The sequence below is a fragment of the Campylobacter concisus genome, from assembly GCF_902460415.1.
In the GTDB taxonomy this organism is placed as follows: Bacteria; Campylobacterota; Campylobacteria; order Campylobacterales; family Campylobacteraceae; genus Campylobacter_A; species Campylobacter_A concisus_Y.
In genome coordinates, this window is record NZ_CABPTY010000001.1 from 91,266 (window position 1) to 172,792 (window position 81,527).

The following is an 81,527-nucleotide window of genomic DNA, read 5'->3' on the forward strand; positions in this document are numbered from 1 at the left end:
TTATCTAAAACAAACAAAAGTAATGCTTAAATAGATTCTTTTTTAAAAGAATTGATTTTTATTAATAATCTAGATAAAATAACGCCTTTGTCTATAAATTATAAATAGCAAAAAATATTTAGAAATCTTGAGTGATACAAAATGCTTAGTAAAGAGTTGATCGAAAAAAATGTTGATTTTGTTTTACAGATGCCAACTCTTTTTGAAAAGATCGAGCACTTGTTGTTAGCTGGTAATGTAACTGATGCAGTTACTACTTTGCAAAATATAGCATCTTTTAAAACTTATTTTAGCTCCATTTTTAAACGTGCAAAATTTGATATTCCTTATGATGGCAATGATTTGGTAGTAATAGCAAATATGCTTGGCATTGATACTTTTAGAGCGATAGTGCTTTCTTATTTTATATTTTTAAAATCTCCAAAAATTTATAAGGTATTTAATTTTAAAATCGTCGATTTGATCGAGCTTAATGCTAAAATTTTATCAGATTGGCTAAAGATATTAAACTCTTTTAAAGAAAAACACTACAACTATTTATCGCTTGCTCCGTATTCTATGGCCTGTATTATAGTGTGTGAGAATTTATTTTCAAAATATCCATCTTGCATGTCAGACGTTATTTCGTATTCTGATGTAAGCTATAATAAAATTTTGCAAAAAAAATATGGCTTTAGTCTTTGGGATATTTTTTTAAAAGCGATGAATATGAACAAACAATCATTAAGCAAGATTGATAAAGAGATGCTTTGTTTTTTTAAAATTTTACTCTCTTATGAGTCCAGCAGGTCTGAATTTTATGATTTTGGAGTTGATAAAATTTTAGATATCAATGTTTATCCAGAGATGCAAACCATTATATTTATTAAAAAAGCTCTACAAAAATGAAATTAACTTTTAATGGTTCTATGGCAATTATAAGGCCTTTTGGTTTTTTGGAAGCAGAGAATGTTCCATTAAAATTAAGTGAAAAATACATAAACCAAATTTTATCGCGCGATATCAGCGCTATACTGCTCTCACTAAAAAATGTTACATTTTTTAGCCCCGTTTGGCTTGGTAGAGTAATTGAAAATTTAAGCGAAGAAGCGCAAAAGCTTGGCGTGGTATTTGCGATTTGCGATTACAATGAAATTTTTTATGAATTGATGATGAGAACAGTTAAGAATACTTCAAATATTTCAATGTTTGAAAGTGAAAATATCGCAAGCTTGTTTTTAAATAAATTTCTAAACAACACAAATGACAAAGTTTTCATTTATAACTCAACTGAGCAGTACAAGCACTATTTAGCTAATTATCTCAAAAATCGCTTATTTGATGTAGTTGAGGCTAGAGATGCAACCGAGTTTAATAAAAAAAAGAATTTATATAGTTATGCAGTGTCGCAGCTAAATCATGTGAGATTAAGACAAAATCAGATAGATACTTTTATAAAAGATGGTGTCGTTGTTTATGCCATAAAAAGTTTTATGGACTCAGATTTTATTGAAGATTTTGATATGTCAACTCATGACATTATGCTAAAAATCGGATATAAATTTTTTATTTTATGGGTAAATATTTCTGGTGCTTTAAATATAAGGGGTGCAAAATTTCTAATCAAACTTGCTAGCATTAGCAAAAGATCAGGTGCATTTATTTCGCTTTGTGGCATAAACGAATCAAATTTATCTATTGAATTAGTAACATACCTTAAAGATGCAAATATATTTATCTATAAAAATTTAAATGACTTTTACAAAGACGACACTATTTTTTATCTTAAAAAAAGAGACTTTGATGTAGAGCCAGTAGATATCAACAAGAGCGTTGCTCAAATTTCATCTTATGTGACGCAAATCGCGAGCAAAATTATCTCACAGTTAGCAGAAGAAGAAATTTTGTGTGTTGATACCAAGGTTAGTGCGCTTGACATAGAGGATGAGTGCGATTACTTGCGTATTTGTGTTCAGTATTATGGTGATATTTACGCAAGAGTGCTATTTGGAGTAAAAAAAGATAAATTAGACAAAATTTGCTCTATTTTTATGCCTGAAGGCAATGATTCAAATGATTATTTAAGTGGATATTCTCAAATTTTTAGTATCATTACAGATAAATTTTTGACTCATCTTTGGCAAAAAGGCATAAAAGTAAAAGTTAGCTTGCCTAAAATTTTATCTGATGATGTTTTTTTCGATCGCAATAGTGTAGGCATCATGAATAGACTAGATGTAAAAGATGACGAAATAGGCTTTGTATTTGTAACCAAGTAAGGAGAAGAAATGTATGTTGCACCTAGTATTTTATCGGCTGATTTTGGAAATTTGGCAGCTGAGATAAGAGCCATTTGCGAGGCTGGGTGTGATCTGGTGCATGTTGATGTTATGGATGGGCATTTTGTGCCAAATTTAACTATCGGACCAGTCGTGGTAAATGCCGTTGCAAAAGCAGCTACAAAGCCACTTGATATACATTTAATGGTTGAGAATAACTCATTTTTTACTGATCTTTTCTTGCCGCTAAAGCCAAAATTTCTAACCTTTCACATTGAAGAAGAGAAGCATCCATTAAGGCTCATCGATCACATCAGAAAAAATGGCGTTGGCCCTGGCATCGTGCTAAATCCGCATACGCCAGTTAGTGCGATCGAGCATATCATCGATGAGGTTGATATGGTGCTTTTAATGAGCGTAAATCCTGGCTTTGGTGGTCAGAAATTTATGCCAGTCGTGCTTGAAAAAACAAGGGCGCTACGAGAGCTGATAGAACGAAAAAACGCTAAGTGCCTGATCGAAGTAGATGGCGGCGTAAACGGACTAAATGCTCCTGATCTTGAAGAGGCTGGAGCTGATATCTTGGTGGCTGGCAACTACATATTCTCATCAAATTCTTACGAACAAGCCATTCGCGCCATAAAGCTTGAGTTTTGAAACCAAAAAAACAGCGTTTAGAAAATAGCATTGAAATTTTAGCTAGGCAAAATTTAAGCTATCATGAGTTTATTTTAAGATTTGGCGATATAGAAGAAATTTCATCACTCATTGACGTGCGCGATCTTGATATGTGGCGAACCCTTGGGCTTGATATCACCAGAAATGAAGAGAATGAGATCGAGCTTGGCACAAGATTTAGAGATATTAGTGAGCAGGAATTTTGCGTGGTTGATATCGAAACAACTGGTGGCACTACAAGCGGACAGATCATTGAAATCGGTGCAATAAAAATGAAAAATGGCACCGAAATAGGGCGCTTTGAAAGCTTTGTGGCAGCTCCTGTGGTGCCTGAAAATATCACCGAGCTAACTGGCATAAAGGCGAGCGATCTAGTTGGCGCTCCAAATTTACTAAATGTGCTTGAGCGGTTTAAAATTTTTCTAGGGACTAGCGTATTTATCGCGCACAACGTAAATTTTGACTACGGATTTATCTCTCATAGCCTAAATGAGATCGGCCTTGGCATGTTGCTAAATAGAAAGCTTTGTACCATCGATCTTAGTCGTCGCACTATCGCTTCGCAAAAATACGGACTTGGCTCGCTAAAAGAGCTTCTTGGCATAAACAATACCCACCACAGAGCGTTAAATGACGCAATAGCAGCAGCTGAAATTTTTAAAGTCTGCCTCACACGCCTGCCTTTTAGTATCCAAACGACAGAGGATCTCATAAGCTTTAGCAAAACAGCTCCAAGTGTGAAGCTAAAACCTGAACCGGTTTTATGTGCGAATTAGCAATAAAAAATTATTCACAATCCTAAATTTAATCATTAATTTCTATGCGATCTTTGTTTTTAAAGGATTATGGGCAGTTTACTAAATTTTACAAAAAAGGAGGCAAATGAGTCAGAAAAATTTAGTTTCAAATTTTATCTCAGCTGACGATGAGATGCTTACTTTTTTGTCAAATTTTGGTGAAAATTGGTGTGTGAGTAATGATGGAGCGGAGTTTATAGAGCAAAATTTGACCTTTATCGGCTCAAAGCCAGTTTTGAGAAATTTAAAAGGTTACAAAACGGCTGAATATAAAAATTTTACCGACATTAAAAAATTTCTCAGCTCAAATCCAAGCATAAAAAGTAAAATTTTAAGTGGCGAGATAAGCTACATCGGCGACAACTTAACAAATATAGAAGTTAAATTTGCACCCGAGTATTTTTATAATTTTTTAAAATTTGTAGTTGAAAATATCCCAGAGCATCACTATTTTTGTAGTCCCAAGGAGGGCTGGATATTGTTTATTGCGATGGAAGGATATGTAGAATTTGGCATTTTGCACTAATAAATTTAATTTTAAGCAGTTATCTAAATTTGTCCATAAAAACAAAACGTGAAAGAAAATTCATTCGTAAAAATTCTTAAAATTAACAAAAAACTGAGCTTGCATCCTAACACCGCTTATTGCTAGCAAAATTTAATCAATTTTTTTATATAATCCCTATTTTTCACAAAGGCAAAAAGATGGATAGAAAATCTTGGAGTTCAAGGCTCACATACATTTTAGCTGTTGCAGGAGCTACGGTCGGCTTTGGTGCGACGTGGCGTTTTCCGTATTTAGTCGGGCAAAACGGCGGCGGTGCCTATGTACTCGTGTTTTGTATCGCGATGATCGTGATTGGTATACCGATGATTTTAGTTGAAAACGCGATCGGTAGACGCCTAAAATGTAATGCCGTGGATGCTTTTGGCGGATCGATAAATGGCAAAAAGATCAGCAAAAAGTGGCAGATCGTTGGCTGGATGGGGCTTGTTGGCGCTTTTGGCATCATGGCTTACTACATGGTTATTGGCGGCTGGGTGTTAAACTATATCGCCCAAATTTCATTTGGTTTACTTGATCTCTCACATGTGGTTAGTTTTGAGGAGACAAGTGCGTTTTATGAGCAAAATATCGTAAGCAATCCACTTGCTATCAGCTTTGCGACTCTTGTTTTTGTGCTGGTTAATTACGCTATTTTGGTGCAGGGTGCGGTCGGCGGTATCGAGCGATCAGCGAAATTTTTAATGCCACTACTTTTTATTTTAATGCTTATTATGATCGCTAAAAATATCACGCTAGATGGTGCAATAGAAGGTGTGAAATTTTACTTAACGCCTAATTTCTCAAAGATAAATTTAAAGCTTTTTGTCGATGTTTTGGGGCAGGTCTTTTTTGCTCTTTCGCTTGGATTTGGTGTGATGATCACGCTTTCTAGCTTTGTGAAAAAGGATGAGGGTTTGGTTAAAATTTCTATCATTACAGGTATTTTAAATACGGTAATTGCCGTGCTTGCAGGATTTATGATTTTTCCTTCTCTTTTTAGCTATGGAGTATCGCCAGATAGTGGCCCAAGTTTGGTATTTAAATCACTACCAATTGTTTTTTCTCACATGCCATTTGGTGGTTTTTTCGCGGTTGCATTTTTTGCACTATTAATGATCGCTGCACTTACAACATCGCTACCAATATATGAAGTAATAATCACAACACTTCAAGAAAAATTTAAAATAAAACGCAAGAAAGCAATATTTTTAGTCCTTGGAGGTATATTTATTTTAGGAAATTTGCCTTCGCTGATGGCTACAAACATACTAAGTCACGTAAACATTTTTGGTAAGAATATTTTTGATGCATATGATGCAATAAGCGCAACGATATTTTTTGTATTTACTTCATTTGGGTGTGCAATATTCGTAGGTTGGGCGCTAAAAGATGATGCAAAAAAAGAAATTTTGCAAGGTAGTGAAAAACATGCAAAACTAATAAATGTCTGGTTTTGGTATATCAAATTCGTCGTACCGTTTATCATTTTGGTGCTTTTTATCAGCTCGTTTTATGATAATTTTTTAAAATAGGGCGTAAAAATATGTTTTATTTTTTACTCGGTATTTACTTTTTTTACGTTGCCGCAAAGGCGATTTTGTCGATTTTGCAGATAAACTTTATCCGCGCGGAGGCTAAAAAGCCGGCCGTCGTGCTAGAGCAGAATGAATACGAAACCGCCGCCGCGGCAGCGATAACGAATCAAAAATTTGAGATAGCTAGCCTTTTTTATCACGCAACGATATTTATGATGTGGGCGTGCTGGGGGCTTGGTGCGATATCGGGGTATGCCTACAAAACTGGAGATATAGGCGACAACATCTTTATGGTTATGGTATTTTTGCTCGTTTCGTCGTTGCTGGAGCTACCGCTAAATATCTACGAAACCTTCGTAAAAGATAAAAAGCTAGGCTTTTCAAACGTAACGCCCAAAATTTTCGCGCTTGATCTACTTAAAACGCTTGCGCTAACGCTAGTGTTTGGCACGCTGTTTGTGTGGCTGGTACTGCTTTGCATTAGATTTTTGGGCGATTTTTGGTGGTTTTGGGCGTTTTTGCTGAGCTTTGGCGTCGCGCTCGTGATAAATCTCATCTATCCGACGCTCATCGCGCCTATCTTTAACAAAATGCAGCCGCTAGAAGAGGGCGAGCTAAAAAGCCGTATAGAAGGGCTTCTAGCGCAGTGCGGGTTTAAAAGTAGCGGCGTTTTTACGATAGACGCCAGCAAGCGCGACAACCGCCTAAACGCCTATTTCGGCGGCCTTGGCGCGACTAAACGCGTGGTGCTTTTCGACACGCTCGTTAAAAAACTAAGCCTAGATGAGATAATCGCCGTTTTAGGGCATGAGCTGGGGCACTTTAAGCACAAAGATATCCTAAAAATGATCGCTCTAAGCGCGGTTATGCTTTTTGCGATATTTTTGATATTTGGTAACATCCCAGACGCGGCGTATCAAGCGCTTGGGCTTCATAGCGGAGGCGGCGGAATGATCGTGTTTTTGCTACTTTTCTCGCCGATTTTCGGATTTTTATTTTCGCCGGTGAGCTCGTATTTTAGCCGCGCAAACGAATTTGGCGCCGATAAATTCGCAGGCGAGGTTTCAAACAAAGCCGACATGATAAGCGCGCTAAAAAAGCTAGGCAGCGAAAACAAGGCCTTCCCGAAGGCTCATCCGCTCTATGCGTTCGTCTATCACTCGCACCCAAGCCTTTTTGAGCGTATAAACGAGCTGGAAAATGAAAGTTGAAGAGGCTCTTAAAGAGGCTAGTTTAAGGCTAGGCTCACTTTGTCAAAATCCAAGTAGAGTGGCTAAAATTTTGCTTATGAGCTATCTTGACGTAAGTATTGAATGGATATTTTTAAATCAAAAAAACGAATTTGATGAGAGTGGCTATTTTGCTCTAGTTAAAAGGTATGAAAACTACGAGCCTCTTGAATATATAACTGGTAAAGCTAGCTTTTATGGGCTTGATTTTTACGTGGAAAGCGGAGTGCTTATCCCAAGACCTGAAACAGAAATTTTAGTGGATAAAGTAATAGAAATTTCACGCGAATATAATGAACCAAAGATCGCAGAAATAGGCACAGGAAGTGGAATTATTAGTATCATGCTAGCTCTAAAAACAAAGGCAAATATCGTAGCGACAGACATCAATGAAAAAGCTTTGATGCTTGCTAAAAAAAATGCAGATAAATTTGATGTAGGTGGGAGGATTAAATTTTTAAACTGCTCTTATGTGGATGAAATTTTAGAAGATATTGATATTTTGGTTTCAAATCCGCCATATATTGCAAGAGGCTATAAACTTAGTAAATTTGTACTAAATGAGCCAGAAAGTGCGCTCTTTGGAGGCGAAGTAGGAGATGAAATCTTAAAAGACATTATTCTCATAGCCAAAGATCGTAATATCAAAAACGTTGCTTGTGAGATGGGATACGATCAAAAAGCAAGTATGCAAAAATTCTTAGAGGCCAATGGTTTTGAGTATAGTTTTTACAAAGATTTGGCTGGCTTTGATAGAGGCTTTTGCGCGAAGTTAAAAATATAAAGGAGAGAGTTTGAGAGGAATTTATTTTTTGCTTTTGGCAGTACTTATAGGAGCTGAGCTAACGCTTGGTATCTTGGTGGCACCAGTCATATTTTTCCCGCAAAGTATCATAGGAGATGGCATACTTACGCATTTTATGAGCGGTCAAATGATGACAAAGATATTTTTGAAATTTAATTATATTTTGCTTTTTATAAGCATAGTTGTAATAATTAGCGAGCTATTTGATCTTAGAAAAAAGCTTATTTTTTCACTAAAATTTAGCATGTTAATGCTTGCTTTTTTAAATTTGGCTTTAGCTTTGAGCTTTGTATTTTTCTTTACGCCTTTTATAGTTTATGCTCAAAATTTGGGGGTTGATGCGACACAGACGGCTGAATTTGCCAAAATGCATAGTGCGAGTGAATATGTGATGAAAATTATGCTTGTTTTACAAATCATTTTATTTTTTGTGAAATTTAAGATTAGCCAAAATGAACGCGAAGCCTGATATTCAAGTCTTAACAAATTTTTTAGCCAAATACACGACGGCGATGGTGAGCGCTGGTACCTACACTGCACGCGTAGAAAAGTGCGTAGACCGCATAGCTAAACACTACGGTTACGATATTAGCGTGACGATTTTCGTGAAGTATTTTACGATTAGCGTCATGGACTCGGCCGACAACTCCCTGCGCCGAACCTACGTGAAAAAGATCCCGCTGGGACAGGTGAGCTTTAACCGTATTTCCGAGCTTTCGTCGCTTAGCTGGCGGATTTTGGATGAAAATTTAAGCCTGGGCGAGGCTAAAGAGCAGTTTGAGAGCGTCATGCGCATCGGCGCGAATAAATTTGCAAGTTCGCTTATTTTAATAAGCCTTGCAAATGCGGCGTTTTGCAGGCTTTTCGGCGGCGATGCGGGCTCGGTCGTATGCGTATTTTTCGCGACGCTCGTGGGGTATAGCCTTAGATTTGCGCTTGCTAAAATGGGCGTAAATTTAAAAATCCAGTACGTCCTGGTCTCGTTTGTCGTCTCTTTTATCGCCTATCTTGGCGTATTTTACGGCTTTACGCACACTAGCGACGTGGCGATCGGCTCGTCGATACTCTTTTTGATGCCGGGCGTTTTTCTCATAAACTCGGTCTTTGATATCATAAACGACAACACGCTTGTAGGCATCAGTAGAGCCGTGAGTACGGGCATCCTGATACTTTGCATAGCAGTGGGTGTCTATATCACGCTCTCGCTTAGCAATGCGGAGATTTTACATGTTTGAGCTTTTAACTGCGACGCTCATAGACGGCGCTTTTGCCGCGGTGGCGGGGCTTGGTTTTGCCTACGCTAGCTCTCCGCCAAAAAGGACTCTCGCATTTTGCGCGCTGCTTGCGGCGTTTGCGCACGCTAGCCGCTTTTGGATCATGCAGATGGGATTTTTTAACATCAGCGTCGCCACTCTCATCGTGTCATTTTTGAGCGGGATTTTAGGTATGCTCTTTGCTAAACGGCTAAAGGTGCCCGCCGAGATCATCGCATTTCCGGCGCTTTTGCCGATGGTGCCCGGAGTTTATGCGTATAAGGGCATCTTGGCGCTGTTTTCGTTTCTAAACGAGCCTGATATCGCTAAGAAAAACGAATATCTAATCATATTTTTCGATAACGCGATCACGACTACGACGGTCTCGCTAGCCCTAGGTGTCGGGGTTTCGGTGGTGCTGATTTTATTTTATGATCAATCCTTGATGATTACTCGCGGCGCTAAGTGCGATCTGGTGATGAAGAAGACGCGCAAGGGATAAGTTTATTTTTTAAAAGACAAATTTGTTCGTTGCTTTTTGGGACTTCCTATTATTTTGACTTAAAATTTATAAATTTTCTAATGTAATAGCTTTTTATAAAAAACTAAATGTGTGCTAATAATTGTATTAATTATTAGAATTTGTTTAAAGTTAAACGATGTAGGTTTTTTAAAGAAATCAAATAAATTTGAAGCCATTAACATATAGTATAGATGTAATAAATAGGTAAATAAATCTTTATTAAAACATAAAAAAATAAATTAAAGAATAAGGTGTTATGATTGTTGTAAAAATTAGCACAAAGGTTATAGTATGACAAAAGGCCAAATGTGTGGATATCTATATGAAATTTTTATTTCATATTGGTTACAACAGAATGGATTTGCAAAATGTGGAAAAGGTTGTCCTGGTATTTTAAATGGCAACATAGTAACTAAAAATGGAGAGATAAAAGGCAGAGGAACTAATCATCAAATTGATTTTGTGGGAATTTACTCCAGAAATATACCCTTTGTTTTTCCGATAAGGCTACTAGCGGAGTGTAAATTTTGGGATAAAAAAGTAGATAAATCTTTTATTAGAGAATATATAGGAGCATATAAAGATATATCTGAAAACTACATATCCTCTCAAAAAGACAATAAGTATAGATTTTTGGATGTCCCTGTAATATTCTCTGCAAGCGACTTTGACAAAGAGGCTGTTAATTTAGCTTGGGCACAAGGTATAAATATAGTATCTCACTCTAGGCTGCCTATCTTAAATAATATGTTGCAAACAATAAACAATATAGTTGATACTATAGAACAAAACGATTGCGACTTTAATGAAGTAAAAGTAGATATTCAAAGCTATTTAACTCAAGGTAAGGCATACATTGATGTGCACAATGAATTGTTAAATAAATATTTTTTCCATAATGTAATTCCAGAAATAAATACTTTTTTATTTGCTACAAATGACAAAGGAGCCTTGATAAATCTTATAAGCAAAGACGAATTCCCTGATGAGCTTTTTTTTGAAACAAACGTAGCAGATTGTAGAATATATTTTGATAACGATAGTTTTGATGGCAATAATGAAAGAGTATTTTATATTGTATTAAATAGGGACAAAATGAAAAGAAAATTTTATTTTCAGGCAAATGAAACTTTGATGAGCAAAATTTTTCCAAGGCTATCTTTAGAGATTAGAAGGTATGAAAAAATGAAATTTATCTCAAAGTTATCAATTGTTAAAGAAATAAAAAAGCTTACAAGAATAATTGAGCTTACAGTAAATTTTGAATCCGGAGATTAAATGTAATGAAAATACGAATCTACTACGAAGATACTGATGCTGGTGGCATAGTCTACCATACAAACTACATAAAATTTTGCGAGCGAGCCAGAAGTGAAGCATTTTTTAAGGCTGGATTAAATTTTACAAAAGAGAACGGATACTTTGTAGTTTCGTCGCTAGAGGCTAAATTTATAGCTTCTGCTGTACTTGGCGATGAAGTATTTGTTAGAACCAAAATTTTAGAGCTTAAAAAAGCTAGTCTTGTTTTGGAGCAAGAAATTTATAAATTTGATGACAAAAATGCCGAAAAGCTACTTTTTAGAGCGACGATTACGTTAGCCTTTATGAAAGAAGAGAAGCTTGCTAAGATAAATGACGAGATAAAGAAATTTTTGGAGAATTCTAAATTTTAGATCGTGGCTAAGTTTAAAAATTTAACTTTAGCCACTTTGTGCTTTTACATTGAGCTATTTTGATCGAGCAAAATATCTTGATTTGCTTCGTCAAAGTAGTCGCCTTTTGCGTTATAAATTTTAACTCCATATAAGACTTGAGAGTTTTCAACTCTTTCGGTAAAAATTCTATCAGCACTTTTATCTATAAAATTTGTATATATATACTCGGCACCAAAAGCACTTGAATAGCCGATTTGCGAATATCTAAAATCTACATCAAAAAGATCACCAAGCCCCAAAAATAAGTCGTTAATAGGATTTAGTGAGTTTGCGATGAAAAGATTTTGTCTATCTCTTTGCGCGATGGCATTAAAGATATTTGGTAAAAAATTTATCTGCGTGCTTAAAAGTGCGTATGGCTTTATTTCAAAGCCTCTCATCTGCGTTGCTACAAGAGAAGTTTTGACGATTGGGATGTTTAAAAATATACTTGCATTATCAAACTTGGATTTTTTACTTAAAGTGTCGTTTAAATTTATATCTTTGCCTACAATAGAGGCTTCATGATAATCGCTACTTTGCATGCGGACATATTCATTTAGCTTTTGCCCTAATGAACTACCATCATCAAATGCAACTATTTTTTCGTTCGAGTAAGCTAGCAAAGCTGAAATTTGCTCTTTATAATCAATGCCACCAAAGATCAAATTTGGCTTTGGATTTATGATAAAGGAGCTATGAACGCTTGGAATGTAGATAAGCTCATTTGATAGAACTAGCGAATTTATAATGTTTGCACCATTTGATGTAAGGGCTGCGATAAAATAATTAAAGCCTTGTGCTCTAGCCGTTTGCATAGCATTTGTAAGACTTTGTGGGCTTTCATCGTTGCTATTTATAAACTTGATCTCAACATCTGCGTCTTGCTTTAAGACATAGCTTAAGACCGCATTTGATACAACATTTGCATAAGATTTTATAATCTTTTGCGGGATGATTACAGCGATTTTGCCGCTTTTATTAACTTTTAAAATAGCTTCGCCACCAAGAGAGATATAAAGTTCCAAAAGAGCGTCATCATCTATTTTTGTTGGTTCAAATCTCGCCATAAAGCTGGCCAGTAAATCAGCCTTGATAAGCTCATTTAAGCAGGTATTATCACAAAATTCTGGTTCTAAATTTATATAAGTAATCTTTGCTGGAGGTATGCTTGATAGACTTTGGTTTTTTGTAGTATTGTCCTCAAAATTTATCTCATCTTGTGATGCAAAAATAGTCGAAAAAATGGCTAAAAAAAGTAAAATTTTTCTCATATCACTCCTTTGATCTTTCTTAAATCATCTATAAAAATATTTTCAAAACTAGGATTTTTGCTGATCCACTCTGGCGAAAACGTTGGCAAAATAAGGCTATTTTCATTTTTTAAAATACTACCTCTTATGCTTGCAAATCCGCCTTTTAATAATAAATTTGGATATAAATGCATAAAAGCTTTCTCTCCTAAAGTCACGATTATCTTTGGCTTTATCAGCCTAATCTCTTCAAACAAATAAGGACGACAAAGTTCAATAGAACGGATTAAAATCGGACTTTTATCATCATTTTGTGAAATTTCACACCGAAGTAGAGAACTTATATAAATTTCTTTTATATCTAAATTTAAACTATTTTTTATGGCATTTTCTAAAAATTTTTTACTGTTATTTTCATAAGAATCATTTTTTTTAGAAAATAATATAAACATGATTTTGCTATTTTCATTGCCGATACCGGCTGTTACGTCTTTTGAGCTGTTTCGCAAAGAACAAAGAGAACATTTTTTTACTTCGCGGTTTAGCTCATCAATATTGTTGTAATCATGATAATTGCTTAGACTAAGAAAATTTTTATCAATAAACTTATAACCAATTAGTTTTAAGAAAAATAATTTTTTTAAAAGCCTATTGTCTTTATTAAAATTCATTTTTGGATTATAACTTGATTTGCTTAAAGTTTGAGTTATGGCTTTTTAAGCTAAGTCATTCAAAGGAATTTAAGTATTGCTTTGATAAAATCCCACTTTTTACATTAACTTTAAGGATAGAAATGAAAAGGACTTATCAGCCTCATAAAACCCCTAAAAAACGCACTCACGGCTTTCGCTTAAGAATGAAAACTAAAAATGGACGAAAGGTAATAAACGCTAGACGTGCCAAAGGTAGAAAAAGATTGGCTGCTTAGCTGGTTTTGAGTCGTTAAGCGGCTCAAAAGAATTCTCTCAAGTTTATAAAGAGGCTAGCAAGTGGCATTGTGATGCTTGCATTATTTTTTATAAACCAACAAATGAAAAAAAAATAGCAGTAGTTGCTAGTAAAAAAGTAGGAAAAGCGGTAGTTAGAAATAGAGCAAAAAGACTTTTGAGAGCCGCTTTTTTTAACATTTCTAGTGAATTAAAAGATGGCACATATATTATGATCGCAAAAAATGGAATTACAGAAATTTCATTTGAAAAAATTTGTAAAAATTTAAGTTGGTCTACAAAAAAAATGGGATGTTTAAAATGAAAAAAATTGCGATTAAAGCTATCGCTTTTTATCAAAAATATATTTCCATACTTCTACCAAAAAGCTGTCGCTATTACCCGACTTGCTCACAATACGCGATTTGGGAATTTCAAACAAATAGTTTTTTTTCTGCTTTTTTTGCAACATTTATGCGAATTTTAAGATGCAATCAACTTTTTAAAGGCGGTATCAACTACCCAATCATCTACAAAAAATTTAACTTATGTTTTATATCTCAAAAAAGTGATACCAGAAATGTAAATTTTTGGTTTGTCCCTTGTCAGAATGGTAAATTTTATGTCGTAAAAGTATTAGATAAATTAAAGGAAAAAAATTAAAATGGAACAGATGTCTATGCAAAAAAGGTTGCTTCTTGCAGCGCTTTTATCTATTGTTTTTTTTATAGTGTATGATTTTTTTATGCCAAAAAGAGTGGTGCCTGAGCAAAACCAAACTACAATGTCTCAAGCAATAGATCAAAATAAAGCTCCAAATATAAATCAAAATACTCCAAAATCAAATGAAAATTTAGCTTCAAACGAGATAATCGCTACTATCAAAGGTCAAAGCTACGAAGCAAAAATAGATAAGCTAGGAAGAATTTCAAAATTCTATCTAACTGAAGAGAAATATAAAACAGAAGATGGCAACAAAATCGAGCTTGTTTCGCAAAATCCATTGCCACTTGAGCTTAGATTTAACGATAGTATGCTAAATGCCGATGCTTTTAAGGTCGCATATAGTAGTGACGCTAGAGAGATAGATGCCAGCAGCGAGCCTAGAACCATAAAACTTACTCAAAATTTAGATGGCGTCACAATTACAAAAAATATCAAATTTTATCCAAATGGTAGATATGAAGTTGAAGTAAATTTAAGTAAAAATGTTGATTATTTCATCACTCCTGGTTTTAGACCAAATATCGCGATAGATAGCTACACAGTTCATGGCATTATGCTTAGAAACACAGACGATAGCCTAAATATCATAGAAGATGGCGATACAAAAGAGGTTAAAAACTATGCAAATACCACAATAGCAGCCGCCTCTGATAGATACTATACGACGCTATTTTACTCATTTGAAAAGCCATTTGAAGTAGCCGTAGACAAAGATTCTAACAATAATCCTATTCTTTTTGTAAAGGCAAATGATAATTTAAAATTAGGCGCATATATCGGACCAAAAGAGCATAAAATTTTAAGCTCAATGGACGAGAGACTAAACGACGTTATTGAGTATGGTTGGTTTACATTTATAGCAAAACCGATGTTTGCATTTTTAAATTTCTTGCATAACTACATTGGCAACTGGGGTTGGGCAATAGTTGTGCTAACACTTGTTATAAGGATAGTTTTATTCCCACTTACATATAAGGGTATGTTATCCATGAACAAGCTTAAAGAGCTTGCTCCAAAGGTAAAAGAGCTTCAGACAAAATATAAAGATGATAAGCAAAAAATGCAAGTTCATATGATGGAACTTTATAAAAAGCATGGCGCAAATCCAATGGGTGGATGCTTGCCGATCTTGCTTCAAATCCCAGTATTTTTTGCGATCTACCGCGTTTTACTAAATGCGATCGAGCTAAAAGGTGCTCCTTGGGTACTTTGGATACACGATCTTTCGGTAATGGATCCATATTTTGTATTACCTATTTTGATGGGTCTAACTATGTTTTTACAGCAAAAGCTTACACCAACGACATTTACTGATCCTATGCAAGAAAAGGTGATGAAATTTTTACCTCTTATATTTACATTTTTCTTCGTGACATTCCCAGCTGGTCTTACGCTTTACTGGTTTGTAAATAACGTTTGCTCGGTTGTTCAGCAAGTATTTGTAAATAAACTTTTTGAAAAACATAAAAAAGCTACGGAGGTAAAGGCTTAATGAAAATAGAAGCAAATACCCTTCAAGAGGCATTTCAAAAGGCAGCTGAGCAGCTTAACTGCTCAGTAACTCAGCTTGATATAAAAGTTTTACAGCATCCAAGCAGTGGTTTTTTGGGATTTTTTAAAAGAAGTGCGATCATTGAAGCAAGTTTAGAAAATCAGCCAAAACCACAACACAAGCCAAAAAATGATAAAAATTTTGTTAAAAAAAATGATGAGAACGAGGCTATAAAAGAGGATAAAAAGCAAGCTAAAAAACACGATCATAGTGATAAAAAGCGAGGCTCTAAAAAACATAGAGATGAAAAAAGCGAAACTAAATTTGAGCAAAAAGAGCATAAAAATGAAAAGTCAAATTTAAGTGAAAAAAATGAAGCTCTAGCTAAAGATGCATTTGCTCAAAAGAGTGAAGAAGAGGCTGAACCAGGATATGTGATAAAGAGACTTGATGAGCCAAAAGAAATAAAGGAGCCACAAGCTGGTAAAAATGCTCCTAAAAATATTTTAGATAATTCTATTATTGAAAATTTTAACCAAACTGATGAAGAGAGTGCGGCTCAAGCTTTACAAAAAGAAAAAAAAGAAAAAGCAGCAATCGACTTTGATAAAATTTTACCTGAGATCAAAGAGGGCATGAATCGTCTTTTTAAGGCAAGTTGTTTTGATATTAGTAAAATTGAAGTTAGCAAATTTGACGATGAAACGGTGCTTATAGAGCTTGATGGAGCTGATGCGGCTCTACTTATAGGTAAAGAAGGTTATAGGTATAAAGCGATATCTTACATGCTTTATAACTGGCTAAACTCAAAATACAACCTTGCTATCCGCCTTGAAATTGCGCAATTTTTGCAAAATCAAGAAGCGATGATGGATCAATATCTAAATGGCGTGATCGAGCGTGTGCAAAATAGCGGTAGAGCTCAAACTAAGCCACTTGATGGGGTTTTGGTTAAGATCGCGCTTGAGAAGCTTCGCGAAAAATTTCCAGATAAATATGTCGGTATAAAAAGTGGCAATGACGGCAAATTTGTCGTTGTAAATGACTTTTTCAAAAAATGAGTGAAACTATCGTAGCCCTTGCCACAGCTTATGGCGTTGGCTCAGTTTCTATCGTAAGGCTTAGTGGCAAGGACGCCCTAGCTATCTCTTTAAAACTCCTTAAACTTTCAAATTTAGAGCCAAGATATGCAAAACTAGCTAAAATTTACTCCCTTGATGATGAAATTTTAGACGAGGGCATCGTTATATATTTTAAAGCCCCAGCAAGCTTTACAGGCGAGGATATCGTCGAATTTCAAACTCATGGTGGCGTGATGGTTAGTGAGAGAATTTTAAATGAGCTAATAAAAGCTGGCGCAAGGCTTGCTATGCCTGGCGAGTTTAGTAAGCGAGCATTTTTAAATGGCAAGATGGATCTAGCCAAGGCTGAGGCTATGCAGGGGCTCATCACTTCAAAAAGTGAGATCGCTGCTAAAATTTTGACCCGCCAGATGCAGGGCGATCTTAGTAGATTTGTTAGTGAGATCAGAAGCGAAGTGGTCAAAACTCTTGCTTTTGTGGAGACAATGATTGACTATGCTGATGATGATTTGCCTGCAAATTTACTAGAGCAGACTAAGCAGATGCTTTTAAAAAATAGCGAGAAGCTAGAGCGCATAGCCACTCTTAGCGAGCAAAGAAGAGGGCTAATAGATGGCTTTAAGATCGCTATCGTTGGTAAGCCAAATGTTGGCAAAAGCTCCATTTTAAACTCGTTTTTGGCATACGAGAGAGCGATCGTTAGCGACGAGGCGGGCACGACCAGAGATAGGATAGAAGAAAATTTTAAGATCGGCTCACATCTAGTTCGTATAATAGACACCGCAGGCATCAGAAAAGATGCTGGAAGGATCGAGCAAATCGGCATAAATTACTCAATCTCAGCCATAAACGAAGCTGACATTATCCTAGCTGTTTTTGATGGCTCAAACCCAAGCGATGAGCAAGACAAAGAGATAATTAGGCTTGTTTCTAACTCAAATAAAAAAGCTTTTTTCATCTTAAACAAAAGCGATCTAGCGTTTAAATTTGATATAGAGCTAGAGGGCGCTATCAAAATTTCAGCAAAAACTGATACGAGCGTAGTTTTAAAAGAGCTTGAAAGCTACCTCAAGACACAAGATACCGACGAGATCATGCTAAGCTCAAACCGCCAAATTTTAAGCTGTAAAGAGGCGAGTGAGGCTTTAAAAAGAGCGTTTTTTAGACTAAATGAAGAGGAGCTAGAAATTTTCGCTTACGAGTTAAATACCGCGATAAAGGCGCTTGCAAGCATCACAAAGCCATTTGAAAGAAGTGAAATTTTAGACGAGATGTTTAGCCATTTTTGTTTAGGAAAATGATACTTTTCTTGACTAAAATTTACGTTTTTTAAAGGAGATAAGATGAAAATTTTACTTATAAATGGTGGTAAAAAATTTGCCCACTCAGATGGTAGACTAAATCAAACACTTCACGACCTTGCATGCGTGAAGCTCGTAAAAATGGGTCACGAGATAAAGCAAACTACAATAGATCAAGGCTATGATATCGAGGCTGAGGTCGAAAAATTTCTCTGGATGGACGCAGTAGTTTGGCAGATGCCAGCTTGGTGGATGGGTGAGCCTTGGATAGTTAAAAAATATATCGACGAGGTCTTTACCGCAGGCCACGGCAAGCTTTATACGAGCGATGGCAGACACAGGGTCGATCCAACTAAAAACTACGGCAAAGGCGGCTTGTTAAATGACAAGCAGTTTATGCTAAGCCTTACTTGGAACGCTCCAACCGAGGCTTTTAGTGATCCAAACGAGTTTTTTGAGGCGCGTGGCGTTGATGGAGTTTACTTTCATTTTAGAAAGGCAAATGAGTTTTTAGGCATGAAATCGCTCCCACACTTTATCTGCTGCGATGTTATCAAGATGCCAGATGTTCCAAGATACATAAAAGAGTATGAAGCGCATCTTGAAAAAGTTTTTAAAAATACAAAATAGAAATTTAAATTAGAAACAAAACCGCAAATATAAATAAAAGTGGCAATAAAATAGCCACGAGCTAGTTTTGAAAATTTTGCTACTTTTTATTACTATGCTAGCAAAAATAAAGCACTGGTATAAATTTTAAAAATGCTAATATAAAAAGGCCTTATCAAAGTAGGCAAATTTCTCTCAATAATGCTTTATCCTGCTAAATTTCAAAAGGCTTTTTAGTAACTTTTTATAAGCAAGATTGTAAAATGGCTTAAAATTCTTAAAAGGTTACATCAATGGATAAAGCTACCATACAAGCACATAAAATCAGCGATGAAGAGTATGAAGAGATCTTAAAAATTTTAGGACGCGAGCCAAATTTACTAGAGCTTGGCATATTTTCAGCGATGTGGAGCGAGCACTGCAGCTATAAATCAAGCAAAAAATACCTAAACGGCTTTCCGACAAAGGCCCCTTGGGTCATCCAAGGACCTGGCGAAAATGCCGGTGTCATCGACGTTGGAGACGGGGTTGCGGCTGTGTTTAAGATGGAGAGTCACAACCATCCAAGCTTTATCGAGCCGTTTCAAGGTGCTGCCACTGGCGTTGGTGGAATTTTAAGAGACGTCTTTACGATGGGCGCAAGGGTTGTTGCGAACATGAACTCGCTTCGTTTTGGTGAGATAAGAGGCGAGAGCGAACTATCCAAAAAACATAGATATCTGCTAAAAGGAAGCGTCGCTGGTATCGGACACTACGGTAACTGCATGGGTATCCCAACGATCGGCGGCGAAACCACTTTTGATCCTAGCTTTAATGGCAATATCCTAATCAACGCCTTTGCACTTGGCCTTTGCAAAAGTGATGAAATTTTCTATGGCAAGGCTGAAGGTGTTGGCAATCCAGTCATTTACGTGGGCTCAAAGACTGGCAGAGATGGACTTGGTGGCGCTGTGATGGCGAGCGATAGCTTTAACGACGAGAACAAATCGCTTCGCCCAACGGTGCAGGTGGGTGATCCATTTGCTGAGAAGCTGCTTATGGAAGCTTGCTTGGAGCTCTTTAAAAAAGACTACATCATCGGTATCCAAGACATGGGTGCAGCGGGGCTTACAAGCTCTAGCTTTGAAATGGCTGGCAGAAGTGGCAGCGGTATGAAGATGTATCTAGACCGCGTACCGATGCGCGAAGTTGGCATGACGCCTTATGAGCTGATGCTAAGTGAGTCTCAAGAGCGTATGCTAATATGTGCAAAAAAAGGCCATGAGCAAAAGGTGCTTGAAATTTTTAGAAAGTGGGACCTTGACGCTGAGATCATCGGCGAGGTCACAAGTAGCGGCGTGATGCAGCTTTACTGGTATGGTGAGCTTGCAGGCGAAATCCCTATCGGCCCACTTAGCGAGGCAGCTCCAGTGCTTGATCGCCCAGTCGCACGTCCAAAATACCTTGATGAGATAGCAAATTTAAAAATTCCAAATAATGTCGATAACAAAATCGCATTTTTCAAGCTTTTAAAAGAGCCAGAGGTGCTAAATAAAAGCTTTATCTACGATCAATATGACGCAAATATCCAGACAAATACTATAAAACAGCCCGGACACTTAGGCGCTGCAAGTATCAGAGTAAAAGGCACTAAAAAGGCTGTCTCTATGGCTGCGCAGTGCGATCCAAGAGCAAATTTTGTTGATCCAAAAATAGGCGCTGCAAGAGCCGTTGCTGCAGCTGGTAGAAAAGTAGCGATGAGTGGCGCTATGCCACTTGCGATCACCGACTGTCTAAACTATGGCAACCCGCAAAATCCAGAGGTTATGTGGCAGTTTAAAGAGGGATGTGAAGGCATAAAAGAGGCTTGCCGTGAGCTAAATACGCCAGTTGTTAGCGGTAACGTGAGCCTCTATAACGACACTGACGGCGTTAGCGTCTATCCAACGCCAGCCATTGTCACAGTAGGTGTAAATGAAGATATGAACTTAAATCTAAAAAGCACATTTTTAAGCGAGGGCAGGGCGATTTACTTGCTTGGCGAGACAAGTGGAGAATTTGCTGCTTCACTTTACGCAAAGGCGCTATTTAACGTGGTTGGTGGCAAGCTAAAAGAGGTTGATTATAAAACTGAGCGAGCCCTTTGGGACCTAGTGATAGAGGCAAATAAAGAGCAAATTTTAGAGTTTGCAAATAGCGTAGGCGTAGGCGGTCTTGCTATCACGCTAGCAAAAATGGCTAGCATCTCAAACATCGGTGTAAATTGCGAAGTGAAATTTAAAGAGCCAAATTTCATCTTTGATGAAAGCTTTTCAAGAGCAGTCGTAGGAGTGAAAGACGAGGCTAAATTTGAAGCGCTTGCTACCAAATTTGGTGTGAAATTTGAAAAGATCGGCGTTAGTGGTGGCAGAAGATTTAAACTAAATGATATCGATGAGAGTATGGATGAGATAAGAGAAATTTATCTAAATGAGTTTGCAAAAATCGTTAGAAAAGAGGATTAAGAAATGGCTTTAAAAAAGAGCAAGGTTGCTGAGACTGAAAATGAGCAAAAGGAAACAGAGCAAGTTGAAAAGCGGGGCGTAGCAAAGCCGCCAGTGCTTTTTAGTAAGACACAAAATTTAATAAAATCGATCGAAAAAAGACTAAACGCCACCTTGATAACTTACTATAATTCAAATGCTGGTAGCGTTTGCGGCAACGATGCGAGTGCTATGTATGAAATTTTAAAGGGTAAAAAGATAGATACTGCTTATCTTTTTATAAAAAGTGACGGCGGAAGCGGTATCGCCGCTCTTAGGATTATCACTACACTTAGAAATTACTGCAAAAATTTAATAGCTCTAATACCTGCAAACTGCGCCTCAGCTGCTACCATGATGGCACTTGGCGCAAATGAGATCGTCATGGGCCCACTTGCCTATCTAACGCCTGTTGATACTTCACTCAAACACGAGCTTAGCCCGACAAACAAAGGCAATGAGCTTGTGAGTGTTTCGATGGACGAACTTAGTCGTGTGGTCAAGCTTTGGAAAGAGCAAGATAAAGATAGGCCAAACGACACAAACCCTTATAACTCACTTTATGAGTATATTCATCCGCTAGTCTTTGGTGCGGTTGACCGTGCTAGCTCGCTATCGCTTAAAATTTGCACCGAGCTTCTTAGGTATCACATCGAGGATGACAAAAAGATCGCAGAAATTTCTGAAAGGCTAAATGGTGACTACCCAGCTCATGAATATCCAATCCTCTTTAGAGAGGCGCACGAGATCGGCCTTCATGTAAAAAAGATGGATGATGATCTAAATGAGATGCTTCAGGAGCTAACGCTACTTTACTCTGAGATGGGACAGCGAGCTTTTACTGACTATGATGAAAATAGCTACCATGATAACAATATCGCAAATATCATCGAAACAAATGGCAAGCAAATTTACTATCAGATAGATAAAGACTGGTTCTACCGCCCTGAAGAGCGCCGCTGGAATGTGATGAATGACGAGAGCTCTTGGCGTAAAAACGAACTAGTAAATGGCAAAATAAAAAATACTATCTATCACTTGTGGTAATATGTCTGGAGTCCTGTTTTTACTGATATTAGGCGGTGCGATATTTCTCTTTATGAATGTCCAAATAGGTAGTAACCGCAAGAAACAAGCAGATGTAGATGAGGCTAAATTTCTAGTCTCACTGCTTGCAAAAGTAGCTAAAAGTGACGGCAGAGTTAGCGAGCTAGAGGCTAGGCTGATCACTCAAGTGCTAGATGATCTAAGCCAGAAAGTTAGCGGCGTTAGCGGTGTGCGTGAGTATCTAAAAGAGGTTTATAAGAGCCAAAAAGAAAATATAGATAACGCCTACGAAACCGCTAGAAACTACAAGAGTGCTTTTAATCTAAACTACGATATATGCGTCGCTAGGCTCACATTTTTTCTAAATTTAGCCTACATCGATGGAGAATTTAACAAAAGTGAGCAAGATGTTATAAGAAATATCGCTTATGGATTTGGCATTGATAAAGAAACGCTTGATGAGATCATCTTTAAATTTGATAGCTTTTATGGCTCAAGATTTGAGGCAAATCCCGATGAAGCTATCCAAGAAAAAGATGCTTTTGAGGTTTTAGGACTTAGCAAAAATGCAAGTTTTGATGAGGTAAAAGCTCGTTACAAAGAGCTTGTAAGACAGTATCATCCCGACATTTTAATGGGTAGGGGCGAGAGTAAAGAGGTGATCGAGCGTTCAACTAAAAAGCTTCAGGAGATAAACGAGGCTTATGGGCGATTAAAAGAGAAATTTGGAGTTTAGATGAATAAATTTATTATTTTGCTGATAGCGGTGGCTGGCTTTTGTAATGATTTTAAAGTGGTAAATGTTGATGGAAAAGAGATAAAATTTAAGCTTACGCAAAGTGAGCTTTATCAAGATCAAAGGTTAGTCATCAGCAACTACGATGTTAAAGATAGCAATGTGAGCATAATATTTGTCGATAAAGATGGCAACAAGAGCGACATTATGTCAGTTCAAGCAAAAAAATTAAATGAAATTAGTGAGTATATCTTTTCGTATGATCGTGGCATAAAGGTGATGAAATTTAGTTCGAAAAAGCCGATATGCGAGGCGCTTGAGAAAGATGAACCTGTAAATTTAAGCGTATTAGATGCACGTTATTTTGATGGCAATCAAATTTCAAGCTATGCCTTTAGCGTTGATATTGTTGGTCAAAAGCGTGAAAACTTTGTAGAGAGAAAAGACTATTATATAGATGCAGCTGCAAATGTTATGGTTACGCTAGAAGCCTTATCGATAAAGAATATCGCAAAGGATATAAAAATGGGGCAGCTTCTGCTTGCAAAAGGTATGTGTTTAACAAAAAGATAAAAATTTAATAAAGGAGAAAAAATGAGAGCATTGCTTAGCGTTAGCGATAAAGAGGGCATTGTAGAGTTTGCAAAGGGGCTAGAAGAGCTTGGCTGGCAGATACTTTCAACTGGTGGCACCTATAAACTTTTAAAGGCTGAGGGCGTCAAAGCCACTGAGGTTAGCGAATTTACGGCTTCACCTGAGATGTTTGATGGCAGGGTAAAGACGCTTCATCCAAAGATACATGGTGGCATTTTGCATAAGCGCGACGACGCTACACACATGGCTCAGGCAAAAGAGCATGGTATCGAGGGCATAGACCTAGTTTGCGTAAATTTATATCCATTTAAAGAGACTACCATCAGAACTGATGACTTTGCTGAGATCATCGAAAATATTGATATCGGTGGCCCAGCCATGGTAAGAAGTGCTGCTAAAAATTTTAAAGACGTGCTTATAGTTACAAACGTGCTTGACTACGATGAAATTTTAAAGCGTCTAAGAGAAAAAAGCGATGATTTTGAGTTTAGAAGATCGCTAATGATAAAGGCATTCGAGCACACAGCGGCATATGATAGCATGATCGCAAACTATATGAATGATAGATTTAATGGCGGTTTTGGCGATGCTAGATTTATCGTGGGAAGCAAGGTTTTTGACACGAGATACGGCGAAAATCCACACCAAAAAGGCGCACTTTATGAGTTTGATTATTTCTTCACAAACAATTTTAGAGCTCTAAAAGGCGAGGCAAGTTTCAATAATATGACCGATATAAATGGTGCCTTAATGCTAGCAACTAGCTTTGATGACGCGCCAGCTGTGGCTATCATCAAGCACGCTAACCCTTGCGGTTTTGCGGTAAAAGATACTTTGCTTGAGAGCTACGTGGCAGCGCTTAAGTGCGATCCGATCTCAGCATACGGCGGCGTGGTAGCAATAAATGGCACACTTGATGAAAAACTAGCTAAAAAGATAAATGAAATTTACGTTGAGGTAATAATCGCTGCAAATGTTGATGAAGCAGCTCTTAAAGTATTTGAGAGCAAAAAACGTATCAAAATTTTCACTCAAGACAATAAATTTTTAGTTCGCTCAAATGATAAATTTGACTTTAAGCACGTTGATGGTGGATTTGTATTTCAAGAAAGAGACTATGTAAAAGACGAAGAGCTTGAAAATATGAAGCAAATGAGTAAGAAATTTGCAACTGGTAGTGAGCTAAAAGATGCTCAGATCGCGTGGAAAGTAGCTGCGCTAACGAAGAGCAACTGCGTAGTTTATGTAAAAGATGGTGCGATGGTAGCTATTGGCATGGGTATGACAAGCCGTGTGGATGCTGCTCGTGCAGCCGTGGCAAAGGCAAAAGAGCTAAAGATCGATCTAAGCGGCTGCGTGCTAGCTAGTGAGGCGTTCTTCCCATTTAGAGATAGCATTGACATCGCTAGTAAGGTCGGCGTAAAATGCGTTATAGAGCCAGGTGGTAGCATCAGAGATGATGAGGTGATAGAGGCTGCCGATGAGCATGGCATGTCGCTATACTTTACTGGCGTTAGACACTTTTTACACTAAAATTTAGGGGCGCTTGCCCCTTTCTTCACACTTTATAACTTTAATTTTCGTATAATCTTTCAAAAACGAAAGGAGATAGAATGAAAAATATCTTAAAATTTATCTTAATGGTGGCAGTGTTTTTTGGTCTAAATTTGATGGCAAAAGATGAGCTTATAAAGGAGCAGACGATGGCAGGGCAAAATTTAAAAGAAATTTATCTAGCAGGTGGTTGCTTTTGGGGTATGCAGGGATATTTTAAAAAGATATTTGGCGTAGTGGATACAAAGGTAGGCTACGCAAATGGCAAGAGCGAAAATACTAGCTACCGCGAGCTTCATGAGAGCGATCATGCCGAGACACTTTATGTAAAATATGACGAAAATAGAGTCGCTTTGGCTGAAATTTTGGCTCACTTTTTTAGAGTGATCGATCCGACCTCATTAAACAAACAAGGCAATGACATAGGTAGGCAGTATAGAAGCGGAATTTACTATGTTAGCGAAAGTGATCTGCCAACGATAGAGAGCTTTATGAAAATAGAGCAAAAGAAATTTAAAGATAAGATCGTGGTTGAGGTGGCGCCACTTAAAAATTTCGTCTTAGGTGAGGAGTATCATCAAGACTATCTTGATAAAAATCCTTTTGGATATTGTCACATCGACCTAGGTTTAGCTGATAAACCGCTTTACGATGAGGCGAAATTTAAGCCGCTTAGTAAAGATGAGCTAAAGAAAAATTTAAGTAGCGAGCAGTATGCTGTGACACAAGAAGCGGCGACTGAGAGGCCATTTAGCAGTGAGTATGATAAATTTGATCAAAAAGGCATTTATGTAGATATAACGAGTGGAAAGCCACTTTTCTCAAGTGCAGATAAATTTGATGCAGGATGTGGCTGGCCAAGCTTTACAAAGCCTATCACGACAACAGCTCTTTCATATAAGGAGGATAACTCGTTTATGATGAAAAGGGTCGAAGTTAAGTCTCAAAATAGTGACGCGCACCTTGGGCATGTTTTTGACGATGGTCCAAGCGATAAGGGTGGGCTAAGATATTGTATAAATGGTGCTAGCCTTAAATTTATACCACTTGAAGATATGGCTAGGCTTGGATACGAGGAATTTATACCTTATGTAAAATAGCTTTTGTTGAAGCAAATCAATAGTTTGAAAAGTTTAATCAGAGTATAATTTTCCAAAATTAAAAGGAGAAAAAATGAGCGATTTTTTCAAAAATGCGGAGCAGTTTAATGTCGATGGTGCAACTGTGCCATTTTATAAATTTAATGAAAATGGTGTAAATTTTGTTGGCTTTGACTCACGTCCTTGCATACCGCCAGAGCCAATGGTCAATGCATTAATCGCTATTAAATTTGCTGATAAAAACACAAAAATTATGATGCTAAATCATAAATTTCCAGCTGGTCTTATACCAAAGATAGATAAGAGCTTTGATATAGAGCGTGAAGATATAGATGGTGGGGCTGTAAAGATGATTTTTAGCCTAAAAGACGGTGCAAACATAGAAGACGTAGATACGAGTCTTTGCCACTAAGATGCTTTTAAATACTTACGCACCACCATTTAAGTTAGTCGGTGGATATTTTATTGCTGGGATTTTCTTTTTAGCATTAAGTGTGCCGGCATTCTTTTATGCAGATTTTGATGCTATCAGCTCACTAAATACAGCTGGTTTTTTGCATATATTTTTTGTTGGCTTTGTTATGAGCATTATCATCGGAGCACTTTATCAGCTAACTTCAGTCATCTTAGAAAAGCCGTTTTTTACAGCAAAAGGTGCTATTTTAAATTTGGCTATTTTTTGTCTATCATTGCTGGGCATGTGCTACGGGATGTTATTTACTGAGGCTAAAATTTTACAAATTAGTGGAGTTTTGCTTTTTTGCTCGCTTGCTTTTTTTGCTACGACTTACGCATTAAGCTTTATGGATAATGAAAAAAAGAGCTTTGCGGCCTTTGCACTTTTTGTTTCAGCTATCTTTTTGGTAATTGGAATAACGCTTGGTTTTTGCTTGCTTATGATACTTAGTGGCACGCTGATGCTTGATTTTGAGATGACACTAAAATTTCACGTCTATTTTGTGCTAGGTTTTGTATTTCTTGTGATACTTGGAGCTGCTAGCGTACTCTTACCTATGTTTGCATTGGCTCACGATCTAAAATTTACACTTAGCAAAGCCTCGCTAACATGCTATATTTTGGGAGGTATCTTACTAGCTTTTAATGAAAATTTGTCTGTTTTGTCAATATGTGTGGCAGCTTTACTTTTTATAGCTCAAGCACTTTATATTTTAAAAAAACGCGTTAGAAAGGCGTATGATTACTGGAATGTAAATATCGTACTTTCACTGGTGGCTTTACTTGGTGCTGCTGTTTTTATAGCTTTGGATAAATTAAATTTAGCTGCATATTTTTTAATATATGGCTTTTTGTTTGCTTTTATTGTAGCTCATCTTTACAAGATCGCACCATTTCTCATATGGTATCACTACGTAGCGCCTTTTGTCGGAAAGGTAAAAGTGCCACTTCTTGATGCCATGATACTAAAAAAGATAGCTTATTTTGGTATAGCTTTTAATGCTATCTCGCTTCTTTGCTATCTTCTCTCAACTTGCTTTGAACTAGAAATTTTAGTACAAGCTGGTATGATGTTTATAGCTCTTAGTATAGTTTTACTATCAATAAATATAATAAATATTTTTAGATTTACTGGTTTTAAAGGATAAAAAATGAAAGAAAAAATTTATAACGCACTGTCAAATATCGTTGATCCAGAAGTTGGCTTTGATATCGTTTCGCTTGGACTTATATACGATGCGAGCTGCGATGAAAATGGCAAAGCAAAAGTTACTATGACGCTTTCAACCAAATCTTGCCCGCTACACGAAATGATACTTGGTTGGGTAGAGACTGCTGTACTTGATATAGAAGGTGTCAAAGAGTGTGAGATCGATCTTGTCTGGGAGCCTGAATGGAATATACAAATGGCAAGTGATTTTGTAAAAGCACAACTTGGAGTTTAAATTTTTAAGTTTTTAGATTTGAAAGTTTGTAAATTTCTAATAAGCTAGAGAGCAAAAGCTCTCTAGAAATTTTAAGGAGTTTGTTTTTTGTTAGTCCATTTGATGACGCATAAATGATGGCACATCAAGCTGTGACATATAGTCTTCGTCATATCCACCACTAACTTTTTTAAGTCTTAATATACGTTCTTTTTTTATGATATCGTTTACATTAGAAGTTTGCACTTCATCTTTTTTTTCAGTTTCTTTTTGTGAGCTTTGAAAACCTGTGGCTATTATTGTAACTTCAACCTTATTATCTTCTATTTTGTCATCAGTTGTTGTACCAAATATAATTTCAGCATCTTCATCTGCTGCCTCATGAATAATGCTCATCGCATTATTGATATCAGCTAGTGGGCAACTAGGGCTTATTCTAAAATGAACTAAAATACCAAATGCGCCATTTATTGTCATATTATCAAGAAGTGGTGATTGTATAGCATTTTTTATAGCTTCTTGTGCTGCATCTTCGCCACTTGCTTCGCCAACACCCATTAAAGCTAGTCCTCTATGGCTCATAATCGTTCTGACGTCTGCAAAGTCTAGATTTATATCGCTTTTTCCTGAATCAAGCACGATCGTGCTCATACCATTGACGGCTCTTGCAAGTACTTCATCAACCATTTCAAAGCTTTCTTTTATGCCAGCATTTTTATCAATTAATGTTAGGAGCTTATCATTTGGAATGACAACAATAGAATCGCTTTCTTTTCTGAGCTCTTCAAGACCACAATCAGCCAGTTTTCTACGTTTTTTTCCTTCAAACATAAAAGGCATAGTAACAACCGCAACTGTTAGTGCACCAATATCTTTTGCAGCTTGAGCAACTACTGGAGCAGCACCTGTACCAGTTCCACCACCAAGTCCTGTACCGATAAAAACTATATCTGATGTCTCAAGTGCACTTTTTACTTCATCGTAGCTCTCTTCAGCAGCAGCTTTTCCTATTTCAGGTCTCATGCCTGCACCTAGACCTTTTGTTGTTTTCTCGCCTAGTTGAATTTTTGTATGTGCAAGAGAATTTTCAAGAGCCTTAGCATCTGTATTGGCAACAATAAGATCTATATTTAAATTCGGATTAACTCTTATTATATGGTTGACCATATTGCCACCACCTCCACCTACACCTACGACCTTTATCTTTGCACCATAGATGCTTTTATTTTCTTCTACTGTGAAGCTACTCATTTTTGAAATTCTCCTTAAAATAATTGTGTAATACTATACCAAAATTTTGCAAAAGCATTTGGCTTTTTTTCTTGTTTGCTAATATCTGCAATATTGGCAAGCTCTTCTTTATTTTTTGATTTATTTGCTATCTCTAATTCAAAATCTTTATCAGAAAAACTATCCTCTTTTTCATTTGGATCCTGCACCTCTTGTCCAAAATTTTGTACATTTTCTTCTTCTACAAAAACATTTCTAAAATTTACTTTCGGTTTTGAGGCTATTTCCCCTTGGTATCTCATTTTTTTCTCAGAATCAATCTCGTATGGGCTAAAGTTGCCAGCACCATACAAACAAAGCCCTATAGCACAAGAATTTGCTGGGTCTCTTAAAATTTCAAATAATCCATCCATTTCTTTTGGTTTTGCTATACGAACTGGCATTTTATCAAATATCGCAGATGCAAGATCCCTAATACCTTCTAGCTTAGTCATGCCGCCAGTAAGTATTATTCCAGCACCAATGCTATCTTTATAGCCGCTATCTTCTAGCATCTTAGCAAGTACCATAAGGGTTTCTTCTGCTCTGGCATATATAACATTTGATATTATGTCTAGTGAAACTTCGTGGCTTTTTGTTTCATCTCCAAGGATCGGGAGCTCTATTAAATCAACTGACTTATTTATTAAAGCGCCATAACCTAATTTTATCTCTTCTGCCTTTGGAAGAGGTGTATGCAGAGCCATAGAAAGATCATTTGTAATGTTTGCTGAGCCAACAGGTAAAAATTCATTGTATCTTATAGAATTTCCAGAATGTACCACAAGATTACAAGTCGCACCACCCATATCAACAAGTGCGGCACCAAGTTCTTTCTCATCTTTTGTTAATGTTGCTATCGCAGAAGCATATCCTGAAAGCACTATATTATCTAGTTGAACACCTGCTAAATTTACGGCTTTTCTTAGGTTGCTAATAGATGACTTTTGTACTGTAACAATATGTGTTTGAACTTCTAGCCTACTACCGTTCATACCTATTGGATCTTCAATATGTTCTTGCCCATCTACTTTAAAATTATAAGGAAGAACATGTAGTTTTTCATATTCATGAGGTATGTCAGCCGTATGATCGGCCATTTGCATAGCACGCTCAATCTCTTTTATACCTATTTCATGATTTGGTATATTTACTACACCGCTACTATCAACGCTTTTTGTATACGCACCAGAAATAGAAACTATGACTTTTTCATAGCGTGTTCCTGCAACTCTTTGTGCTTCTATCAATGCATTTTTTATCGACTTTGCAGCTTGTTCAATATTAGTTATAACACCTTTTCTTATTCCCTGCGTTTTTTCAGTTCCAATTCCAATTATCTTAATACCATTTTCATCATGTTGTGCTATTACTGCACAAATCTGGAAAGAGCCGATATCTATACCTAAAATTTTTGTACTCAAGATAAATTACCTTTTGATATATTCTTTAACTTCATAGTATTTTTTAAGTTTGTTTGTTAAATCTTTTATTAGCTCATTATTTTTAAGCATTGTAACGTTCTGCTGTGTTATTTGCTTATAGTTATTATCTATATTATCTACAAGCAACCTTTGTTCCAAAATGTCGTATATAACGGCCTTGTCTTCTAATATAACATAATCTTTTTTGTTGTTAGTTTCAAAAAGTTGAGAAACAAAAGCTCTAGTTTCACTTTCATTTAGTCCTAAGATAGAGCCATTTATATCTCTACTGATAAAGCCTATATCAGTTCCTTTGAAATTTTGTAAAGACTCTTTTGCTATGGTTATTAAGTTTTCTTTTTTCTTTTTATCTTTGTAAATTTCAAGTACCATTGCTCTTGCTTGTTCAAAACTCATAGGTTGTGGAGGAGTTATGCTTTTTACCCTGACTATCAAATATCCATCTTTATATGTAAATGGTTTTATAACCTCACCAACTTTTGCACCTTTTATTTCATCAAGCGAGAATGTTGCATTATCTTCATTTATACTAACAAATTCATTTGTTGCAAGCTCAGCTTTTTTGATAGAGGTATATTTTTTTAAAGCATCAGTCTTACTTTTCTCAATATTGTAGTCTTTAATAACTTCAGTCTTTACTTCGTCAAATGATTTGATTTTATCATCAGAGCCTTTATATCTCTCCTTATTTTCGTTGTAGTAGTCACTCAAAGTAGTTTGATTTACATCATTTTTATTTGATTCTATAAAGTATGTTTCTAGACCGTATATAGTCTTTGTCATATAGTTGTTTTTATTTGTTTCCCAAAGATCCTTTAGCTCTTTTTCATCTATTTTTATATCACTTTGATTAGCATTTATTATCTGTATTGCTAATTTGTCTTGCATAAAAAAGCTTGCTTCCATCATTGCAATGTCTTCTTTATTGGCTGGTAAATTTAAAATAGTTCTAAGTTTATCAAGTAGTATTGTTAGTTTTAAATTTTCTTCAAAATTGGTTGGATTTATTCTGGCCCTTCTTAAAATATCATAGTATAAATTTTTATCAAAAGCACCATCTTTTTGAAATGTTGGATCAACGATTATATATTTTAAAATATCATCTTTGCTAACACTAAGACCTATATCGTCTGCAAAATTTAATAGCAAATTCTCTTGAATTGTAGCCTGAAGTGCAGCATTTTGTAATCCTAACTCATTAGCCTTTTCTTGCGTTAATTTACCATCAAAAAGATTATTGTAGTATTGATACAAACTATCGTATTTTTGTTGCAGTTCTTGAATGCTTATATTTCTGTGTCCTACTTTTGCTACTGAAGTGGCTCGGTTGCTGTTTAAATCATATGCTCCCCAGCCTACAAAGCCTGCTCCAACAAAGGCTATTGTACTTACCCAAATGGTAACAACTAGGTATTTTTTATGTTTTTGCATCCAAGACAACATTAAATTTTCCTTTAAAAGACTAACGAAATTTGTATGATATATTATATAAAATTGCCTTAAATAAGCTTAAAATAGGGGCTTTAAAAATACCATTGTAAAGAATTTTGCTAACAATTTTTTAGCATTGTTAGCAAGATTTTTAAATACTATAATCGCTATAACCACTAGTTAAATGAAGCAATTTGCAGCTATTCTCCAGTAAAGCTATCTCTTTTGCAAGAAGCTGAGGGCTTCTGCTGTATGCGTAAATGCCATATCCTTTAACGATAATAATATTTGTATTTTTTTCTAGCATATATCTATAAATTTCAGTTTCTGCACGTTCATACCAGTCATCAAATTGTTTTGGATCATAGACTGAAATTTTATCAAATCTCATATATCCAAAATAATCTTTTGGTACAATTTTTTCATGTTTCATTGCGTAGGCAGTTGCGTATGGTGGCATCGCGTAGCAAACAAATCTCGCCTCATTTATATTTTTATAAATATTTAAGTGTATATCAGCATCAAGACTAGCTTCATTCCAACGATAGTCTTTTTTTGATGAAAGAAGTGTCAAATCATCATCTTTTAAATTATCAAAAATGGCATTTTGTTTATTGATTATAAATTGATTTTTTTCGACTCTTGCCGAAATCGAGCCGTGAAAGACGCCAAAGAAATTCTTTCTAAACATAGAAAGTGATATCGTTTTTATCTCATTTATTGAGTGTTCTAGCTCCATTTTTTCTCCTACGTTTAAGCGATTATATTTAAGCTATCTTAAAATTTATGTAAAATTTTGTGTAATGATAGCTTTTTAAGTAAAATTTCGATAAATTTTCCACACTATTTACTATAAAGAGGCAGTGTTGCAAAGTCCACATATCAGTGTTTTACTTGATGAAGTTCTATCTTTTTTTAAAAATTTAAATGGAAATTTTATAGATTGTACGCTTGGATATGCTGGGCATTCTAGCGCCATTTTATCTCAAAATGAAAATTTAAATTTAATTGCCTGTGATAGAGATAACGAAGCTATAAATTTTTCACTAAAAAAACTTGAGCCATTTGGTAGTAGGGTTAAAATTTATAAAAGTAACTTCTCTGAATTGACTAGCAAGCTAAGTCAAGAAGAAATTTTAAATGTTAGAGGAATTTTGGCTGACATCGGTGTTAGCTCACTTCAGATAGATAAAGATGATAGGGGCTTTAGTCTTGGCTCAAGCACGCTTGATATGCGCATGGACAAAGAGCGAAATTTTAGCGCATATGACGTTGTAAATGGATACTCTTTTGATGAGTTGTTTAGAATTTTTAGAGATTATGGCGAGCTAAAAAATGCTGCCGGGATCGCAAACAAGATTATAAATGCTAGAAATTTTAGCAAGATAACGAGTGCAAAAGAGCTTGCAAATTTAATAGGTACAGCCCAGATAAAAGGGCGCGGAGTTAGTCCTGCAATACTTGCCTTTCAAGCCATCAGGATAGAGGTAAATGGTGAGTTAGATGAGCTAACAAATTTACTTGATAGTATAGAAAAATGTGGGTTTAAAGATTGTCTTGTGGCGATTATTACATTTCACTCGCTTGAAGATAGGATCGTAAAAGAGCGCTTTAAAAAGTGGGCAAATAGTTGTATATGCCTACCTGGTGTTTATAAATGTGAGTGCGGAAATAACCACGAACTAGGCGAAATTTTGACCAAAAAGCCACTAACGGCAAGCCAAAATGAACTAGCGCAAAACTCGCGAAGCAAGAGCGCAAAACTGCGGGTTTTTAAGATAAAAGGATAAAGATGCAAGAAAAAGAAGAGCTACTAACGCTTCACGACGAGGAGCAAAAACGTGAGGTAAATTTAAGCTTTAAGACATTAGTGATGGTCTATTTAGCTGTTTTTATAGCTCTAGCTATATTTTTGCCAAAAATTTACATAGCAAATCAAATTTATTATATAAGCAGAGATATAGCTGACATCAGTGGTAAACGAGATATGCTTCTAGAGGAAAATAGAGCTCTTAATATAAAGCTTGAAAATTTACGTTATAAAAATCAAATTTTAAACAATATGCAAGAGCGTCAATGGAAATAACTAAACATTTAAAGTTTTTTAAATTTCGGTGATTCAATTATATTGGCAAATAATATAGCCATTTTGTATATAACTGCACAAAAATAAAATTAGCTCAATAAACAAAGCCTATTTTTAACTTGCTAATTACTTTCTTTTTGAGAGATTAGCTTTTCATATATATATTGTTCTAAATCTTTTTTTGATATGTCATTTTTTATAGCAGTATTATAAATTTCTTCGACCTTGCTTGAGTATTTTTCATAGCCAAAATACGGAAAATGCACGCTCCAAGCTTTCTTGATAAGATCGTGACTTATCTCTCTTCTTGCCCAAACTTTAAACATATCAAAGCCAATGAAAACGGCCGAAGTAACGACAGCAGTCGCTATTATCGATATGTGTGCATCAGTTTTTGCTAAAAAATGATGCGTGATGATTAACAATGGAAATAAAATGACAAAACAGATAAGTGCGTAAATCTGATAGAGCTTGATATGGTTAAATCTAAAATTTAGCTTTGCTCCATCTATTAGCATACCTTCGTTAAAAAGGGCATTCGCTTCAAGTAGATCCCTAAATAAAACTGGCTGTTTTGAAACAAAAAAAACGTTTTTTATGATTCTATCTTTTAAAGTTTCTTGCATTTTTTATAGACTTTTTACCTTTGAAATTTTGGCTCATTATATCTAAGAATCTATAAATTCAAACAAAATTAGATACAATTTGCCCAAAATTTAAGGAGCTAAAAATGGCAGATCAAGCTTTACAAACCGTCTTTTTAAATGGAGAATTTTTGCAAAAAGACGAGGCAAAAGTTAGTGCTTTTGATAGAGGATTTATATTTGGTGATGGAATTTATGAGGTTGTGCCTGTGATAAATTCAAAAATGGTCGATAAAGATGGATTTTGGGTGAGATTTGAAAGAAGTTTAAATGAAATAGATATAAGTTTGCCCTACGAAAAGGAAAAATTTGAAGCGATCTTAAACGAGATAATCTCCAAAAATGCCTTAAAAGAGGGCGGAATTTACATGCAAATAACAAGAGGCGTGGCGTTTAGAAATTTCTATTTCATAGAAAATTTAACACCAAGTGTCTTTATTTTCTGTTACGAGAGTGAAATTTTAAACAATCCTGCTGCAAAAACTGGCACAAAGGTCGTAAGTGTCGAGGATATAAGGTGGAAAAGGCGTGACATCAAGTCTATCTCGCTTCTGGCTCAGTGCTATGCTAAAAATGAAGCTCACAAAAAAGGTGCAGATGAGGGCTTTATGGTGGAAAATGGCTTTGTCACAGAGGGTTGCAGCTCAAGTGCTTTTATCATCAAGGATAAAACTTTAATCACAAAACCACTTTCAAATGAAATTTTGCCAGGAATTCGCCGTATGAGACTTTTAAAGATTGCTAAAGATATTGGCCTTAAGATAGAGGAGCGAAAATTTAGCATGGATGAAGTTTATAGCGCTGATGAAGTCTTTATCTCGGCTGCGACGCTCATACTCTTACCAGTCGTTTATGCTGATGGCAAGGCGATAAATGGTGCAAAAGTAGGAGAAATTTCAAGCAAACTTCGAGAAATTTATGCTGGCGAACTTTTAAAAGAAGCTGGACTTTGAAAGAAAAAATCCTAATAAGCGCTTGCCTAGTCGGCATAAATTGTAAATTTAACGGTGAAAATAATCTCTTAAATAAAGATGTTTTAGATGAAATTTCAAAGAGATTTCATCTGCTTTTTGTTTGTCCTGAAGTTTATGGTGGACTTAGCACGCCAAGAGAACCGGCTGAGATGAAAAATGGTGCAGTTGTTTGTAAATTTTCAGGTAAAGATGTGAGTAAAAATTTTAAAAGTGGAGCAGAAATTTGCCTGAGAATAGCCAAACTAAATGGTTGTAAAAAGGCTATTTTAAAATCAAAAAGTCCAAGTTGTGGAAGAAGTGGGCAAATTTATGACGGAAGCTTTAGCAAGAGGCTTATTTTAGGCGATGGCATCACAGCAAAACTACTAAAAGAAAATGAAATTTTAGTTTACAGCGAAGATGAGATAGTAGGGCTTGATGTTTGATAGGCTAAAAGACAACATTATACTTGAGGTGATTTTTAAGTACATCATCTTGTTGCTGCTTTTTATCTGTGTGATCGGTCTTTTTATGAGCGGCGTTCTTTTCTTAAATGGGGAGATGAGTGAAAATTCGCTGAATTTACACATTTTCTTTGGTTTTAGTTTGGTCGTTTTGACGATTGTTCATAGTTATGTTAAGAAGAAAAAGTTAAAGAAGCTAAGCCTTGAGTTTAAAAATATTTTAAATCACAAGCCAGTGCAGATGGACTGCAATACTACCAGATTTTTAAACGCTCTAAATGATGTAAAAGTGGGCGAGCTTTCAAAGAAATTTGACTCTGATATTGTAGAAATTTTAAGGTCAAATGACATAAAAGTAAAAAGCGAGAATGAGACTATGAAGCAAATTTGTAAAAACAATAATGAAAAGATGTTTTATATTTTTGTTTTGATTGTAGAAGCTATTTTTAAGGATAAGGAAAAAAATTGAAAAAGGGTATATTTTTAGCATTTAGTGTTGCTTTGTTTTTGGGATGTTCGCAGACCCAGCCAAAGCCAAGTGTGCAAAATTCTTTACCAGATGAAAATGTATATAAGCCAAATGAACGCATTAGTTTGCTTGATTTTGAAATGAAGCAAGATGCCTCGTCGCTACCGCAAAATATGCAAAGCGCAAGTTTTGACCAAGAAGAAATTTTAAAAAGAAGGTTCAAGGTTTTTACATTAAGGGGCGTAAAATTTAATCCAAACGATGTCTTTTGGGCATTTAATATATATAAACCAAGCGAAAAGAGAAAGTATTTTGGCTCAAATTTTAGACAGATACCACAAAGCTGGTTTGACACACAAAAGGACAATGCAAATTTTTCAGCTCTTTCAAGCATCTCTGCTTATGCTCTAACTTCGGCAAACACAGCTTTAAGAAATTTTCCAACCGATGAGCCGATATTTTTAAATCCGCAAACTCCGGGCGAGGGCTATCCGTTTGATTATCTACAAGAATCAACCCTAAGCATCGCTCATCCACTTTTTGTCTCACATCTTTCTAAAGACAGGGCATGGGCGTTTGTTAGCGATGATGCGGTTTGGGGCTGGGTAAAGGTCGAGGATATAAAATTTATAAGCGACGATGAGGCAAATGCCTATCAAAAGTCAAGTTTTGTGACTATAAAAACGGATAAAATGCCAGTTTATGACAAGGCCGGAAATTTCTTGTTTTACTCAAGAGTTGGAGCGATACTGCCTGTTTTGGCACAGGATGATAAAAACTACTACGGTAAAATTTATGTAAGAAATCTCTTGAGAGAATTTGTGTTACCAAAGTCTCTTGGCGCTCTTTTTCCTCTTAAATTTAATGACTCAAATCTAAAAACACTTATTAGCTCTCTTCTTACTCAGCCTTATGGTTGGGGTGGGGTCGATAAGCTAAGGGATTGCTCGCTTTTTACGAAAGATCTGCTAGCAAGTTTTGGTGTGTGGTTGCCTAGAAACTCAAGAGCCCAAGCAAATATGGGACAAAAATTTGATCTAAAAGGACTTAGTAACGCCGCCAAGACAAAAGAGATAAAAGAAAAAGGTGTGCCATATCTTACGCTTGTGCATCTGCCAGGACATATCATGCTTTATGCTGGACACAAAGGCGATGATATATATGTGGTGCATGATGCTTGGGGACTAAAAACCGAAAATAACGGCAGGGCATTAATCGGTGCTACGGCAGTAACTACGTTAAACATCGGACAAAACAGAAGCGATATACAAAACTCAAATTTGCTCATTTCAAAGGTCGATTCTATAAATGTGATAAAGCCCGAAAATGTAATAAGCGATAAAGCTAGAAAAATTTCAGCTTTGCAAAGGGCTTATGGTGTTAAGGTTGAGGATAATCTGGTCAAATTTGGCGATGGAACAATATTTGTCTATGATGACTTTAAACAAAAAGATGATGAGTGTAGTATCGTTGCTGATATAGAGGATATGAATGCGCTTGATTACGCTGCATTTTCGCCGCTTAGCACCGCACTAAGTGATGCTGGCAGATGTAGAAACTACGAGCTTTTAGGCAAAATTTATGGCTCAAGCGAGAATGAGGTAAAAGCAAATTTAGTAAATGTCATCTGGCTAAAGGACTTTTTAAATTTGCCTTTGAAATTTAACTCTAAAAATGGAGCTGCAGCTGCTTTGCAAGAGGTTAGCAATGAGCTAAACGATATGGTAAAAAGTGATGCGAGCTTGCTTGAGTATTTAAAAGATCCAGGTGGGACATTTAAATGGCGCATTATCGCTGGTACAAACCGCTTGAGTGCGCACAGCTACGGTATCGCGATCGATATAAATGTGAAAAAGAGCCACTACTGGCAATGGAGCAATGGCTACCAAAACCTCATCCCTGAAAAGATAGTGCGTGTTTTTGAAAAACATAAATTTATCTGGGGTGGACGCTGGAAGCACTTTGATACGATGCACTTTGAGTATCGCCCAGAGATGTTTGAGTAGATGAAAGAGCAAATTTTAGAAATTTTATCTCGCTCAAACGTCTTTTTAACAGGCGGCGGCGGTGTTGGCAAGAGCTATCTAACGGCCTCCATCATCAGACACTACAAAGAAAATTTTAAAAACGTCATAATCCTTGGCTCAACTGGCATAAGTGCCGTTAGCCTTGGAGGAGTTAGCTTGCATAGTTTTTTTAAATTTGGCTACTGCAAGGACTATGAGGAGCTAAGACGCTTTGACTATCATCAAAAAGACAAACTAAGCAAACTAAGAAATATGCTAGATGCATGTGATCTGCTAGTAATTGATGAAATTTCAATGGTGAGCTCAGATCTAATGGAGATGATAAGATACCGCTTGCTTACATCTAAATTTAAGGGCAGGGTGCTCATAGTTGGCGACTTTTATCAGCTGCCACCAGTGCAAAAAGAGCAAAATGAGAGCAAACTTTTTAACTTTTTATACGCCTTTAACTCCAGTGCGTGGGAGGATATGAAATTTACAAATGTTGAGCTACTAGTCTCAAAACGTACAAACGATCTTAAATTTTATGAGATTCTCTCTCGCTTAAGAGTAGGCGAGCTAGATGATGAAATGATGAGCTATATAGAGAGTTTAAGAGTGACCAAGATAGAGCCAGATGATGATACGAGTGTGCTTTTTGGCAGAAACGCCGAGGCTGAAATGCTAAATCAAAAAAGGCTTTCAGAACTTGACACGCCACTTGAAATTTCAAACTCAGATGTGAGCATTTTGGATGAAAATTTAGATAAAAAAGAGTTTGAAAAATGGGCAAATACGCTAAATATCTCAAGGGATTTGGAGATGAAGATAGGCGCTAAGATTATCTTTACGTCAAATAAATGGGGCGAGTACTATAACGGTGAGCAGGGCAAGATCATGCAAATTTTAAAAGAAAATGGCGCCATCTCAAGCGTGATCGTGAAAAAAGATTGCGGCGAAATTTGCGAGATAGAAAAAGCCGCTTATAACTTTTGCGCGCTAAATTTAAACGAAGATGAGATCGAAGAAAATGTACAGGCATCGCTCTATCAGTTTCCATTTAAGCTTGCTTACGCTCTAACTATCCACAAATCTCAAGGAATGAGCATAAATTCGCTCATTTGCAATATCAACCACATTTTTGCCAAAGGACAACTCTATGTCGCACTTTCTCGTGCAGTAAGTCCTAAAAATTTAAAACTTTTTTATGATAAAAAAAGTGATTTTAGGCAGCATTTAAGAAAAGTGGTTAAAATTGACGACGAAGTTAAGAAATTTTACCAAGAAAACGTATTTTTGCATATTAAGGAGAATTTATGAGAAAGCTATTTTTAAGCCTTGCTTTTTGTATTTTTGCATTTGCAGACGTGCTAAAAGTAAGAGATTTTCAAACAGATATTTATTCAAAAGCTGGACAAAATTTAACAAAAAAGATAAATATGAACCTTGAAGTCGTCGGACGTGATGTTGAAGAAAATGAAGCGTATGTGCTTGATGCTTTAAACATAATAGTTGGTAGCTTTTACGTGGAAGATATTTTAACCTCAATGGGAAAAGAGAAATTTAAAGAGCTTTTCATAAAATACGCAGCCAAAAAGCACTCTCTTGATATTGATGATGTGCTTATCTTAAATATAAAAGTGATAAATAATCTTGAGCTAAGCGAGATCATAAAAGCAATAAAAAGCCAAAATTTATGCTCCGATCCAAGTGTAAATGAAGAGGTTGTGACAAAACCAGAAAAGAAGAAAAAAGGCAATGAGATCATCATCTCACCAGATCCAAATGACGTAGTTCAAAAGCCTATCGATCTAAATAATGTGCAGGAATTTGGAAAAGATTTTGGAGAGAAGTGAGTAAATTTGGCTAAAGTTAGCCAAATTTATTGATTTACGATGTCGTAACCTTGAGGAATGACAGGGGTTAGCGTCTCTTGTGGTATGAGCGCGTCTTTTACTGGATTGCTTAGAGTTATTTTTATCTTATTTGAAAGCTTGTCTTTGTAGTCAATCGTCGTTGGAAGCGTGTTTTTAATAGTTATAAAATACTCAACTCCGTCGTATATCGCTTTATAAAGTGTTGGCTGAATTTGCTCTGCGTGAGCTAAAATTTGCGTCAAATTTGGTGTATCATCAAGCTTTGAAATGATAGCTTGCTCAAGCTCGTCTTCAATCACGATCACACGTTCTTTGTTAAAATAAATTCTCTTTGGTGTTGGACTTTCATATATCCAAAGTGCAGTATTGTCGTTTTTTGCGTAAAATCTACCCTTGTAATTTATGCTTTTGTCTTCGCTAAATACAGTTTGCGTAAAGTCACTTTGAAGGCTTTTGAAATTTAAGCCAGCACCAAATGAGCAAACCGCAACGAGAGAGGCAACTAGAAATTTTCTCATTTTTTATCCTTTTTTGGCGTATTCTAGCCCAGTTTAATTAAATAAATAGTTAAACTATGCTAAGATCCAAAGTTTAAAAATTTAGGAAGGTAAAATAATGATTTCATCGGTATTTAGAAAGATATTTGGCACCAAAAACGATAGAGAAGTCAAAAAATACATAAAACGTGTGGCGCAGATAAATGCGCTTGAGCCAACGTATGAGAAGATGAGCGATGATGAGCTTAAGATCAAATTTAATGAACTAAAAGCCCAAGTAGTAGAAGAAAAAGTCACTTTAGATGAAATTTTAAATGATGTTTTTGCGATCGTTAGAGAGGCTAGCAAAAGGGTGCTTAAGATGCGCCATTTTGACGTACAGCTAATAGGCGGCATGGTGCTAAATGAGGGGAGGATCGCTGAGATGAAAACCGGCGAGGGTAAGACTTTGGTTGCGACTTTGCCAGTTATATTAAATGCGATGAGTGGTAAGGGCGTGCATGTAGTGACCGTGAACGACTACCTTGCAAAGCGTGACGCTACGCAAATGGGCGAGCTTTATAACTTTTTAGGCTTAAGTGTTGATGTGATACTAAGCGGTGGATACGATGATAACGTAAGACAAGCTGCTTATAACGCTGACATAACATACGGCACAAATTCAGAATTTGGCTTTGACTATTTGCGTGACAATATGAAATTTGAAGCTGGTCAAAAGGTACAAAGAGGCCATAACTTTGTTATCGTAGATGAGGTCGATAGTATTTTGATAGATGAAGCTAGAACACCACTTATAATATCAGGTCCAACAAACCGCACACTTGATGGCTACATAAGAGCCGATCAGGTCGCAAAACAGCTTAATAGAGGTACTCCAGCTGATCCAAATGTGCCAGGCTCAAAGCCAACAGGGGACTTCATAGTCGATGAAAAAAATAGAACGATAATGATCACAGAAGCTGGCATCAGCAAGGCTGAAAAATTATTTGGTGTTGAAAATTTATATAACCTTGAAAATGCCATACTAAGCCACCACTTAGATCAAGCTCTAAAAGCTCACAACCTCTTTGAAAAAGACGTTCATTATGTCGTAAAAGATGGTGAGGTAGTCATTGTTGATGAATTTACTGGACGTCTAAGCGAAGGCAGACGCTTTAGCGAGGGACTTCACCAAGCGCTTGAAGCAAAAGAGGGCGTGAAAATCCAAGAAGAGAGCCAAACGCTAGCCGATACAACATATCAAAACTACTTTAGGATGTATAAAAAGCTTGCAGGTATGACTGGTACGGCTCAGACTGAGGCCACTGAGTTTTCTCAAATTTACAACCTTGAAGTTATCTCGATCCCTACAAACCTGCCAGTTAAAAGGATAGATCAAAACGATCTTATCTATAAAACTCAAAATGAGAAATTTAAAGCAGTTATTGATGAGGTTAAAAAAGCTCACGAGAAAGGTCAGCCAGTACTTGTAGGAACTGCAAGTATCGAGCGTAGTGAGGTACTTCACGAGATGCTTAAAAAAGTTGGTATCCCACACTCTGTGCTAAATGCTAAAAACCACGAAAAAGAGGCTGAGATCATCGCACAAGCTGGTGTAAAAGGTGCTGTGACTATCGCTACAAACATGGCTGGACGTGGTGTTGATATCAGGATCAATGATGAGGTTAGAAATTTAGGTGGACTTTATATCATAGGTACTGAAAGGCACGAGAGTAGAAGGATAGACAATCAGCTCCGTGGTCGTGCTGGACGTCAGGGCGACCCTGGTATGAGTAGATTTTATCTAAGTCTTGAAGACAATCTTTTAAGAATTTTTGGTAGTGACCGCATAAAAGCGATCATGGATAGGCTTGGCATCGACGAGGGCGAGAGTATCGAGAGCCGCATGGTGACAAGGGCTGTTGAAAATGCTCAAAAGAAAGTAGAGAGTTTGCACTTTGAGGCTAGAAAGCACTTGCTTGAGTATGACGACGTGGCAAATGAGCAAAGAAAGACTATCTACAAATACCGCGATGAGCTACTTGATAAAAGCTACGATATGAGCGAAAAGATAGCTCAAAATAGGGTTGAATACGCTACAAATTTACTTGATACGGCTGAAATTTTCCATGGCGGCTTGAAAGATGACTATGACATTAAAAATTTATGCTCTATCATCCTTGCAGACTGCGGCGAAGAGATCGACGAGAGTGAGCTAAAAGGACTAGAATACAATGAGCTTATTGATAAGCTTGTTGAAATTTTTAGTGCAAGATATAACGAAAAGATGAGCGTGCTAAACGAGGAGCAAAGAAGGGATATAGAGAAAATTTTATACCTTCAAGTGCTTGATAATGCGTGGAGAGAGCACCTCTATCAGATGGATATCCTAAAAACTGGTATCGGACTTAGAGGGTATAACCAAAAAGATCCGCTAGTGGAGTATAAAAAAGAGAGTTACAACCTCTTTATGGAGCTAGTAAATAGGCTAAAAACCGAGAGTGTTAAGACGCTTCAAGTAGTGAGATTTAAGAGCCGTGAGGAGCAAGAAGAGCAAGCCAGAATGATGATCGAGGCTAACCAAAATGCTGAAAATGAGCATTTAAGCTACAACAACCAGGACGAAAAATTTACGCCAGAGAAAAAGATACCAAGAAATTCACCTTGCCCTTGTGGAAGCGGAAAAAAATATAAAGATTGCCACGGCAAAAGTGGCCCTAAAAAAGGCATATTTGCTTAAAATTTCTACTTTAAGGCGTGTAAATCGCCTTAATCTTTTAAAGGCTATTTGATGACAAGCTTACCAAAGTATCTACTTTTTAAATATTTAAGATTTGATAAAACTCAGCCATTTATCACTCTAAGTGCCTTGCTTGCCTTTCTTGGTGTTAGCATTGGACTTATGGTCTTAATCGTTGCGATGGCGATTATGAATGGTTTTGACAAAGAATTTGAGCGTAAACTTTTTACGATGAACTATCCAATAACCGTTCAGAGTGCCTTTAAAGGCTCTATTGATGATGACTTTGTTGATGAGCTAAAGGCTAGATTTAGCGACCTAGAATTTAGTCCATTTATAAGCACACAGGTCATTTACCGCTCGGCAAATGCGCTTGAGGGCGGACTGGTTTATGGCGTAAATTTTAAAGATGAAAAACAGATAAACTCAGTCGTAAATGAAGCTTTAAAAGATAAAGAGCTAGATGGTTTCGAGATACTTGTGGGAAGTGGTATAACGAGTGAGTTTAGACTAAGAAACGATGAGAAATTAACGCTTATCTTTACAAAGGCCGATCCAGCTGGCTTTTCTCTAACGCCAAAGATGAAGCGCTTTGATATAGGCGGCTCATTTACATCTGGGCTAATCGCCTACGATAAGGCGTTTTCATATACTTCGGTTGATGCTTTGAGGAAAATTTTAGACTATCCAAAAGGCGTTTATGATGGAATTCATATCTTTTCAAGTAAGCCATTTGATGATATAAAAAGAGTGCGTGAGGGACTTCCGGCTGGCACGGTAGCTATTGGCTGGTGGGAGCAAAATGGCAACTTTTTCTCAGCGCTAGCACTTGAAAAACGAGCACTTTTTATCGTTTTGATGCTAATTATCCTTGTGGCGTCGTTAAATATCATAAGCTCGCTACTAATGACAGTGATGAATCGCAGGCAAGAGATTGCCTTGCTTCTTGCACTTGGAGCTAGTAAAAGTGAGATAAAAAGAAGCTTTTTCTATCAAGGGCTAGTAATCGGCGGTGGCGGCATTATATTTGGCTTGATACTTGGCTTTTTGGGGCTATTTTTGCTTGGAAATTTCAACATTATAGACTTGCCGGCCGATGTTTATGGCTCAAGCAAACTACCGCTTGAACTCTCAACGATCGATCTTGTGCTTATCGTAGTTGGAGCTGTGTTTATCGTGGCTATCTCGTCTTACTATCCAGCTAAAAAAGCCACGGAAGTAAATGTGCTTCAAACTTTAAGAAATGAGTAGAGCCTAGATATCTAGGCTTTCTCATTGCTTGTAAAAGTTATTTTTAAAAGATTATTTTAAAACCGAACATAAACTCGTAAAATTCTAGAATAAATTTATACTTTTATGCTCTTATATCATGATCGATTTTGCATTGAAGAGCCTCGTGTACGAGTGTTTTTGCCATGACGCGCTCTTCGTTTATTAGGTGAAAATTTTTACCTAACTCACCAAAGATATCTTTATTACCCTCACCATTTATTTTTATTATAGTTTGGGTATTTACGCCATAGTCTTTTATCTTTTGCGCGATGAGCTCCACTCTTTGCTCATTGTTAACGGTTATAATAACAGCGGCTGCATCGCTTAGGCAGGCATTTTCAAGTGTATGGCTTTGAAGAACGTTACCTAGAAATACATTTTCCCCGCGGCTCCTACCAAGCTCAACTAGACTAATATCATTATCAAGCACAAGGTATAAAAGCTTTGTCTCTTTTAGTCTTAAAACGACCTCTTGTCCAAGTCTCTCATAGCCAAAGACTACGATGTGATTTTTGATTTTTTGCGGCTTTAGGGTTTCATTTGGTTCAACAACGATCTCACGTTCTATGAGGTCTGCTATTGCGTCTAGTTTTTTAAGTATAAAAGGTGTAGCAAACATCGACACAACTGAGGCTGCGATAAAAATTTGAGCAGTTTGTATATCAAGTAAATTTCTAGTAGTCATTAGTCCAAAAACAGCTAGTGCAAATTCGCCTATTTGACAAACACTAAGTGCAGTTTTTGCAGCAACTCTTCGCTTTAAGTAGATGTTTAAGATAGCAAAAACAACAACCGCTTTTATCACCATGACACTAAATACTAGGCCAAGGACAAGCCAGATGTTTGAGATAACGACAGCAAAATTTATCTGCATACCAACGGTTATAAAAAATAGTCCAAGAAGTAAATCTCTAAAAGGTATGAGATCAACTTCGATTTGGTGTTTATACTGTGTCTCAGCCATCATCATACCGGCCAAAAATGCACCCAAAGAGTATGAGAAGCCAAAGAAGTGAGCCAAAGTGCTAGAGCCAACGACCATAAATAAAATCGTAGCTATAAAAACCTCTTGCGAATTTGTTTGAATAACTTTATAAAATATCCAGTTGATGACATATTTACCAAGTAAAAATAGTACAACAATAAGAATAATCGCACTTGTAAATGTCTTTAGCAAAAGCTCATTTATCGAGGCATCTTGTGAGCTAAACATATCTATCATAAGCAAAATAGGAATGACAGCAATATCTTGAAATAGTAAAATTCCAAGTGCTTTTCTGCCGTAAATTTTACTCACATCGCCACTATCGTTTAGTGTCTTTAGTACGATCGCAGTTGATGAGAGTGCAAGCGCAAGACCTGCAATAAGTGCCGTTTCGTCTTTTAAGTGAAGGGCATAATAAAGCATCACACCCATTATAAAGCCGCTTAAACAAACCTGTAAGCCACCGTTTAAAAAAACCTCTTTTTTCATGCCCATTAAGTGCTTAAAGCTAAACTCAAGCCCAATGGTAAACATCAAAAACGCGATACCAAATTCTGCGATATGAGAAATTTCATCATTGCTTTTTAGGTTGAAAAATTCTGATATAAGCGTACCTGTTACGATGTAGCCGATGATGGTTGGGATCTGAAATTTTTTAAAAATGACATTTAATGCGACTGAGATCGCTGCAACAAGCAAGAAACCTTCTAAAATTTGTTCCATAAATTATCTTTTACCTTCGTAAAATACAAGATCAAAGCTATTTTTTCTCTTTACGAGTGATCTTTTGGAGCTAGTTTGAGTTGTAGCTTCGTGCAATTTTTTATTTAGCTCATCAATCGTTGATTCTAAATCGTCAATCTTCTCTCTTAGCTGAAGTATCACATCAACACCGGCTAAATTTACGCCTAGTTCGCGTGTTAAATTTAATATCGTTTTTACGCGATCGACATCTTTTTGAGAGTAAAGTCTCATCTTGCCGTCTGTTCTTGATGGCTCGATAAGTCCCTCTCTTTCATACTGTCTTAAAGTTTGTGGATGTATGCTTAAAACCTTTGCAACAACGCTTATTAAAAAAAGTGGTTCTTCATAATTTTGCATTTTTTACTCCGGTAATTTTTCTTTTAACTCTTTTACTAAGCCTTCATCAAGCTCACTAATATTTGGAAGTTTTACCCTGGCTTTTAAGTAAAGATCGCCATAAATTCCGCTCTTTCTATTTTGCACACCATATCCTTTTAAGCGGATCTTTGTGCCTGTTTTTGAGTTCTCAGCGATTTTAATCGTGACATCTTTTTTGTAAGTATGTACATCGACTTTTCCGCCAAAAAGCATAGTTTTTAGTGGAATTTCTATATCTTTATAAAGATCGTCTCCGACTCTTTCATACTCGTCGCTTGGCTCAACGCTAATAGCAAGTATAAGATCGCCTTTTTGACCACCAGCACTCTTGCCTTTGCCTTTTACACGAAGTTTCTCGCCACCTTCTATGCCGCTTGGAATTTTTATCTTAATGCTTTCGCCATTAAAATTTACCTTATGTTCGCCACCAGTTACAGCCACGTCAAATGGTATAGAAATTTTTGCATTTATGTCTAGATCAGCTCCGCCAAATCCAAATCCACCACTACTAAATCCGTCAAATCCACCAAAATTACTACCAAATCCGCTGCTAAATTTAGCTCCACCACCGCCAAAGCCACCTGAGAAGATATTCTTTAAAATTTCATTTAGATCACCCATATCGGCTGAACTACTAGCAAAGTCGTGGAAATTTTGACCGCCAAACATAGTATCGCCGTACTGGTCGTATTGAGCTCGTTTTTTATCGTCGCTTAAAATTTCATAAGCGGCATTTATCTCTTTAAATTTATCTTCTGCTCCAGGGTCTTTGTTGATATCTGGGTGATATTTTCTAGCAAGTTTTCTATAAGCTTTTTTTATCTCGTCGCTTGAGGCACCCTTTGAAACCCCTAAAGTCTCATATAAGCTTTCACTCATATATTCTCCTTATATTTTTTTGATACGGATTATATCACAAAGCTTTAGTCTATGCAAGTCAAGTTTATTTTTGTTTAATAACAAGAAAAAGTGTTAAGATTTTATTTTTTCACTATATTTATAATTTGCAAAAATTTTTAGTTTAAAGGAAAAAAATGAAAAAGATTGTGCTAATTTCATTAGTAGCAGCTTCTTTTTTAGTGGGGGCTGATATTAAATTTAATGAAGCTAACTCTAATATCACGAGAGTCTCGCCACTTAGCGATAAAAATAGCGTACTTTCTTATTATGACTCGATCGCTCAGGCAAAGCTTTCAGTTGTAAATATCTCAACTACAAAAACGGTAAATAACGCTGGCATTGAGCAGATGTTTAATGACCCTTTCTTTAATGAATTTTTTGGATTTAACTTCGCAAAACCAAAAGAAAAAGAAAAAACTACTTCTCTTGGTTCTGGAGTTATTATCTCAAATGATGGATATATCGTTACAAATAACCACGTTATAGAAGATAGCGACCAAATAGTCGTAACCCTTGCAAATGGTGGTAAAGAGTATAAAGCAAAGCTAATAGGAAGTGATCCAAAAACCGATCTAGCTGTCGTAAAGATAGAGGCAAACGGACTAAATGCGATCACTTTTGCAGACTCATCAAAGCTGCTTGATGCAGATGTCGTATTTGCAATAGGTAATCCATTTGGCGTTGGTGAAAGTATCACTCAAGGTATCATTTCAGGGCTAAATAAAGACAATATCGGCCTTAATCAATATGAAAATTTCATCCAAACAGACGCCTCTATAAACCCAGGAAATTCAGGCGGTGCTTTGGTTGATAGCAGGGGATATTTAGTCGGAATAAACTCAGCCATACTTTCAAAAAGTGGTGGCAATAACGGCATTGGCTTTGCGATCCCATCAAATATGGTCAAAGATATCGCTAAAAAGCTGATAACTGACGGCAAGATCGAGCGTGGCTTTATCGGCGTTACGATTGCAAATTTAACAGATGAGCAAAAAGAGCTTTATACAAATAAAGAAGGTGCTTTAATAAGTGGCGTAGAGCAAGGCATGCCAGCAGATGAAGCTGGACTAAAAAGAGGCGATTTGGTTATATTGGCTAATGATAAAGCTATCAAAAATGCAAATGATCTTAAAAATTTCATCGGCTCACTAACTCCAAATAGTAGTGTTGATATAACTTACGAGCGATCAAATAAAGTGATGAATGCAAAAATCAAGCTTGCAAACGCTGATCACAATTCAAAAGATATAGCAAAAAGTATTATCATCGAAGGACTTAGTGTTAGCAATCTAAGCGATGAGATAAGATATAAATACAAAATTAGCCCAGATACTCAAGGCGTGCTAGTAACTGATGTAAAATCAGGCTCAAAAGCTGAAGACTTTGGCTTTGAAAGAGGTGATGTGATCGTTCAAGTTGGCGAAGAGAGTATAAAAGATCTTCAAACATTTGCAAATACAATCAAAAATACAAAAGGTAAAAAGACGCTAGTGTGGATAAATCGCAGTGGTATCATACAAGGCCTTGTTATAAAATAATCATCTAAGAGCTGAAATTTCAGCTCTTAACCCTTTTAAATTTTTAAAATCTTAATCTGCTATAATCCTTAAAAATAAATTTACAACAGGAAAGATCATGACTAGAATTTTAATGATAGAAGATGATATGGAGCTTGCTGAAATTTTAACTGAATATCTAGAAAACTACGATATTGAAGTAGTAACTGCTGAAGAGCCATATATCGGACTTTCTACGCTAAATACAAGTAAGTTTGACTTAGTGATACTAGATCTTACATTGCCTGGTATGGATGGATTAGAAGTTTGTAAAGAGATCAGGAAAAATCACAATATTCCTATTATCATATCAAGTGCAAGACATGATATAACGGATAAGGTAAATGCCCTTGATAACGGAGCGGATGATTATTTGCCAAAGCCATATGACCCACAAGAGCTTTTGGCTCGTATCAAAAGTCATCTAAGAAGGCAGAGTATCACCCCAGCAAGTGAGGCGAGAAATTTAAATAAAGACCTGGTTCTAAAAGAATTTGAACATGAAATTTTATTTAAAGGAAACGTGCTAAATTTAACTGCCGCAGAATACGACATCTTAAAATATCTACTTTTAAAAGAGGGCGGAGCGGTTACTAGAGAGGAGCTCATCTACAACTGCGAGAGCATAAACGAAGATAGTTCAAACAAAAGTATAGATGTTATCATTGGTAGGATTCGCCAAAAACTAAATGAAAATCCAAAAGAGCCAAAATACATCCACGCTATCCGTGGTATTGGCTATAAATTGGTTCTTTGATGCCAAGATCTTCTATATTTATCACGATAACGTTTATCTTTGGACTCGCGCTCGTTTCGATATTTCTAGCTTTTTTGTGGCTTATGGGCTTTGATAAGCAAAACTATACAAGAGAGCTAAACAACAAATACTCAAACGTCGCTAGGACAAATTTGTTTTATATGGGTGGCATCATAAATAAAACTCAGTACGACCGCCAGCTTTCAAATATCGATATGCCAGAGATCAAAGACGAGAAGAAAAAAGATGAAATTTTAAAGCAAGCGACCGTTTTAGAAGAAATTTCAAGCGATCTAGGCTCAAGTGCGATCTTGCTTTATGACAAGCACCACTACTTAAGGATTGAGCATTTAGACGAGCTAAAGCTTTTAATGGATAAAGAATTTCAGCCTTACAGATACGAGGTGATAAAGGCTGTTTTTCTGGTGGTTGCGGTCATTTTGCTAGGTGCTTATATTTTTGTTATCTATAAGATAAAACCGCTTAGAAAGCTAAAGCGTCAGATCGTGAAATTTGCAAATGGTGAGCTTGATGGCGTGCAAAATGTTGGCAACGGCAAGGATGAAATTTCTGAAGTTTCTGAAGCATTTTATGAGGCGGTTTGTCAGATCAAGGCACTTAATGACTCGAGGCATCTTTTCTTAAGAAATATAATGCACGAGCTAAAAACTCCTATCACAAAAGGCCTAATAGCTGCCCAAATGATAGAAAAAAGCAAAAATCAAGAGAGGTTAATCTCTGTCTTTCACAAGCTTGAAAACTTAATAAACGAACTTGCTGCGATAGAGCAGATTACTTCAAAAATAGGACTTAGCAATAAAACGCCATGTTTTATGAGGGATCTCATCGATGAAGCTATTGATATAGCCATGGTTGAAAAAGAGTGTGTTGGTGTTAGTGAGCTTGATGAGGTTAGGGTACTTGTTGATTTTAAGTTATTTTCGGTTGCTATAAAAAATATGATAGATAATGGCATAAAATATTCAACTGATAAGCACGTAAATATCGTTGTTAGCAAGGATCATATGAAATTTATAACTCAAGGTGAGAAGCTAAAAAATGATCTTGACTTTTATATCCAACCATTTATTAAAGGAGAGGATACGCAAAAGAGTTTTGGCCTAGGTTTATATATAGTTAGCAATATACTTGATGCTCATGGACTCAAATTTAGATACGAATATAAAAACGGAATGAATGTCTTTGTTTTTGAAAATTTACAAGATATAATAGTGACTTAAATAAAACATAATAAACAAAAAAGGGCTAAAAATGGCAGCAAAAATTTTCTCACCAGTTGATATCTCATCAATAATAGATCTTGAAATAGCTTTTATAAATCGTTATAAAAATGTAAAAGATTATGCAAAAAATTTATCTTTGATATATTTTTCTTTGCCAAGCACTAAAGAGTATAGTGAGCTTTTTGAAAAATTTTTAAGACAAACTGATGTTGTTGTAAGAGAGAATGAGCATTATGTGGTCGTACTTCATGGAACAAATGAAAGAGGAGCTAGCGAACTATTATCAGGTATTCAAGAGTTTTTAAACGCTGAGCCAATTGATTTGATAGTAAGCTATCCAAAAGACGGAAGAAACGCTAAAGAGCTTACTACTAAGCTTCAAGATGAGATAAAAGATAATTACGGTGTATTGCTTGAAATGCTTTCAAATCAAGAAAAATTTGAAGCTTTTGAAAGCATGATTTAATATAATTTTGTGGAGCTTGTTTGGAGAATTTACTACTATTTTTTGCAGTTTTGCTTATAACTAGTATTCTTCTTAGTAAGATCTCTGATAAATTTGGAATTCCATCTTTAATAATATTTTTAGGTGTTGGCATGCTGGCTGGCTCAGACGGGCTGCTTGGTGTAAATTTTGACGACCAAGTAATCGCTCAAAATGTCGGCATGCTGGCACTCATATTTATACTTTATGCTGGTGGGCTAGATACTGATTTTGCAGCGATTAAACCGATTTTTGGTAGAGGTTTGGCTCTTGCAACACTAGGTGTTTTTTTAACTGCACTAGCCATCGCTCCAGTTGCAAAATATCTGCTTGATTTTACTTGGGCGGAGGCCTTTTTGCTAGGCTCCATCATCTCTTCAACAGATGCAGCAGCGGTATTTGCCATACTAAGAGCTAAGAAAATTTCACTTAAAAATAGCATTGCACCATTGCTTGAACTTGAATCTGGCTCAAACGATCCAATGGCGATATTTTTAACTATGACGATCGTTCAAATGATCTCACTAAATACCACGCCGACAGCATCTGAGTGGGCGATTACGCTAGTTAAGCAGTTTGGCATAGGCATCGCCATGGGTTATTTGTTTGGCGTTGCTTTGCCGGCCATGTTTAATAGACTTCGCCTAAAAAGCTGGGGCCTTTATCCAGTTTTTTCTATCGCTTGGATATTGCTTTTATACACACTTTGCTTTAAAATTGGTGGCAATGGCTACCTGGCTGTCTATATAGCTGGAATTTTTATAAACAAAAAAGAGTTTTCTCATAAGAAAAATTTAGTCGGTTTTCACGATGGTATCGCTTGGACGATGCAGATAGTTGTCTTTTTGACGCTTGGCCTTTTAGTAAATCCTTCCGAGCTTCCAGCAACAGCACTAATGGCGCTTGTTTTGGCCTTATGGCTTATGTTTTTTGCAAGACCACTTGGTGTTTTTGCATCGCTTGTATTTTCAAAATTTAAGATAAATGAGCAAATTTTTATCTCTTGGGTTGGGCTAAGAGGCGTTGTGCCGGTCGTGCTAGCTACTTATGTTTATGTCGATGGCGTACGTGATGCGGATATGATTTTTAACATTATATTTTTTATGGTTTTGATTTCTATTTTGATACAGGGTATGTCACTTGGCTTTGCGGCTGATAAATTTAAGGTCAAAGAGAGTGAGCAAGAGGATGTTAAGCCGGTAGAAAACTCGCCGATCTTAAGCTACACGCTTCGCCAGCATACCATCCACTATGGCTCAAAACTAATTGGCAAAGATTTGGCTCAGCTTGAGCTTCCAACTGAGTTTTTAATAATCCTAATAAAGCGTAAAAACGAATATCAAAAGCCGACTGGCTCAACAATCTTTGAAGAAAATGACTTGCTACTGATACAATGCGAAAATCAAGTGCTTTATCAAGATACGATTAAGTATTTAACGTATTAAATTTAAGTTTTGTCATCGTTTGATGCTGAATTTTGATTTTATAAATTTATAACGCACGATAAATTTTAAAAAATAAAACTGCATGCAGTGCGAAGCACTAAAGTATGCCACTTCTAACGTCGTAGGGGTTAGGGGATTGTTAAAGGGGAAGGGAACTCTTTTGTTTCGCTAGGCTCGCAACTGCAAGCAGACCGTAATTCAAGCCCCTCCCTTGTCTCCCTTTTGATAAATTTACACCTCAAAGCAAATTTTAAAACTTTCATTCACTCGCAAGAATTGACTACTGATTTTAGGCCTCGCAAAGCTTGCCATTAAAATCAGAGCCGAAATTACTCGTTCATGAAATTTTAAAATTTGCTAGAGCTTCATATATGCAAAATTACCTACTAAAATTTAGCTTCGCTTACCGCCTTGCTCAAATTTTAAGGCCAAAACAAATACGTTCAGTCTCATTTTATTTTGCTTTTTATAAAATCACCAAAACACTAGCAAAATGGGAGGCAAAATGCTTGATAGTATCATTCTTGCGGTCTTGGTATATTTCGCAACACTCTTATTTATGCTTTTTATACTCGCCTTTTTTGCATTTTGGTATATAAGCGTGCCGCTACTTGTCATCTACATCGTTATAAAATTTATAAGGCAAGCAAAAGAGTGCGAGAGGATATGTGGCAAGCTTGAGTAAAATTTAAATTTCTAGCCCAAAATGAGCTAGAAATTTCTTTATTCTAAAGCTTGAGCTAGATCAGCTATCAGATCCTCGGCGTTTTCAAGGCCTATGCTAACTCTTATTAGCTCTTTTGTAATGCCAGCTTTTATAAGCTCTTCACTGCTTAGCTGTTGGTGCGTAGTTGATGCTGGGTGTGTGATGAGCGACTTTGTATCGCCGATATTTACCACGATCTTAAAGAGTTTTACGCGCTCTAGCATTTTTTTTGCGCGCTCAAAGCTATCAGTCTCAAAGCAAAATAACCCATTTGCCATGCCATCTTTAAAGTATTTTTGCGCCTTTGCGTGATCTACGTTGTCAGCAAGCCCGGGATATGCCACGCTTTTTATATGCTTGTGAGAGTTTAGAAATTTAGCCACTTTTAGCGCGTTTTGTGAGTGTCTCTCAACCCTAACAGCAAGCGTTTCTAGCCCTTGTATGAGTTGCCAAGAGTTAAACGGAGAGATTACAGCGCCGATGTCACGCACGATAGCAAGCCTCATTCTTAGCGTGTAGATGTCAAAACGATCCGTCATATCAGCATAGACGATGTCGTGATAGCTCGCATCTGGCACGTTAAAATGCTCATATCTCTTGTTGCCTTTTAGCTTCTCGTTTAGGTGATTTGCACTTACGACCACACCTGCTAGGCTAAGGCCCTGACCGCTCATATATTTGCTCGCACTATGCACGCAAACATCGACACCGTGGCGAAGTGGCTGAAAGATGATAGGCGTTGGTACGGTGTTATCAGTGATGCTGATGATGCCATATTTGTTTGCGATTTCTACGATTTTTTCGATATTTGGGATAGAAATTTGCGGATTTGAAAGCGTTTCAAAAAATATAGCCCTCGTTTTATCATCTATCAAACTCTCCAGATCATCAGCAGTGTCGCTGTCAAAGACTCTGGCCTCTATGCCAAATCTCTTTAGTGTGTGCGTAAAAAGTACTGTCGTGCCGCCATAAATTTTTTTGGCAATGATGATGTTATCGCCTGCTTGGGCTAAATTTATGATGCTGTAAAACAAAGCTGATTGACCGCTCGCAGTCGCTATCGCAGCGGCTCCACCCTCAAGTGCGGCGACTCTTTTTTCAAAGATATCTGTCGTTGGATTGCCAAGTCTTGTGTAGATGTGGCCGCCATCTTTTAGATCAAACCTAGCTGCGGCTGTCTCGGCACTTCCAAAGTCGTAAGCCGTGCTTTGAAAAATAGGCACAGCCATCGTGCCAAAGCCCTCATGTGTATCGTAGCCTACGTGGATCGCAGCGGTTTCTTGCCTCATTTTTGCTCCTTGTTTAAGTAATTTTGGCGTAAATTATACATTAGCAAAGCCAAAATTTAGGGGATAAAATCAAATTTTGATATAATTTGCCAAAAAAAAGGAAAAATTTGAACCAAGTTACGGACAAATTTAAACGTGTAAAATATCTTCGTGCACTAGAAAAATTTGCAAAATCAGCGATAAACGGGCTAAAAAGAGATGATTTTGACGAGGCTGAATTTCGCCAAAGAGTGGAGAAAAACGCGAAAGTCATCGAAAAAGTCGAGGCTGTCTATCTTGATCAGCCATACTCAAAGGCACTAGAAAATTTTATAAATTTGCTTATCAAAAATGCCCCAAAAGATGAGCTTTTAAAGGCGGCAAATCTACTTGATAAGCTCAAAAATCAAAAGACATATAAAAAAGAAAAACATAAAAATAAATTTAAGGATGAGGATTGAAAGTAGTTATTTTCGATATGGATGGCACGGTGATCGATAGCGGCGAGGCGATATATAAAACGGTAAATGAAGTAAGAGATGAGCTAAGCTTAGCGCCACTTGATAGGGAATTTATCATAAAAGCGATCAACGAGCCAGGTAGAAATTTAGCCCTTGAGTTTTACGGTATCGACACACCAAGCAGGAGCTTAAAAGAGGGCTTTGAAGAGAAATTTAAGAAATTTTACGATGAGTGTGCGACTACCTATGAGGGTGTAAAAGAGCTTTTGCAAAAGTGCAAAGATGCTCACTATAAAGTCGTTTTGGCAAGCAACGCACCACACGATACGCTAGAGAAAATTTTAAAGAAAAATGAAATTTATGAGCTATTTGACGAGGTCATCGGCGCTAGCAAGGAGATACCGCAAAAGCCAGATCCTGCGATGCTTCACCTAGCTGTTAGTAAAACTAAAGCTAGTAAGGCGATCTTTGTTGGAGATAGCCTAAAAGACGAGCTAGCAGCCAAAAATGCAAATATGTCTTTCTTGCAAGTTAGCTGGGGATTTGGCGAGGAGAGCAAAACTGCCACGTATAATGCCAAAAACGTTAGCGAGGCTTGGGAGATAATATTAAATTTTTAACTTAGTTTTAATTGGCTATAATCTTAAGAAATTTTCAAAGAAACAGCGATGATAGATATATTTGAGGGCAGTGCGAGGGATAAATTTTATGACATTTTGTTTAACGCAAATGCCGTTTTGGTTAAAAACGAGATAGATAAAATTTTTGAAAAATTTGTGGCTATGAGCGAGCTTTGTGAAAAGCATGGCGTTAGTGAGGATGAGATTAGAAATTTTATAGCCTCAGAGCAAGATAAAATTTATAACGGAGTAAATGACCTATATATCGAGCTTAGCGGAGAAATTTTAAGCCAAAATGAGTAAGATTTTTGCACTCATTGCTTTGCTTGCTGCTCTTGTTTTTGCAAAAGAGCCAAATTTTGACCCAAGTTCGGTGCATACGTTTGAGCTTAAAAAAGATGAGTGGGCGAGGGTTTTTATAACTGAAAAGCGAACCCAAAGGGTTGAAACGTTTGACTTTCGTTGGACGCTATTTGATAGTACAAATATCACCGTGCAAAGCTTTTTTAGGCGCTATCCAAGGCAGATGGTCTTTTCGCTAAGACAAGGACAAAACACCTACATGCAGCGAGTTTTGCCTGATTTTACGATGCCGCCAAATGAGAGCGTGAGTCTTTTCATATCATTTATTGATTTTAAGGATAAAAAGGCGCATTTTAGGGTGGCTCTGCTAGATGAGAGCAAGCGTGTGGATGTGGGTTTTAGAGATCCAGATGAGGCTAAATAGAAGGATAAAAATGGATAAAATCGATGAAATAATGGGTAAATTTATAAGCGAGCTTGGCTACAAAGAGGCGTTTGAGATGTTTTTAAAGATAAGCTCAGGCAAGAAGCTACGCTCAAAACTTCTTTTAAAGATCGCGGGCGAGAGCGAAATTTCACTTAAACTTTGCGCTATCATCGAGCTCATCCACCTTGCAAGTTTGCTTCACGACGACGTCATAGACGAGGCAAATATAAGACGCGGCAAACCAAGCATAAACGCACTTTTTGGCAGTAAAAACTCAGTCATGCTAGGCGACATCCTCTACTCAAAGGCTTATTTTGAGCTTACAAAATTTGACCCAAACATCGCAGCTATCATCTCAGATGCGGTCAGTAAGCTAAGTGTCGGCGAGATGATGGATGTAAAAATGGCTGAAAATTTTAATGAAAACGAGCAAGAATACCTGAAAATGATCTACTATAAAACAGCTGTTTTGATAGAAGCTACGGCTATTTGTGGGGCGAAGCTAGCTGGCAAAGATAGTGAGAAATTTGGAATTTATGGCAAAAATTTAGGCCTTGCATTTCAGATCGTTGATGATATCTTAGACATCACTCAAGATGAAAAAACGCTTGGTAAACCAGCGCTTAACGACTTTGTCGAGGGCAAAACAACGCTTCCTTACATATATCTTTATAAGAGCCTGGACGAGGCTGGTAAAACAAAGCTTAGATCGCTTTGGGCAAAGAAGTTAAACGCGGACGAAATTTCATGGCTAAAAGAAAATTTTGATAAAACTAGCTCACTTAGCAAGGCTGTAAGCGAGGCAAAAAGGCTTGGGACTGAAGCGATAGAATCGATAAAAGAGTATAAAAATGCCGAGCTTGAGGGGATCATAAAAAGCATGATAGATAGGGAATTTTAATGCACTATTTAGATATAAGTTTTACATATAAAAATACTGATATTTCAGTTAGAGAAAAGCTTGCATTTGATAGCGATGAGAAAAAAGAGCAAATTTTAAAACTACTAAGATCAAACAAAAGCATAAACGAATGCATGGTTTTAAATACATGCAACCGCGTTGAGATAATTGCAAGCGTTAGTGATCTAGAAAGTGCAACGACGCATGCATTTAGGTGCATGTCTGTATTTTCAGGTGTTTTTGAAGATGAGCTTTATGAGAGGGCTGATATTTATGAAGATAGCGGAGCCGTGCACCACCTCTTTGCCGTGGCAAGCTCGCTTGATAGCCTAGTCGTCGGCGAAACGCAGATCGTTGGCCAGCTAAAAAATGCTTTTAAATTTGCTTACGATAGCTCAGCTTGCGGCAAACAAATCAGTAAAATCATCCACTATGCATGTAAATGTGCTGCTAAAGTTAGAAACGAAACTCAAATTTCTAAAAACCCGATCTCCGTTTCAAGTGTGGCTGTGGCAAAAGCAAAAGAAATTTTTGGTACGCTTGAAGGAAAAACTGCTATCGTCGTAGGAGCTGGCGAGATGGGCGAGCTGGCAGCAAAACACCTAATCTCAAGTGGTGCAGAAGTCATCATCATAAATAGAAGCTCCGAGCGTGTTGAGCAGCTAGTTGATAGTCTAGGAGATAACGCTAGCTGGGATAGCATTTTAAAATTAAAAGAGTATGTAAATAATTACGATCTAATATTTTCAAGCACCGCAGCCCCACACGCTATCATCACAAACGCCATAATCGAACCAAGAGAATTTCACAGATACTTTTTTGATATTGCCGTACCAAGGGATATTGATCTTATAAATACAGAATTTATTAGTGTCTATACGGTTGATAGTTTAGAGGAGATAGTAAGGAAAAATTTAGCCCTAAGAGAGGAGCAAGCACAAAAAGCTTATTCGATCGTAGGTCAAGGCACAAGCGAATTTTTAAAAATTTTAAAAGAAGATATGAGTGTGCCACTAATAAAATCGATCCGCAAACAAGCTGAAATTTGCGCTAAAAACGAGCTAGAAAAAGCGATAAAAAAAGGATATTTAAAGCATAGTGATTATGAGGAGGCACAAAAGCTCATTCATCAAGTTTTTAAAGCATTTTTGCACCAGCCAACGATGAAACTAAAAAGTCTTGCGGACGAGGAGAGATCTAGCGAGCTCTCAAATGGAGTTAGATTTTTATTTGATATAAAAGAAGAGCAAAATTTTCAAGTGGGAGATATAGATGAGATTTAGTAAATTTTATGCACCAACGACCAAAGAAGCACCAAAAGACGCATCTTTGCCAAGTCATAAATTTTTAATAAGAGGTGGATTTGTCGAGCAGATAGGCTCTGGTCTTTATAACTATCTACCGCTTGGAAAGATCATGCATGAGAAAATTTCTCGTATCGCACGAGAGGAGATGGATGAGGCTGGTGCGCTAGAGGTGAGCTTTAGCGTGGTTACTTCAGGCGAGCTTTGGAAGCAAAGTGGCCGCTATAACGTCTTTGGCAAGGAGCTTTTACGCTTTAAAGATAGAAAAGAAAATGACTTTGTCATAAGCCCTACAAACGAGGAAGCGGCCGTTGCTTTGGTACGTGGCAAGGTGACTAGCTACAAGCAGCTACCGCTAAATTTATACCAGATAAATACTAAATTTCGTGACGAAGCAAGACCACGCTTTGGCTTGTTAAGAGGGCGAGAATTTACGATGAAAGATGCTTATAGCTTTCACTCAAGCAAAGAGGATCTAAAGCGTGAGTTTGACCTTATGGAGGCAACTTATAGTAAAATTTTCACTCGTCTGGGGCTAAATTTTAGAGCCGTTGAGGCTGATAGTGGAGCCATTGGCGGTAGCGGTAGTAAAGAATTTATGGTGCTTGCAAGTAACGGAGAAGATGACATCCTTTGCTGTGAGACTTGCAAATACGCTGCAAATATAGAGGCTGCTAGAAGAAAAGCTAGAACAACCGATGCTGAAGCACCAGAGGCTGACGCGGCTAAATTTAAAACGCCAGATACAAAGACTATAAAAGGTGTGGCTGAGTTTTTTAAAGTTAGCGAGTTTTACTGTATAAAAGCTGTTATTAAAAAAGCTATTTATGAAGACAAAGAAGAAGTTGTGGTCTTTTTCGTAAGAGGCGATGACGAGCTTCAAGAGACAAAGGCACAAAATGCTTGTAATGCGCTCGAGCTTGTCGATGCTAGCGAAGAAGAGATTATAAAAGCTGGGCTTGTGGCTGGATTTTGCGGACCAGTTGGGCTAAAAGATGTAAAATTTTACATAGACAACGAGCTAAAAGGCGCAAATAATATGATATGTGGTGCCAACGAAAAGGACTACCACTTTGTTGGCGTTAGCGTTAGCGGATTTAACAAAGAGAGATTTAAAGATCTTATAAAGGTAAAAGAGGGTGATAAATGCCCAGTTTGCGGCGGAAATTTAAAACTTAGTAAGGGCATAGAAGTCGGTCACATCTTTCAGCTAGGCGATAAATATTCAGCTGCGATGAATGCGACATATCTTGATGAAAACGGTAAGGCTAAGCCATTTTTGATGGGCTGCTACGGCATTGGCATAAGCAGGCTTATCGCTGTGATGATAGAGGCTAGCCACGATGAGAAGGGCTGCATCTGGAAAAAAGAGTGTGCGCCGTTTGACGTGGAGATCATCATCTCAAATTTAAAAGATGAGGCGGGCGTGGAATTTGCATTTGAGCTTTATGAGAGCCTTAAAAAAGCTGGCGTTAGTGTTATCATTGATGATAGAAACGAGAGATTTGGCGTTAAGATGAATGATTTTGAACTCATCGGCTTCCCTTATGCGCTGCTTGTGGGTAAAGAATTTGCAAATGGCAAGGTTGAGTTTATAACAAGAGATGGTTTAAGCAAAGAAACAATTGGTGCAAACGAAGCCTTTAAAAAGATAAAAGAAAGCTTATGAGATTTTTCGCATTTTTATTTTTTTTGATAGAAGCGGTATTTATCTATCTTTTTGTTGATAAATTTGGCTTTTTAAACTATTTTCTCGAGGTGCTAGTCTCTGGATTTGTAGGCATTGCACTTCTTTTAAATGCTGGATCTTCTAGCTTAAATTCGCCTCAAGTGGCGTTTAAGAGCTTTCTTGGCGGAAATCTATTTAGTCAGTTAGGATTTAGTTTTGGCGGAGCGCTGCTCTTTTTACCAGGGATTTTGACAGATATTTTTGGTATCGCCGTAGTCGTTTTTTCTTTAGTCTTTAAAAAAAATGCAGCGAAAAATGAGAGCTATCAGGAGTTTAAATTCCAAAATTTTAGCGAGCAGAGTGCTAAAAAAGATGATGGTGAGATCATCGATGTTGAGGTTATAGAAGAGCCAAAAAGAGTAAATTAGGAGAGATGATGAAAGAGATAAAAATAGCAACTAGAAAGAGTATCTTAGCGCTTTGGCAAAGCGAGTATATCAAGGCTAGGATCGAGGCGCAGCACAAGGGCGTGAAGGTCGTACTTGAGGGTATGAAGACAAAGGGCGATGTGATACTTGACACGCCACTTGCGAAGATCGGCGGTAAGGGGCTTTTTACAAAAGAGCTTGAAGATAGCATGCTAAAAGGCGAGACTGATATCGCGGTGCATAGCCTAAAAGACGTGCCGGTAGTCTTTCCAAAAGGGCTTAAACTTGTAGCGATTTGCTCACGCGAGGATACAAGAGATGCGATGATAAGTGAGAAATTTGCTAAATTTAGTGACTTACCACATGGCGCAAAGGTTGGTACAACGAGTCTGCGCCGTAAGATGCAGCTACTTATCATGAGGCCTGATCTTGAGATTATCTCGCTTCGTGGAAATGTGCAAACTAGACTTAGAAAGCTAAAAGAGGGTGAATTTGACGCGATCATTTTGGCGATGGCTGGCATAAATCGCTTAAATATCAAGACTGAAGTGGCACATATCTACACATTTGGTTTTGATGAGATGATACCTGCGATGGGGCAGGGTGCTCTTGGGATAGAAGCTAGAGACGAGAAGCAAATTTTAGAGCAGATTGATTTTCTAAATGACGAAAATGCAGTCATAGAAACGACAATAGAGCGTGATTTTGTAAGCGTTTTAGAAGGTGGCTGCCAAGTGCCAATAGGCATAAGCGCAAGACTAAAAAATGATGAAATTTCTATCGATGCGATCGTTGGTCTGCCTGATGGAAGCGAGTTTATAAAAGATAGCTTAAAAACCAGCAAGGATAAATTTCAAAGCGTCGGCAAGGAGCTAGCGCATAAATTTATAGAAAAAGGGGCGAAAGAGCTTTTAAAACGCGCTGAAGAGATGGCATAAGCGTGTTTGAGTTAAAATTTAAAGCAAAAGCCATAAGTGCTACCAAAAATAGTAAAGACAACTACTATATGATCGGTCTTGCAGACGACAAATATAACTACAAAAACTACATAATCTTTCAAAGACCGATCAAACTAAAAAAGGGTGACGACGAAAACTCCGACATAAACGGCATATACGCAGAGTGTAATGGCGACGTTTGCTATAACGCTTGCAAATGCGTAACTATCACTGATAAAACCATAGTTTTTGAAGTAGAGGATAGCATCATTAGCGCCAATATAGAAGGCGTGAGGCTAAATGAACGCTTTATGAAATACTGCAAAGAGATATTTGGCGAGCTGTTGTAGTAGCTATAAATTTAATCATTAGCCTGCTGTTGCGCCACTTCTTTAGCCGCGATGATAGAGCGTAAATTTATTATCTTTGCGATAAAAACAGACACGTACAAACTGTCTATGTATGCAACAATAAAATATTAGCATCGCCTTTTTTATCAAATTTTAGCTATCATCTTTAAAAATTTAAGGGAAAAATATGGACTACATCAAGCTTTTAAAAGAAAATAATCTACTTCGTGTTATCGACGAGCCAACAGATATTGATCTTGAGATCGCGCATGCAAGCTATATCGAGGTCAAGCTTGAGAGCTCGCAAGCGCTACTTTTTACAAATCCAGTTTGCAAAAAAACTGGGCGTAAATTTGCCCCAGTGCTTACAAATATCTATGGCTCAAAACGTGCGCTTCAGCTTATCTTTGGGCTAAAGCCTGATGAGATCGCAGCCGAGATAGAAAAGCTTTTAAAGCCCAGAAAACCAGAGAATTTCAAAGAAAAGCTTGATTTTTTAGCCTATCTTTTTAATATGAGAAAAATTTTTACTAAAAGGCTAAAAGGTGAGGGCGAGTGCCAACAGGTAAAATTTATAGGTGAGGAGGCTGATCTTTTGAGTCTACCTGCGCTAAAGACATGGCCATATGATGGTGGCGCATTTATTACGATGGGGCAGGTCTATACGCAAAGCTTGGACGGAAATTTACAAAATTTAGGTATGTATCGCTTGCAAATTTATGACAAAAATCACCTTGGCATGCACTGGCAGATCCACAAAGACGGTGCAAATTTCTTTCACGAGTACAAGCGTGCAGGCAAAAAAATGCCAGTCTCTGTAGCCATTGGCGGCGATCCGCTTTATATTTGGTGCGGACAGGCGCCGCTTCCAAAGGGAGTTTTTGAACTTTTGCTTTATGGTTTTATCCGCAAAGAGCCAGCCAAACTCGTAAAATCTTTAACGAATGAAATTTACGTCCCGCACGATGCAGACTACGTGATAGAGGGTTTTGTGGATACGACTAAGAGCGAGCTTGAAGGCCCATTTGGCGATCACACTGGCTTTTATACGCCTATCGAGCCTTTTCCAGTGATGGATGTAACGGCGATAACTAGCAAGCGTGAGCCGGTATTTCATGCGACTGTGGTTGGAAAGCCACCACTTGAGGATAAATATATGGGCTGGGCGACTGAGCGGATTTTTTTGCCACTTTTGCGAACGACCGTGCCTGAACTACTGGACTACAATATGCCTGAAAATGGCGTTTTTCACAACCTAATCTTAGCCAAGATAAATACGCTCTATCCAGCTCATGCAAAGCAGGCCATGCACGCATTTTGGGGCGTTGGGCAGATGAGCTTTGTAAAACATGCCATTTTTGTTGGAGCCGATGCGCCTGAGCTTAAAGATTATGATGAATTTACTAGCTTTGTTTTAAATCGTTTTGGTAGCCAGAGTGTGCTAATAAGCCAAGGCGTGTGCGATCAGCTTGATCATGCTAGTCCAAATTCGTGTTTTGGTGGCAAACTCGGCGTAGATGCGACGCAGAATTTTTGTAAATTTAGCCCTAAGGTTTTAAGTGATGGTGAGCTTTTGGCTAAATTTCAAAGCGTTACTCCAAATGTAAAAGAGCTTAGGCAGTTTAAAATGGATACCAAAACGCCTATTTGTGTGGTGAAATTTGAAAAAGATTGTGTGGTAAAAGAGCTTTTTGACAAGCTTTTGACATTTAGAGAATTTTTCAAACTCCTTATCGTTGTGGATATGCAAAATCACCTTGAAAACCCATATATGCTACTTTGGCGTGTGGCAAATAATATTGATGCATTGCGTGATGTTTTCATAGATGGTGAAAATTTCTGCGTAGATGCGACGAGCAAGGACGAGCTAGAGGGATATACGCGTGGCTGGCCGTTGCAAACGGATTGTGACCGCGAAGTAGTTGCTGATCTAGTTAAGCGCGGTATCGTAAAAGATGAGCCAGAGTTATTTAAAAAATTTGAAATATTTGGCTAGCTTTGAGGTGCTCAAGTAAGTTTATGAATTTTGCTTTTTGTTGTGGATTTAAAATTTTTAATAATATTTACTTAATCAAATGCTAGTGCTTTTTATGCTGATTAAAAAATAGCTTTTAGACTAGGTCTAAAAGCTTAATTTATTTTTAGCTCTCTTTTAAGAGCTTACTTGCGAGCATATCGGCTTTTGCTTTATCTGTATCTTTTTTTACGGATTTGTAAATTTTAGATATATAATTTTCCAAAACTTCGTGGCAAGATATTACTTTTTCATTTTCACCTCTTGCTACTTTTACGTATTCACCGCTATTTTGTAGCTCAAAAGCTAGGTCATTATCACTTAGCTGAAGCTCTAAAATTTCAAGTAGTCTCTCTTGAAGCCTTGGCTCAAAGATAGGAGTCATAAGCTCCAAGCGACGCTCTAGATTTCGCGGCATCCAGTCAGCACTTGAGATATAAATTTTTGGCTGAGCATGTTTAAAATATAAAATTCTAGCGTGCTCTAAGTATTTGCCGATTATTGAGCGAATTTTTATATTTTCACTTTTGCCTTTTATGCCAGGCCTTAGTCCGCACACACCACGAACTATAAGGTCGATCTTCACACCTGCGTTTGAGGCATTGCTAAGCTCATTTATCACGTCTTCATCAATTAGGGCGTTCATTTTAGCGATGATTCTACCTTCGCTTCCTTTACTTGCCTCCACTCTTATCTTTTCTATAATGCGCTCTTTTATCTGAAAAGGCGACATACTAAGAGCGTTTAAACGGCGATTTTTATTATATCCTGAGAGGATGTGAAAAAACGAAGTCGTATCTTGGCTAAATTCTTCTTCGCTCGTAAATAGGCTCACGTCGGTGTAAATTTTTGCCGAACTGCCGTTGTAGTTGCCTGTACCAAAGTGCATATAAAATTTAAGCTTATCGCCGATTTGGCGAATGACCTGGCTAACTTTTGCATGCACTTTAAAGCCCGTGATACCGTATATCACGTGCGCACCGGCATCTTCAAGTGCTTTTGCCCAGTGCAGGTTGTTTTCCTCGTCAAACCTTGCTTTTAGCTCGACCATTACTGTTACTTGTTTGCCATCACTTGCGGCGTCTATTAGGCTTTGAATTATTGGTGAACTTTTATCGACTCTATAAAGTGTCATTCGAATAGATATGACTTTTGGATCTTTGCTGGCTTCTTTGATAAAGCTTACAACTGGATCAAAACTCTCAAATGGATGCACTAAGAGCACATCTTCTTTATCTATGGCGTCAAATACAGATATGCCATTGCCAAATGGTGGTAGTGTCTTTGGAACGTAAGGTGTATTTGCTAGGTGGGTAAAATTTTTACTTCCAGCTATTTCCCAAAGCGAGCTAAGAGTGAGTGGGATACTTGAAAAATAGACATCTTTATGAAAAATTTTCATATGAAAATTTAAGAAGTCCAAGATGTCAGCATCTACGTTTTTATCAATTTGCATACGAACAAAAGCCCCTTTTCTGCGAAGCTTTAGTCCTTGCTCAAGTATCATCATAAAATCATCCGCCTCTTCTTCTTCGATGACGATATCAGCGTTTCTTGTCACTCTAAAAGCAGCCGAGCTAAGTAGCTTATACCCTGGAAAAATTTCTTCTGCGTGGCGGTGTACGATCGTTTCAATCGGCACAAAAACATTGCTACTTGGCTGTGTAAAACGTGGTAAGACTCTTGAAATTCTTATCATGCCGTATTTTAAAATTTCTGGATGCTCAATATCGGCAAGCTTAACTGCAAGAGAGAAGCTAAGGTTGTTTAGGTGCGGAAATGGATGAGTTGCATCGACAGCGATAGGAACGATGACTGGCAAGATATTTGAGAAAAAGTATTCGTCGCACTTTTGCTTTAAGCTATCATCAAGCTCATCATAATTTTTTATAAAAAGCCCCTCTTTGCTAAGAGCATTTACTGTTTTTTTATAGTGATCTTCTACTAAATTTTGCTCATTTTGTAAATATTTTCTAATCTCTCTTAGCTGATCAAGTGGGCTCATGCCATCGCCACTGCTTGTAGTAGCTCCAGCTGCAAAAAGCTGCTTTAAGCCAGCGACTCTTATCATATAAAACTCGTCTAGATTTGTCATATAAATAGCTATAAATTTTAGCTTTTCAAGTAAAGGGATTTCCTTTTCACACTGAGCGAGCACCCTTGAATTAAAGCGTAGCCAGCTTAATTCTCGGTTTATAAAAAGAGTTTCGTTTTCGCTCATCATCTTCTCCTTGTGTTTTTTGGTTATTTTATGATATATGCGGTTATAAAGTTCTTACTTTATTTAAAATTTTGGTTACAATAAGCCAAAACTTAAATTTAAAGGCTTATTATGTCTGATTATGTGATATTAGTTGGTATCTTTTTAGTGGCAGTCGTTGTTTTTGCGCTTATTAAAAAGATATCGTTTTAGCTTTTAAATTTCTCCCACCACAAATAAGCAAAGATAAGCCCAAAACCTTTGACCTTGCTCTCATCAAAGGCAAATTTCATCATATCTTCTCGTTTTATAAAAACAAGTTCGATATCCTCCCCGTCGATACCACCGCCAGAATTTACCTTCATGTTCTCATCGATCTTTGCGTAAAACATAGTTTGTGTGTTGCCTCCAAAGCCAAAAGCACCGTACGTCATCGTGATACGCTCTATCTCTTTTAGCTCATAGCCCACTTCTTCGACCGCCTCTTCTCTAGCTGTTTGCTCCTCGCTAGGTCCTTTATCCATAAGACCTGCGCAAAGTTCGTAAGTAAAGCCTTGCTCATTTGTTTTGATGCCTTCTTTTTCTTGTGAGTACCAAACAGCAGGACGAAACTGCTTTACAAACAAAAAGGCATCTTTTTGCTCGTGATATAAAAAAATACTAACGCTATTCATCACTTTTACGCAGTCCCAGTCTCTTTGGACACCATTTTGCATAAATTTCATCTTAAATGGCTTTAAATATTTTGACTCACCAAGAGGCAGAATTTCTAAATTAGTTATAGTAGTATCCATTTCGCAAGTCCTAAAAAGCTAAAAAATCCTATCGCATCAGTAAAAGTAGTAAGAATGACGGCTGAGCCGACTGCAGGATCTATATTAAAGCGCCTTAGCGTCAAAGGTATGATTGTGCCAAAAAAGCCAGCAAAGAATAAATTCGTAACCATACTAAGTCCGATAACAACGCCAAGCATACCTTTGTCAAACCAAACAGAGGCGATTATGCCCATTACCACACCAAAGATTAGTCCATTTATGAGTGAAATACTAACCTCACGTTTTAGAACATTTTTGGCATCTTTAAACTCGATCTCGCCAAGTGCCAAACGACGAACCGTAACAGCAAGTGCTTGCGTGCCGGTATTTCCGCCCATTGATGCAACTATTGGCATTAAAACAGCAAGAGCGACATAGGCTGCGATTGTCTCGTCAAAAAGTCCGATTATAGATGAGCTAAAAAGAGCTGTTAGTAAATTTACACCAAGCCAAACCGCACGACCACGACCAGCCTTAAAAAGCGTATCGTCCTCTTCTGACTCGTCATCAACACCGGCTAGGTTATAAATTTGCTCAGTTGCACTCTCTTGAATGTAGTCGTGGATGTCATCAGATGTGATACGACCAAGTAAAATTCCAGTGCTACTAGTAACTGCAATAACGTTTAGGTCATAATCTTGTACCATATCAGCGACATTTTGCATAAGGTCCATATCATTTGCAACGTGTGGCTTGTAGTGATCGATCTGTGCTGACTCGATATTTTGCTTTAGTGTCTTTGTAAAATCAAAAAGTATAAGATCCTCAAGTGGGATAGCATATTGTAAAACACCGTCTTTATCTATAATGAAAAGCTGAGAGATATTTTCTAACTTACCTTCTTGCTTTTCTCGTCTAAGCCTTGCTACTGCATTGCCAAGCTTTTCTTCAAGGTGAGCCGAAAAAAGCTCTGTTTGCATGTGCGCACCGGCTCTATCTTCTTCGTAGCTTCTAAGTCTTAAAATTTCATTTTGGTTTTCTCTATCAAGCTCGTTAAAGAGCTCTCTAGCTTTATCCTCGTCGATATCCTCGATGTATTGAAGCAAGTCAGTCGCATCATCGCTCTCTAGCTCCTCAAGTGCTTCTACGATTTTTTCAGCTGGAAGTTGTTCGATCACATCTTTTAGCATGTGATCAGGTAGCTCGATAGCAACATCACCTAAAATTTCAGGATCTAGCTTTTCAAGATAGTGAGCAAAAAGCTCTTCGTCGTGCTTTTTAAGTGTTTTTAGGTGTTGGGCTAGCTCGTAAGGTGAGAGTTCATTATCTTCCAAATTTTCATCTAAATGCTGATCTATCAGCTCTTTTGCTTCTTCTAGTTCTTGGCTCAAGTTTTACCTTTAAAATTCTATTACATTAGGGAAAAATTCCACTTTGTGGTACTCTTTTTCATTATTTAAAGCATTTTTTATTAGCTCGTCATTTTTGCTAACAACTGCTTTAAATTTAGCCGATTCTTTCTTGTCTTCTAGGCTTTTAACGACCTTTATTGCACTTTCTGGATTTATAGGCTTATTATCTCTATAAAGACCAAAATGAAGGTGCGGTCCTGTGCTCATACCACTTGTACCAACGTAGGCTATGAGCGTACCTTGCTTGACTTTTAAACCACCTTTTATGCCTTTAGCAAAGCCATTTAGATGAGCATAAAGTGTCTCGTAGCCACCAGCGTGAGAGATGATGACGGTTCTGCCATATCCGCTTTTTTGTCCGACAAATTTAACCGTGCCATCACCTGCGGCTTTGATTGGTGTGCCTTTTGGAGCACCGTAGTCAACACCAAGGTGCGCTCTATATCTTTGGAGAATAGGGTGCCATCTTTTTAGGGTAAAAGCTGATGTGATTCTGGCGTTTGCAAGAGGGCGGACTAATAAAAATTTATCATTCTTCTTGCCATTTTTATCATAAAATTTATCTTCAAATTTATACATGACATATCGTTTATTTTTCGTTTCTATCATCGCAGCATAGATTTCTGGAGTACCAAAAGAGCGGCCCATACGTATTTTTTGATTATAAACGATAGCGATCGTATCGCCTTTGTTTATCTTTTTAAAATCAATGCCACTTCCTTTAAAAATTTCTTTAAAGCCAAGAGCTAAAGTGCCAGAGCCAGTGTAGTCAAAAATGTCTTCAGAGACTGATTTGTCCACCTTTAAGGCTAAAAATTTATCCTCACTTTGATAAGAGATGGGGAGAAATTCTAGTTTAAATTTATCATTGTCATCTCTAAAAATATGCATTTGAAGCTCGTCACTAACAGGGATTAGTACCTGTTTGGTGTTACCGTTGTCATCTTTATAAATTTGATACTTTGTGCCAGCGATGATCTCTTCTGTTAGCTCTTGATCTTCGGTTGCTAAGTTATAGTAAAGTGAAAGTGGGATTTTGTTTGTCTCTAAGAAATTTAAGAAGTTACTTCCATTTGGCCAGCTAAGCTCGTCGACACTTGGCTTTATAGCGTATAAATTTATAGATAATATTGCAAAAATTATAAAAATACGAGGCATTAATGTCCTTTTAAAAAGCTGGTGGGATTTTAACTAAAACTTGCTTTAATTTTGCAAAAGATAAAGCATTTTAGGCTATAATCGCTCTAAAAATTTAAACTTAGGAGATATTTTTGAAACGTATATTTGTGATTTTATCGCTAGTTTTTGGCTTTGCTTTTGGGGCTGATTTTTCTTTAAATGAGTATAGAACTCCTATAATTAGCGTCGATAGTGATGGCACAGCGACGATAGTTGATAGTCCAGAAATTTTAATCGGCTCAAGTGGCGTTGTGCTTCATAAATTTGACACTGATAGCTCTATCATCGCAAGAGTTAGTGTTGTCTCAAAAAATTCTGGCTTTGCTAAGATTAGATTTGAGGTGTTTGATCTGCTTGAGCAAAAGGCACTCCCACTTCCAGGCATTGCACCTGCAAATGGCGATATGGTCGTGCTAAACTATCTTTATAACCGCTCATTAATTATCGTGCCAAATAAAGAAATTTACGAAGAGATCACATCTGCGTTTCCAAATATGATATTTATCCACCCAGATATTATAGGAGCGTATCTAAGCTACGAATACAAGCCAAATCCAAGCAGAGATGACTTTAGAAAAATGTGCGCTCAAAGTGCAGCTGGTCTAATTTTCGTAGCGATGGATGGTAGAAGCGTTTTTGCTGATTGCCAAAGCTTTAAAGTGCTAAAAGAATTTAAAAGCGGCGAGGTTGAGTACTATCAACTTCCATTTTATACAAGAGTTAGCGATATAGACACTGTGTTTTGGAAGCTAAATAGCGAGCACATCAATAACTACGACGCTCACTACGAAAAACTTTTCGAAGAAGATAACTGATAAATGAGCCGTTTGTCCTTAAGTAAGCAAAGCTTAAAAGAGTTTTTAAATTTACTCCCAACGCTTAAGGACAAAGAGCTCTTTCACTACGCCTCAAGCCTTAGTTTTCATACGATTTTATCGATCATTCCGATACTTCTTATATCGTTTTCTATCTTTACAAAACTGCCTAGTTTTGAGGGCTATTACGCTAAAATTCAAGACTTTATCTTCTCGGCTCTTTTGCCAAGTAATCAAGAGATCATCTCAAACTACTTGCAAAATTTCTTACAAAATAGCGGAAATTTGGGCATAGTTGGCTTTGTAGCGATGATATTTACATCGGCTATGTTTTTTAGTGACTACGAGTATGTAGTTTTGAAAGTGACACGTGCAAGTAAGGCTAGAGGATTTTGGTCAGCACTTAGCTCGTATTGGACGCTTATCACGCTCGCGCCACTTGGTCTTACTGGTAGTTTTTATCTTTCAAGCCTCATTCAAGAGATGTTAAACTCAAACGAGTTTACAAGCTCTATAAATTTTTTAAGCATCTTTCCATATCTCATCATTTGGGCGATATTTTGTGTCACATATCTCATCTCAGTAAATGACGAGATCAGATTTAAAAGCGCACTTTTTAGCTCATTTGCCGCTTCGCTCGTTTGGTATATTGGCAAGTCAGCCTTTGTCTACTACGTCCTTTATAACAAAACCTATCTAAGCGTTTATGGCTCTTTTTCGGCCGTGCTTTTCTTCTTTGTCTGGATCTACATCTCGTGGATCATCTTTTTATATGGGCTAAAGCTTTGTGCTTATCTTTCAAATAGCTTAAAATTTAAAAGATAAATTTGATATTTCGCTAGCTGGATATCTTTATAAATTTACCAGCTAGCGTGTGTATTATTTTATGTAAAATTTTATGTGGATCAGCGTTTAAATTCGCAAATTTCTATCTTTATACCAAGCTCTTTGCTAAATTTACTCACAGCCTTATCTAGTTCATCTTTGTCAAAGCAGATAAGATCTATGTAAGATCGCATCTCGCCATTTGCTTCACCTATGATCTCGCAAATTTCACTCTCATGTAGCGCGTCTGATATTTTGTTTTTGCTATCAACGCCAAACTGTATGTCGCCACCGTGAGATAGGGCTAAAAAGCAAAAATTTATGCCAAGCTCAAAAGCTTCGTTATAGGTATCGCTTGCGCCGTCGTAGTATTCGTTTAGTAGCTCGCTAAGAGATGTAAATCCTGTGAAAACGTCGTCACGTAGCTTGTTTGAACGAGGTTCTAGCTCATAGACCATAAAATTCTTAAGCGGCTCGTTTAAGGCTTCCTTGCCAAATTTCTCATCTATAAGATCGGCAAAGTCGATCAGTGGCACGCCTTTTTCTCTTGGCTCGTCTATTATCTCAAACTCTCCAAGCATATTTATCATAATCATCTCACCAACTACGTTGTCACAAAGTATGAGCGATAATATATATGCCTTATTTTCATCTTCGCTTTTAAGCTTACTTAGAGTCTCGTTATATAGGCACATATCTACGCTTTTGTCATTAAATTTTGCATAGACCATGACCTCATTTGCATCAACGCTTACGCCATACATTTGTATAGTGGCGACGTTTCGTGGTGCACGTGGCTTACCAAGTGTGCAAGTAAGCTTTGCCTCATACTCTTTTGGCATGCGCGATTTTATAAATTTAAGCCACAAAAGCCTATGTTTAAGTCCTTCTGGAGTGAGTACTAGATCGATCTTTCCATCAATAAGGCCTATCATAAAAGTTGGATCAACTAAACATAAATTTAGTGCCTCTTCGGTCATTTTGCTTGCAGCTTCAAAATTTTTATCTTCTAAATTTTGTTTGATGGCGTCTAAATTTTTGCCAAACTCGCTCCAAAATTTATCAACTCTGCTTGCAAAGCTAGAGCTCTTTTTAGAAAACCACATTTTTATCCTTGTTTATTAAAATTTTCAACATTTTTTTGCGTATAAATTTTCATCGATGGAAATTCTAAGGCACTTAGCTTGTCATATCCTTCTTCATTAAAAACACATCCCGTATCGATATTGGCGCTATTTGTATAGAGCTTAGCCTCACGCACTGGCGTATGCCCATAGACATTAAATATGCCTTCAACTTGCATCATATCGCCTCTACCTGATAGTATATGCCTTCTAAACTCATCTCTTGAACTATCATCATCTCTTAAGGTCCAAAATTTGCCAACAGCCGAGTGCGAAACGACCAAATACTCGCCATTTTGGTTTTTACACTCTTTAAACTCCAGATAAACTGGCCTTTGTTCTAAAAAATCAATATGCCTTTGCTTGAACCCCACGCTTTGGCCAAGATATGATCCATATGTCGCCACGCCACCATTGTTGAAAAACCAACTCGTGTCAAATGGCACTTTGTTGTTTAGAAATTCAAGTTTATTACTTAGCAGCCTGCGCTCATGATTTCCCATTACCATTTTATAGTTATTTTGTATGATAAGCTCGACTACATCGCAACTAAAAAGCCCCCGATCTATCACATCTCCGACAAAGCAAATTTGTGATTTTTCTTTGTCTGGAAACTGCTTGATAAGCTCTAAAAGTGTGTTAAAACAGCCGTGCACATCGCCTATGATATAAATTTGCTCGCTCAATTTTTCTCCTTTGTGCCAAATCTTAGTCTATTAAGCTTAAAAATGTAGTGTTAAGAAAACACTTTTGTATAGCTGTACCATATTGGCGTAATGCTAGCGATATATAAAGTTAAAACCTAGTAAAAGATATTTAAAATTTAAGGAATTTAAAGCAGAAGGGAGCCTAAGCTCCCTAAAATCATTGTGCGTAAAAGCCGCTCACCTTGCCAGTAAGATCGATCATGATGTTTTTCATCTGAGTGTAGTGCTCAAGTATGATCTTGTGCGTCTCACGGCCGATACCTGAGTTTTTATATCCGCCAAATGGGCTTCCTGCTGGGATTTGATTATAAGTGTTGATCCAAACCCTGCCAGTCTCCATAGACCTTGCAACTCTTAGCGCTTTTGTGATGTCTTGCGTGAAAATTCCACCACCAAGGCCGTATTCGCTGTCATTTACCATTTTGATAAGCTCAGCTTCATCTTTAAATTTAATGACAACGCCAACTGGACCAAAAATTTCTTCCTGAGCTACTCTCATGTCGTTTGTCACATCAACTAGTAGTGTTGGCTCGACAAATGCACCTTTGTCGCAACCATTTGCGGTGTAGGCTTTGCCGCCGACTGCTACTTTTGCACCTTCTTTTTTGCCGATCTCGACGTAGTCTAGAATTTGCTCAGCTTGTTTTTTATTGATTTGTGAGCCCATTTGAGTGCTAGGATCTAGAGGATCGCCAACTTTTATAGTGCTAAATTTCTTAACTGCAGCCTCTATAAATTTGTCATAAAAGCTCTCTTCTACGAAAATTCTAGATCCTGCGCAGCAAACTTGACCTTGGTTAAACAAAATTCCAAGCTGAAGGCCATCAAGCGCTTTGTCTAAATTTGCGTCGCTAAAGAAGATATTTGCGCTCTTTCCGCCAAGCTCAAGTGTGGCTGGGATGATACGACGAGCCGCAGCTATGGCGATATCGCGGCCGATCTCGGTTGAGCCGGTAAATGCTAGCTTATCAAGGCCTGGGTGGTTTTTGATCCACTCGCCACTCTTGCTGCCTCTGCCGGTTACGATGTTAATAAGGCCTTTTGGTAAAATTTTATCTATCAGCCTAAATAGCTCAAGCACGCTTAGACTTGTCTCGCTTGAAGGTTTAAACACGCTCGCATCGCCCGCTGCGATCACTGGAGCTAACTTCCAAGCCGCCATTAAAAATGGAAAATTCCAAGGCACGATCTGACCCACAACTCCTAGTGGCTCGCGTAAAACGATAGAGAGTTGTTTTTCGTCAAGCACATTCGCGCTGCCTTCTTCGCCCATGATAACGCCAGCAAAGTACCTAAAATGCTCTGCCGCAAAAGGAATATCAACATTTAGCGTTTCGCGGATCGGCTTGCCGTTATCCATACTCTCGACTTTTGCTAAATGCTCTTTATTTTCATCGATGATGTCAGCGATCTTGTTTAGCAGTTTTGCTCGCTCGCTAATTGTAGTGTGTTTAAATTTCTTAAAAGCCTCACGTGCAGCACGAACTGCGTCATTTACATCTTCTTCAGTCGCATCTGCGATCTTTGCAAGGTGATCGCCGTTTGCTGGATTTTTAGCATCAAGGGTAGCGCCGTCTTTTGCGTCGCGCCACTCACCATTTATGAAAAGCCCATATTTTTCTAGTAACTTCATACTTTTCTCCTCGATTAAGATTTTGTAAAAGGATTATAATATTAATAAAATTTATCAAAAATAAATTTTTGCTATAAATTATCTTTTTTAATAAAATTTATTATCTAATATGAGAATTTTTGACTTTAGTCTTTCCAAGAAAGTGAAAAAGTAGTTTCTTTGCCAAGTTCGCTTTGGCACTTTACTTCGATACCATTTTTTATGCAGCAGCTTTTTACTAGACTTAGTCCTATGCCAAAGCCGCCTTGATCGTCGTTAAATCTCGTGTAACGATCAAAAATTTGTAGCTGTTGCTCTTTGCTGATACCAAGCCCAAGATTGCCTATGCTAAAGAAATTTGGCTCTAAAACGATGCGTACTTCTGAATTTTGCGCTGCGTATTTTGCGGCATTGCTTAGGAGATTATCTAAAATTTTACTCATATCCTCAAGGTCTGCATTTATGAAGCTGGGCTTTAGGCTGGCCTCTATCTTAAGTCCACGTTTGGCAAAAAATGGCGAGAAATAGTTCAGCCTTTGTGTAGTTAGTAAATTTAGATCTATGAACTCTTTTTTGCTAGGCTTGTCTAGGTTAAAGCTTAGATGAACGAGCGCGTCATAAATGTTATTTAGGCTCTTTGCGGCAAGGCTGATATTGTTAAAACGCCTTAAATTTCGCTCATTTAGGTTGTCAAGATCGGCTGTTTCTATGCTCATCGAGATGACGCTTAGAGGTGTGTTTATCTCGTGTGTTGAGTCTTTTATAAAGCGGTTTAGCGTATCTATCTTTTCATAAAGCGGTCTTAGGCTTAGTTTTGCTAGGTAAAAGGCGACAAAGAGCAGAGCAAAAAAGAAAAAGAGCGCCTTTAGCGTGGTTGAAATTTGTAAAGATAAAATTTCAGCCTTGATATCTTTACCAACTAGAAAAATATCTGCGTGTGAGAGCTCATCTGTGGTGTTGTCGTCCATGTACTGGATCTTTTCAAATATCGCGACCTTGCCGCCGATCAAATTTACATTTTTGCTTTTGTCGATTTTTTGACAGTCAAAGTCTTTATAAATTTTCTCGCCATTTTTTAGCACGATGCAAGCATGCACGCCTTTTTCTTTTGTTAGACTTGAAATTGAATCAAGTCCATTCATTCTAGCTTTCATGTAAATGCCCATCTTTATCTCTTTTAAAGACTTCACCTCGTTTAAAATGAGCGCTTCTTTTTTGTTTTTATAGTCGTGTATGAAAAAATATCCTAAAAATATCACAGAGCTAACAAGATAAAGGGATAAAATTTTAAATAAAATTTGCGTCTTTTCAGACATAGATGTAGCCGTCTCCACGCCTGTTTAAAATGGCATCTTTGCCTAAAATTTGGCGTAAATTTTTGATATAGACACGAAGGCTAAGCTCGCTTGGCTCCTCGTCAAATTTCCAAATTTTATTAAAAATTTCATCTTTGGTTAAAATTTTGCCTTTGTTTTGCAAAAATAGCGCGAGTAGGTCGCTCTCTTTACTTGAGATATTTACATTTTTGCCATCTTTGCTTAGTGTCTTGCTCTGCGGATGAAAGCTAAATTCGCTTGAAATTTTGATCGCATCGCCACTGTGATGTGAGAAATTTCTCTTTAGAAGTGCTTGTATACGTATGAGTAGTTCTTTTAGCTCAAATGGCTTTTTTAGATAGTCGTCGCAGCCACTTTTGTAGCCTTTTTCAAGATCGTCTATGGTATTTAGCGAGGTGGTAAAGATGCTAGGTGTGCTAACACCTAGCTCTCTTAAGGAAGAAAGAAGTGAAAAGCCATCTCCTTGTGGGAGTTTGACGTCAAGTATAAGTAGGTCAAAATTTTGTTCGTAGGCGAGATCAAGCGCTTCTTTGGCATTATCTGAAGTAGTGACCTCATATCCATTTTCGCTTAGATACTCACTGATGAGATCAAGTAAAATTTCATCATCTTCAACGAGCAAAATTCTAACCATTAAGCACCTTTACATGCCTTTTTTCATTTCGTCTTTTTTCATACCCATGTCGTCTTTTTTCATTTCGTCTTTTTTTATCATGGGTTTTTTGCCCATGTCATCTTTCATCATCTGCTCTTTCTTCATCATCTCGTCTTTGCCCATGTCATCTTTTTTCATCATTTCAGTAGCATTTGCAAGACCACCAAGCATAAACATAGCACCAAGTGCAACTAGTAGTAATTTCTTCATAACGTCTCCTTTAAATGAAATATGATGAAATACTATCTCTTTAGTGTTAAGTGAGTGTGAATTTACGCAAATACAAAATATATAACTGGAAGCGTGATAAATGAAAAAAGCACGCCTATGGCCACTGATGAGATGGCTAGCGAGCTATCAAGGCCAGCTTTTATGACCATCGCACTTGCAAGGGCTGATGTTGGCATAGCGCACTGAAAGAGACCAACGACCCAAGTTTTGTTCATCTGGATACCTGAAAATTTTAATATGATGAAAAATACGATAGCTGGCAAGATCATCTTACACAAAAGCACAACGCTAACGCCTTTATATGAGCTTGTGATGCTGCTAAAGTTAAGTCCAACACCAATCGCAAAAAGTGCTACCGGAGTAACGCTACCTTCAAACATCCTAAGTGGCGCAAAGATGAATTCTGGCAAAGGAACTTCTTTTAAGATAAGAGCCATAATAAGTGCGATAAATGGCGGAAATTTTAAAATTTTCATCGTATTTTGAAAAAGAGAAACCTTTTCTGGTGCAGCAAAAGAGAGGATAAGTGGGCCAAGGATCGAAAGTGGGATACCAGTGGCTATTTGATCGTAAAAGATGACTTCATTTACCATCGCATCGCCAAAGAAGCCTTGAATGACAGGCATACCGACAAATAGGGTATTACCAAAAAGGCTTAGCATGACCATACTAACAGTTGTTACTTTAGTAAATTTAAAGATCTTGCCAAGTACCAATGCCATGACAGCACTGATAGCTGTTGAGCCAAAGCCAATTAAAATTGTATTTATAAGCGAAACATCGACGTTTACGTGATAAATTTTGTCAAAGATTAGCGCAGGCATTGCAAAACAAAGGACAAAATCCACAAATGGGATCGAGTGCTTTTGTTCAACAATGCCGACTTTTTTAGCAAAAAAACCAGTTGCGATTATGAAAAAAATTGCAAAAAGTGGAGTGAAGTTCATAGCATTCTCTTTATAAATCTAAATTTTTACGGAAGATTGATTATAGGACCCAAAAGATTAAATTACTATAAACTTTTTGGAAAATTTCTAAGCAAATCACGCCATCACGTTGATCTTTTTATAAAATTTATCCTTTTCATCCATCTTTTCTTTATACTTTAGATCATTTTCAAGGTAACTGATATTATAAATTTCACTCGACGTTATACTTTTTGTGTTGCTTAGGCTGATTAAAAATTTACTTGAAAATTTATCTGATAAATTTACGATAGCTATCGCTCCGATATCTTTTAGAGTGACTATATCTTTGCCTTGGCGTATGCCTATTTCATCAAATTTTAGTCTATTTAGCTGCACATTATTCATGCTTTTTGCATCTAAATTTACACTTAACTTTCGACTTCCTGGCGTGTTTAGCTTACCAGTGTCAGTGTACAGCTCTTTGACATCTAACTCTCTGCCACTATCAAATTTTAGTCTGATGCTACCATCTTTATTTAGCTTCATGGCTATTACACTATCGCTATCTTGCAAGGCACTAGCTGCTGTGGTTTCATTTAGTGCAAAGGCTCGTTTTACCTTTTTTAAATTTGACATACTAAACTCAAGCCCAGTTGCTTTACTAAATTCATTTTCCATGGCTATCATTTTGGCTGATTTTGTATTTTCTAGCTTTGATATGTATTCATTTGCGTTTTCATCAAAAATTTTTAAACTCTTACCTAGTTGATCTATGGTTTTGTTGTAGGCGTTAGCTTCTTTGATATAGTCGTTATAAAATTTCATAAAGCTATCTTTTTGATAGTTTGTGTAAGAGAAATTTTCATCTATTTTTTGGTTTTTGCTAGGTTCTATTATTGGATTAAACTCGCTAAGTCTTGCTGTATCGTCAAAGCCTATTTTTGTGTAGGCAAAATTTTTAAAAGAGCTGTCTTTGCCAAATATTTTATTGTGTCTTAAATCGACCCAGCCATCGCTTTGCGTATATTTGCTAAAAAAGGAATTTATATCTTCATTACTCATTTTTTCATATCTGTTTTCTGCTGAAAATAATGTATTTGGATCTGATGAGTAGTAAGAAAGTCTGTGATCAACATCTTTGACATCCGCGTAAAGATTAGGATTATTTGTTATTATCGATTTGTGATTGAGCTCTTCTCTTTCTTTTTGGTTGTGATTTATGATATTTGTATTTATAAATTGTCTTAGATCGATTCTAGGCACAAGATCGCTTAGCTTTGCTATTTTCTCATTTCCATCTTTGTCATAGCCTTTTGCTTTTAGTTTGTCAAATAGCTTATCGAAAGCGTCTAGGATGCCGTCATTGTTGCTATCAAAGCTAAAAAGTGATAGGTTATTTTCTAATTTACCAGTGCCTAATTTATCATTATCATCATATAGATCCAAAAATACTTCGACATCTCCATATTTTGTCGCTAGTGTACTTGAATATGCACTCTCGTTTAAATTTTTAAATTTTGTATTATTCAAATAGCCACTTTTTAGCGTATTTAGCATACTTTTTTCGTCGGTGGCTTTTATGTTTTTAAAGTATGCATCTTTGTTGAAATGATTGTTTTGGGAAAGCTCTTGGGTAAAAATTTTATTATTGGAAATGATATTTTGTGAATAGTCTTTTAAAATTTCTTCTATTTTTGTCGTTATCTGTCTTTTGTTATACTCTTTAAGTTCTGCTTCACTGATATGAATAGTTTGCGTATGAGTTATTTTTGATATATCTTTGGCTTTAATATCTTGATATTCCACGCTTGTGAGATTATTATTTAAAGATGCAACGTTCATTTTAAATCCTTTTTTAAAGACACTACTACTAATATCGGATAAATTTAGAAATTATTTAAGTATATGAATGGTGCCCGAGGTCGGACTCGAACCGACACAAGGTTGCCCTTATCAGATTTTGAGTCTGACGCGTCTACCAGTTTCACCACTCGGGCCAAGTTGAAATTGAAATTTTAGATTTGTGAGTAGAGAAAAAAGGGAGACTTGCTCCCCTAAAAAGAAATTATTTCTTTTTACCTTTTTTAGCAGCACCAGCAGCAACTGCTTCTTTAAGTTTTTTGCCAACTTTGAATTTAACTGCTTTGCTAGCAGGAACATCGATAACTTTTTTAGTTCCAGGAACTCTAGCTTTTCTTGCAGCTCTGTCAGCAGTACCAAAAGTACCAAAGCCTATAAAGCTAATTGTATCGCCTTTTTCAAGAACTGCTTGGATTGTCTCCAAAGTAGCATCAACAACTTTTAGAGTATCTTTTTTTGAAAGACCAGCCTTATCGGCAACAGCTTGAATAAATTCAGCTTTTTTCATGAACCATCCTTTTAAGAAGTTATGTGGCTATATTACACTCTTTTAAAAAAAAATACAATACTTTTTCCCTAAATTTAGCTCTTTTTTACGTTTTTTTAACAAAAAATGCGATTTTTTTAAAAATTTACTCGCAAATTTCAAACATAAGCTCGGTCTTTAGACTAACCTTTTTCATATCAATAAGCTTTAAATTTTTAAAATTTAAGCTCAATAATTCATCTTTATTTTTTATAAGTTTATTTGCTATCTGGCGCAAGACTTCGCC

At 37.0% G+C, this 81,527-nt stretch carries 82 protein-coding genes, 1 tRNA gene and 2 pseudogenes; 59 read left to right on the forward strand and 26 right to left on the reverse strand.

Annotated features, from left to right (window positions below; genetic code table 11):
• Positions 1 to 141 precede the first annotated feature (141 nt).
• The 13 genes from FZ940_RS00475 to FZ940_RS00535 all read left to right on the forward strand — a co-directional run bounded on the left by FZ940_RS00475 (position 142) and on the right by FZ940_RS00535 (position 11,298).
• Positions 142 to 888 carry a hypothetical protein gene (locus FZ940_RS00475; protein ID WP_148821103.1) on the forward strand — a complete coding sequence of 249 codons (747 nt, stop codon included), beginning with the start codon at positions 142 to 144 and terminating at the stop codon, positions 886 to 888.
• Between the two features lie 47 nt (positions 889 to 935).
• A complete protein-coding gene (locus tag FZ940_RS00480; protein ID WP_187422121.1) occupies positions 936 to 2,258 on the forward strand; it encodes a hypothetical protein in 1,323 nt (440 codons plus the stop codon).
• Positions 2,259 to 2,267: 9 nt separating this feature from the next.
• Positions 2,268 to 2,915 carry a ribulose-phosphate 3-epimerase gene (rpe, locus tag FZ940_RS00485; RefSeq protein ID WP_148821105.1) on the forward strand — a complete coding sequence of 216 codons (648 nt, stop codon included), beginning with the start codon at positions 2,268 to 2,270 and terminating at the stop codon, positions 2,913 to 2,915.
• Positions 2,912 to 3,712, forward strand: coding sequence for a 3'-5' exonuclease (locus FZ940_RS00490; protein ID WP_103628933.1), 801 nt, complete (start codon positions 2,912 to 2,914; stop codon positions 3,710 to 3,712). The genes rpe and FZ940_RS00490 overlap by 4 nt, the downstream gene beginning before the upstream one ends.
• A gap of 106 nt (positions 3,713 to 3,818) precedes the next feature.
• Positions 3,819 to 4,259: a hypothetical protein gene (locus FZ940_RS00495; protein WP_148821106.1), complete on the forward strand. Its 441-nt coding sequence runs from the start codon at positions 3,819 to 3,821 to the stop codon at positions 4,257 to 4,259.
• A 179-nt stretch (positions 4,260 to 4,438) separates the two neighbouring features.
• On the forward strand, positions 4,439 to 5,812 hold the full coding sequence (locus tag FZ940_RS00500; RefSeq protein WP_148821107.1) for a sodium-dependent transporter: 1,374 nt from the start codon (positions 4,439 to 4,441) through the stop codon (positions 5,810 to 5,812).
• 11 nt (positions 5,813 to 5,823) lie between these two features.
• Positions 5,824 to 7,026, forward strand: a complete 1,203-nt coding sequence (locus FZ940_RS00505) for a M48 family metallopeptidase (RefSeq protein ID WP_148821108.1) — start codon at positions 5,824 to 5,826, stop codon at positions 7,024 to 7,026.
• Entirely contained in the window at positions 7,016 to 7,828 is an 813-nt protein-coding gene (prmC, locus tag FZ940_RS00510; RefSeq protein ID WP_148821109.1) for a peptide chain release factor N(5)-glutamine methyltransferase, read from the forward strand. Before FZ940_RS00505 ends, prmC begins: the two co-directional genes overlap by 11 nt.
• A 10-nt stretch (positions 7,829 to 7,838) precedes the next feature.
• On the forward strand, positions 7,839 to 8,318 hold the full coding sequence (locus tag FZ940_RS00515; protein WP_148821110.1) for a DUF4149 domain-containing protein: 480 nt from the start codon (positions 7,839 to 7,841) through the stop codon (positions 8,316 to 8,318).
• Complete coding sequence (locus tag FZ940_RS00520; RefSeq protein WP_148821111.1) at positions 8,302 to 9,084, forward strand: threonine/serine exporter family protein; 783 nt, start codon at positions 8,302 to 8,304, stop codon at positions 9,082 to 9,084. The genes FZ940_RS00515 and FZ940_RS00520 overlap by 17 nt, the downstream gene beginning before the upstream one ends.
• Entirely contained in the window at positions 9,077 to 9,604 is a 528-nt protein-coding gene (locus tag FZ940_RS00525; protein ID WP_148821567.1) for a threonine/serine exporter family protein, read from the forward strand. Before FZ940_RS00520 ends, FZ940_RS00525 begins: the two co-directional genes overlap by 8 nt.
• 312 nt (positions 9,605 to 9,916) lie before the next feature.
• Complete coding sequence (locus FZ940_RS00530) at positions 9,917 to 10,903, forward strand: hypothetical protein (RefSeq protein ID WP_148821112.1); 987 nt, start codon at positions 9,917 to 9,919, stop codon at positions 10,901 to 10,903.
• 5 nt (positions 10,904 to 10,908) lie between these two features.
• Positions 10,909 to 11,298, forward strand: a complete 390-nt coding sequence (locus FZ940_RS00535) for a YbgC/FadM family acyl-CoA thioesterase (RefSeq protein ID WP_107686502.1) — start codon at positions 10,909 to 10,911, stop codon at positions 11,296 to 11,298.
• Positions 11,299 to 11,342: 44 nt separating this feature from the next.
• Here FZ940_RS00535 and FZ940_RS00540 read toward each other — a convergent pair whose 3' ends face one another.
• Both FZ940_RS00540 and FZ940_RS00545 read right to left on the reverse strand, forming a co-directional pair.
• Positions 11,343 to 12,593, reverse strand: a complete 1,251-nt coding sequence (locus tag FZ940_RS00540; RefSeq protein ID WP_148821113.1) for a hypothetical protein — start codon at positions 12,591 to 12,593, stop codon at positions 11,343 to 11,345.
• Positions 12,590 to 13,243, reverse strand: a complete 654-nt coding sequence (locus FZ940_RS00545; RefSeq protein ID WP_148821114.1) for a uracil-DNA glycosylase family protein — start codon at positions 13,241 to 13,243, stop codon at positions 12,590 to 12,592. The genes FZ940_RS00540 and FZ940_RS00545 overlap by 4 nt, the downstream gene beginning before the upstream one ends.
• A 122-nt stretch (positions 13,244 to 13,365) precedes the next feature.
• Here FZ940_RS00545 and rpmH point away from each other — a divergent pair, with 122 nt between their 5' ends.
• From rpmH to FZ940_RS00625, 16 genes are all read left to right on the forward strand, one after another.
• Positions 13,366 to 13,500, forward strand: a complete 135-nt coding sequence (rpmH, locus tag FZ940_RS00550; protein WP_002940373.1) for a 50S ribosomal protein L34 — start codon at positions 13,366 to 13,368, stop codon at positions 13,498 to 13,500.
• Positions 13,488 to 13,823: a ribonuclease P protein component gene (gene rnpA, locus FZ940_RS00555; protein ID WP_080658720.1), complete on the forward strand. Its 336-nt coding sequence runs from the start codon at positions 13,488 to 13,490 to the stop codon at positions 13,821 to 13,823. Before rpmH ends, rnpA begins: the two co-directional genes overlap by 13 nt.
• Positions 13,820 to 14,161 (forward strand): membrane protein insertion efficiency factor YidD, encoded by a 342-nt coding sequence (yidD, locus tag FZ940_RS00560; RefSeq protein ID WP_103589447.1) that lies wholly within the window; start codon positions 13,820 to 13,822, stop codon positions 14,159 to 14,161. Before rnpA ends, yidD begins: the two co-directional genes overlap by 4 nt.
• Before the next feature lies 1 nt (position 14,162).
• The gene (gene yidC / locus FZ940_RS00565; RefSeq protein ID WP_103589446.1) at positions 14,163 to 15,716 is read left to right on the forward strand and encodes a membrane protein insertase YidC; all 1,554 of its coding nucleotides are present in this window, start codon (positions 14,163 to 14,165) and stop codon (positions 15,714 to 15,716) included.
• Positions 15,716 to 16,777: a Jag N-terminal domain-containing protein gene (locus FZ940_RS00570; protein WP_148821115.1), complete on the forward strand. Its 1,062-nt coding sequence runs from the start codon at positions 15,716 to 15,718 to the stop codon at positions 16,775 to 16,777. Before yidC ends, FZ940_RS00570 begins: the two co-directional genes overlap by 1 nt.
• Positions 16,774 to 18,099 carry a tRNA uridine-5-carboxymethylaminomethyl(34) synthesis GTPase MnmE gene (mnmE, locus tag FZ940_RS00575; protein ID WP_107793138.1) on the forward strand — a complete coding sequence of 442 codons (1,326 nt, stop codon included), beginning with the start codon at positions 16,774 to 16,776 and terminating at the stop codon, positions 18,097 to 18,099. The genes FZ940_RS00570 and mnmE overlap by 4 nt, the downstream gene beginning before the upstream one ends.
• A 42-nt stretch (positions 18,100 to 18,141) precedes the next feature.
• On the forward strand, positions 18,142 to 18,729 hold the full coding sequence (locus tag FZ940_RS00580) for an NAD(P)H-dependent oxidoreductase (protein ID WP_148821116.1): 588 nt from the start codon (positions 18,142 to 18,144) through the stop codon (positions 18,727 to 18,729).
• Between the two features lie 272 nt (positions 18,730 to 19,001).
• Entirely contained in the window at positions 19,002 to 21,191 is a 2,190-nt protein-coding gene (gene purL / locus FZ940_RS00585) for a phosphoribosylformylglycinamidine synthase subunit PurL (protein WP_148821117.1), read from the forward strand.
• Positions 21,192 to 21,194: 3 nt separating this feature from the next.
• Positions 21,195 to 22,256 (forward strand): SDH family Clp fold serine proteinase, encoded by a 1,062-nt coding sequence (locus tag FZ940_RS00590; protein ID WP_148821118.1) that lies wholly within the window; start codon positions 21,195 to 21,197, stop codon positions 22,254 to 22,256.
• A gap of 1 nt (position 22,257) precedes the next feature.
• Positions 22,258 to 22,992: a TerB family tellurite resistance protein gene (locus FZ940_RS00595; protein WP_148821119.1), complete on the forward strand. Its 735-nt coding sequence runs from the start codon at positions 22,258 to 22,260 to the stop codon at positions 22,990 to 22,992.
• Positions 22,993 to 23,565 (forward strand): hypothetical protein, encoded by a 573-nt coding sequence (locus FZ940_RS00600; protein WP_148821120.1) that lies wholly within the window; start codon positions 22,993 to 22,995, stop codon positions 23,563 to 23,565. It begins immediately after the preceding gene.
• 21 nt (positions 23,566 to 23,586) lie between these two features.
• Complete coding sequence (gene purH, locus FZ940_RS00605) at positions 23,587 to 25,119, forward strand: bifunctional phosphoribosylaminoimidazolecarboxamide formyltransferase/IMP cyclohydrolase (protein ID WP_148821121.1); 1,533 nt, start codon at positions 23,587 to 23,589, stop codon at positions 25,117 to 25,119.
• 80 nt (positions 25,120 to 25,199) lie between these two features.
• Positions 25,200 to 26,240, forward strand: coding sequence for a peptide-methionine (R)-S-oxide reductase MsrB (msrB, locus tag FZ940_RS00610; protein WP_148821122.1), 1,041 nt, complete (start codon positions 25,200 to 25,202; stop codon positions 26,238 to 26,240).
• Positions 26,241 to 26,313: 73 nt separating this feature from the next.
• On the forward strand, positions 26,314 to 26,652 hold the full coding sequence (locus FZ940_RS00615; RefSeq protein ID WP_148821123.1) for a hypothetical protein: 339 nt from the start codon (positions 26,314 to 26,316) through the stop codon (positions 26,650 to 26,652).
• A 1-nt stretch (position 26,653) separates the two neighbouring features.
• Positions 26,654 to 27,844 (forward strand): peptidase M50, encoded by a 1,191-nt coding sequence (locus FZ940_RS00620; protein WP_148821124.1) that lies wholly within the window; start codon positions 26,654 to 26,656, stop codon positions 27,842 to 27,844.
• Between the two features lie 3 nt (positions 27,845 to 27,847).
• Positions 27,848 to 28,141: a metal-sulfur cluster assembly factor gene (locus FZ940_RS00625; RefSeq protein WP_021091019.1), complete on the forward strand. Its 294-nt coding sequence runs from the start codon at positions 27,848 to 27,850 to the stop codon at positions 28,139 to 28,141.
• Positions 28,142 to 28,231: 90 nt separating this feature from the next.
• Here the strand turns inward: FZ940_RS00625 and ftsZ are convergent, their stop codons facing one another.
• The 4 genes from ftsZ to FZ940_RS00645 all read right to left on the reverse strand — a co-directional run bounded on the left by ftsZ (position 28,232) and on the right by FZ940_RS00645 (position 33,004).
• A complete protein-coding gene (gene ftsZ, locus FZ940_RS00630; protein WP_084108239.1) occupies positions 28,232 to 29,371 on the reverse strand; it encodes a cell division protein FtsZ in 1,140 nt (379 codons plus the stop codon).
• 14 nt (positions 29,372 to 29,385) lie between these two features.
• Entirely contained in the window at positions 29,386 to 30,813 is a 1,428-nt protein-coding gene (ftsA, locus tag FZ940_RS00635) for a cell division protein FtsA (RefSeq protein WP_103589435.1), read from the reverse strand.
• Between the two features lie 6 nt (positions 30,814 to 30,819).
• Entirely contained in the window at positions 30,820 to 32,277 is a 1,458-nt protein-coding gene (locus tag FZ940_RS00640; RefSeq protein ID WP_148821125.1) for a peptidylprolyl isomerase, read from the reverse strand.
• 139 nt (positions 32,278 to 32,416) lie between these two features.
• Entirely contained in the window at positions 32,417 to 33,004 is a 588-nt protein-coding gene (locus FZ940_RS00645; protein WP_148821126.1) for a class II aldolase and adducin N-terminal domain-containing protein, read from the reverse strand.
• Positions 33,005 to 33,131: 127 nt separating this feature from the next.
• Between FZ940_RS00645 and rsmH the strand changes: the two genes are divergently transcribed.
• Positions 33,132 to 34,055 (forward strand): 16S rRNA (cytosine(1402)-N(4))-methyltransferase RsmH, encoded by a 924-nt coding sequence (gene rsmH, locus FZ940_RS00650; protein WP_148821127.1) that lies wholly within the window; start codon positions 33,132 to 33,134, stop codon positions 34,053 to 34,055.
• A gap of 2 nt (positions 34,056 to 34,057) precedes the next feature.
• The gene (locus FZ940_RS00655; RefSeq protein ID WP_021090986.1) at positions 34,058 to 34,351 is read left to right on the forward strand and encodes a hypothetical protein; all 294 of its coding nucleotides are present in this window, start codon (positions 34,058 to 34,060) and stop codon (positions 34,349 to 34,351) included.
• A gap of 122 nt (positions 34,352 to 34,473) precedes the next feature.
• Here the strand turns inward: FZ940_RS00655 and FZ940_RS00660 are convergent, their stop codons facing one another.
• Positions 34,474 to 34,977, reverse strand: coding sequence for a hypothetical protein (locus FZ940_RS00660; protein ID WP_103579680.1), 504 nt, complete (start codon positions 34,975 to 34,977; stop codon positions 34,474 to 34,476).
• Positions 34,978 to 35,081: 104 nt separating this feature from the next.
• Between FZ940_RS00660 and FZ940_RS00665 the strand changes: the two genes are divergently transcribed.
• From FZ940_RS00665 to FZ940_RS00690, 6 genes are read left to right on the forward strand one after another with little or no spacing between them, the layout of a single operon-like run.
• On the forward strand, positions 35,082 to 35,948 hold the full coding sequence (locus FZ940_RS00665) for a D-amino acid aminotransferase (protein ID WP_148821128.1): 867 nt from the start codon (positions 35,082 to 35,084) through the stop codon (positions 35,946 to 35,948).
• Entirely contained in the window at positions 35,945 to 36,394 is a 450-nt protein-coding gene (locus FZ940_RS00670) for a 2-thiouracil desulfurase family protein (protein WP_148821129.1), read from the forward strand. The genes FZ940_RS00665 and FZ940_RS00670 overlap by 4 nt, the downstream gene beginning before the upstream one ends.
• Positions 36,387 to 36,881 carry a chemotaxis protein gene (locus FZ940_RS00675; RefSeq protein ID WP_148821130.1) on the forward strand — a complete coding sequence of 165 codons (495 nt, stop codon included), beginning with the start codon at positions 36,387 to 36,389 and terminating at the stop codon, positions 36,879 to 36,881. Before FZ940_RS00670 ends, FZ940_RS00675 begins: the two co-directional genes overlap by 8 nt.
• Positions 36,878 to 38,887: a bifunctional C40 family peptidase/M15 family metallopeptidase gene (locus tag FZ940_RS00680; RefSeq protein ID WP_148821131.1), complete on the forward strand. Its 2,010-nt coding sequence runs from the start codon at positions 36,878 to 36,880 to the stop codon at positions 38,885 to 38,887. The genes FZ940_RS00675 and FZ940_RS00680 overlap by 4 nt, the downstream gene beginning before the upstream one ends.
• On the forward strand, positions 38,888 to 40,207 hold the full coding sequence (locus FZ940_RS00685) for an ATP-dependent DNA helicase (protein ID WP_148821132.1): 1,320 nt from the start codon (positions 38,888 to 38,890) through the stop codon (positions 40,205 to 40,207). It abuts the gene before it with no gap.
• Complete coding sequence (locus tag FZ940_RS00690) at positions 40,204 to 40,743, forward strand: hypothetical protein (RefSeq protein WP_148821133.1); 540 nt, start codon at positions 40,204 to 40,206, stop codon at positions 40,741 to 40,743. The genes FZ940_RS00685 and FZ940_RS00690 overlap by 4 nt, the downstream gene beginning before the upstream one ends.
• Before the next feature lie 26 nt (positions 40,744 to 40,769).
• Here FZ940_RS00690 and lolA read toward each other — a convergent pair whose 3' ends face one another.
• Positions 40,770 to 41,282 (reverse strand): LolA-like outer membrane lipoprotein chaperone, encoded by a 513-nt coding sequence (gene lolA / locus FZ940_RS00695; protein ID WP_148821134.1) that lies wholly within the window; start codon positions 41,280 to 41,282, stop codon positions 40,770 to 40,772.
• A 97-nt stretch (positions 41,283 to 41,379) separates the two neighbouring features.
• On the opposite strand from lolA, the pseudogene secA reads away from it, so the two are divergent.
• The 3 genes and pseudogenes from secA to FZ940_RS00705 form a co-directional block, all read left to right on the forward strand.
• Positions 41,380 to 43,776, forward strand: a pseudogene (gene secA / locus FZ940_RS00700) (preprotein translocase subunit SecA); the annotation flags it as partial.
• A gap of 102 nt (positions 43,777 to 43,878) precedes the next feature.
• Positions 43,879 to 43,980 (forward strand): annotated as a pseudogene (locus FZ940_RS09765) (SEC-C metal-binding domain-containing protein); the annotation flags it as partial.
• Positions 43,981 to 44,031: 51 nt separating this feature from the next.
• Positions 44,032 to 45,231, forward strand: a complete 1,200-nt coding sequence (locus FZ940_RS00705; protein WP_148821136.1) for an ABC transporter permease — start codon at positions 44,032 to 44,034, stop codon at positions 45,229 to 45,231.
• Between the two features lie 103 nt (positions 45,232 to 45,334).
• On the opposite strand, the gene FZ940_RS00710 is transcribed toward FZ940_RS00705, so the two are convergent.
• From FZ940_RS00710 to FZ940_RS00720, 3 genes are read right to left on the reverse strand one after another with little or no spacing between them, the layout of a single operon-like run.
• On the reverse strand, positions 45,335 to 46,960 hold the full coding sequence (locus FZ940_RS00710) for a cation:proton antiporter (RefSeq protein ID WP_021090872.1): 1,626 nt from the start codon (positions 46,958 to 46,960) through the stop codon (positions 45,335 to 45,337).
• Positions 46,961 to 46,963: 3 nt separating this feature from the next.
• A complete protein-coding gene (locus FZ940_RS00715; protein ID WP_148821137.1) occupies positions 46,964 to 47,338 on the reverse strand; it encodes a heat shock protein transcriptional repressor HspR in 375 nt (124 codons plus the stop codon).
• A gap of 3 nt (positions 47,339 to 47,341) precedes the next feature.
• Positions 47,342 to 48,238 (reverse strand): DnaJ C-terminal domain-containing protein, encoded by an 897-nt coding sequence (locus tag FZ940_RS00720; protein ID WP_107811368.1) that lies wholly within the window; start codon positions 48,236 to 48,238, stop codon positions 47,342 to 47,344.
• A gap of 155 nt (positions 48,239 to 48,393) precedes the next feature.
• On the opposite strand from FZ940_RS00720, the gene FZ940_RS00725 reads away from it, so the two are divergent.
• The 6 genes from FZ940_RS00725 (at position 48,394) to FZ940_RS00750 (ending at position 54,430) form a co-directional block, all read left to right on the forward strand.
• Positions 48,394 to 49,797, forward strand: coding sequence for a Do family serine endopeptidase (locus FZ940_RS00725; protein WP_148821138.1), 1,404 nt, complete (start codon positions 48,394 to 48,396; stop codon positions 49,795 to 49,797).
• A 97-nt stretch (positions 49,798 to 49,894) separates the two neighbouring features.
• Positions 49,895 to 50,572 carry a response regulator transcription factor gene (locus tag FZ940_RS00730; RefSeq protein ID WP_021090796.1) on the forward strand — a complete coding sequence of 226 codons (678 nt, stop codon included), beginning with the start codon at positions 49,895 to 49,897 and terminating at the stop codon, positions 50,570 to 50,572.
• Complete coding sequence (locus tag FZ940_RS00735) at positions 50,572 to 51,813, forward strand: ArsS family sensor histidine kinase (RefSeq protein WP_087576914.1); 1,242 nt, start codon at positions 50,572 to 50,574, stop codon at positions 51,811 to 51,813. The genes FZ940_RS00730 and FZ940_RS00735 overlap by 1 nt, the downstream gene beginning before the upstream one ends.
• A gap of 31 nt (positions 51,814 to 51,844) precedes the next feature.
• Positions 51,845 to 52,282, forward strand: coding sequence for a pyridoxal-5'-phosphate-dependent protein (locus FZ940_RS00740; protein ID WP_103623977.1), 438 nt, complete (start codon positions 51,845 to 51,847; stop codon positions 52,280 to 52,282).
• Between the two features lie 20 nt (positions 52,283 to 52,302).
• The gene (locus FZ940_RS00745; protein WP_148821139.1) at positions 52,303 to 53,745 is read left to right on the forward strand and encodes a potassium/proton antiporter; all 1,443 of its coding nucleotides are present in this window, start codon (positions 52,303 to 52,305) and stop codon (positions 53,743 to 53,745) included.
• Positions 53,746 to 54,250: 505 nt separating this feature from the next.
• Positions 54,251 to 54,430, forward strand: a complete 180-nt coding sequence (locus tag FZ940_RS00750) for a transformation system protein (RefSeq protein ID WP_148821140.1) — start codon at positions 54,251 to 54,253, stop codon at positions 54,428 to 54,430.
• A 38-nt stretch (positions 54,431 to 54,468) separates the two neighbouring features.
• Here FZ940_RS00750 and FZ940_RS00755 read toward each other — a convergent pair whose 3' ends face one another.
• Positions 54,469 to 55,740, reverse strand: coding sequence for an O-acetylhomoserine aminocarboxypropyltransferase/cysteine synthase family protein (locus tag FZ940_RS00755; protein ID WP_148821141.1), 1,272 nt, complete (start codon positions 55,738 to 55,740; stop codon positions 54,469 to 54,471).
• 107 nt (positions 55,741 to 55,847) lie between these two features.
• On the opposite strand from FZ940_RS00755, the gene FZ940_RS00760 reads away from it, so the two are divergent.
• From FZ940_RS00760 to FZ940_RS00810, 11 genes are all read left to right on the forward strand, one after another.
• Positions 55,848 to 56,180, forward strand: a complete 333-nt coding sequence (locus FZ940_RS00760) for a hypothetical protein (protein WP_103560271.1) — start codon at positions 55,848 to 55,850, stop codon at positions 56,178 to 56,180.
• On the forward strand, positions 56,177 to 56,800 hold the full coding sequence (locus FZ940_RS00765; RefSeq protein WP_148821142.1) for an HAD family hydrolase: 624 nt from the start codon (positions 56,177 to 56,179) through the stop codon (positions 56,798 to 56,800). The genes FZ940_RS00760 and FZ940_RS00765 overlap by 4 nt, the downstream gene beginning before the upstream one ends.
• 48 nt (positions 56,801 to 56,848) lie before the next feature.
• Entirely contained in the window at positions 56,849 to 57,103 is a 255-nt protein-coding gene (locus FZ940_RS00770; protein WP_087579959.1) for a DUF2018 family protein, read from the forward strand.
• The gene (locus FZ940_RS00775; protein WP_148821143.1) at positions 57,096 to 57,527 is read left to right on the forward strand and encodes a hypothetical protein; all 432 of its coding nucleotides are present in this window, start codon (positions 57,096 to 57,098) and stop codon (positions 57,525 to 57,527) included. Before FZ940_RS00770 ends, FZ940_RS00775 begins: the two co-directional genes overlap by 8 nt.
• A 10-nt stretch (positions 57,528 to 57,537) precedes the next feature.
• A complete protein-coding gene (locus tag FZ940_RS00780) occupies positions 57,538 to 58,431 on the forward strand; it encodes a polyprenyl synthetase family protein (RefSeq protein ID WP_148821568.1) in 894 nt (297 codons plus the stop codon).
• Positions 58,431 to 59,714: a glutamyl-tRNA reductase gene (gene hemA, locus FZ940_RS00785; protein ID WP_148821144.1), complete on the forward strand. Its 1,284-nt coding sequence runs from the start codon at positions 58,431 to 58,433 to the stop codon at positions 59,712 to 59,714. The genes FZ940_RS00780 and hemA overlap by 1 nt, the downstream gene beginning before the upstream one ends.
• Positions 59,704 to 61,404 carry a proline--tRNA ligase gene (locus tag FZ940_RS00790; protein ID WP_148821145.1) on the forward strand — a complete coding sequence of 567 codons (1,701 nt, stop codon included), beginning with the start codon at positions 59,704 to 59,706 and terminating at the stop codon, positions 61,402 to 61,404. Before hemA ends, FZ940_RS00790 begins: the two co-directional genes overlap by 11 nt.
• Positions 61,401 to 61,832, forward strand: coding sequence for an FxsA family protein (locus FZ940_RS00795; RefSeq protein ID WP_148821146.1), 432 nt, complete (start codon positions 61,401 to 61,403; stop codon positions 61,830 to 61,832). The genes FZ940_RS00790 and FZ940_RS00795 overlap by 4 nt, the downstream gene beginning before the upstream one ends.
• 8 nt (positions 61,833 to 61,840) lie before the next feature.
• The gene (hemC, locus tag FZ940_RS00800) at positions 61,841 to 62,770 is read left to right on the forward strand and encodes a hydroxymethylbilane synthase (RefSeq protein ID WP_148821147.1); all 930 of its coding nucleotides are present in this window, start codon (positions 61,841 to 61,843) and stop codon (positions 62,768 to 62,770) included.
• 2 nt (positions 62,771 to 62,772) lie between these two features.
• Positions 62,773 to 63,120 carry an Imm10 family immunity protein gene (locus tag FZ940_RS00805; RefSeq protein WP_148821148.1) on the forward strand — a complete coding sequence of 116 codons (348 nt, stop codon included), beginning with the start codon at positions 62,773 to 62,775 and terminating at the stop codon, positions 63,118 to 63,120.
• A gap of 187 nt (positions 63,121 to 63,307) precedes the next feature.
• Positions 63,308 to 65,116, forward strand: coding sequence for a menaquinone biosynthesis decarboxylase (locus tag FZ940_RS00810; protein ID WP_103600128.1), 1,809 nt, complete (start codon positions 63,308 to 63,310; stop codon positions 65,114 to 65,116).
• Between the two features lie 145 nt (positions 65,117 to 65,261).
• On the opposite strand, the gene FZ940_RS00815 is transcribed toward FZ940_RS00810, so the two are convergent.
• The 4 genes from FZ940_RS00815 to FZ940_RS00830 all read right to left on the reverse strand — a co-directional run bounded on the left by FZ940_RS00815 (position 65,262) and on the right by FZ940_RS00830 (position 70,659).
• Positions 65,262 to 67,382, reverse strand: coding sequence for an RNA degradosome polyphosphate kinase (locus FZ940_RS00815; protein WP_258033578.1), 2,121 nt, complete (start codon positions 67,380 to 67,382; stop codon positions 65,262 to 65,264).
• A 161-nt stretch (positions 67,383 to 67,543) separates the two neighbouring features.
• Positions 67,544 to 68,128, reverse strand: coding sequence for an NUDIX domain-containing protein (locus tag FZ940_RS00820; protein WP_148821149.1), 585 nt, complete (start codon positions 68,126 to 68,128; stop codon positions 67,544 to 67,546).
• A complete protein-coding gene (gene mgtE, locus FZ940_RS00825) occupies positions 68,113 to 69,480 on the reverse strand; it encodes a magnesium transporter (RefSeq protein WP_148821150.1) in 1,368 nt (455 codons plus the stop codon). Before mgtE ends, FZ940_RS00820 begins: the two co-directional genes overlap by 16 nt.
• Before the next feature lie 9 nt (positions 69,481 to 69,489).
• Positions 69,490 to 70,659: a peptidoglycan DD-metalloendopeptidase family protein gene (locus FZ940_RS00830; RefSeq protein ID WP_072594959.1), complete on the reverse strand. Its 1,170-nt coding sequence runs from the start codon at positions 70,657 to 70,659 to the stop codon at positions 69,490 to 69,492.
• A gap of 113 nt (positions 70,660 to 70,772) precedes the next feature.
• On the opposite strand from FZ940_RS00830, the gene FZ940_RS00835 reads away from it, so the two are divergent.
• On the forward strand, positions 70,773 to 71,495 hold the full coding sequence (locus FZ940_RS00835) for a plasminogen-binding N-terminal domain-containing protein (protein ID WP_148821151.1): 723 nt from the start codon (positions 70,773 to 70,775) through the stop codon (positions 71,493 to 71,495).
• 3 nt (positions 71,496 to 71,498) lie between these two features.
• The gene (locus FZ940_RS00840) at positions 71,499 to 72,320 is read left to right on the forward strand and encodes a YihY family inner membrane protein (RefSeq protein ID WP_148821152.1); all 822 of its coding nucleotides are present in this window, start codon (positions 71,499 to 71,501) and stop codon (positions 72,318 to 72,320) included.
• Positions 72,321 to 72,400: 80 nt separating this feature from the next.
• Here FZ940_RS00840 and FZ940_RS00845 read toward each other — a convergent pair whose 3' ends face one another.
• The 10 genes from FZ940_RS00845 to FZ940_RS00890 all read right to left on the reverse strand — a co-directional run bounded on the left by FZ940_RS00845 (position 72,401) and on the right by FZ940_RS00890 (position 81,262).
• Complete coding sequence (locus tag FZ940_RS00845; protein ID WP_148821153.1) at positions 72,401 to 73,426, reverse strand: hypothetical protein; 1,026 nt, start codon at positions 73,424 to 73,426, stop codon at positions 72,401 to 72,403.
• A gap of 2 nt (positions 73,427 to 73,428) precedes the next feature.
• Entirely contained in the window at positions 73,429 to 74,130 is a 702-nt protein-coding gene (locus tag FZ940_RS00850; protein WP_148821154.1) for a metallophosphoesterase, read from the reverse strand.
• Between the two features lie 178 nt (positions 74,131 to 74,308).
• A complete protein-coding gene (locus FZ940_RS00855) occupies positions 74,309 to 75,784 on the reverse strand; it encodes an aldehyde dehydrogenase family protein (RefSeq protein ID WP_148821155.1) in 1,476 nt (491 codons plus the stop codon).
• Between the two features lie 125 nt (positions 75,785 to 75,909).
• Positions 75,910 to 77,079 carry a sensor histidine kinase gene (locus FZ940_RS00860; RefSeq protein WP_148821156.1) on the reverse strand — a complete coding sequence of 390 codons (1,170 nt, stop codon included), beginning with the start codon at positions 77,077 to 77,079 and terminating at the stop codon, positions 75,910 to 75,912.
• Entirely contained in the window at positions 77,072 to 77,734 is a 663-nt protein-coding gene (locus FZ940_RS00865; protein WP_148821157.1) for a response regulator transcription factor, read from the reverse strand. The genes FZ940_RS00860 and FZ940_RS00865 overlap by 8 nt, the downstream gene beginning before the upstream one ends.
• A gap of 9 nt (positions 77,735 to 77,743) precedes the next feature.
• The gene (locus FZ940_RS00870) at positions 77,744 to 77,965 is read right to left on the reverse strand and encodes a pyruvate kinase (protein WP_148821158.1); all 222 of its coding nucleotides are present in this window, start codon (positions 77,963 to 77,965) and stop codon (positions 77,744 to 77,746) included.
• Between the two features lie 62 nt (positions 77,966 to 78,027).
• Complete coding sequence (locus FZ940_RS00875; protein ID WP_085657464.1) at positions 78,028 to 78,933, reverse strand: AEC family transporter; 906 nt, start codon at positions 78,931 to 78,933, stop codon at positions 78,028 to 78,030.
• A 96-nt stretch (positions 78,934 to 79,029) separates the two neighbouring features.
• The gene (locus tag FZ940_RS00880; protein WP_262367573.1) at positions 79,030 to 80,736 is read right to left on the reverse strand and encodes a response regulator; all 1,707 of its coding nucleotides are present in this window, start codon (positions 80,734 to 80,736) and stop codon (positions 79,030 to 79,032) included.
• 68 nt (positions 80,737 to 80,804) lie between these two features.
• Positions 80,805 to 80,891, reverse strand: a tRNA-Leu gene (locus tag FZ940_RS00885).
• 68 nt (positions 80,892 to 80,959) lie between these two features.
• Positions 80,960 to 81,262 (reverse strand): HU family DNA-binding protein, encoded by a 303-nt coding sequence (locus FZ940_RS00890; RefSeq protein WP_012001719.1) that lies wholly within the window; start codon positions 81,260 to 81,262, stop codon positions 80,960 to 80,962.
• Positions 81,263 to 81,527 lie beyond the last annotated feature (265 nt).

Coding starts and splice junctions, on each gene's coding strand:
- FZ940_RS00475 (WP_148821103.1), top strand. CDS start 142: ATGCTTAGTAAAGAGTTGATCGAAAAAAATGTTGATTTTGTTTTACAG.
- rpe (WP_148821105.1), top strand. CDS start 2,268: ATGTATGTTGCACCTAGTATTTTATCGGCTGATTTTGGAAATTTGGCA.
- FZ940_RS00495 (WP_148821106.1), top strand. CDS start 3,819: ATGAGTCAGAAAAATTTAGTTTCAAATTTTATCTCAGCTGACGATGAG.
- FZ940_RS00500 (WP_148821107.1), top strand. CDS start 4,439: ATGGATAGAAAATCTTGGAGTTCAAGGCTCACATACATTTTAGCTGTT.
- FZ940_RS00505 (WP_148821108.1), top strand. CDS start 5,824: ATGTTTTATTTTTTACTCGGTATTTACTTTTTTTACGTTGCCGCAAAG.
- prmC (WP_148821109.1), top strand. CDS start 7,016: ATGAAAGTTGAAGAGGCTCTTAAAGAGGCTAGTTTAAGGCTAGGCTCA.
- FZ940_RS00520 (WP_148821111.1), top strand. CDS start 8,302: ATGAACGCGAAGCCTGATATTCAAGTCTTAACAAATTTTTTAGCCAAA.
- FZ940_RS00525 (WP_148821567.1), top strand. CDS start 9,077: ATGTTTGAGCTTTTAACTGCGACGCTCATAGACGGCGCTTTTGCCGCG.
- FZ940_RS00530 (WP_148821112.1), top strand. CDS start 9,917: ATGACAAAAGGCCAAATGTGTGGATATCTATATGAAATTTTTATTTCA.
- FZ940_RS00535 (WP_107686502.1), top strand. CDS start 10,909: ATGAAAATACGAATCTACTACGAAGATACTGATGCTGGTGGCATAGTC.
- FZ940_RS00540 (WP_148821113.1), bottom strand. CDS start 12,593: ATGAGAAAAATTTTACTTTTTTTAGCCATTTTTTCGACTATTTTTGCA.
- FZ940_RS00545 (WP_148821114.1), bottom strand. CDS start 13,243: ATGAATTTTAATAAAGACAATAGGCTTTTAAAAAAATTATTTTTCTTA.
- rpmH (WP_002940373.1), top strand. CDS start 13,366: ATGAAAAGGACTTATCAGCCTCATAAAACCCCTAAAAAACGCACTCAC.
- yidD (WP_103589447.1), top strand. CDS start 13,820: ATGAAAAAAATTGCGATTAAAGCTATCGCTTTTTATCAAAAATATATT.
- yidC (WP_103589446.1), top strand. CDS start 14,163: ATGGAACAGATGTCTATGCAAAAAAGGTTGCTTCTTGCAGCGCTTTTA.
- FZ940_RS00570 (WP_148821115.1), top strand. CDS start 15,716: ATGAAAATAGAAGCAAATACCCTTCAAGAGGCATTTCAAAAGGCAGCT.
- mnmE (WP_107793138.1), top strand. CDS start 16,774: ATGAGTGAAACTATCGTAGCCCTTGCCACAGCTTATGGCGTTGGCTCA.
- FZ940_RS00580 (WP_148821116.1), top strand. CDS start 18,142: ATGAAAATTTTACTTATAAATGGTGGTAAAAAATTTGCCCACTCAGAT.
- purL (WP_148821117.1), top strand. CDS start 19,002: ATGGATAAAGCTACCATACAAGCACATAAAATCAGCGATGAAGAGTAT.
- FZ940_RS00590 (WP_148821118.1), top strand. CDS start 21,195: ATGGCTTTAAAAAAGAGCAAGGTTGCTGAGACTGAAAATGAGCAAAAG.
- FZ940_RS00595 (WP_148821119.1), top strand. CDS start 22,258: ATGTCTGGAGTCCTGTTTTTACTGATATTAGGCGGTGCGATATTTCTC.
- FZ940_RS00600 (WP_148821120.1), top strand. CDS start 22,993: ATGAATAAATTTATTATTTTGCTGATAGCGGTGGCTGGCTTTTGTAAT.
- purH (WP_148821121.1), top strand. CDS start 23,587: ATGAGAGCATTGCTTAGCGTTAGCGATAAAGAGGGCATTGTAGAGTTT.
- msrB (WP_148821122.1), top strand. CDS start 25,200: ATGAAAAATATCTTAAAATTTATCTTAATGGTGGCAGTGTTTTTTGGT.
- FZ940_RS00615 (WP_148821123.1), top strand. CDS start 26,314: ATGAGCGATTTTTTCAAAAATGCGGAGCAGTTTAATGTCGATGGTGCA.
- FZ940_RS00620 (WP_148821124.1), top strand. CDS start 26,654: ATGCTTTTAAATACTTACGCACCACCATTTAAGTTAGTCGGTGGATAT.
- FZ940_RS00625 (WP_021091019.1), top strand. CDS start 27,848: ATGAAAGAAAAAATTTATAACGCACTGTCAAATATCGTTGATCCAGAA.
- ftsZ (WP_084108239.1), bottom strand. CDS start 29,371: ATGAGTAGCTTCACAGTAGAAGAAAATAAAAGCATCTATGGTGCAAAG.
- FZ940_RS00640 (WP_148821125.1), bottom strand. CDS start 32,277: ATGTTGTCTTGGATGCAAAAACATAAAAAATACCTAGTTGTTACCATT.
- FZ940_RS00645 (WP_148821126.1), bottom strand. CDS start 33,004: ATGGAGCTAGAACACTCAATAAATGAGATAAAAACGATATCACTTTCT.
- FZ940_RS00655 (WP_021090986.1), top strand. CDS start 34,058: ATGCAAGAAAAAGAAGAGCTACTAACGCTTCACGACGAGGAGCAAAAA.
- FZ940_RS00660 (WP_103579680.1), bottom strand. CDS start 34,977: ATGCAAGAAACTTTAAAAGATAGAATCATAAAAAACGTTTTTTTTGTT.
- FZ940_RS00665 (WP_148821128.1), top strand. CDS start 35,082: ATGGCAGATCAAGCTTTACAAACCGTCTTTTTAAATGGAGAATTTTTG.
- FZ940_RS00675 (WP_148821130.1), top strand. CDS start 36,387: ATGTTTGATAGGCTAAAAGACAACATTATACTTGAGGTGATTTTTAAG.
- FZ940_RS00685 (WP_148821132.1), top strand. CDS start 38,888: ATGAAAGAGCAAATTTTAGAAATTTTATCTCGCTCAAACGTCTTTTTA.
- FZ940_RS00690 (WP_148821133.1), top strand. CDS start 40,204: ATGAGAAAGCTATTTTTAAGCCTTGCTTTTTGTATTTTTGCATTTGCA.
- lolA (WP_148821134.1), bottom strand. CDS start 41,282: ATGAGAAAATTTCTAGTTGCCTCTCTCGTTGCGGTTTGCTCATTTGGT.
- FZ940_RS00705 (WP_148821136.1), top strand. CDS start 44,032: ATGACAAGCTTACCAAAGTATCTACTTTTTAAATATTTAAGATTTGAT.
- FZ940_RS00710 (WP_021090872.1), bottom strand. CDS start 46,960: ATGGAACAAATTTTAGAAGGTTTCTTGCTTGTTGCAGCGATCTCAGTC.
- FZ940_RS00715 (WP_148821137.1), bottom strand. CDS start 47,338: ATGCAAAATTATGAAGAACCACTTTTTTTAATAAGCGTTGTTGCAAAG.
- FZ940_RS00720 (WP_107811368.1), bottom strand. CDS start 48,238: ATGAGTGAAAGCTTATATGAGACTTTAGGGGTTTCAAAGGGTGCCTCA.
- FZ940_RS00725 (WP_148821138.1), top strand. CDS start 48,394: ATGAAAAAGATTGTGCTAATTTCATTAGTAGCAGCTTCTTTTTTAGTG.
- FZ940_RS00730 (WP_021090796.1), top strand. CDS start 49,895: ATGACTAGAATTTTAATGATAGAAGATGATATGGAGCTTGCTGAAATT.
- FZ940_RS00735 (WP_087576914.1), top strand. CDS start 50,572: ATGCCAAGATCTTCTATATTTATCACGATAACGTTTATCTTTGGACTC.
- FZ940_RS00740 (WP_103623977.1), top strand. CDS start 51,845: ATGGCAGCAAAAATTTTCTCACCAGTTGATATCTCATCAATAATAGAT.
- FZ940_RS00750 (WP_148821140.1), top strand. CDS start 54,251: ATGCTTGATAGTATCATTCTTGCGGTCTTGGTATATTTCGCAACACTC.
- FZ940_RS00755 (WP_148821141.1), bottom strand. CDS start 55,740: ATGAGGCAAGAAACCGCTGCGATCCACGTAGGCTACGATACACATGAG.
- FZ940_RS00770 (WP_087579959.1), top strand. CDS start 56,849: ATGATAGATATATTTGAGGGCAGTGCGAGGGATAAATTTTATGACATT.
- FZ940_RS00775 (WP_148821143.1), top strand. CDS start 57,096: ATGAGTAAGATTTTTGCACTCATTGCTTTGCTTGCTGCTCTTGTTTTT.
- FZ940_RS00780 (WP_148821568.1), top strand. CDS start 57,538: ATGGATAAAATCGATGAAATAATGGGTAAATTTATAAGCGAGCTTGGC.
- hemA (WP_148821144.1), top strand. CDS start 58,431: ATGCACTATTTAGATATAAGTTTTACATATAAAAATACTGATATTTCA.
- FZ940_RS00790 (WP_148821145.1), top strand. CDS start 59,704: ATGAGATTTAGTAAATTTTATGCACCAACGACCAAAGAAGCACCAAAA.
- FZ940_RS00795 (WP_148821146.1), top strand. CDS start 61,401: ATGAGATTTTTCGCATTTTTATTTTTTTTGATAGAAGCGGTATTTATC.
- hemC (WP_148821147.1), top strand. CDS start 61,841: ATGAAAGAGATAAAAATAGCAACTAGAAAGAGTATCTTAGCGCTTTGG.
- FZ940_RS00810 (WP_103600128.1), top strand. CDS start 63,308: ATGGACTACATCAAGCTTTTAAAAGAAAATAATCTACTTCGTGTTATC.
- FZ940_RS00820 (WP_148821149.1), bottom strand. CDS start 68,128: ATGGATACTACTATAACTAATTTAGAAATTCTGCCTCTTGGTGAGTCA.
- FZ940_RS00830 (WP_072594959.1), bottom strand. CDS start 70,659: ATGCCTCGTATTTTTATAATTTTTGCAATATTATCTATAAATTTATAC.
- FZ940_RS00840 (WP_148821152.1), top strand. CDS start 71,499: ATGAGCCGTTTGTCCTTAAGTAAGCAAAGCTTAAAAGAGTTTTTAAAT.
- FZ940_RS00845 (WP_148821153.1), bottom strand. CDS start 73,426: ATGTGGTTTTCTAAAAAGAGCTCTAGCTTTGCAAGCAGAGTTGATAAA.
- FZ940_RS00855 (WP_148821155.1), bottom strand. CDS start 75,784: ATGAAGTTACTAGAAAAATATGGGCTTTTCATAAATGGTGAGTGGCGC.
- FZ940_RS00860 (WP_148821156.1), bottom strand. CDS start 77,079: ATGTCTGAAAAGACGCAAATTTTATTTAAAATTTTATCCCTTTATCTT.
- FZ940_RS00865 (WP_148821157.1), bottom strand. CDS start 77,734: ATGGTTAGAATTTTGCTCGTTGAAGATGATGAAATTTTACTTGATCTC.
- FZ940_RS00870 (WP_148821158.1), bottom strand. CDS start 77,965: ATGAAGAAATTACTACTAGTTGCACTTGGTGCTATGTTTATGCTTGGT.
- FZ940_RS00875 (WP_085657464.1), bottom strand. CDS start 78,933: ATGAACTTCACTCCACTTTTTGCAATTTTTTTCATAATCGCAACTGGT.
- FZ940_RS00880 (WP_262367573.1), bottom strand. CDS start 80,736: ATGAACGTTGCATCTTTAAATAATAATCTCACAAGCGTGGAATATCAA.
- FZ940_RS00890 (WP_012001719.1), bottom strand. CDS start 81,262: ATGAAAAAAGCTGAATTTATTCAAGCTGTTGCCGATAAGGCTGGTCTT.